At 68.1% G+C, this 109,148-nt stretch carries 118 protein-coding genes, 2 tRNA genes, 2 pseudogenes and 1 riboswitch (2 of these 123 only partly in view); of the genes and pseudogenes, 69 read left to right on the top strand and 53 right to left on the bottom strand.

Annotation, left to right across the window (positions count from 1 at the left end; all coding sequences use genetic code 11):
- From rplC to rpmD, 20 genes are all read left to right on the top strand, one after another.
- Window positions 1-728, top strand: the 3' portion of a protein-coding gene (rplC, locus tag Q1B08_RS06175; RefSeq protein WP_299816198.1) for a 50S ribosomal protein L3. The gene continues 145 nt to the left of window position 1, outside the view; 728 of the gene's 873 nt are visible here — the last part of the coding sequence; its start codon lies beyond the left edge, outside the window; the stop codon is at window positions 726-728.
- Window positions 725-1,342 carry a 50S ribosomal protein L4 gene (rplD, locus tag Q1B08_RS06170; protein WP_299816196.1) on the top strand — a complete coding sequence of 206 codons (618 nt, stop codon included), beginning with the start codon at window positions 725-727 and terminating at the stop codon, window positions 1,340-1,342. Before rplC ends, rplD begins: the two co-directional genes overlap by 4 nt.
- Window positions 1,339-1,623 carry a 50S ribosomal protein L23 gene (locus tag Q1B08_RS06165; protein ID WP_299816194.1) on the top strand — a complete coding sequence of 95 codons (285 nt, stop codon included), beginning with the start codon at window positions 1,339-1,341 and terminating at the stop codon, window positions 1,621-1,623. The genes rplD and Q1B08_RS06165 overlap by 4 nt, the downstream gene beginning before the upstream one ends.
- Before the next feature lie 110 nt (window positions 1,624-1,733).
- On the top strand, window positions 1,734-2,576 hold the full coding sequence (gene rplB / locus Q1B08_RS06160) for a 50S ribosomal protein L2 (RefSeq protein WP_299816192.1): 843 nt from the start codon (window positions 1,734-1,736) through the stop codon (window positions 2,574-2,576).
- Between the two features lies 1 nt (window position 2,577).
- Window positions 2,578-2,856 carry a 30S ribosomal protein S19 gene (gene rpsS, locus Q1B08_RS06155; protein WP_246947882.1) on the top strand — a complete coding sequence of 93 codons (279 nt, stop codon included), beginning with the start codon at window positions 2,578-2,580 and terminating at the stop codon, window positions 2,854-2,856.
- Between the two features lie 3 nt (window positions 2,857-2,859).
- Window positions 2,860-3,240: a 50S ribosomal protein L22 gene (rplV, locus tag Q1B08_RS06150; RefSeq protein WP_299649534.1), complete on the top strand. Its 381-nt coding sequence runs from the start codon at window positions 2,860-2,862 to the stop codon at window positions 3,238-3,240.
- Window positions 3,240-3,974: a 30S ribosomal protein S3 gene (gene rpsC, locus Q1B08_RS06145; RefSeq protein WP_299816189.1), complete on the top strand. Its 735-nt coding sequence runs from the start codon at window positions 3,240-3,242 to the stop codon at window positions 3,972-3,974. The genes rplV and rpsC overlap by 1 nt, the downstream gene beginning before the upstream one ends.
- A 12-nt stretch (window positions 3,975-3,986) precedes the next feature.
- Window positions 3,987-4,400, top strand: coding sequence for a 50S ribosomal protein L16 (gene rplP / locus Q1B08_RS06140; RefSeq protein ID WP_299816187.1), 414 nt, complete (start codon window positions 3,987-3,989; stop codon window positions 4,398-4,400).
- A 110-nt stretch (window positions 4,401-4,510) separates the two neighbouring features.
- On the top strand, window positions 4,511-5,131 hold the full coding sequence (locus Q1B08_RS06135; RefSeq protein WP_299816185.1) for a TIGR02466 family protein: 621 nt from the start codon (window positions 4,511-4,513) through the stop codon (window positions 5,129-5,131).
- A 163-nt stretch (window positions 5,132-5,294) separates the two neighbouring features.
- The gene (rpmC, locus tag Q1B08_RS06130; RefSeq protein WP_299816183.1) at window positions 5,295-5,504 is read left to right on the top strand and encodes a 50S ribosomal protein L29; all 210 of its coding nucleotides are present in this window, start codon (window positions 5,295-5,297) and stop codon (window positions 5,502-5,504) included.
- 4 nt (window positions 5,505-5,508) lie between these two features.
- Entirely contained in the window at window positions 5,509-5,739 is a 231-nt protein-coding gene (gene rpsQ / locus Q1B08_RS06125; RefSeq protein WP_299649519.1) for a 30S ribosomal protein S17, read from the top strand.
- 73 nt (window positions 5,740-5,812) lie between these two features.
- On the top strand, window positions 5,813-6,181 hold the full coding sequence (gene rplN, locus Q1B08_RS06120) for a 50S ribosomal protein L14 (protein ID WP_007118848.1): 369 nt from the start codon (window positions 5,813-5,815) through the stop codon (window positions 6,179-6,181).
- Complete coding sequence (gene rplX / locus Q1B08_RS06115; RefSeq protein ID WP_299816181.1) at window positions 6,181-6,486, top strand: 50S ribosomal protein L24; 306 nt, start codon at window positions 6,181-6,183, stop codon at window positions 6,484-6,486. Before rplN ends, rplX begins: the two co-directional genes overlap by 1 nt.
- Complete coding sequence (rplE, locus tag Q1B08_RS06110) at window positions 6,486-7,049, top strand: 50S ribosomal protein L5 (RefSeq protein ID WP_299816179.1); 564 nt, start codon at window positions 6,486-6,488, stop codon at window positions 7,047-7,049. Before rplX ends, rplE begins: the two co-directional genes overlap by 1 nt.
- Before the next feature lie 10 nt (window positions 7,050-7,059).
- A complete protein-coding gene (rpsN, locus tag Q1B08_RS06105; protein ID WP_299649509.1) occupies window positions 7,060-7,365 on the top strand; it encodes a 30S ribosomal protein S14 in 306 nt (101 codons plus the stop codon).
- Window positions 7,366-7,379: 14 nt separating this feature from the next.
- Complete coding sequence (rpsH, locus tag Q1B08_RS06100) at window positions 7,380-7,772, top strand: 30S ribosomal protein S8 (protein WP_299816177.1); 393 nt, start codon at window positions 7,380-7,382, stop codon at window positions 7,770-7,772.
- Window positions 7,773-7,783: 11 nt separating this feature from the next.
- Window positions 7,784-8,317, top strand: coding sequence for a 50S ribosomal protein L6 (rplF, locus tag Q1B08_RS06095; protein WP_299816175.1), 534 nt, complete (start codon window positions 7,784-7,786; stop codon window positions 8,315-8,317).
- Between the two features lie 11 nt (window positions 8,318-8,328).
- Window positions 8,329-8,688, top strand: a complete 360-nt coding sequence (gene rplR / locus Q1B08_RS06090; protein ID WP_299816173.1) for a 50S ribosomal protein L18 — start codon at window positions 8,329-8,331, stop codon at window positions 8,686-8,688.
- A 100-nt stretch (window positions 8,689-8,788) separates the two neighbouring features.
- Window positions 8,789-9,373: a 30S ribosomal protein S5 gene (gene rpsE, locus Q1B08_RS06085; RefSeq protein WP_299816171.1), complete on the top strand. Its 585-nt coding sequence runs from the start codon at window positions 8,789-8,791 to the stop codon at window positions 9,371-9,373.
- A 3-nt stretch (window positions 9,374-9,376) separates the two neighbouring features.
- Window positions 9,377-9,565 (top strand): 50S ribosomal protein L30, encoded by a 189-nt coding sequence (gene rpmD, locus Q1B08_RS06080; protein ID WP_299816169.1) that lies wholly within the window; start codon window positions 9,377-9,379, stop codon window positions 9,563-9,565.
- Window positions 9,566-9,786: 221 nt separating this feature from the next.
- Here the strand turns inward: rpmD and Q1B08_RS06075 are convergent, their stop codons facing one another.
- Entirely contained in the window at window positions 9,787-10,137 is a 351-nt protein-coding gene (locus Q1B08_RS06075) for a hypothetical protein (RefSeq protein WP_299816168.1), read from the bottom strand.
- Window positions 10,138-10,756: 619 nt separating this feature from the next.
- Between Q1B08_RS06075 and Q1B08_RS06070 the strand changes: the two genes are divergently transcribed.
- The 21 genes from Q1B08_RS06070 to Q1B08_RS05970 all read left to right on the top strand — a co-directional run bounded on the left by Q1B08_RS06070 (window position 10,757) and on the right by Q1B08_RS05970 (window position 29,590).
- Window positions 10,757-11,542, top strand: a complete 786-nt coding sequence (locus Q1B08_RS06070; RefSeq protein ID WP_299816167.1) for an MBL fold metallo-hydrolase — start codon at window positions 10,757-10,759, stop codon at window positions 11,540-11,542.
- A 189-nt stretch (window positions 11,543-11,731) separates the two neighbouring features.
- A complete protein-coding gene (rplO, locus tag Q1B08_RS06065) occupies window positions 11,732-12,199 on the top strand; it encodes a 50S ribosomal protein L15 (RefSeq protein ID WP_299816165.1) in 468 nt (155 codons plus the stop codon).
- Window positions 12,200-12,304: 105 nt separating this feature from the next.
- The gene (gene secY / locus Q1B08_RS06060; RefSeq protein ID WP_299816163.1) at window positions 12,305-13,663 is read left to right on the top strand and encodes a preprotein translocase subunit SecY; all 1,359 of its coding nucleotides are present in this window, start codon (window positions 12,305-12,307) and stop codon (window positions 13,661-13,663) included.
- The gene (locus Q1B08_RS06055) at window positions 13,660-14,310 is read left to right on the top strand and encodes an adenylate kinase (protein WP_299816161.1); all 651 of its coding nucleotides are present in this window, start codon (window positions 13,660-13,662) and stop codon (window positions 14,308-14,310) included. The genes secY and Q1B08_RS06055 overlap by 4 nt, the downstream gene beginning before the upstream one ends.
- Window positions 14,311-14,476: 166 nt before the next feature.
- Window positions 14,477-14,845, top strand: a complete 369-nt coding sequence (gene rpsM / locus Q1B08_RS06050; RefSeq protein ID WP_299816159.1) for a 30S ribosomal protein S13 — start codon at window positions 14,477-14,479, stop codon at window positions 14,843-14,845.
- A gap of 15 nt (window positions 14,846-14,860) precedes the next feature.
- A complete protein-coding gene (gene rpsK / locus Q1B08_RS06045) occupies window positions 14,861-15,253 on the top strand; it encodes a 30S ribosomal protein S11 (protein WP_299816157.1) in 393 nt (130 codons plus the stop codon).
- Window positions 15,254-15,366: 113 nt separating this feature from the next.
- Window positions 15,367-16,383: a DNA-directed RNA polymerase subunit alpha gene (locus tag Q1B08_RS06040; protein ID WP_299816155.1), complete on the top strand. Its 1,017-nt coding sequence runs from the start codon at window positions 15,367-15,369 to the stop codon at window positions 16,381-16,383.
- Window positions 16,384-16,493: 110 nt separating this feature from the next.
- Window positions 16,494-16,913 carry a 50S ribosomal protein L17 gene (gene rplQ / locus Q1B08_RS06035; RefSeq protein WP_299816153.1) on the top strand — a complete coding sequence of 140 codons (420 nt, stop codon included), beginning with the start codon at window positions 16,494-16,496 and terminating at the stop codon, window positions 16,911-16,913.
- 207 nt (window positions 16,914-17,120) lie between these two features.
- Window positions 17,121-17,741, top strand: a complete 621-nt coding sequence (locus Q1B08_RS06030) for an autoinducer binding domain-containing protein (RefSeq protein ID WP_299816151.1) — start codon at window positions 17,121-17,123, stop codon at window positions 17,739-17,741.
- Window positions 17,742-17,824: 83 nt separating this feature from the next.
- Window positions 17,825-18,412, top strand: coding sequence for an acyl-homoserine-lactone synthase (locus Q1B08_RS06025; protein WP_299816149.1), 588 nt, complete (start codon window positions 17,825-17,827; stop codon window positions 18,410-18,412).
- 54 nt (window positions 18,413-18,466) lie between these two features.
- Window positions 18,467-19,792, top strand: coding sequence for a replication-associated recombination protein A (locus Q1B08_RS06020; RefSeq protein ID WP_299816147.1), 1,326 nt, complete (start codon window positions 18,467-18,469; stop codon window positions 19,790-19,792).
- Between the two features lie 31 nt (window positions 19,793-19,823).
- The gene (gene crcB / locus Q1B08_RS06015) at window positions 19,824-20,189 is read left to right on the top strand and encodes a fluoride efflux transporter CrcB (protein ID WP_299816145.1); all 366 of its coding nucleotides are present in this window, start codon (window positions 19,824-19,826) and stop codon (window positions 20,187-20,189) included.
- Window positions 20,186-21,229, top strand: coding sequence for an RluA family pseudouridine synthase (locus tag Q1B08_RS06010; protein ID WP_299816143.1), 1,044 nt, complete (start codon window positions 20,186-20,188; stop codon window positions 21,227-21,229). The genes crcB and Q1B08_RS06010 overlap by 4 nt, the downstream gene beginning before the upstream one ends.
- Window positions 21,222-21,884 carry an HAD-IA family hydrolase gene (locus Q1B08_RS06005; protein ID WP_299816141.1) on the top strand — a complete coding sequence of 221 codons (663 nt, stop codon included), beginning with the start codon at window positions 21,222-21,224 and terminating at the stop codon, window positions 21,882-21,884. The genes Q1B08_RS06010 and Q1B08_RS06005 overlap by 8 nt, the downstream gene beginning before the upstream one ends.
- Window positions 21,881-22,591, top strand: coding sequence for an ATP12 family protein (locus Q1B08_RS06000; RefSeq protein ID WP_299816139.1), 711 nt, complete (start codon window positions 21,881-21,883; stop codon window positions 22,589-22,591). The genes Q1B08_RS06005 and Q1B08_RS06000 overlap by 4 nt, the downstream gene beginning before the upstream one ends.
- Before the next feature lie 217 nt (window positions 22,592-22,808).
- Window positions 22,809-23,828 carry an amino acid ABC transporter substrate-binding protein gene (locus Q1B08_RS05995; RefSeq protein ID WP_299816137.1) on the top strand — a complete coding sequence of 340 codons (1,020 nt, stop codon included), beginning with the start codon at window positions 22,809-22,811 and terminating at the stop codon, window positions 23,826-23,828.
- 144 nt (window positions 23,829-23,972) lie between these two features.
- Window positions 23,973-25,259, top strand: a complete 1,287-nt coding sequence (locus Q1B08_RS05990; protein ID WP_299816135.1) for an ABC transporter permease subunit — start codon at window positions 23,973-23,975, stop codon at window positions 25,257-25,259.
- A 1-nt stretch (window position 25,260) separates the two neighbouring features.
- Window positions 25,261-26,559 (top strand): amino acid ABC transporter permease, encoded by a 1,299-nt coding sequence (locus Q1B08_RS05985; RefSeq protein WP_299816133.1) that lies wholly within the window; start codon window positions 25,261-25,263, stop codon window positions 26,557-26,559.
- A 10-nt stretch (window positions 26,560-26,569) separates the two neighbouring features.
- Window positions 26,570-27,355, top strand: a complete 786-nt coding sequence (locus Q1B08_RS05980) for an amino acid ABC transporter ATP-binding protein (RefSeq protein ID WP_299816131.1) — start codon at window positions 26,570-26,572, stop codon at window positions 27,353-27,355.
- A 226-nt stretch (window positions 27,356-27,581) separates the two neighbouring features.
- Entirely contained in the window at window positions 27,582-28,019 is a 438-nt protein-coding gene (locus Q1B08_RS05975) for a universal stress protein (protein WP_299816129.1), read from the top strand.
- Window positions 28,020-28,030: 11 nt separating this feature from the next.
- Window positions 28,031-29,590 (top strand): alanine/glycine:cation symporter family protein, encoded by a 1,560-nt coding sequence (locus Q1B08_RS05970; RefSeq protein ID WP_299816127.1) that lies wholly within the window; start codon window positions 28,031-28,033, stop codon window positions 29,588-29,590.
- A gap of 54 nt (window positions 29,591-29,644) precedes the next feature.
- Here Q1B08_RS05970 and Q1B08_RS05965 read toward each other — a convergent pair whose 3' ends face one another.
- Entirely contained in the window at window positions 29,645-30,217 is a 573-nt protein-coding gene (locus Q1B08_RS05965; RefSeq protein WP_299816125.1) for a DUF6151 family protein, read from the bottom strand.
- A complete protein-coding gene (gene phaZ / locus Q1B08_RS05960) occupies window positions 30,217-31,536 on the bottom strand; it encodes a polyhydroxyalkanoate depolymerase (RefSeq protein WP_299816123.1) in 1,320 nt (439 codons plus the stop codon). The genes Q1B08_RS05965 and phaZ overlap by 1 nt, the downstream gene beginning before the upstream one ends.
- 152 nt (window positions 31,537-31,688) lie before the next feature.
- Between phaZ and phaC the strand changes: the two genes are divergently transcribed.
- The 3 genes from phaC (at window position 31,689) to phaR (ending at window position 34,831) form a co-directional block, all read left to right on the top strand.
- Window positions 31,689-33,491 (top strand): class I poly(R)-hydroxyalkanoic acid synthase, encoded by a 1,803-nt coding sequence (gene phaC / locus Q1B08_RS05955; protein WP_299816121.1) that lies wholly within the window; start codon window positions 31,689-31,691, stop codon window positions 33,489-33,491.
- Window positions 33,492-33,697: 206 nt separating this feature from the next.
- Window positions 33,698-34,147 (top strand): Phasin, encoded by a 450-nt coding sequence (locus Q1B08_RS05950; RefSeq protein WP_299816367.1) that lies wholly within the window; start codon window positions 33,698-33,700, stop codon window positions 34,145-34,147.
- Between the two features lie 117 nt (window positions 34,148-34,264).
- Window positions 34,265-34,831, top strand: coding sequence for a polyhydroxyalkanoate synthesis repressor PhaR (phaR, locus tag Q1B08_RS05945; RefSeq protein ID WP_299816119.1), 567 nt, complete (start codon window positions 34,265-34,267; stop codon window positions 34,829-34,831).
- 9 nt (window positions 34,832-34,840) lie between these two features.
- Here the strand turns inward: phaR and Q1B08_RS05940 are convergent, their stop codons facing one another.
- The 10 genes from Q1B08_RS05940 to Q1B08_RS05895 all read right to left on the bottom strand — a co-directional run bounded on the left by Q1B08_RS05940 (window position 34,841) and on the right by Q1B08_RS05895 (window position 44,524).
- A complete protein-coding gene (locus Q1B08_RS05940) occupies window positions 34,841-36,211 on the bottom strand; it encodes an aminotransferase (protein ID WP_299816117.1) in 1,371 nt (456 codons plus the stop codon).
- Window positions 36,212-36,264: 53 nt separating this feature from the next.
- Window positions 36,265-36,702, bottom strand: coding sequence for a D-aminoacyl-tRNA deacylase (gene dtd / locus Q1B08_RS05935; RefSeq protein ID WP_299816115.1), 438 nt, complete (start codon window positions 36,700-36,702; stop codon window positions 36,265-36,267).
- On the bottom strand, window positions 36,699-37,586 hold the full coding sequence (locus Q1B08_RS05930) for a carbohydrate kinase (protein WP_299816113.1): 888 nt from the start codon (window positions 37,584-37,586) through the stop codon (window positions 36,699-36,701). Before Q1B08_RS05930 ends, dtd begins: the two co-directional genes overlap by 4 nt.
- 13 nt (window positions 37,587-37,599) lie before the next feature.
- Window positions 37,600-38,682, bottom strand: a complete 1,083-nt coding sequence (locus Q1B08_RS05925; protein ID WP_299816365.1) for a TFIIB-type zinc finger domain-containing protein — start codon at window positions 38,680-38,682, stop codon at window positions 37,600-37,602.
- A gap of 149 nt (window positions 38,683-38,831) precedes the next feature.
- Entirely contained in the window at window positions 38,832-39,455 is a 624-nt protein-coding gene (locus tag Q1B08_RS05920; RefSeq protein ID WP_299816111.1) for a cytochrome B, read from the bottom strand.
- A gap of 46 nt (window positions 39,456-39,501) precedes the next feature.
- A complete protein-coding gene (locus Q1B08_RS05915; RefSeq protein WP_299816109.1) occupies window positions 39,502-40,620 on the bottom strand; it encodes an SPFH domain-containing protein in 1,119 nt (372 codons plus the stop codon).
- A 26-nt stretch (window positions 40,621-40,646) separates the two neighbouring features.
- A complete protein-coding gene (locus Q1B08_RS05910; protein WP_299816107.1) occupies window positions 40,647-41,594 on the bottom strand; it encodes a DUF2927 domain-containing protein in 948 nt (315 codons plus the stop codon).
- 4 nt (window positions 41,595-41,598) lie between these two features.
- On the bottom strand, window positions 41,599-42,792 hold the full coding sequence (locus tag Q1B08_RS05905) for a toxic anion resistance protein (protein WP_299816105.1): 1,194 nt from the start codon (window positions 42,790-42,792) through the stop codon (window positions 41,599-41,601).
- Window positions 42,793-42,795: 3 nt separating this feature from the next.
- Window positions 42,796-43,677, bottom strand: coding sequence for a 5-bromo-4-chloroindolyl phosphate hydrolysis family protein (locus Q1B08_RS05900; protein WP_299816103.1), 882 nt, complete (start codon window positions 43,675-43,677; stop codon window positions 42,796-42,798).
- 163 nt (window positions 43,678-43,840) lie between these two features.
- Window positions 43,841-44,524, bottom strand: coding sequence for a glutathione S-transferase N-terminal domain-containing protein (locus Q1B08_RS05895; protein WP_299816101.1), 684 nt, complete (start codon window positions 44,522-44,524; stop codon window positions 43,841-43,843).
- 100 nt (window positions 44,525-44,624) lie between these two features.
- Window positions 44,625-44,701: riboswitch (SAM riboswitch) on the top strand.
- A gap of 50 nt (window positions 44,702-44,751) precedes the next feature.
- On the opposite strand from Q1B08_RS05895, the gene metZ reads away from it, so the two are divergent.
- The 3 genes from metZ (at window position 44,752) to chrA (ending at window position 48,401) form a co-directional block, all read left to right on the top strand.
- The gene (gene metZ / locus Q1B08_RS05890) at window positions 44,752-45,945 is read left to right on the top strand and encodes an O-succinylhomoserine sulfhydrylase (protein ID WP_299816099.1); all 1,194 of its coding nucleotides are present in this window, start codon (window positions 44,752-44,754) and stop codon (window positions 45,943-45,945) included.
- Between the two features lie 187 nt (window positions 45,946-46,132).
- On the top strand, window positions 46,133-47,164 hold the full coding sequence (gene folE2, locus Q1B08_RS05885; protein ID WP_299816097.1) for a GTP cyclohydrolase FolE2: 1,032 nt from the start codon (window positions 46,133-46,135) through the stop codon (window positions 47,162-47,164).
- Window positions 47,165-47,192: 28 nt separating this feature from the next.
- A complete protein-coding gene (gene chrA, locus Q1B08_RS05880) occupies window positions 47,193-48,401 on the top strand; it encodes a chromate efflux transporter (protein ID WP_299816095.1) in 1,209 nt (402 codons plus the stop codon).
- 138 nt (window positions 48,402-48,539) lie between these two features.
- On the opposite strand, the gene glmM is transcribed toward chrA, so the two are convergent.
- The 10 genes from glmM to ilvC all read right to left on the bottom strand — a co-directional run bounded on the left by glmM (window position 48,540) and on the right by ilvC (window position 62,028).
- Window positions 48,540-49,883 (bottom strand): phosphoglucosamine mutase, encoded by a 1,344-nt coding sequence (glmM, locus tag Q1B08_RS05875; protein WP_299816093.1) that lies wholly within the window; start codon window positions 49,881-49,883, stop codon window positions 48,540-48,542.
- Window positions 49,864-50,856, bottom strand: coding sequence for a dihydropteroate synthase (folP, locus tag Q1B08_RS05870; protein ID WP_299816091.1), 993 nt, complete (start codon window positions 50,854-50,856; stop codon window positions 49,864-49,866). Before folP ends, glmM begins: the two co-directional genes overlap by 20 nt.
- Window positions 50,853-51,725, bottom strand: a complete 873-nt coding sequence (locus Q1B08_RS05865) for a dihydroneopterin aldolase (protein WP_299816089.1) — start codon at window positions 51,723-51,725, stop codon at window positions 50,853-50,855. The genes folP and Q1B08_RS05865 overlap by 4 nt, the downstream gene beginning before the upstream one ends.
- 184 nt (window positions 51,726-51,909) lie before the next feature.
- On the bottom strand, window positions 51,910-54,459 hold the full coding sequence (locus Q1B08_RS05860; RefSeq protein WP_299816087.1) for a putative PEP-binding protein: 2,550 nt from the start codon (window positions 54,457-54,459) through the stop codon (window positions 51,910-51,912).
- Between the two features lie 259 nt (window positions 54,460-54,718).
- Entirely contained in the window at window positions 54,719-56,875 is a 2,157-nt protein-coding gene (glyS, locus tag Q1B08_RS05855; protein WP_299816086.1) for a glycine--tRNA ligase subunit beta, read from the bottom strand.
- 3 nt (window positions 56,876-56,878) lie between these two features.
- Window positions 56,879-57,409: a DUF6446 family protein gene (locus Q1B08_RS05850; protein WP_299816084.1), complete on the bottom strand. Its 531-nt coding sequence runs from the start codon at window positions 57,407-57,409 to the stop codon at window positions 56,879-56,881.
- A 72-nt stretch (window positions 57,410-57,481) separates the two neighbouring features.
- The gene (locus Q1B08_RS05845; protein ID WP_299816082.1) at window positions 57,482-58,186 is read right to left on the bottom strand and encodes an FkbM family methyltransferase; all 705 of its coding nucleotides are present in this window, start codon (window positions 58,184-58,186) and stop codon (window positions 57,482-57,484) included.
- A 66-nt stretch (window positions 58,187-58,252) separates the two neighbouring features.
- Window positions 58,253-59,185 (bottom strand): glycine--tRNA ligase subunit alpha, encoded by a 933-nt coding sequence (locus Q1B08_RS05840; protein WP_299816080.1) that lies wholly within the window; start codon window positions 59,183-59,185, stop codon window positions 58,253-58,255.
- 219 nt (window positions 59,186-59,404) lie between these two features.
- A complete protein-coding gene (locus Q1B08_RS05835) occupies window positions 59,405-60,853 on the bottom strand; it encodes a TrkH family potassium uptake protein (protein ID WP_299816363.1) in 1,449 nt (482 codons plus the stop codon).
- Window positions 60,854-61,005: 152 nt separating this feature from the next.
- Window positions 61,006-62,028 (bottom strand): ketol-acid reductoisomerase, encoded by a 1,023-nt coding sequence (ilvC, locus tag Q1B08_RS05830; RefSeq protein WP_299816078.1) that lies wholly within the window; start codon window positions 62,026-62,028, stop codon window positions 61,006-61,008.
- Window positions 62,029-62,160: 132 nt separating this feature from the next.
- Between ilvC and Q1B08_RS05825 the strand changes: the two genes are divergently transcribed.
- The 3 genes from Q1B08_RS05825 (at window position 62,161) to Q1B08_RS05815 (ending at window position 64,276) form a co-directional block, all read left to right on the top strand.
- Window positions 62,161-62,616, top strand: coding sequence for an Lrp/AsnC family transcriptional regulator (locus Q1B08_RS05825; protein ID WP_299816076.1), 456 nt, complete (start codon window positions 62,161-62,163; stop codon window positions 62,614-62,616).
- A complete protein-coding gene (locus Q1B08_RS05820; RefSeq protein WP_299816074.1) occupies window positions 62,613-63,077 on the top strand; it encodes an Lrp/AsnC family transcriptional regulator in 465 nt (154 codons plus the stop codon). The genes Q1B08_RS05825 and Q1B08_RS05820 overlap by 4 nt, the downstream gene beginning before the upstream one ends.
- Before the next feature lie 71 nt (window positions 63,078-63,148).
- Window positions 63,149-64,276 carry an aminotransferase class V-fold PLP-dependent enzyme gene (locus tag Q1B08_RS05815; protein ID WP_299816072.1) on the top strand — a complete coding sequence of 376 codons (1,128 nt, stop codon included), beginning with the start codon at window positions 63,149-63,151 and terminating at the stop codon, window positions 64,274-64,276.
- Window positions 64,277-64,282: 6 nt separating this feature from the next.
- On the opposite strand, the gene Q1B08_RS05810 is transcribed toward Q1B08_RS05815, so the two are convergent.
- Together Q1B08_RS05810 and Q1B08_RS05805 are read right to left on the bottom strand one after the other, a co-directional pair.
- Window positions 64,283-65,467, bottom strand: coding sequence for an FAD-dependent monooxygenase (locus Q1B08_RS05810; RefSeq protein WP_299816070.1), 1,185 nt, complete (start codon window positions 65,465-65,467; stop codon window positions 64,283-64,285).
- Window positions 65,464-66,123, bottom strand: a complete 660-nt coding sequence (locus Q1B08_RS05805) for a pyrimidine 5'-nucleotidase (protein ID WP_299816068.1) — start codon at window positions 66,121-66,123, stop codon at window positions 65,464-65,466. The genes Q1B08_RS05810 and Q1B08_RS05805 overlap by 4 nt, the downstream gene beginning before the upstream one ends.
- 106 nt (window positions 66,124-66,229) lie before the next feature.
- Between Q1B08_RS05805 and Q1B08_RS05800 the strand changes: the two genes are divergently transcribed.
- Complete coding sequence (locus Q1B08_RS05800) at window positions 66,230-66,847, top strand: GntR family transcriptional regulator (RefSeq protein ID WP_299816066.1); 618 nt, start codon at window positions 66,230-66,232, stop codon at window positions 66,845-66,847.
- A gap of 4 nt (window positions 66,848-66,851) precedes the next feature.
- Here Q1B08_RS05800 and Q1B08_RS05795 read toward each other — a convergent pair whose 3' ends face one another.
- Both Q1B08_RS05795 and carA read right to left on the bottom strand, forming a co-directional pair.
- Complete coding sequence (locus Q1B08_RS05795) at window positions 66,852-68,885, bottom strand: glycosyltransferase family 2 protein (protein ID WP_299816064.1); 2,034 nt, start codon at window positions 68,883-68,885, stop codon at window positions 66,852-66,854.
- A gap of 65 nt (window positions 68,886-68,950) precedes the next feature.
- Entirely contained in the window at window positions 68,951-70,102 is a 1,152-nt protein-coding gene (gene carA, locus Q1B08_RS05790; protein ID WP_299816062.1) for a glutamine-hydrolyzing carbamoyl-phosphate synthase small subunit, read from the bottom strand.
- Between the two features lie 177 nt (window positions 70,103-70,279).
- Between carA and Q1B08_RS05785 the strand changes: the two genes are divergently transcribed.
- Window positions 70,280-70,732: a GatB/YqeY domain-containing protein gene (locus tag Q1B08_RS05785; RefSeq protein ID WP_299816060.1), complete on the top strand. Its 453-nt coding sequence runs from the start codon at window positions 70,280-70,282 to the stop codon at window positions 70,730-70,732.
- Between the two features lie 3 nt (window positions 70,733-70,735).
- Here Q1B08_RS05785 and Q1B08_RS05780 read toward each other — a convergent pair whose 3' ends face one another.
- The 5 genes from Q1B08_RS05780 to ccmA are packed head-to-tail and all read right to left on the bottom strand — an operon-like array spanning window position 70,736 to window position 73,434.
- A complete protein-coding gene (locus Q1B08_RS05780) occupies window positions 70,736-71,257 on the bottom strand; it encodes a DsbE family thiol:disulfide interchange protein (RefSeq protein ID WP_299816058.1) in 522 nt (173 codons plus the stop codon).
- Entirely contained in the window at window positions 71,254-71,391 is a 138-nt protein-coding gene (gene ccmD / locus Q1B08_RS05775) for a heme exporter protein CcmD (RefSeq protein ID WP_299816056.1), read from the bottom strand. Before ccmD ends, Q1B08_RS05780 begins: the two co-directional genes overlap by 4 nt.
- Window positions 71,388-72,116: a heme ABC transporter permease CcmC gene (gene ccmC, locus Q1B08_RS05770; RefSeq protein ID WP_299816054.1), complete on the bottom strand. Its 729-nt coding sequence runs from the start codon at window positions 72,114-72,116 to the stop codon at window positions 71,388-71,390. Before ccmC ends, ccmD begins: the two co-directional genes overlap by 4 nt.
- A gap of 41 nt (window positions 72,117-72,157) precedes the next feature.
- Window positions 72,158-72,814: a heme exporter protein CcmB gene (gene ccmB, locus Q1B08_RS05765; RefSeq protein WP_299816053.1), complete on the bottom strand. Its 657-nt coding sequence runs from the start codon at window positions 72,812-72,814 to the stop codon at window positions 72,158-72,160.
- On the bottom strand, window positions 72,811-73,434 hold the full coding sequence (gene ccmA, locus Q1B08_RS05760) for a heme ABC exporter ATP-binding protein CcmA (protein WP_299816051.1): 624 nt from the start codon (window positions 73,432-73,434) through the stop codon (window positions 72,811-72,813). The genes ccmB and ccmA overlap by 4 nt, the downstream gene beginning before the upstream one ends.
- A gap of 135 nt (window positions 73,435-73,569) precedes the next feature.
- Between ccmA and acnA the strand changes: the two genes are divergently transcribed.
- From acnA to Q1B08_RS05735, 5 genes are all read left to right on the top strand, one after another.
- Complete coding sequence (gene acnA, locus Q1B08_RS05755; protein WP_299816049.1) at window positions 73,570-76,344, top strand: aconitate hydratase AcnA; 2,775 nt, start codon at window positions 73,570-73,572, stop codon at window positions 76,342-76,344.
- A 173-nt stretch (window positions 76,345-76,517) separates the two neighbouring features.
- Entirely contained in the window at window positions 76,518-77,198 is a 681-nt protein-coding gene (locus Q1B08_RS05750; protein ID WP_299816047.1) for a DUF1223 domain-containing protein, read from the top strand.
- A gap of 10 nt (window positions 77,199-77,208) precedes the next feature.
- Window positions 77,209-77,916, top strand: a complete 708-nt coding sequence (locus Q1B08_RS05745; RefSeq protein ID WP_299816045.1) for an HAD family hydrolase — start codon at window positions 77,209-77,211, stop codon at window positions 77,914-77,916.
- A 61-nt stretch (window positions 77,917-77,977) separates the two neighbouring features.
- The gene (locus Q1B08_RS05740; RefSeq protein ID WP_299816043.1) at window positions 77,978-78,574 is read left to right on the top strand and encodes a heme NO-binding domain-containing protein; all 597 of its coding nucleotides are present in this window, start codon (window positions 77,978-77,980) and stop codon (window positions 78,572-78,574) included.
- A gap of 43 nt (window positions 78,575-78,617) precedes the next feature.
- Window positions 78,618-79,601, top strand: a complete 984-nt coding sequence (locus tag Q1B08_RS05735) for a GGDEF domain-containing protein (RefSeq protein WP_299816041.1) — start codon at window positions 78,618-78,620, stop codon at window positions 79,599-79,601.
- 113 nt (window positions 79,602-79,714) lie between these two features.
- On the opposite strand, the gene Q1B08_RS05730 is transcribed toward Q1B08_RS05735, so the two are convergent.
- From Q1B08_RS05730 to efp, 6 genes are all read right to left on the bottom strand, one after another.
- Window positions 79,715-79,789: transfer RNA gene (locus Q1B08_RS05730), tRNA-Glu, on the bottom strand.
- A gap of 79 nt (window positions 79,790-79,868) precedes the next feature.
- Window positions 79,869-81,614, bottom strand: coding sequence for a single-stranded-DNA-specific exonuclease RecJ (recJ, locus tag Q1B08_RS05725; protein WP_299816039.1), 1,746 nt, complete (start codon window positions 81,612-81,614; stop codon window positions 79,869-79,871).
- A gap of 1 nt (window position 81,615) precedes the next feature.
- Complete coding sequence (glpX, locus tag Q1B08_RS05720; protein ID WP_299816037.1) at window positions 81,616-82,575, bottom strand: class II fructose-bisphosphatase; 960 nt, start codon at window positions 82,573-82,575, stop codon at window positions 81,616-81,618.
- An 84-nt stretch (window positions 82,576-82,659) separates the two neighbouring features.
- Window positions 82,660-83,946, bottom strand: a complete 1,287-nt coding sequence (locus Q1B08_RS05715) for a homoserine dehydrogenase (protein ID WP_299816035.1) — start codon at window positions 83,944-83,946, stop codon at window positions 82,660-82,662.
- A gap of 70 nt (window positions 83,947-84,016) precedes the next feature.
- The gene (locus Q1B08_RS05710) at window positions 84,017-84,310 is read right to left on the bottom strand and encodes a hypothetical protein (protein WP_299816032.1); all 294 of its coding nucleotides are present in this window, start codon (window positions 84,308-84,310) and stop codon (window positions 84,017-84,019) included.
- A gap of 43 nt (window positions 84,311-84,353) precedes the next feature.
- Window positions 84,354-84,917, bottom strand: a complete 564-nt coding sequence (gene efp / locus Q1B08_RS05705) for an elongation factor P (RefSeq protein WP_299816030.1) — start codon at window positions 84,915-84,917, stop codon at window positions 84,354-84,356.
- A gap of 331 nt (window positions 84,918-85,248) precedes the next feature.
- On the opposite strand from efp, the gene Q1B08_RS05700 reads away from it, so the two are divergent.
- On the top strand, window positions 85,249-85,578 hold the full coding sequence (locus Q1B08_RS05700; RefSeq protein ID WP_299816028.1) for a DUF6280 family protein: 330 nt from the start codon (window positions 85,249-85,251) through the stop codon (window positions 85,576-85,578).
- 55 nt (window positions 85,579-85,633) lie between these two features.
- On the opposite strand, the gene Q1B08_RS05695 is transcribed toward Q1B08_RS05700, so the two are convergent.
- The 3 genes from Q1B08_RS05695 to Q1B08_RS05685 all read right to left on the bottom strand — a co-directional run bounded on the left by Q1B08_RS05695 (window position 85,634) and on the right by Q1B08_RS05685 (window position 88,266).
- On the bottom strand, window positions 85,634-86,023 hold the full coding sequence (locus Q1B08_RS05695; RefSeq protein WP_299816375.1) for a hypothetical protein: 390 nt from the start codon (window positions 86,021-86,023) through the stop codon (window positions 85,634-85,636).
- Window positions 86,024-86,191: 168 nt separating this feature from the next.
- On the bottom strand, window positions 86,192-87,640 hold the full coding sequence (locus Q1B08_RS05690; protein ID WP_299816026.1) for a TolC family outer membrane protein: 1,449 nt from the start codon (window positions 87,638-87,640) through the stop codon (window positions 86,192-86,194).
- Window positions 87,640-88,266, bottom strand: a complete 627-nt coding sequence (locus tag Q1B08_RS05685) for a protein-L-isoaspartate O-methyltransferase (protein WP_299816024.1) — start codon at window positions 88,264-88,266, stop codon at window positions 87,640-87,642. The genes Q1B08_RS05690 and Q1B08_RS05685 overlap by 1 nt, the downstream gene beginning before the upstream one ends.
- Before the next feature lie 167 nt (window positions 88,267-88,433).
- Here Q1B08_RS05685 and Q1B08_RS05680 point away from each other — a divergent pair.
- Window positions 88,434-88,507, top strand: a tRNA-Cys gene (locus tag Q1B08_RS05680).
- 581 nt (window positions 88,508-89,088) lie between these two features.
- Here the strand turns inward: Q1B08_RS05680 and Q1B08_RS05675 are convergent.
- The 8 genes and pseudogenes from Q1B08_RS05675 to Q1B08_RS05640 form a co-directional block, all read right to left on the bottom strand.
- Window positions 89,089-90,084, bottom strand: coding sequence for a Gfo/Idh/MocA family oxidoreductase (locus Q1B08_RS05675; protein ID WP_299816020.1), 996 nt, complete (start codon window positions 90,082-90,084; stop codon window positions 89,089-89,091).
- The gene (locus Q1B08_RS05670; protein ID WP_299816018.1) at window positions 90,077-91,081 is read right to left on the bottom strand and encodes a Gfo/Idh/MocA family oxidoreductase; all 1,005 of its coding nucleotides are present in this window, start codon (window positions 91,079-91,081) and stop codon (window positions 90,077-90,079) included. Before Q1B08_RS05670 ends, Q1B08_RS05675 begins: the two co-directional genes overlap by 8 nt.
- Before the next feature lies 1 nt (window position 91,082).
- Window positions 91,083-91,982, bottom strand: a complete 900-nt coding sequence (locus tag Q1B08_RS05665) for a DMT family transporter (protein ID WP_299816016.1) — start codon at window positions 91,980-91,982, stop codon at window positions 91,083-91,085.
- 78 nt (window positions 91,983-92,060) lie between these two features.
- A complete protein-coding gene (locus Q1B08_RS05660) occupies window positions 92,061-93,563 on the bottom strand; it encodes an altronate dehydratase family protein (protein WP_299816014.1) in 1,503 nt (500 codons plus the stop codon).
- A 187-nt stretch (window positions 93,564-93,750) separates the two neighbouring features.
- Window positions 93,751-94,894: pseudogene (locus Q1B08_RS05655) on the bottom strand (TRAP transporter large permease subunit).
- Window positions 94,895-94,932: 38 nt separating this feature from the next.
- Window positions 94,933-95,340 carry a TRAP transporter small permease gene (locus tag Q1B08_RS05650; RefSeq protein ID WP_299816012.1) on the bottom strand — a complete coding sequence of 136 codons (408 nt, stop codon included), beginning with the start codon at window positions 95,338-95,340 and terminating at the stop codon, window positions 94,933-94,935.
- A 15-nt stretch (window positions 95,341-95,355) separates the two neighbouring features.
- A pseudogene (locus tag Q1B08_RS05645) lies at window positions 95,356-96,483 on the bottom strand (TRAP transporter substrate-binding protein).
- 245 nt (window positions 96,484-96,728) lie between these two features.
- Window positions 96,729-97,595, bottom strand: coding sequence for an NAD(P)-dependent oxidoreductase (locus Q1B08_RS05640; protein WP_299816010.1), 867 nt, complete (start codon window positions 97,593-97,595; stop codon window positions 96,729-96,731).
- A gap of 65 nt (window positions 97,596-97,660) precedes the next feature.
- Here Q1B08_RS05640 and Q1B08_RS05635 point away from each other — a divergent pair, with 65 nt between their 5' ends.
- The 4 genes from Q1B08_RS05635 (at window position 97,661) to Q1B08_RS05620 (ending at window position 102,099) form a co-directional block, all read left to right on the top strand.
- The gene (locus Q1B08_RS05635; protein WP_299816008.1) at window positions 97,661-98,401 is read left to right on the top strand and encodes an SDR family oxidoreductase; all 741 of its coding nucleotides are present in this window, start codon (window positions 97,661-97,663) and stop codon (window positions 98,399-98,401) included.
- 60 nt (window positions 98,402-98,461) lie between these two features.
- Entirely contained in the window at window positions 98,462-100,237 is a 1,776-nt protein-coding gene (locus Q1B08_RS05630) for an IlvD/Edd family dehydratase (protein ID WP_299816006.1), read from the top strand.
- A gap of 70 nt (window positions 100,238-100,307) precedes the next feature.
- Window positions 100,308-101,156: a fumarylacetoacetate hydrolase family protein gene (locus tag Q1B08_RS05625; protein WP_299816004.1), complete on the top strand. Its 849-nt coding sequence runs from the start codon at window positions 100,308-100,310 to the stop codon at window positions 101,154-101,156.
- A complete protein-coding gene (locus Q1B08_RS05620) occupies window positions 101,149-102,099 on the top strand; it encodes a 2-hydroxyacid dehydrogenase (RefSeq protein ID WP_299816002.1) in 951 nt (316 codons plus the stop codon). The genes Q1B08_RS05625 and Q1B08_RS05620 overlap by 8 nt, the downstream gene beginning before the upstream one ends.
- 92 nt (window positions 102,100-102,191) lie before the next feature.
- Here Q1B08_RS05620 and Q1B08_RS05615 read toward each other — a convergent pair whose 3' ends face one another.
- On the bottom strand, window positions 102,192-103,322 hold the full coding sequence (locus Q1B08_RS05615) for an acetoin utilization protein AcuC (RefSeq protein WP_299816000.1): 1,131 nt from the start codon (window positions 103,320-103,322) through the stop codon (window positions 102,192-102,194).
- A 132-nt stretch (window positions 103,323-103,454) separates the two neighbouring features.
- On the opposite strand from Q1B08_RS05615, the gene Q1B08_RS05610 reads away from it, so the two are divergent.
- The 5 genes from Q1B08_RS05610 to modC are packed head-to-tail and all read left to right on the top strand — an operon-like array spanning window position 103,455 to window position 106,956.
- Window positions 103,455-103,871, top strand: coding sequence for a DUF1178 family protein (locus tag Q1B08_RS05610; protein ID WP_299815998.1), 417 nt, complete (start codon window positions 103,455-103,457; stop codon window positions 103,869-103,871).
- A complete protein-coding gene (locus Q1B08_RS05605; protein ID WP_299815996.1) occupies window positions 103,871-104,497 on the top strand; it encodes an SDR family NAD(P)-dependent oxidoreductase in 627 nt (208 codons plus the stop codon). Before Q1B08_RS05610 ends, Q1B08_RS05605 begins: the two co-directional genes overlap by 1 nt.
- Window positions 104,475-105,221 (top strand): molybdate ABC transporter substrate-binding protein, encoded by a 747-nt coding sequence (modA, locus tag Q1B08_RS05600; RefSeq protein ID WP_299815994.1) that lies wholly within the window; start codon window positions 104,475-104,477, stop codon window positions 105,219-105,221. Before Q1B08_RS05605 ends, modA begins: the two co-directional genes overlap by 23 nt.
- Window positions 105,218-105,910 (top strand): molybdate ABC transporter permease subunit, encoded by a 693-nt coding sequence (modB, locus tag Q1B08_RS05595; protein ID WP_299815992.1) that lies wholly within the window; start codon window positions 105,218-105,220, stop codon window positions 105,908-105,910. Before modA ends, modB begins: the two co-directional genes overlap by 4 nt.
- Window positions 105,910-106,956, top strand: coding sequence for a molybdenum ABC transporter ATP-binding protein (modC, locus tag Q1B08_RS05590; protein WP_299815990.1), 1,047 nt, complete (start codon window positions 105,910-105,912; stop codon window positions 106,954-106,956). The genes modB and modC overlap by 1 nt, the downstream gene beginning before the upstream one ends.
- Window positions 106,957-107,046: 90 nt before the next feature.
- Here the strand turns inward: modC and Q1B08_RS05585 are convergent, their stop codons facing one another.
- Window positions 107,047-107,508, bottom strand: coding sequence for a DUF3429 domain-containing protein (locus Q1B08_RS05585; protein WP_299815988.1), 462 nt, complete (start codon window positions 107,506-107,508; stop codon window positions 107,047-107,049).
- A 68-nt stretch (window positions 107,509-107,576) separates the two neighbouring features.
- A complete protein-coding gene (locus tag Q1B08_RS05580) occupies window positions 107,577-108,566 on the bottom strand; it encodes an SDR family oxidoreductase (protein ID WP_299815986.1) in 990 nt (329 codons plus the stop codon).
- Between the two features lie 189 nt (window positions 108,567-108,755).
- On the opposite strand from Q1B08_RS05580, the gene Q1B08_RS05575 reads away from it, so the two are divergent.
- Window positions 108,756-108,947 (top strand): hypothetical protein, encoded by a 192-nt coding sequence (locus Q1B08_RS05575; RefSeq protein WP_299815984.1) that lies wholly within the window; start codon window positions 108,756-108,758, stop codon window positions 108,945-108,947.
- Between the two features lie 54 nt (window positions 108,948-109,001).
- On the opposite strand, the gene Q1B08_RS05570 is transcribed toward Q1B08_RS05575, so the two are convergent.
- Window positions 109,002-109,148, bottom strand: partial view of an NAD(+) synthase gene (locus tag Q1B08_RS05570; RefSeq protein ID WP_299815982.1) — the 3' portion only. 1,911 nt of this gene lie beyond the right edge of the window; the window shows 147 of its 2,058 coding nt (coding positions 1,912-2,058); the start codon falls outside the window, past its right edge — the gene reads right to left on this strand; its stop codon occupies window positions 109,002-109,004.

Below are 109,148 nucleotides of genomic sequence, written 5' to 3'. Positions count from 1 at the left end.
CTGTGCAGCTCGGCGCGGGGACCGCAAAGGTCAAGCGGACCAGCCAGGCGATGCGCGGTGTCTACAAGGCCGCGGGCGTCGAACCCAAGCGCAAGATTGTCGAGTTTCGCGTGGATGACGACGCCCTGATCGAGGTCGGCGAGGAGATCATCGCCGATCATTATTTCGAAGGGCAGTTTGTTGATGTGTCTGGCACCTCGATCGGCAAGGGTTTCGCCGGCGCGATGAAGCGGCACAATTTCGGCGGCCTGCGTGCTTCGCACGGTGTGTCGATCAGCCACCGCTCGCACGGCTCGACCGGTCAGTGTCAGGACCCGGGCAAGGTCTTCAAGGGCAAGAAGATGGCCGGTCATATGGGCGCTGCGCGTGTTACCACGCAGAACCTGCAGGTCGTTCGCACCGACACCGACCGTGGCCTGATCATGGTCAAGGGCGCCGTGCCGGGCTCCAAGGGTGGCTGGGTGACGATAAAGGACGCGGTGAAGAAGCCGTTCCCCGACACAGCCGTCGTGCCTGCCGCGCTGATGTCGGCGCGACGCGAAGCCCAGAAGGCCGCCGGGGAAGCCGCTGCCGCCGCGGAAGCGGAAGCGAAGGCCGCGGAGGACGCGCGTCTGGCCGAGGAAGCCGCTGCTCAGGAAGCCGCGCTGCAGGAAGCCCAGGCGGAAATTGCCGAGGACAAGGCCGATACGGATCATTCGGATCCTGAGAAGAAGGAAGGTGACGAATGAAACTCGATGTCATCACCCTCGACGGCGACGCTGCCGGGTCGGTCGAGCTGAGCGACGATCTGTTCGGACTCGAGCCGCGCCGCGACATCCTCTATCGCGTCGTCCGCTGGCAGCGGAACAAGGCGCAGCAAGGCACCCACAAGGTCAAGACGCGCTCCGAGGTCAGCTATTCGACCAAGAAGATTGTTCGTCAGAAGGGCTCCGGTGGCGCACGTCATGGATCCCGCAAGGCACCGATCTTTCGCAAGGGCGGCGTCTACAAGGGGCCGACCCCGCGCAGTCACGCCCACGAGCTGACGAAGAAGGTCCGCAGGATGGGTCTGATGCACGCGCTGTCGTCGAAGGCCCAGTCGGGCAACCTCGTCGTGCTCGACGAGCTTCGTGCGGAGGGCAAGACGGGCGCGCTCGCCAAGCAGCTTGCCAATCTCGGCTGGAAGCGGACGCTCATCATCGACGGGGCGGAGATCGATTCCGGCTTCGCGCAGGCCGCGCGGAACCTCGGTCAGGTCGACGTCCTTCCCTCCGCCGGCGCGAACGTCATGGATATCCTCAAGCGTGACACCCTGGTGATCACGAAGGCGGGTGTCGAGGCTTTGGAGGCTCGCCTGAAATGAACACCTACGACGTGATCCGAAAGCCGATCATCACCGAGAAGGCGACCTTGGCCTCCGAGGCCAACGCCGTCGTATTCGAAGTGGCGATCGATGCGAACAAGCCGCAAATCAAGTCCGCGGTCGAGGAGTTGTTCGGCGTGAAGGTACGCGCGGTCAACACCACGATCACCAAGGGCAAGGCGAAGCGCTTCCGGGGCCAGATGGGCCGCCGGAAAGACGTGAAGAAGGCGTACGTGACGCTTGAAGAGGGCAACACGATCGACGTGACTACGGGGCTTTGAGCCCATTGCCGGTCGGCCCGTGTGGGCCGGCCGTTTCGACGGGGACCTTCGGGGCCCTTTGACCTCGGGCGGGAACATCCCGCCGACACTGCAAACGGAAGACAGGTAACATGGCACTCAAGTCGTACAAGCCGACGACGCCGGGCCAGCGGGGGCTGGTTCTGATCGACCGTTCGGAGCTGTGGAAAGGCCGGCCGGTCAAGTCCCTCGTGGAGGGGCTGACCAAACACGGCGGCCGGAACAACACCGGACGGATCACGATGCGCCGCAAGGGCGGCGGAGCAAAGCGGCTCTATCGGATCGTCGATTTCAAACGTAACAAGCTCGACGTCCAGGCGAACGTGGAACGGATCGAGTACGATCCGAACAGGACCGCGTTCATCGCGCTGATCCGCTACACGGACGGCGAGCAGGCGTATATCCTCGCGCCGCAGCGGCTCGCCGTGGGCGACCGGGTCGTCGCCTCGGCCCGTGCGGACATCAAGCCCGGCAACGCGATGCCGTTTCAGGGAATGCCGATCGGCACGATTGTCCACAACATCGAGTTGAAACCCGGCAAGGGGGGCCAGATCGCGCGTGCGGCTGGAACCTACGCCCAGTTCGTCGGTCGCGACGGCGGTTACGCGCAGATCCGTCTTTCCTCCGGCGAGCTGCGGCTTGTGCGACAGGAATGCATGGCAACGGTCGGCGCGGTCTCGAACCCGGACAACTCGAACCAGAACATCGGCAAGGCCGGCCGCAACCGTCACAAGGGCATTCGCCCGAGCGTGCGTGGCGTCGTCATGAACCCGATCGATCACCCGCATGGTGGCGGCGAAGGTCGCACCTCGGGCGGACGTCATCCGGTCACGCCGTGGGGCAAGCCGACGAAGGGTGCCCGCACCCGCAACACGAACAAGGCGTCCAGCCGGCTGATCGTCCGGTCGCGTCACGCCAAGAAGAAAGGCCGCTGACATGAGCCGTTCCGTCTGGAAAGGGCCCTTTGTGGACGCGTTCGTCCTGAAGAAGGCCGAAGCCGCTCGTGAATCGGGCCGCAACGACGTGATCAAGATTTGGTCACGCCGCTCCACCATCCTGCCGCAATTCGTCGGCCTCACCTTCGGCGTCTACAACGGCCAGAAGCATATTCCGGTCAACGTGTCCGAGGACATGATCGGCCAGAAGTTCGGCGAGTATTCCCCGACGCGCACCTATTACGGGCATGCGGCCGACAAGAAAGCCAAGAGGAAGTAAGTCATGGGCAAGGAAAAGAATCCCCGCCGCGTGGCTGAGAACGAAGCCATGGCGAAGCTGCGGTCGCTGCGCACCAGCCCGCAGAAGCTGAACCTTGTCGCCGCGATGATCCGCGGCAAGAAGGTCGAACGCGCCCTGAGCGACCTGACCTTCTCCAAGAAGCGGATCGCGATCGACGTGCGCAAGTGCTTGCAATCGGCGATCGCGAATGCCGAAAACAACCATAACCTGGACGTCGACGAGCTGGTCGTCGCCGAGGCCTGGGTCGGCAAGAACCTGACCATGAAGCGCGGTCGCCCGCGGGCTCGTGGCCGGTTCGGACGGATCATCAAGCCGTTCTCGGAGATCACGATCAAGGTGCGGCAAGTCGAGGAGCAAGCCTGATGGGCAACAAGGTCAATCCGATCGGCATGCGGCTTCAGGTCAATCGCACCTGGGACAGCCGCTGGTACGCGGACACAAAGGACTACGGAAACCTCCTGCTCGAGGACCTGCGCATGCGGGAGTTCATCGAGAAGGAATGCAAGCAGGCCGGTGTCAGCCGCGTCGTGATCGAGCGTCCGCACAAGAAGTGCCGCGTCACGATCCACACCGCGCGTCCGGGCGTCATCATTGGCAAAAAGGGCGCCGACATCGAGGTTCTTCGCAAGAAGCTCGCCGCGATGACGGACAGTGAGCTGCATCTCAACATTGTCGAGGTTCGCAAGCCGGAACTCGACGCGCAGCTTGTGGGCGAGAGCATCGCCCAGCAGCTGGAGCGTCGGGTCTCGTTCCGCCGTGCAATGAAGCGGTCGGTGCAGAATGCCATGCGCATGGGCGCGCTCGGCATCCGAGTGAATCTGGCCGGCCGTCTCGGCGGTGCGGAAATCGCGCGGACCGAGTGGTACCGCGAGGGGCGGGTGCCGCTGCACACGCTGCGCGCGGATATCGATTACGCGCATTCGGAGGCGACCACGCCGTACGGGATCATCGGGATCAAGGTCTGGATCTTCAAAGGCGAGATCATGGACCACGATCCCTCTGCCCGTGATCGCAAGGCGCAGGAATTGCAGGATGGCCCGTCCCCCCGTGGTGCCGGCGGCGGGCGTCGCGACGACCGCCCGCGCGGTCGCCGGTAAGGAGGAAGCACGATGCTACAGCCGAAACGGACGAAGTTCCGCAAGCAGTTCAAAGGCCGCATTCACGGCGAGGCGAAGGGCGGGTCCGACCTGAACTTCGGCACGTATGGCCTCAAGGCCACGCAGCCCGAGCGCGTTACCGCGCGCCAGATCGAGGCCGCCCGACGAGCGATGACGCGACACATGAAGCGTCAGGGCCGCGTCTGGATCCGGATCTTTCCGGATTTGCCGGTCACCTCCAAGCCGACCGAGGTGCGGATGGGTAAAGGTAAGGGCTCCGTCGATTACTGGGCCTGCAAGGTGAAGCCCGGCCGCATCATGTTCGAAATCGACGGTGTGAGCGAGGATATCGCGCGTGAAGCGCTTCGGCTCGCGGCGATGAAGCTGCCGATCAAGACGCGCACCGTGGTCCGCGAGGATTGGTGACGCAAGCGGCGGCCCAAATCGCCAATTGATCGGCCCCTGCCGGGAACGGCGGGGGCCTTCTCGTGTCCGCCCGAGGCAGGTCCGGCGGACGCAGCAACAGGATCGCTGCCGTGTCTGACATCTCCTCCCTCTTCGCCACGCGCCTTTACCGCGCTCAGCTATCGGATCACGCCCCGACGGTCGATGCAGGAGAGCTCGAGGCGTCCTGCCTCTCGATCGCCGAGGATGACGAGGCGGGGCAGGCGTGGTGCGAGGAAAACGGGTTCCCCGGCTATACGAGCTATGCCTCGTTGACCGACCTCGCATGGCGCTTTCCGATCTTTGCGGATCTGGTAAAATCCCTAGACGCGCACGTCGCCGCCTTTGTCGAGGATCTTGCCTTCGATCTCGGGGAGGGGCGTCTGGTTCTCGAGGACATCTGGGTGAACATTCTGCCGGAGGGTGGAAGCCATTCGGGGCATCTCCATCCGCACTCGGTGATCTCGGGCACAACCTACGTGACGATGCCGGATGGCGCGTCGGCGATCAGGTTCGAGGATCCGCGCTTGGCTTTCATGATGGCCGCGCCGCCGCGCCGGAAGGACGCGCCGTCCGACCTGCGTAGTTTCGCCTATGTCCGGCCGTCGTCCGGCGAGGTTCTTCTGTGGGAGAGCTGGCTGCGCCACGAGGTTCCGCTCAATACCTCCGAGGAGGAGCGGATCAGCGTCAGTTTCAACTACGCTTGGCGCTGAATGCGTCACCACATCGGCGGGTGCGACAGGAAACTCGGCTCGACCTCGATGTATCGGTTGTCATTTCCCGCAGGTCCTCCTATAGGCCCTGAACTCACCCTCCACCGGGAATCAGGTGACCCCATCCGGGGCCTGCCGGTGATGTTGCAGAAAGGAGCCGGCGATGAACGCCAGCGATCTGAGAAACAAGACGCCGGACGAGCTCCGGGACCAGCTGAAGCAGCTCAAGAAAGAGGCGTTCAATCTGCGCTTCCAGGCTGCGACGAGTCAGCTCGAGAACACCGCGCGCATCCGTGCCGTCCGTCGCGACGTCGCCCGCGTGAGCACGATTCTGAACCAGAAGGCGGCCGAAGCCGCGAACACGGAGGCCTGAGCCCATGCCGAAGCGTATCCTGCAGGGCGTCGTCACCTCCGACCAGAACGCCCAGACCGTCACCGTCTCGATCGAGCGCCGCTTCAAGCACCCGCTCCTGCACAAGACGGTCCGGAAGTCGAAGAAGTACCGCGCCCACGACGAGACCAACCAATTCAAGGTCGGCGACGTGGTCCGCATTCAGGAATGTCCGCCGAAGTCCAAGACGAAGCGGTGGGAGGTCATCGCCGAATAAGGCGCTGACCTGACGAAATCGAAACCCTGGGGCGCAAGGCACGCATCGCCTCCCCAAAGGTCGGGAGAAACCAATGATCCAGATGCAAACCAACCTGGATGTTGCTGACAACAGCGGCGCACGCCGTGTTCAGTGCATCAAGGTTCTGGGCGGGTCCAAACGGAAATACGCCTCCGTCGGCGACATCATCGTGGTGTCGGTGAAGGAGGCCATTCCGCGGGGCCGCGTGAAGAAGGGTGACGTCCGCAAGGCCGTTGTCGTGCGCACCGCCAAGGAAGTGCGCCGTGACGACGGCACAGCGATCCGCTTCGACCGGAACGCCGCCGTGATCCTCAACAACAACAACGAGCCGGTGGGCACCCGTATCTTCGGGCCCGTGGTTCGCGAACTGCGTGCAAAGAATTTCATGAAGATCATCTCGCTCGCGCCGGAGGTGCTGTGATGGCTGCCAAACTCCGCAAGGGCGACAAGGTCCGCGTCCTGGCCGGCAAGGATCAGGGCCGCGAGGGCGAGATCGTCAGCGTGGATCCGAAAGCCGGCAAGGCCGTCGTCGAGGGCGTCAATATGGCGATCCGGCATACGCGCCAGAGCCAGACCTCGCAGGGCGGCCGCATTCCGAAGGCGATGCCGATCGACTTGTCGAACCTTGCCGTCATCGACGGCAACGGGAAGGCCACACGCGTCGGTTTCCGTTTCGATGACGGCAAGAAGGTGCGCTTTGCCAAGACTACGGGAGACGTGATCTGATGCTCGACCAGGCAAATTACACGCCGCGTCTGAAATCCGTCTACGCGGACACGATCAAGCCCGCGCTGAAGGAAGAGTTCGGCTACAAGAACGTCATGCAGATCCCGCGTTTGGACAAGATCGTCCTGAACATCGGGGCTGGCGCAGAAGCCGTTCGCGACTCCAAGAAGGCGAAATCGGCGCAGGACGACCTCTCTACCATCGCGGGTCAGCAGGCCGTTATCACCAAGGCGAAAAAGTCCATCGCCGGCTTCCGTGTCCGTGAGGGCATGCCTCTCGGCACGAAGGTGACGCTGCGCGGCGCCCGGATGTACGAGTTCCTCGACCGTCTGATCACGATCGCGCTGCCCCGCGTCCGCGACTTCCGCGGCGTGAACGGCAAAAGCTTCGACGGCCGCGGCAACTACGCTATGGGCCTCAAGGAGCACATCGTGTTCCCCGAGATCAATTTTGACAAGGTCGATGAGGTCTGGGGCATGGATATCATCATCTGCACCACTGCCGAGACGGATGCGGAAGCCAAGGCGCTGTTGAAGCACTTCAACATGCCGTTCAACAGCTGAGGAAATAGACATGGCCAAAGAATCCATGATCGAACGCCAGAAGAAGCGCGAGCGGCTGGTGAAGCAGTATGCCGCCAAGCGCGCGTCTCTGAAGGACATCGCCAATGACGAGTCGAAGCCGGTGGAAGAGCGCTTCAAGGCCCGGCTGAAGCTGGCCGAGTTGCCGCGCAATTCCTCGCCGACCCGTCTCAACAACCGCTGCCAGCTCACCGGACGGCCCCGTGCCTATTATCGGAAGCTCAAGCTCAGCCGCATCATGCTGCGCGATCTTGCCTCGCAGGGGAAGATCCCCGGCATGGTCAAATCGAGCTGGTAAGGGAGGTCAGATAGATGAACGATCCTATCGGTGATATGCTGACGCGCATCCGCAACGCGCAGATGCGTGGCAAGACCACCGTTTCCACCCCCGCATCCAAGCTGCGCGCGCACGTCCTCGACGTGCTGGCAGACGAGGGCTACATTCGCGGCTACGAGTCGTCGAGCGACCACCAAGGTCATCCGACGCTTGAGATCGCGCTGAAGTACTACGAAGGCACGCCGGTCATCCGCGAGGTGAAGCGCGTCTCGAAGCCAGGTCGCCGCGTCTACATGGCCGTCGCCGACCTGCCGTCTGTTCGTCAGGGCCTCGGCGTCTCCATTGTCTCCACGTCGCGTGGCGTCATGTCCGATTCAGCAGCACGCTCCGCCAATGTCGGCGGCGAAGTGCTCTGCACCGTATTCTGAGGAGGGTTGCAATGTCTCGTATCGGCAAACGGCCCGTGCCGCTGCCCTCGGGCGCGGAGGCCTCGATCTCCGGTCAGAAGGTTACGATCAAGGGGCCGAAGGGTACCCGCGACTTCACAGCCACGGACGATGTGACGCTTGCCATCGCGGATAATGCCGTGACGGTCACGCCGCGCGGCAAGTCCAAACGCGCGCGCCAGCAGTGGGGCATGGCACGTACGATGGTCGAGAACCTCGTCACCGGCGTGACCACGGGCTTCAAGAAGGAGCTCGAGATCACCGGCGTCGGCTACCGCGCGCAGATGCAGGGCAACACCCTGAAGCTCGCGTTGGGCTACAGTCACGACGTCAACTTCGAGGTGCCCGAGGGCGTCACGGTGACGGCCCCGAAGCAGACCGACATCGTCGTCGAGGGCATCGATCAGCAGCTCGTCGGTCAGGTCGCGGCCAACATCCGCGAATGGCGGTCGCCGGAGCCCTACAAGGGCAAAGGTATCCGCTACAAAGGCGAGTTCATCTTCCGCAAGGAAGGCAAGAAGAAGTAAGGACCAGACAGATGGCAAACAGCAAACGGGATCTGTTCCTGAAACGCCGACTGCGCGTCCGGAACAAACTTCGCAGGATGGCGGCCGGACGCCCGCGTCTTTCGGTGCATCGCTCCAACAAGAACATCTCGGTTCAGGTGATCGACGACGTGGCGGGCCGTACGCTCGCCTCGGCCTCGACGCTCGAGAAGGATTTGGGGCTTGTCGGCAAGAACAACGTCGAGGCGGCCAGCAAGATCGGCGCCGCGATCGCGGAGCGTGCGAAGAAGGCGGGCGTCGACGACGTGTATTTCGACCGCGGTGGCTTCCTGTTCCACGGCAGGGTCAAGGCGCTGGCCGACGCGGCGCGCGAAGGCGGATTGAAATTCTGAGTGAAGGGGGCGTTCGCGCCCCCTCGATGATCCGGGAGCCTGAGGCTCACCTGGGATCGTATCCATCCGGGCGCGGCCCGGAACCGAAAAGGAGTGCCGCATGGCGGAACGTGACAACAGCAGGGGCCGCGGCCGCGGGCGCGATCGCGACGAAACCCCGGAATTCGCCGATCGCCTTGTGGCGATCAATCGCGTCTCGAAGACGGTAAAGGGCGGCAAGCGCTTCGGCTTTGCGGCGCTCGTCGTCGTGGGCGACCAGAAGGGTCGCGTCGGCTTCGGCAAGGGAAAGGCCAAGGAGGTCCCCGAGGCCATCCGCAAGGCTACCGAGCAGGCGAAGCGTCAGATGATTCGTGTCCCGCTGCGCGACGGTCGTACACTGCACCACGACATGAATGGTCGCCACGGCGCCGGTCGCGTCGTGATGCGCACAGCGCCGGAAGGTACCGGCATCATCGCCGGTGGTCCGATGCGCGCCGTGTTCGAGATGCTTGGCATCAAGGACGTGGTCTCGAAGTCCATCGGGTCGCAGAACCCCTACAACATGATCCGGGCAACGCTCGACGGTTTGACCAAGGAAGCGAGCCCGCGTTCGGTCGCGCAACGTCGCGGCAAGAAGGTCGCCGACATCCTGCCCAAGCGCGACGAGGCGCCGGCCGAGTCGTCGCAAGTAGCCGAGGAGGCCTGATCCATGGCGAAGACAATTGTCGTGAAACAGATCGGGAGCCCGATCCGTCGGCCCGAGAAGCAGCGCGCCACCCTGGTGGGCCTTGGGCTTAACAAGATGCACAAGACGCGGGAGCTCGAGGACACGCCCTCCATTCGCGGAATGATCGCGAAAATCTCGCATCTGGTGGAGATCGTGGAAGAGCGAGGCTGACCGGCTTCTTTATACCGTTACGAAAGGCCGTTCCCCGGGCCGGTGCCTGACGGCAAATGTTGACGACCCGCCGCTGAAACGGCGGGTCTTTCAATGCGTATCCTGACGATGTCGCAACAGATCCCGCTCATGGATCCGCCCGTGAGCCAGCCCGATCCGCATTGCGGGCGTTTCTTTGCCCCGACCCGGCTCCGTCCCGTCGTGGTGGAAGCGGTGGATGTTTACGGGTTTTGCCGGCACGGATGGATCGGAGAGGCGATGCCGCTCCGGGTGCGTCCGTGGGGATCTGCGAGCGCGTAGCAAACCGCCCGTTCGAGCGGAAGCGGCGGACCTAGCTGTCGACGCTGCGCGACGTCGACAGGCGCATCGAACGTGCCTTCGGGCGTGCGCTGACGTTTGGGACTGTCCGTCAGGAGCGGGACGGGCTTATTCGGCCCGCTCTTGGCCGGGAAGGGATACGGGAACCGGGCACCGATCGGCTCGCCGATCGGGCGGCAGGCCACTTCTTTGTCGACGATCTCGACAGGGAACCCGGAAGGCATGCGCTTCAACGCCGTCGAAGTCACCGCCACCGCGGATCACCGACCTTCGTCCGTCCTAAGCTTTGGTAGAGTTCGGGATGGTCGTCGGCGGGGAACTGTTCGCTCGCAGACCCCGCGATCCGGCAGGCGGGTCTGGCCGAGTCGGTCTGGCGCAGGCGGCGAATCCGCTCACGCTCCTCCACGACCGCACGGTTGTTCTTCGCCCGGGAGGCCGTTCCACACGCGGGACACTGGCAATGTTCTTCGCGCGCCTTGCCGACGACCACGCCCCGGAGCACGCCTGAAGCCGGTGGTGGCATGCCTTCGGGTCGCCTGAGCGGATCGGGCAGAACGCCGCAGGTCGCGCATAACGGGTCGCGGCAGAAGTTCAGGGCGATATCCGCGACCGGCAGGGGAAGCCTTCGGACCCGTGGCTTCGCCAAAGTCCCCGAAGATGTTTTCGGGACGCTCGACACCTTTTTTGTCCCTTCGGACACCGGCCACGCGTTGTGTGAAAGGAAAGCTGGTCGAAATTCGGCCGATCGAAGCGATCTTTCAGCATTTCGTGTCAGGGGCTCGTCCGGTGGGCACCCCTTTTCCGCTGACGATCATAGTACGTGGTCAGGTGTAGAGGAGAGGCTAGATCCTGTGTTTCGCAGGAGGAACTAACATGACCCAGACAAGACGTACCTTTCTCGCAACGGTTGCCGCGACCGGCACAATAACTGTTCTGCCATTTTCCGCCCGGGCGGAGGCGCATGACGCCGACGTGTTTCGAACCGGTGCCGGACCGATCACGGTCCATCCGGTAAGCCACGCCTCTTTCGTGATGGAAACGCCGGCAGGCGTGATCTATGCCGATCCGGTGGGCGGCGCCGCGCAATATGAGGATCTGCCGCCGCCCGACCTCATCCTGATCACGCACGAACACGGCGATCATTACGATGAGGAGACCCTTTCGGACCTCATCGGAGACGACACGCGCATCATCGCGAACCCTGCAGTCTATGGGATGCTTTCCGAAAATCTACGTGCCAGGGCCGAGGAGATGGCGAACGGTGACGAGACGAGCTTTAGCGACGTCGGAATTCAGGCCATTCCGGCTTACAACACCACCGAGGCGCGCCTTGAGTTCCATCCGGAGGGCCGTGACAACGGCTATGTCCTCGCTTTCGAGGATTTTCGTATCTACATTTCGGGGGACACCGAAGACACTCCGGAGATGCGGGCGCTTGAGAATATCGACTTGGCATTTCTTTGCATGAACCTTCCTTTCACAATGGACGCCGAACAGGCTGCGTCTGCCGTGCAGGAATTCACGCCGACCTACGTCTATCCCTACCATTACCACGGCCGCGACGGCGGCACGCAGGATCCGGCTGAGTTCGCGCAGCTCGCCGGCGATGCGACGGAAGTGAGGACCGACGATTGGTACAAGCCTGACGAGCTCGGCTGATCGTCAGACATGCGCGGCCCGGGCGGCGTAGCCTGCCGGCCCGGGCGGTAGGAGCGTCGAGCCTTTCGATTCACTTGCATTCGTCGTACGGCCTCGCTATGCGCGCCGGGTCCTCGATGGACGTGAATATAGCGCCGTGTCCCTCCCGCATCGCTTCGGGGAGGTTGTCCGGCAAGAGGAGAAGCGATCATGAAACTGCACGAACTGCGCGACAACGACGGTGCGGCGCGGAAGCGCAAGCGCGTCGGCCGCGGCCCGGGCTCCGGCATCGGCAAGACCGGCGGCCGTGGCATCAAGGGCCAGAAGTCCCGCTCCGGCGTGGCCATTAATGGCTACGAGGGCGGCCAGATGCCGCTTTACCAACGTCTGCCGAAGCGCGGCTTCAACAAGCCGAACCGGAAGGCCTTCGCCGTCGTCAATCTGTCGAAAATCCAGGAGTTTATCGACAACGGTCGCCTCGACGCGAACGACATCACCGAGGACAGCCTCGTCTCTGCCGGCGTCGTGCGTCGCAAGCTTGACGGCGTCCGTCTGCTTGGCAAGGGCGAGTTGACCGCGAAGGCCGCGATCACCGTCACCGGCGCGTCCCGAGGTGCGGTCGAGGCGGTGGAAAAGGCAGGCGGATCGGTCACGCTTCCGGCGGTCGCCGACGCCTGATCGGTTGCAGGCGGTCACGGCGCCGCCTACATCGGTTCCACGTTTTCCGAACGCCGTCTGCGGGGAAATCCGTCGGGCGGCGTTCCCGTTTCAAGAGAGGCTCGCATGGCGTCTGCTGCGGAGCAAATGGCCGCGAACATGAGCTGGGGCGCGTTCGGCAAGGCGAAGGAGCTGCGCCAACGCATCCTGTTCACGATCGGCCTTCTGATCATCTACCGGGTCGGCACCTATATCCCCGTGCCCGGCATCGACGCGGAGCAGCTTCGCCGCTTCGTCGAGGATGCGAGCGCGGGCCTTGGTGGCGTGCTCAACATGTTCACCGGCGGTGCGATCGGGCGGATGGGCGTCTTCGCCCTCGGAATCATGCCCTACATCTCGGCCTCGATCATCATCCAGCTGATGACGGCGATGGTGCCGCAGCTCGAATCCCTCAAGAAGGAGGGCGAGGCCGGTCGAAAGAAGATCAACCAGTACACGCGCTATGGCACGGTCGCGCTGGCGACGTTGCAGGGTTACGGCCTGGCGGTGTCGCTACAATCCGGCGACCTCGTGCATACGCCCGGATGGTTCTTCATCGCCTCATGTGTGATCACGCTTGTGGGCGGCACGATGTTCCTGATGTGGCTGGGTGAGCAGATCACCGCCCGCGGGATCGGCAACGGCATCTCGCTCATCATCTTCGTCGGCATCGTGGCCGAGCTTCCGTCGGCCTTCGCGCAGTTCTTCGTCCAGGGGCGGACCGGGGCGATCTCCACGGCCGTAATCCTCGGCGTGCTCGCGATGCTGCTCGGAACGCTTCTGTTTGTGGTTTTCATGGAGCGGAGCCTGCGGAAGGTCCACATCCAGTACCCGCGCCGCCAAGTCGGCATGAAGGTCTATGACGGCGGATCGAGCCATCTGCCGATCAAGGTGAACCCCGCCGGAGTCATTCCTGCGATCTTCGCGTCGTCGCTGCTGCTCCTGCCGACGACGATCAGCACCTTCTCCGGCGCCAATTCGGGGCCGATCATGTCGACGATCCTCGCCTATTTCGGGCCGGGGCAGCCGCTCTACCTGCTGTTCTTCGCGGCCATGATCGTGTTCTTCGCGTATTTCTATACGCATAACGTCGCCTTCAAGACAGACGACGTCGCCGACAACCTGAAGAACCAGAACGGCTTCATTCCCGGAATCCGGCCCGGGCGACGGACCGCGGAATACCTCGAATACGTCGTCAATCGCGTCTTGGTGCTCGGCGCCGGCTATCTGGCGCTCGTCTGCCTGATTCCCGAGATCGTGCGGCAGGAGCTTGCGATCACCGCCTATTTCGGCGGCACGTCGATCCTGATCATTGTGTCTGTGGGCATGGATACGATCCAGCAGGTCCAATCGCACCTTCTGGCACACCAGTACGAAGGTCTGATCGAGAAATCGCAGCTGCGTGGAAAGCGGCGCGGACGGAACAAGGGAACGGCACGCCGATGAACATCATCCTTCTGGGACCGCCCGGAGCGGGCAAGGGAACGCAGGCACGAAGGCTCGTCGACGAACGCGGCATGGTCCAACTCTCGACGGGTGACATGCTCCGTGAGGCGCGGAGTTCCGGAACGGAAATCGGCAACCGCGTGGCCGGGATCATGGACCGGGGCGAGCTCGTGACCGACGAGATCGTCATCGGTTTGATCGAGGAGAAGCTCGAGGGTAACACCGGCGGCGGCCTGATCTTCGATGGCTTTCCCCGGACGCTTGCGCAGGCTGACGCACTCGAAGCGCTGCTTCACCGGAAAGGGAACACCCTCGACGCCGTGATCGAGATGCGGGTGGACGACGAAACGCTCGTGGCTCGAATCATAGCGCGATCGACTTGCGCGGCTTGTGGCGAGGTCTACAACGATCTCACGCGTCCCGTGCCTGACGACGGGCAGTGCGTGAAGTGCGGCAGCGCAAAGTTCACCCGGCGGGCCGACGACAACGAGGAAAGCCTCAAGACCCGTCTTCTCGCCTACTACAAGCAGACGTCCCCGCTGATCGGGTATTATCATTGCAAGGGTGCGTTACGGGTCGTAGATGGCCTCGGCGAGATCCAAGATGTCGGGGCGAGCATTGCGGAGGCGGTGTCAAAAACATCTTGACAGTCCGCCGCGCAGTGCTTGACGCGCCTGTCAATAGCCCTTAGGTCGCGATCTCCGCCGGGAATCTCGAGATTTCCGGCATCTGTTTTTGTCCGATCGTAGACGGTCTGGGCGTTGTGAAAAAAGGTTCTGGGGCTACGGAACCGCAACAAAGAAGGAAGCTCTCTTGGCTCGAATCGCTGGTGTCAACATTCCGACCGGGAAACGTGTTCCCGTCGCCCTGACCTATATTACGGGAATCGGCCCATCGAAGGCCCGCGAAATCGTTGAGGCAACGGGGATCGACGGATCCCGCCGCATCAACGAGTTGTCGGACGCCGAGGTCCTGTCGATCCGCGAGTTCATCGATGCGAACGTTACGGTTGAGGGCGACCTGCGCCGCGAGACGCAGATGAACGTGAAGCGCCTGATGGATCTCGGTTGCTACCGCGGCTTACGCCATCGCCGCAACCTGCCGGTGCGGGGTCAACGGACCCACACCAACGCGCGGACCCGCAAAGGGCCGGCCAAAGCCATCGCCGGCAAGAAGAAATAAGGGGAGCGCACAGACATGGCACGAGATACCCGCCGCGCTCCGAAGCGCAAGGAACGCAAGAATATCGCCGCCGGTGTGGCGCATGTGAATTCTTCGTTCAACAACACCAAGATACTGATCTCCGACGTGCAGGGCAACGCCATCAGTTGGTCGTCGGCCGGTACGATGGGCTTCAAGGGTTCGCGGAAGTCGACCCCCTACGCCGCGCAGATGGCCGCTGAAGATGCGGCTCGCAAGGCGCAGGAACACGGCATGAAGACACTTGATGTCGAGGTCCAGGGCCCGGGCGGCGGACGCGAATCCGCGCTGCGTGCGCTGGCTGCCGCCGGCCTGCAGATCACCGCGATCCGCGACGTGACGCCCATCGCACATAACGGTGTACGTCCGCCGAAGCGCCGCCGGGTCTGATCCGCCTATCGATCCGACGGGGGCCGCTCGACGGCCCCCGTTCCGCCGTTTGACACACCTCGGGAGTCCCGCGCCATCCGCCCCGGCGCCGGACAGGAATGGAGGGACAGGGCATGATCCACAAGAATTGGCAGGAACTCATCAAGCCGCAACAGCTTGATGTTCGTCCGGGCAACAATCCGGCCCGTCAGGCTACCGTCGTAGCCGAACCGCTCGAGCGTGGCTTCGGCCTGACGCTCGGCAATGCGCTGCGCCGCGTTCTCATGTCGTCGCTCCAGGGCGCCGCCATAACCAGCGTCCAGATTGACAACGTGCTCCATGAGTTCTCGAGCGTTTCGGGCGTTCGCGAGGATGTGACCGACATCATCCTGAACCTTAAGGGCGTCAGTCTCAAGATGGAGGTCGAAGGGCCGAAGCGTGTCTCGATCTCTGCCAAAGGTCCGATGGTCGTCACCGCGGGCGACATCACGGAGTCGAACGGGATCGAGGTTCTGAATCGCGACCACGTTATCTGCCATCTCGATGACGGTGCCGACCTTTACATGGAACTTACCGTGGATGTCGGGAAGGGCTACGTCTCCGCCGACAAGAATAAGCCCGAGGATGCTCCGATCGGCCTCATTCCGATTGATGCGATCTATTCGCCGGTCAAGAAGGTCTCCTATGAGGTGCAGCCGACCCGCGAGGGGCAGGTGCTCGACTACGACAAGCTGACGCTGAAGCTTGAGACCGACGGTTCGCTCGCGCCCGACGACGCGGTTGCGTACGCCGCCCGCATTCTGCAGGACCAGTTGCAGGTCTTCGTCAACTTCGACGAGCCAGAGGCCGCGCGCGGTGCCGAGGCCGCCGACGATCTTGAGTTCAACCCGCTCCTGCTGAAAAAGGTGGACGAACTGGAGCTTTCGGTCCGCTCGGCCAATTGCCTGAAGAACGACAACATCGTTTATATCGGGGACCTGATCCAGAAGACCGAGGCGGAGATGCTGCGCACCCCCAATTTCGGCCGGAAGTCACTGAACGAGATCAAGGAAGTGCTCTCGGGGATGGGTCTGCACCTCGGCATGGAGATCGTGGATTGGCCGCCGGAAAACATCGAGGATCTCGCCAAGAAGTTCGAGAACGAGTTCTGATCGCGCGGGACGCCTGCGGGCGTCCCGCGACCTGGGCATTCCGCCCCAATAGGTGAGGTCGCGACACGCATCGTGGCCCGGACAAAGTATAATGAAACTGGAGTGAAATCATGCGTCACGCCCGCGGATACCGCCGCCTTAACCGGACCCACGAGCATCGCAGCGCGATGTTCGCCAACATGGCCGGCTCGCTGATCGAGCACGAGCAGATCAAGACAACCCTTCCGAAGGCGAAGGAGCTTCGCCGCATCGTCGAGAAGATGGTTACGCTCGCCGGCCGCGGCGACCTCCATTCCCGCCGCCTGCTGCGCTCGCGGCTCAAGGAAGACCGGCATCTCGCCAAGCTGATGGACGTGCTTGGACCGCGCTACAAGGAGCGTCCGGGCGGCTATGTCCGCGTGCTGAAGGCCGGGTTCCGCTACGGGGACATGGCACCGATGGCGATCATCGAGTTTGTCGACCGGGATGTCGATGCGAAGGGCGCTGCGGATCGTGCGCGCCTCGAGGCCGAGGACGCCGAACTCGGCTGAATCAAGTCGCACCGCAACTGCAACGGGGCCCGGCCATCACGGTCGGGCCCTTTTCTATTCGGACCCGGCGACGATAGGACGATCTCGTTAACAGGGAACTAAAGGAAGAAATCGAAATACCTTTTTGCCAGGATTAGCGATTCATTAACCCTTCCAGCCTCAACAATCGGGCCGTAATGTTGATGTAACTCCGTCAACGGTTGGAAGATGGTCATGTCCGATAAACGACATCAAATATCGAAGGCCATGGAAAGGCTGACGGAGATCGCTCCGGCGGGGTGGCAGACGGGTATCCATATCCGTTTCGCGCAGCCCCTCTATCTTCGCAGCACCTATCCGCAGGCATGGCAGGACTTCTACGCCACCAATGCCTATTCGCTCCGCGATCCCCTAGTGTTCTGGGGTATCAGCAAGACGGGCACGGTCCGCTGGAGCGAGATCGCGCTGCCTGATCCGTTCGGCGTGATGAACAAGGCTCATGAGTTCGGGCTACGTTTTGGCGCAGTCATTTCCTGCGGCAAGATCACCTCGCGAACGATCGTGGGCATCGCGCATGGCGAACGGGAATTCACCGACGAGGAAATCGCGGAGACGGCCGCCATAACGGACAAGTTGCATCAGGCCGCCGACTTTCCGCAGAAGCTGACCCCCGTCGCCGTCGAGGCGCTCGTTCTTTCCGCCGAAGGACTGACCTCCGAGGACGCGGCGATGCGGCTCGGGATCAGCGAGGACGTCTTCGATGCCAGGCTCGCTAGCGCGTGCGGCATGCTGGGCGTCCGCACCACGGCGGAGGCCTTGAGGATCGCTAGAGAGCTTAGGCTGATCTGAGCGGGTCTGGCCCACCCGACGACCGCACATCACGAGAACCCTGAACCGGTGCAACCGCCTCACCGGCAACGAAAGCTATTGTCATGCAAGTCACAACGCTGTCCTTCGACAACCTTCATGCCCACGGTCCGCTTTTTGCCGACCTGTTGCGCGCGCGGCACCGGACCTTCATCGAGCAGGCGAAGTGGGATCTTCCCGCCGCCGACGGCATGGAGTTCGATCAATACGACACTCCGGCCAGCCGCTGGGTGGCCGTACACGATAACGGCCGCATCCTCGCCGGCGTCCGGCTGACACCCACGACGCATCGCTGCGGCATCTACACCTATATGATCCGGGACGCGCAGCTGGGCTTGCTGGAAACCATTCCACCCAACCTGCTCTTCGACGACGCACCCGTGAACCCGGAAATTTGGGAATCGAGCCGTGTCTTCGTGGCGAACGAGGTTCCCTCAAACAAACGACTTCGCGTGCAGATGCAGCTCATCTCCGAGATGGTTCAGGCTGGGCGCACGCTCGGCGCGACGTCGGTGCTGGGACTGATCCCCGCGAATTCGCCGCGCCTGGCGCGGCGGGTCGGGCTCGACTGCGTACCCGCAGGGCCGGTGCTCGACATCGGCGGTTCCATGAGTGTGGCTGTCAACATCTCGATGGCGACCAAGGTCCACTGATCCGGTCCGGCCGGTGGCTTCCCGTGCGGCCCTCCAAGGGCTACATGAAGGGGCATGACAGACCTCTTCGACACCGCGCCACAGCCCGCATCCGATGTTCCGAACGCGCCGGTCCCGCTAGCGGACCGGCTTCGCCCGGCAGCCCTCGACACGGTGATCGGGCAGGGGCACCTGCTCGGCGACGACGGTGCTCTGACGACGATGCTGGAGGGGACGCTGCCGAGCCTCGTTCTCTGGGGTCCGCCCGGCGTCGGCAAGACGACCATCGCGCGCCTCCTCGCCGACCGGACGGGCCGGCATTTCGTCCAGATCAGCGCCATCTTCACCGGCGTTGCCGACCTGCGGAAAGTGTTCGAGACGGCACGGAACAGGCGCGCGAACGGCAAGGGCACGCTCCTCTTCGTCGACGAGATCCACCGCTTCAACAAGGCGCAGCAGGACAGCTTCCTGCCGCACATGGAGGACGGGACGATCACGCTCGTGGGCGCGACCACGGAGAACCCCTCCTTCGAGCTCAACGCCGCGCTGATGTCGCGGGCGCAGGTTCTCGTGCTCGAACGCCTTACGCTACGCGACATGGAACTCCTGACGCAGCGCGCGGAAAAGGAGCTCGGCGCCAAGCTGCCCCTCGATGGCGAGGCACGCGAGGCGATGCAGGAGATGGCGGACGGCGACGGTCGCGCTCTGCTGAACCTCATCGAGCAGATCGCCGCATGGGGCGCCAAGGGTCCGGTCGACCGCGACACGCTGTCCCGCCGCCTGCAGCGCCGTGCGGCGCAATACGACAAATCCGGTGACGCGCATTACAATCTGATCTCCGCACTCCACAAATCGGTGCGCGGCAGCGACCCGGACGCCGCGGTCTACTGGCTCGCGCGGATGCTCGCGGGGGGCGAGGACCCACGCTATCTTGCCCGCAGGGTCACGCGGATGGCGGTGGAGGATATCGGCCTTGCCGATCCGCAGGCGCAGGGAATCTGCCTTCAAGCCTGGGAGACCTACGAGCGACTGGGCTCCCCGGAGGGCGAACTCGCGATCGCCAACGCGGTCATATACCTCGCGCTCGCGCCGAAATCGAACGCCGCCTACGCCGCGTACAAGGCCGCCGTCGCCGGCGCGGCCAGGACCGGATCGGAGCCGCCGCCCAAGCACATTCGCAATGCGCCGACGAAGCTCATGAAGGAGCAGGGCTACGGCGCGGGCTACGCCTACGACCACGACGAGGTCGACGCATTCTCCGGACAGAACTACTTCCCCGACGACATGAAGCGGCCGGTCTACTACGTCCCCGTTGACCGCGGCTTCGAGCGGGAGCTGGGCCGCCGGCTCGACTGGTTCGTGGAGCAGCGCGAGAAGCGTCGCGTCCGGGGCGACGGTTGACACCGGGCCGCGCAGGATCGACAGGGCGCCCATGACCTTTCCCCTGATCTCCGTCGCGCTCGGCGGCGCGCTCGGCGCGTCGCTGCGCTACCTCGTCGGCACAGCGCTCCTGCGCGACGGCTTTCCCGTCGCGGTCCTGACGATCAACGTCACCGGCAGCTTTGCCATGGGGCTGGGCGCAGTCCTGCTCGGACGGGCGGGCCTGCCGGACTTGCAGCCTTTCATTCTGACCGGCGTGCTCGGCGGTTTCACGACCTTTTCGGCCTTCTCCCTGGAAACGCTGACCCTGATCGAGCGCGGCCAGAGCGGCGCGGCGCTGGTTTACGTCGTCCTGTCGGTGGGTCTCAGTCTGCTCGCGCTTGCCGTCGCGCTCGCCATTGCCCGGGCGGTTCCGTGAGCGGGGTGCAGACGATAACCGTCGAGACGGGCGAGGGGGCTCAGCGTCTCGACCGCTGGCTCCGCCGGCGCTTCCCGAACGTGACGCAGGGGCAGGTCGAGAAGATGTGCCGCAAGGGTGATCTTCGTGTCGACGGCAGCCGGGTGAAGGCGAATACCCGTGTGGCCGAAGGGCAGGCGGTCCGCGTGCCGCCCTTGCCGGAGGACCGCGCCCCCGCCGCGCCGCGCCGCGAAAAGGTGGCGCAGGCCGACGCGGAGATGATCCGCGCCTGTGTCCTCTACCGCGACGACCATTTGATTGCGCTGAATAAGCCGCCGGGCCTCGCCTCGCAGGGCGGGTCCGGACAGACGCGGCATGTGGACGGGCTGGGCGACGCGTTGCGCTTCGACGCGGATGAGCAGCCGCGCCTCGTGCACCGTCTCGACAAGGACACGTCGGGCATCATGCTCATGGCGCGCAATCGCCTGACTGCCGCGCAGCTGTCCGAGGCGTTCCGTGACCGTGAGACCCGCAAGATCTACTGGGCTGCCGTGGCCGGCGTGCCCCAGCCGCGGATGGGCACGATCCGCTACGGGCTCGTCAAGGCCGGCGGCGGCGGAGAGGGGGGCGAGAAGATGCGGGCCGTCCATCCCGAAGAGGTGGACGATATTCCCGGCGCGAAACGCGCGGTCAGCGACTATGCCGTGCTCGAGAACCTCGGCTCCCGCGGCGCATGGGTCGCGCTCGTCCCCGTCACGGGGCGTACGCACCAGTTGCGCGTGCACATGGCCGAGATGGGGCATCCGATCGCCGGCGACGGAAAGTACGGCGGCTCCGGGCAGGAAAACATGGGCGACGGCTGGGGCGCGTCCTTCGGCGGCGAGATCAGCCGCAAGCTGCACCTCCATGCGCGCTCCCTGACGTTGACCCACCCGATGACCGGCGCGCGCCTGCACCTGACCGCACCGCTGCCCGAGCACATGCAGCGGACCTGGGACATGCTGGGCTGGTCGGCGGCGGACGTGCCCGTCGATCCCTTCGCGGAGGACGACCTTGCCTGAGGGGCTCGTCATCTTCGACGTCGACGGCACGCTGGTCGACAGCCAGGCGGTGATCGTCACGACGATGGAGCGGGCCTTCGCGACAGTCGACCGTCCCGCCCCCGGCCGCCGCGACATCCTGGGGGGCGTGGGCTTGTCCCTGCCGATCCTCGTGGCGCGGCTGACCCCCGAGCTCGACGAGGCGACGCGCGCGGAGATCGTCGCGGGCTACCGTACGGCCTACGCACCCACGGCGGAGGAATACGGCGAGACGGTGCTTTATCCCGGCGTTGTCGAAGGTCTGGAACGGCTCCGCGGCCTCGGCCTGACGCTCGGCATTGCCACGGGCAAGTCGCGGCGCGGACTCGACCGGCTGATCGCGGCGAAGGGCTGGGGCGATCTGTTCGCGACGCTGCAATGCGCCGACGACCACCCGTCGAAGCCGCATCCCGCGATGATCGAGCAGGCCCTGATGGAGACGGCAACCGCGCCCGACCGCGCGCTGATGATCGGCGACACGACGTTCGACGCCGCGATGGCAGGCGCCGCGGGTGTGCGGATGATCGGCGTGGCCTGGGGCTACCACGACGCCGACGCCCTCGGAGCGGCAGGCGCGGACCCGGTCGCCGGCGACTTCGCGACGCTGACGGCGGCGATCGAGGCGCGTCTGGCATGAGCGAATGGTCCCCCAAACGGTTCTGGACGGACGCGACGGTGGAAGCGGTCCCGCGGGGCCACGCCGTGCGCCTCGATGGCCGGTCCGTCCGCACACCGTTGAAGACCGAACTCGTCGTCCCCTCCGCAGCGCTCGCCGAGGGAATCGCGAGCGAATGGCGCGCACAGAAGGAGCGGATCGACCCGCTGTCCATGCCGCTGACCCGCGCGGCCAACGCCACGCTCGACAAGGTCGTCCCGCAGCGGGCCGAGGTCGTCACCGGACTGTCGGAGTATGGCGGCTCGGATCTTCTTTGCTACCGTGCGCCCGGCCCCGGCAGCCTGACCGCCCGCCAAGCGGCGGCATGGGACCCGCTCCTCGCCTGGGCCGCCACTGAATTCGGAGCCCGCCTCGTCCTGACCGAAGGCGTCGTCCCCGTGTCACAGCCGGACGCCACGCTCGACGCGCTGCGGCGGCGGGTCGCGGCGCTCTCGGACTGGGAGCTCACGGCGTTGTCGGAATTCGTGTCCCTGTCCGGCAGTCTCGTGATCGGTCTGGCGGCGATGGACAGGCAGGACGTCGAAGGGCTCTGGGCGGCGTCGCGGATCGACGAGGATTGGCAGGCGGAACAATGGGGCCTCGACGCCGAAGAGGCCGAACGCATTGCCGCCCGGCGGGCCGCGTTTCTGCAGGCGGCGGTCTATCTCGGACTCCTGAACGACGTCTGACGCGACGCGCGCGTCGTAACAGCGCGAAAATAGACAGTTCCGCAGCGTCCGGCGATATGGCCCTGTGTATCTCCCTTGACCTTCCGGGTCCCATCTGGCCTTTTTCCCGTTAGTGAGGGGATCAAGCATCCTCACGTGAAAACGGGCCGACCCGAATATCACCAAGGGTGCGGCCCCGTCCGCGAGCGCGGACGGTTGAACAGGAAGAGGTACATTCATGAAGAAATCCGTCCTACTCGGCACCGTGGCCGCCGCCGGCTTCGCCGCCGCCGGGGCGTCCGCCGCGACGCTCGACGACGTACAGGACCGCGGGTCGTTGAACTGTGGCGTCAATACCGGCGTTCCGGGCTTCGCCGCACCGGACGCGAACGGCGAATGGCAGGGCTTCGACGTCGCGATCTGCCGGGCCGTCGCCGCCGCCGTGCTGGGCGATCCGAACGCGGTCAATTTCATTTCCACGACCGGCAAGACCCGCTTCACCGCGCTCGCCTCGGGCGAGGTGGACCTGCTGGCCCGGAACACGACTTGGACCTTTTCGCGCGACACCGACCTGAAGTTCGATTTCGTCGCCATCAACTACTACGACGGCCAGGGCTTCATCGTGCCGACGGCGCTCGGCGTGTCCTCGGCCGAGGAACTCGACGGCGCCACGATCTGCATCCAGACCGGCACCACGACCGAGTTGAACCTCGCGGACTACTTCCGCGTCAACAACATGTCCTATGAGCCGGTCCCGATCGAGAACGAGGCGGAAGCGCGGACCCAGTTCCTCGCCGGTGCTTGCGACGTCTACACGACCGACCGCTCGGCGCTGGCCTCCGTGCGCGTGACCTATCCGTCGCCTGACGATTACAAGCTCCTGCCCGAAGTGATCTCGAAGGAGCCGCTCGGACCGCTTGTGCGCCACGGCGACAGCGAGTGGGGCGACATCGTCCGGTGGACCTACTTCGCGCTCGTCGCGGCCGAGCAATACGGCGTCACCCAGGACAACGTGGCAGAGATGGCGACCGAGGCCGGCGACAATCCCGAGGTGAACCGGCTACTCGGCACCGAGGGCGAGCTCGGTGCGATGATCGGGCTCGAGAGCAGCTGGGCCGAAAACGCGATCGCGGCGGTCGGCAACTACGGCGAGATCTTTTCGCGCAATATCGGCGAGGAGAGCGCTGTCGGTCTGGAGCGGGGTCTGAACGCGCTCTACACCGAGGGCGGACTGCAATACGCGCCGCCGTTCCGGTAAGACAAGACGGGAGGGGGCGCGGATGGCCGTGCCCCCTTTGCCAGAACAATCTGCCACTGGCATGATCGGGTCCATCGCGGCCCGACGGACGAGAAGGCCGAAATGCGCCCCGTCCGATAAGCCGGCGGAACACGGGGAACGAACATGACGACACTGAGTGATCCGCCGCATGCGGACGGATTCAGGCTGAGCCTTCTCGTTCGCGACAAGCGCTACAGGTCCTATACGTTCCAGGCCATCGCGCTGATCGCCCTGTTCGTGTTTTTCGGCTGGCTTGCGAGCAACGCAATCCGCAACCCGGTGCTGCAACAGGCGGGCATCGATTTCGGCTTCCTCGCCGATCCGGCCGGCTACGACATCAATCAGCAACCGATTCCCTATACCAGCCAGTCGTCGCATCTGCGCGCCAGCTTCATCGGCGCCATCAACACGTTGATCGTGGCGTTTCTTGCCTGTGTAACCGCTACCGTCTTCGGCGTCTTCGCCGGCGTGCTGCGCCTGTCGAACAACTGGATCGTCGGGAAGCTGATGGCGCTCTACGTAGAGATGTTCCGCAACATCCCCGTCCTGATCTGGATCCTGATCATCTTCACGATCTCGGCGAACGTGCTTCCCCAACCGAGCGCCTTTCGCGGGGACGATCCGGAGGCGTCGCCGATCCTCGGGGTAGCGGCGCTGACGAACCGCGGCTTCTACCTGCCGCGTCCCTACTTTACGAACGGCATCGGCGCGGTGCCCGACGATGTTCCGGCCGATGGCGGCGCCCCGGTCGCCCAGGAGGTGGCCAGCATTGCGAACTGGCTGATCGTTCTGGCCGTCTTCGCCGCTTCGTTCCTTGCGGTACGGGGCGTGAATGCCTGGGCGACGAAACGGCAGAACGCGACCGGACGGCGGCCCTCGACGTTCTGGACCAACCTCGGGCTCTGGTTCGTGCCCATCATCCTCACGCTGCTGATCCTCGGTCTCAGGTGGGAGGTGCCCGAGTTGCGGGGGTTCAACTTCCAGGGCGGCATCTTGGCCCGGAACTCGCTCATCGCCCTCTGGTTCGCCCTATCGATCTATACCGGCGCTTTCATCGCCGAGAACGTTCGCGCGGGCATTCTCGCCATCAGCCGCGGGCAGACGGAGGCGGCCGCCGCCCTCGGCCTCAGGCCCGGCCGCGTCATGTCCCTCGTCGTCCTGCCGCAGGCGCTCCGGATCATCATCCCGCCTCTGATCTCGCAATACCTGAACATCACCAAGAACACGTCGCTGGCGATCGCTGTCGGCTACATGGACCTGACCGGCACGCTGGGCGGCATCACGCTGAACCAGACCGGCCGGGCGCTGGAATGCGTCCTGCTGCTGATGGCCTTCTACCTTGTCTTCAGCCTCGTCATCTCCGCCGTCATGAACGCATACAACGCGTCCGTCGCCCTGAAGGAGCGCTGAGATGAGCGACACCCACGCCGAGTCCGTCGCCTTTGTCCGTGAAAGCGTCATTCCGCCCGCGCCCCCGCCGGCCAAGGAGGCCGGTGCGATCCGGTGGATGCGGGAAAACCTGTTCGCGACCTGGTTCAATGCGATTCTGACGCTCGTCGCCCTTTACCTGATCTGGGTTCTGCTTTCGGGTGTCGTTCCCTGGATCGTCAACGGGACGTGGCAGGGCAGTTCCCTCGCGGAATGTCGCGAGATCCTGCAAGGCAACGGCGGCGGCTGTTTTGCCGTGCTCCGCGAACGGTGGCCGCAGCTCCTGTTCGGGTTCCAGTATCCGGACTACCTGCGCTGGCGTCCCGTTCTCGCGTTCTTCCTGCTTTTCGTGGCCGTGCCACCCGCGCTCTTCGTCATGTTCCTGCCACGCTGGACATTGATTGTGACCGCAATCTATCCGTTTCTCGCCTATTGGCTCATCTGGGGCGGCACGATCCTCACGCCGCTCTTCGCCGCTCTCGGCGTCGTCGCGGGCTACCTCGCCTTTTCGTTCACCGAACGACGCGGCTTCGTCCTCGGGCTTGCCGCCGGGGTCGTCACCGCGCTCGCGGTCTGGTGGATCGGGGGACTGCTCGCGGGCGAGTTCTCCCGCTTCCTCCGGCTCGAAGCGGTGGTGAGCCGTGCGATGGGGGGCTTCATGCTGAACCTCGTGCTCGGCATCGTCTGCGTCTCGCTATCGTTGCCCATCGGGATCCTGCTCGCGCTCGGGCGGCAGTCGAGCCTGCCGGTCGTGAAGGGCTTCTGCGTCGTTTTCATCGAGTTCGTCCGGGGCGTGCCGCTGATCACGCTGTTGTTCGTGGCGAACGTGGTTCTGGCCTTCTTCCTTCCGCCGGACGCCAACTTCGACCTCATCCTCCGCGTCATCATCATGATCACGCTCTTCGCCTCCGCCTATATCGCCGAGGTGATCCGGGGCGGGCTCGCCGCGCTGCCGAAAGGGCAATACGAGGCCGCCGACAGTCTGGGCCTCGACTACGCGCAGGCCATGCGTCTCATCATTCTGCCACAGGCGCTCAAAATCTCGATCCCCGGCATCGTCAACGTGGCGGTCGGGCTGTTCAAGGACACGACGCTCGTCTCGGTGATCTCGATGTTCGACCTCGTCGGCATGATCCGTGGCCCGATCCTCGCCTCGACCGCGTGGGCCGGCATCTACTGGGAGCTTTGGGCCGCGGCCTGCCTCATGTTCTTCGTCGTCTGCTACGGCATCTCGCAATATTCGCAGTGGCTCGAGCGCCAGCTGCAAACCGATCATCGCTAGGGAGGGTCATATGGCCATGACCGATACGGACACGGCAACGCCGCAGATGGAGATCTCCGACGAGGTCGCCATCGAGATCCGCAACATGAACAAGTGGTACGGCACGTTCCATGTCCTGCGCGATATCGACCTGACCGTTCACCGGGGGGAGCGGATCGTGATCTGCGGCCCGTCCGGTTCCGGCAAGTCGACGCTGATCCGCTGCATCAACGCCTTGGAGGAGCATCAGCGGGGCTCGATCGTCGTGGACGGCACGCCACTCTCGTCGGACCTCAAGAACATCGACAAGATCCGGTCCGAGGTCGGAATGTGCTTCCAGCACTTCAACCTCTTCCCGCACCTGACCATCCTCGAGAACTGCACGCTCGCGCCGATCTGGGTCCGCAAGATCCCGAAGCGCGAGGCCGAGAAGACGGCGATGTATTTCCTCGAGAAAGTGAAGATCCCGGACCAGGCGAACAAGTATCCCGGTCAGCTCTCCGGCGGGCAGCAGCAGCGGGTGGCCATCGCCCGCAGTCTCTGCATGCGGCCGCGCATCATGCTCTTCGACGAGCCGACCTCCGCGCTCGATCCCGAGATGATCAAGGAGGTGCTGGACACCATGATCCAGCTTGCCGAGGAGGGGATGACGATGCTCTGCGTCACGCATGAGATGGGCTTCGCACGGCAGGTGGCGAACCGCGTGATCTTCATGGATGACGGGCAGATCGTGGAGCAAAACGAGCCGGAGGCATTCTTCAAATCCCCCCGGAACGAGCGGACCAGGCTGTTCCTGAGCCAGATCCTCGGCCATTGAGCCGGCGCCGACCGGTATGACGGACATGCGCGAAAGGGAGGCACATTGCGCACCCGGTGGGCAAATATGCCGCGCGTTGCGTCGGAATGCAGTGTGAACCATCCATGACAGGCGCTTTTCGTTAACGTTTCTCCTACGCTCCCGCGGGGGCAGCGCCAACGACTGACCCGATGAGCCGGCCCCGTGGCGACGACCGCGCATCCGGCCGCAGCCGAGGAGACGGAGAATGACTGTCAAACTTGTCGTGGGCCTCGATGGCCAAGCGTCGGGCGAGAGGGCGCTGGCGCATGCCCAGCATCTCGCCGGCCTGATCGGCGATTGCGAGCTGTTCGTGATCTACGTGATCGAATGGTCGCCCTATTCCTTCCAGACCGCGGAGGAGAACGCGCAGCGCCATCGCCGGCGCGAGGAGGAGATCGCGACCGCGACCGAGCGGCTCGTCGATCCAGCCGTCGCAAAGCTGCGGACTTCGGGTCTGAAGGCGCGCGGGATCGTCCGCCACGGCGACGTGGCCGACACGCTCAACCGGATCGCCCGGGAGGAGGGCGCGGAGCAGATCATCGTTGCGCGCATGTCCGAGGGCGGTTTCGTGAGGCGCGTCTTCGGCTCCTCGACCTCCAACCTCGTCATGGGCGCCGTGGTGCCCGTGACCGTCGTCGCGTGAAGGGGATCGGAATGAAACATTCGCAGACATTTCTCGCAACCGGTGCCGCGACACTGCTCGCCGGCGCTGCGCGCGCGCAGGAAGAGGCGCTGAGCCTCGACGATCGCGTGAACGCGGTCTTCGCCGACGTGACCGGCCCATACGTCAGCTTCATCTTCATGCCGTTCCCGGGGACGGATTTTCCCTGGATCGTCATGTGGCTCGTCGTGGCGGCGACGATCTTCACCCTCTATTTCGGCTTCGTGCAGTTCCGCTTCTTCGGCCATGCCATCGCGCTGGTGAAGGGCGACTATTCGGATCCGAACGACGCGGGCGAGGTCAGCCACTTCCAGGCCCTTGCCACGGCGCTCTCGGGCACGGTGGGTTTGGGGAACATTGCGGGGGTCGCGGTCGCGGTCGGCATCGGCGGACCCGGCGCGACGTTCTGGATGATCGTCGCGGGCCTTCTCGGGATGGCCTCGAAATTCACTGAATGCACGCTCGGCGTGAAGTACCGTAACGAATACCCCGACGGCACCGTTTCCGGCGGTCCGATGTACTACATGCAGAAGGGCTTCGAAGAGCTCGGCCTGCCGGGTGGGCGCATCCTCGCGGTCCTTTTCGCGGTGTTCTGCATCTTCGGGGCGCTCGGCGGCGGCAACATGTTCCAGGCCAACCAGGCGCATGCGCAGATCGCGGGCATCGTCGGCGATTATCCCGGGATCATCACGGGGCTCGTCTTCGCGGCGGTGGTCTTCGCGGTCATCGTCGGTGGCATCAAGTCCATCGCCCACGTGACCGAGAAGATCGTGCCGTTCATGGGCCTTCTCTATGTCGGCGCCGCCGTGATCGTGCTGATCGCGAACTACGACATGATCGGGACGGCCTTCGGACAGATCTTCGCGGGGGCCTTCACCGGGCTCGGGGTCGCAGGCGGGCTCGTCGGCGCGCTGATCCAGGGGTTTCGGCGCGCGGCCTTCTCGAACGAGGCGGGCGTGGGCTCGGCGGCGATCGCGCACAGCGCGGTACGCACGAACGAGCCCATCACCGAAGGCTTCGTCTCCCTGCTCGAGCCGCTGATCGACACGGTCGTGATCTGCACGATGACAGCGCTCGTCATCACGATTTCCGGTCAGCTCATTACCGATCCGGAGACCGGGCGCTTCGTGCTCGACGAGGCGGGCACCGCGATCCGGACCGTGGGCGACACGTCGGGCGTGGCCTTGACCTCCGCGGCCTTCGGAACGGCGATCTGGTGGTTTCCCTACGTCCTCGCAGTCGCGGTCGTGCTTTTCGCCTTCTCCACGATGATCTCGTGGTCCTATTACGGGTTGAAAGCCTGGACCTACCTCTTTGGGGAAGGCCGGAAAACGGAGCTGACCTTCAAGGTGATCTTCTGCGTCTTCACGGTGATCGGCGCGGCGGCGAGCCTCGGGCCGGTGATCGACTTCTCGGACGCGATGATCTTCTCGATGGCGGTGGTGAATATCTTCGCGCTCTACTTCCTGATGAAGCTCGTGAAGCGAGAGCTCGAATCCTATTCGAGCCGGCTTCGCAGCGGCAAGATCCAGCGCTTCAAGGCAAAAGCCTGATACCCGGCGAGGCGAGGGTACGGAAAGGGCGCCCTCGCGGCGCCCTTTCCACGTTCAGCCGCGTAGCGCGGCGAGCGCGTCGGCCCGCTCTCGCCGGCTCAGCACTTCGGGTTCGCGGATCGGATTTCCGGCCGCATCGAAGAACGGCGTGTCCGTCCAGTCGCCCGAAAGGTTGCGCCCGATCACGCGCGCTCCGAGGCGGGTCGCGATGTGGAGGATGCCCTTGTGCCGGACCTTGCCGCCGCGCGTGCGGATGAACCCCTCGGCGCGGACCGGACCGATCGCCGCCGGGTCGTCCAGCCGGTCGGCGTTCATCCCGACATGGACGAGCCGCGGCCGCAGCGGCGTCACGAAAAGCGGTACGCTGCAGCAGGTCGCGTACCAACGCAGGGCGCCGCGCGGCGTGTGTCGAAATGCGCGTAGCCGATCCTGGCCCTCGGTGAGGCGGATGCAGTCCTGCGCCGTCTGCAATATGTCGACCACACCGGGATCGTCGTGCCCGAGCCATGTATAGGCCGACCGGCAATCGAGACAGTGACACAGGACGTGGCTGTACCCGGCGGACGTCGCGTCCGCGACTGTGCCGCGAAGCGTTCCGCAAGCGCAGCCGTAACCCAGTTCTGGCATCAGACCGCGATGCGCTCGCCATCCCCTTCGGGCGCCTGCGTCTCGACGCAGCGGAGGGCGGAGTTCCCCTTTCTCACCGGCGTCGGCCCCTCGGCGTTCGCGTCGATGAAGTCGAGCACGAGCGGGCGGATGTTCCGGCGCCAGGAGCCGCCCGCGAAGATGCCGTAATGGCCCGCATCCGGCTCCAGATGGCTGGCCTTCTTTTCGTCCGGCAGACCCGTGAGCAGGTCGAGGGCGGCGACGCACTGGCCGGGGGCGGAGATGTCGTCCTTGCCGCCTTCCACCGTTTTCACGGCGACGTCGGTGATCTTGCCGATATCGACGCGGTGTCCGTCCACGACGAAGCGGTTCTGCGCGATCTCAAGCCCCTTGAAGATACGCTCCACGGTCGAGAGGTAGAACTCCGCCGTCATATCCATCACCGCGAGGTATTCGTCGTAGAACCGGTTGTGCCGGTCGTGGTCGGAGGCCGTTCCGTTGGCGACCGCGATGATCTGGTCGCGCATGGCGCGGGCATGCGTCTCGAGATTCATCGAGATGAAGGAGCTGAGCTGCAGCAGCCCCGGATAAACCTTCCGCCCCACGCCTGCATGCTGGAAGCCGACCTGCTGGATCATGGAATGTTCCAGCTGCCCCATCGTGACGCGGCGGCCGAAATCGGTGACGTCGGTATCGGCCGCGTCGGGGTCGATCGGCCCGCCGATGAGGGTGAGCGTGCGCGGCTGCGCCTCCGGCTCCTGCTCGGCCAGAAGCGCCGTCGCGGCCAGCGTGAGCGGCGCGGGTTGACAGACGGCAATCACGTTCAGATCGGCGCCGAGATGTTTCATGAAGTCGACGAGGTAGAGGGTGTAATCCTCGATGTCGAACTTGCCGGCGGAGACAGGAATGTCGCGCGCGTTGTGCCAGTCCGTCACCCAGACATCCGCATCGGGCAGGAGCGAGACGACGGTGGAGCGCAGGAGCGTTGCGTAATGCCCCGACATCGGCGCGACGAGCAGGATGCGCCGGGCCATCTTCGGACGCCCGGACACCGAGAAGCGCAGCAGGTCCCCGAACGGCCGGCTCACCTCCACCTTCGGCTCGACGATCATGTCTTGCCCCTCGGCCGAGGAAAGGTGCGGGATATTCCAGTCCGGCTTGGCGATCATGCGGGCAAAGCTGCGCTCCGTCACCTGGCCCCAAGCGGCCAGAAGCTGGAAGGCCGGGTTCGGGACAAGGGCCGTTGCCGGAAAGCTGCCCATCGTGCGCGCCGTCGCGCCGAGCCACGCATTCGCGTTGCGGGCGGCTTCCATCATGTCATAGGCGGCCATGAACTGCATGAGGCAACTCCTCGTTGGTTTGGGAACGGGGCGCAGCAGGCCCTGTCTTATCCGGCCGCATAGGCTATGCTTGCGTCCGGGGAGATACTAGCAGTTGCAGCATGATGGGGGGAAAGCAAGTGACGAGCGGATCGGGCGATGGAAACGAAACGTTGCGTAATGGCGACCATCCGGGCGGGGAGGGCGCCGTCGCGCTGGAACGGCTGAACAAGAACCTTTTGCGGATCGACGGGCTGACGAAGCGTCTGGTGACCGCGCTCGCGTCGCGGCGGCGATCCGATCCGGGTCTCACGGGACCGGGGACGGAGCTCTACGCGAAGGCGATGGCGGCCTACTGGACGGAGATGGCGAACAATCCCGGCAAGCTGATCGAGCGGCAGGTCGGCTATTGGGGTCAGGCGCTGCGGCACGCGATCGAGGCGCAGACCGCGCTGACGAGCGGCAAACCCGTCCCCGCGTCCGACGACCAGCCGACGGACCGGCGCTTCGCCAATCCGCTGTGGCAGGAGCACCCCTATTACAACTTCCTCAAGCAGCAGTACCAGATCAGCGCGTCCGCCATCCGCGATACGGTGCGGGAGCTGGGCGGACTGGACGCGGCCGACAAGAAACGGGTCGAGTTCTTCAGCCAGCAGATCGTCGACCTGTTCGCGCCGACGAACTTCCTTGCCACCAACCCGGAGGCGATGCAGCGCGCGGTCGAGACCGAGGGCGAGAGCCTTGTGAAAGGGCTCGAGAACCTCGTGCGCGACATCGAGGCCAACCGGGGCGACTGGCTGGTCACGCTGTCGGATCCCGACGCCTTCAAGGTCGGCGGCAACATCGCGACGACGGAAGGCAGCGTCGTCTACCGCGACCGGCTCTTCGAGCTGATCCAGTACGCGCCCACGACGGAAAAGGTGCGCGCCACGCCGATCGTCCTGTTCCCGCCCTGGATCAACAAGTTCTACATCCTCGACCTCAAACCGCAGAACTCCCTCATCAAGTGGATCGTCGATCAGGGCTACACGCTCTTCGTCGTGAGCTGGGTCAATCCCGAGCACGAGCATGCCGACGTGACGCTGTCCGACTATGTCGAGGGCGGATTCCTCGAGGCGATGGAGACCGTCAAGACCATCACCGGAGAGTCGCAGGTCAACGCGGTCGGTTACTGCATCGCGGGCACGACGTTGTCGGCCACGCTTGCCCTTCTGGCCCGGCGGGGGGACCGGTCGGTCAAGTCCGCTACCTTTTTCACGACGCTGGCCGATTTCGAGGATCCGGGAGAGATGGGGGTGTTTCTCGACGAGGACTTCGTTTCCGGCATCGAACGGGAAAGCGCGGCGAAGGGCTATCTCGACAAGTTCTTCATGGGACGGACATTCAGCTACCTGCGCTCCAACGATCTGGTCTACGGCCCGGCAATCAAGTCCTACATGCTGGGCGAGGCGCCGCCGGCCTTCGACCTGCTGCATTGGAACGGCGACGGCACGAACCTGCCCGGCCCGATGGTGACCGAGTACCTGCGCCGTCTCTGTATCCGCAACGAACTCGCGACGACCGGCTTCGACCTTCTGGAGCAGAAGGGGCTGACGCTGGACGACATCGACGTTCCGCTCTGCGCCATCGCAGCCGAGACCGACCACATCGCGCATTGGCCCGGCGCGTGGCGCTCGCTTCAGAAGATGGGCTCGGAGAACAAGACCTTCATCCTGTCGCAATCCGGGCATATCGCCGGCATCGTGAACCCGCCCTCCAAGAAGAAGTACGGGCATTACGTGAACGGATCCGATGCGGAAAGCCCGGAGGACTGGCTTGCGGCGGCCGCGTTCAACGAAGGGTCGTGGTGGCCGCGATGGGAAACGTGGCTGCGCCCGCGATCCGGCGAAGAGGTGGCGGCGCGGGCGCCGGGCGGCAACGGCTACGACCCGATCGAGCCCGCGCCCGGCAGCTACGTGTTGCCGAGGGCGAGCTAGGGCGGGTGCTTCGCCGCGACGCCGGTTCTTTCAATCCTGTAAGGCCGTTCCCGCGTCCCGTCGGGCTATCCGATATGCTGCAACGCAGAATAATGGTTGAATTGCCGCGCTGCAGCATGTATGTCTTCCTCAGCCGCCGAGGAACCGGCCCGATGGTCGGGTCTGCCCGGCCCGGCCCCGACATACGAGACGGAGAGACCGACATGATGACCAAGAGCCAAGACTTCACGAAGTACATGACCGACATGATGGGCCAGTTCCCCGTCGATACCTCGGCCATGACCGAAGCCTTCAAGACGCAGGCCGCCTTTGGCGAGCGGATGTCGAAGATCGTGCTTGGTGCCGCCGAGCAATCGGCCGAGATCGGCCATAAGTGGACCCGTGAGACGCTTTCGAAGATGGGTCCGATGGCCGAGCTGAAGGAAGACCCTTCGGATTACGCCAAGGCGATGACCGACTTCGCCTCCGCTTCCGCCGAAGTTGCCGCTGAGAACATGGCCGCCTACGCCGAGGTCGCCAAAAAGGTTCAGATGGACACGGTCGAGCTGATGATGGCCGCCGGCAAGGAGGCGCAGGAAGACGCCACCGCCGCTGTCAAGAAGGCCACCTCCGAGGCGGCCACGGCCACCAAGAAGGCCCCGGCGCCCGCCAAGTAAGGCCAGCTTCGTCTTTCGATCGGGGGCGGAACACCGGACGGGTGTTCCGCCCTTTTCGTTTGCGCTTTCCCGTATGCCCGTTACGGTTTGATCCGTTGCAACCGATGGGGGCCGGACATGTTGGACGAAACCAAGCCGCTCTTGATCAAGCGCTATGCGAGCCGTCGGCTCTACAACACCGAGACCAGCGACTACGTCACCCTGGAAGATATCGCCGGGTTCATCCGCGCGGGACGGGAGGTCAAGATCGTCGACCTGAAGTCCGGCGACGACCTCACGCGATCCTATCTGCTGCAGATCATCGCCGAACACGAATCCCGGGGCGAGAGCGTCCTGCCGCTGAACGTGCTGACCGATCTCGTGCGCTCCTACACGGGCACAACGCAATCCGTCGTGCCGGACTTTCTCGCCATGAGTTTCGAGATGTTGCGCTCGGGCCAGTCCAAGATGGTCGAGAACATGGGCGTGATGAATCCGATGGGGCAGATGCCCGGCTTCAAGGCCATGCGCGATCAGCAGGCCGCGTTCTTCAAGGCGATGGCCGGCGGCTGGACCGCGCCGCCCGACAGCTCGACCGAGGCGTCCGAACCCGGACCGGCCGAGCCGCAACCGCGCGAGGAGCTCGACGCGATCCGCGCGCAGCTTGCGGAGATGCAGGAGATGCTCTCCAAGCTCAACAAGTAGCGCCCCAGATCAGGCGACCTCGGCGAAGACTGCGTCGAGCGAGGTGGAGAGCTTGTCGAACATCTCGTCCATCTGCGCGTCGGTCATCACGAAGGGCGGGCAGAGCACGACGGACTGACCGAGCGGACGACAGATCAGGCCGTGATCGGTGCAGGTGTTCGCGATCTGCTCGGACACGGACAGCTCACTCCCGAAGGGCTCCTTCGTCGCCTTGTCGCGCACCGCCTCGAGCGCGCCCATGAGGCCCCGACCGCGCCACTCGCCGATATGTTCATGCGCCGCGAGCTTCGCAAGGCCGGCCTCGAAGCGGGGGATCAGGCGCCGCACGTTGTCGAGCAGTCCGCCGTTCAGCACGAGGTCGATCGCCGCCAGCGCCACGGCGCAGCCGACCGGATGGCCCGAGGCGGTGAAGCCGTGCGGGAACTCCTCGATGACGCGCACCGCCCGGTCGAGCCGGTCCGACAGTTCCGGACCGAGGATCACGGCACCCATCGGGAAGTAGCCCGCGGTCAGCGCCTTCGATGAGATGATCGCGTCCGGCACGAAGCCGTAGCTCTCGCACCCCCAGACCTCGCCCGTGCGGCCGAAGCCGGTAATCACCTCGTCCGCGATCACCGGAATGCCGTGGCGGCGCAGCACCGGGAGCATCGCGTCGAAATAGCCCTCGACCGGCGGGATCACTCCGCCTGCGCCCTGCACCGGTTCCGCGAAGAAGCCGGCGATGGTCTCCGCCCCTTCGCGCGCGATCGTCTCCTCGAGCTCGGCGACGAGTCGGGCGAGGAAGTCGGCCTCGCTCTCCTCCGGCCGCCCCTCGCGCCAGTGATGCGGGCAGGTCAGGTGGATGAAGCCGGGCAGGGGCAGGCCGAAGACCGCGTTGTAGGGCTTTCCCGTCATGGAGGCAGAGACGACCGTGACCCCGTGATAGGCATTGCCGCGCGTCAGGATCTTGCGTGCTTGCGGCCGCCCCTCGGCGGCATGGAGGAACCACAGCATCTTGACCATCGTGTCGTTCGCCTCGGACCCGGAATTGGTGTAGAACACCTTTCCAGTCTCGAAGGGGGAAACCTCGACCAGCCGCTCCGACAGCATCACCGCCTGGTCCGACATCCGCCCGAAGAAGGCGTGGTAGCCGGGGAAACGCGCATACTGCTCCTGCGCCGCGCGGGTCAGTTCCGGGTGGTCGAAACCCGCGACCATGTTCCAGAGTCCGGAATTGGCGTCGAGGTAGCGCCGCCCCTCGGTATCGACGACGTAGGGCCCCTCGCCGTGGGTCAGCACGACCGTGCCGCGCGCTTCGATCGAGGGGAGGTCGGTGAAACCGAAGAAGCTGGACGCCTTGGCGCGGGCATCCCAGGAATCGGGCAGGGCGGTATCGGGCATGACGGACCTCGTATGGACGCCGTCTTGCTACGCCGGCAGGCGCGGCGCGTCCATCAGCGTTCCAACGGGATCGTCACCGGCCCGTCATTGATCAGATGCACCGCCATATCCGCGCCGAAGCGGCCGGTCTCGGCGGGCACGCCCCCCGCCCGGAGCGCGGCGACGAAGTGTTCGTAAAGCCGTTCGCCCGTCTCCGGCGGCGCTGCGGCAGCGAAACCCGGACGATTGCCGCGCGACGTGTCGGCGGCCAGCGTGAACTGGCTGACGACGAGCGCCGCGCCTTGCGTGTCCAGGATGGAGCGGTTCATTCGCCCGCTGTCGTCGCGGAACACGCGCAGCTTCGCGATCCGCGCCGCAAGCGCCTCCGCGTTCGCCTCCGTGTCGCCTCCCATCGCGCAGACGAGGATCATGAGCCCCCGGCCACAGCGGCCGACGACCTCGCCGTCGATCTCGACCCGGGCCTCCGCGACGCGCTGGACGACGGCCTTCATGCCCCGAGCTCGTCCCGCCGCGGCGGGTTGGCGCCGGCACGACTCACGGTGACGGTCGCCGCGGCGACGCCGAGCTCCAGCGCGGCGCGCAGCGCGGCCTCGGGCGGCGTGCCGGTGACGAGCGCGCCGGCGTCGTGCAGCCCGGCCATGAACCCCGCGTTGAACGTGTCGCCCGCGCCCACCGTATCCACCACCTCGACCCGGCGGGCCGGCACCGCGATCTCCCCCTCCGTCGTGATCGCGCGCACGCCGCGTTCGCCCTCGGTCAGGCAGAGCACCTTTGGCCCCCGCGCAAGCACCTCCGTCGCATCCATGCCGAGCCAGCGCATGTCCTCGTCCGAGAGCTTCACGATGTCGGCCACGGCGAGGAGCTGGTCGAGCCGGGCGCGGAACGCCGCCTCGTCGCGGGCGAAGCCCGGACGGATGTTCGGGTCGATCATGATCGGCAGTTCCCGGTGCGCGAGCGCCAGCGCCTCGTAGGCTTTCGCGCAAGGCTCCACGGCCAGCGAGATGCCCCCGAGGAACAGCGCCTCGACCCCGTTCATGTCGGGCGCGTCGGCGGGGGCCAGCATCCGCCCCGCCGTGCCCTCGTCGTAGAAGGCGTATTCGGCATGCCCGTCGGTCAGCGTCACGAAGGCGAGCGTGGTCGGACGGTCCGAGATCGCCGCGCGATTCTCCACCCCCGAAGCCGCGAGGGCGTCGGCGAGGCGGGCTCCGAACAGGTCCGAGGACAGCCCGCAATGGAACGCCACCGGCGCGCCGAGCCGGCCGAGCGCGATCGCCGTGTTGAACACCGCGCCGCCGGTGGCCGGATAGAAGCCCGGCCCGTCGGCCGTCTCGCGCGGCAGCATGTCGATCAGGGCTTCGCCCGCGCACAGGATCATCGCGCATCTCCGGTCATTGCGTCTGGCTGACGATGAAGCCCGCGATGGCGGCGAGGATCAAGCCGAGGATCACCGCGATCGCGATCTTGATCGCCGAATAGGGCCGTTCGCCCTGCACGCGGCCGGTCTGGCCGTTGACGACGAAGCGGAAGGTCTCGCCGCGATACTTGTAAGCCGCGATCCAGACCGGCAGCAGGACATGCTTGAAGGTCACGTCGGAGATGGCCGTGTCAAGCGAGGTAATGCGTTGCTGGTCGCCGCCGATATCCATCCGCACGTCGCGGGCGATCACCGCGTCCATCCGCACCCGTGCCTCGCGGAACCCCTTCTCGAGCTCCACCTGATAGGCCTCGGCCCGGAAGCCCGCGAGAAATTGCGGCGCATAGGGGGAAAGCCCCGACAGGTCCCACGGTTCGAGCGCGTCGGTATGGCTTTTCGGCAGGGATTTCGACGCCAGCACCACCACGTCGTCGAAGAACCGCCGGACCCGGCCCCGGCGCGGCGTCCAGCGGATCTTGGGCACCTGCACCACGACGGGCTTGCCGTCGCGCATCACGGTGCGGCGGACGAAGTAGGTGTCGCCGCGCTGGCCGGAATAGGCCGTCTCGGTCTGCGCGTCGAAGGTCCAGAAGGGCACATAGATGCCGGACATCTTCCGGCCCTTGCGGGCGTAGCGCCGCAGCCCGTTCGGCGCGAACCAGAGCGAGCCGAGCCATCGGTTCATCGCCTCGTGCGCCTGCGGCTCCTCCAGCGCGAAGGGCAGGACGGCGCCGGGTTTGATATGCCGGTTCACGCCCGTCCCGGTCACGACCGGCGTGGCGCAGAACGGGCATTCGGCGGCGTGGAAGTCCGGGTCGAACTCGACCTGCGCGCCGCAATTCGGGCAATCGAGGACGCGCGTCTCCTCCTGCTCGGCGCCGCCGGCGTCGTCCCGCAGCCCTTCGCGGATGTCGATCTCCCGGATCGGGGCGCGGGCGGGCGCGACGTCGACGCTGTTGCCGCAATGGTCGCAGACCATGCGCCCGGCGGCCGGCTCGAAGCGCATGTCGCCGCCGCAATTCTCGCAGGGAAAGCGGTGATCCTCGGTCTTCGGGATCTCGCGCGGTCGCTCCGGATCGCGGCGGGGGACGACGGGAACCTTCACGGCGCCGGTCGGCCGGAAACGCGCATCGTCGCGCAAGTCGGTGTCTCGGGCAGGGCCATCGGCCTCTCTCTGCCGCTCCGGGGCGGCCTTGGCAAGCGAGCTCAAAGAAAGCGATGAAGCACTTTCGGAGCCATGATGCGCAGCGCGTTGTCCCGCAGGCGGACATGCCGCCACACGTGGAACGCGGCGTGGAGGACGACGAGCGCACCGAGCGCGTAGAATTCGACCCGATGCAGGAGGCCCATCACGTCGTTCGCCCGCGCGAGCCCGAGCGGCGGCGCGATGGGCAGCCAGCCGCCGGCCAGCAGCAGGCGCTCCGAGGTCAGGCCAAGAAGGAACCCGCCCACCGGGACGAGGAACAGGAGCCAAACAAGCGTCTTGTGCAGGCGGCGGTGGAACGTCCGGAGGTGCGACGGAAGCTTCGGCCCGGGCCGTCCCGCGAGGCCGCGCGCGAAATAGTCTCCCGACCACAGAAGTGCCAGCGCCACGAAGACGAGCGCGATGTCGGAATTTATCGCTGCGCCCTTCGGCCCGAACAGGCCCCGCACGAAATCTGGCGTGGCGATCATGAACCAGCCGGTCAGCGGGATCATCGCCCCGTGCAGCGCCTTCAGATACGTGCGCCGGGCAGGCAGCAACCGGCGAACCGCGTCCACGCGTGGCCGGGGGATCGCCGGCCGGCGCGGCGCGGGGCGGAGGGCAGGGAGGCCGGACGTGTCGCTCATGGTCCCAGACACGGCGACGGGTGCCACGAAGTTTCGCGGCTTGCCGTCACGAGCCCGGCGGCGGTGGCGGGGGCATCACGGTGAAGAGCTGCGCTAGCTCCGCCACGTCCTCCGCCTTCTGCCAGCCGTCCTGCCCCTGCGTCCAGACATAGGTCTCGCGCGCGACCTCGCCCTCCGCGACCATGCGGCCCAGACGCGCCTTGGAGAACGGCCCGCTCGTCGCGCCGCCCTTCGCGACGTGCCAGACATGCTCGACCGGGGGCGGAGGGGGCGGCGCGGCCTGCGACGCTTGCGCCCCGGCGGGACGCGGACCCCAGGGGCCGGGCGCCATCATGCTGCCCATCGCCATGCCCATGCCTGCGCCGAGCCCCATTCCCATGCCGGAGCCGGGCGTTGTGGCCGCGTTCTGCATCGCCTCGGAGGCGGCGAAATGGCGGTACTTCTCCAGATCACCCAGCACGCCCATCGACGTGCGCTTGTCGAGCGCGGCTTCCACGGCGGGCGGCAGCGAGATGTTCTCGACATAGAGCTCGGGCACCGTGATCCCGTATTCGGCCGTCGTGGCCGAGATCTGCTCAGCCACGATCCGGCCCAGCTCGTCGGTGTTGGCCGCCATGTCGAGGACCGGGATCCGGCTCGATGCCAGCGCGCGCGAGGCGGCCTGCACGATCATGTTGCGGATCTGGAACTGGATCTCGTCGCGGGTGAACTCGCCGTCGGTTCCCACGATCTCCGTGAGGAACCGCCCCGGATCGCTGACCTTGATCGCGTAGCTGCCGAAGGCGCGCAGGCGGACCGGCCCGAACTCGGGGTCGCGCAGCGTGACCGGGTTCTTGGTGCCCCATTTCAGGTCCGTCATCCGCGTGGTCGAGACGAAGTAGATCTCCGACTTGAAGGGCGAGCGGAAGCCGTGATCCCAATGCTGTAGCGTGGTCATCACCGGCATGTTGTTCGTTTCGAGCATGTAGAGCCCGGGCATGAACACGTCGGCGAGCTGCCCTTCGTGCACGAAGACCGCCGCCTGGCCCTCGCGCACCGTGAGCTTGGCGCCGTACTTGATCTCGTGGCCGTAGCGCTCGAACCGGTGGACCAGTGTGTCGCGCGTGCCGTCCGTCCATTCGATGACGTCGACGAACTGGCCGGAAAGGAAGTCGAAGATGGGCATGGGCGTCTCCTGATCGGGGGGCGGCGTCAGACCGGGGCGTCCTCGGGGCGCAGTTCGGCGGCGATGCGGCGGATAAGGGGGCGGGCCTCCTCCGCGGCCATTCCGACCTCGAGGCGGGGATCGTAGAGCATCCGCAGCAGGAGCTCGTCCTGCCGGGTGAGCAGGGCGTATTCCTCGTCGTCGTTGAAGATCGACGGATTGACGTCGAAGCTGTCGTTGGCGAGGCCCAGCCCCTGCGCGATTTCCTCGTGGTAGCAGGACTGGCGGAACAGGTCGGGATGTTCCGACCGCACGAAGGCGATGGCCGAGACGTAGGCGTTCGGCCGCTCCGACGCGGAGGAGGCGTAGACGGCGCAATAGGTCGTCCAGTCGAGCCGCGCGATTTCCCGGATCGTGGTCCGCGCGAGGCCCGGCTCCGCGGCCGCGATGGCGGGGCCGAGCGCGCGCTGCTCGTCCACGGAGGCCACGAAGACGTGGAAGTTCCCGCCCGTCTCCACAAGATCGATCGGGTGATCCGTCAGGCGGGCCAGGCGCTCCAGATAGCTTTGCACCCGGACGCGATCCGTCCGGCGCGTGGCCTCGGGAACGGACGGGCCGAAATGCAGCTCCACCCGCACCGGCCCTTCCCAGCGGCGAAGCTGCGCCCGGCTTTGTCGCGGCACGAACCCGGTTTCCGTCTCCGCGTATTCGGAGAACAGCGCGATGCGCTCGAAGTTGCGCGCGAGCTGCGCGGCATCGAAGGTCTCGGCATCCGGTCCGCCGTCGCGCTTGAGCAGACCCTGCGAAAGCAGACGTCCCTGAAGGTTGGCATAGAATGCCCGCGCGTCCCGGCTTTCCGCGGAGACGGCCCCCGACGGCGCCGGCGGCCGGGCGGGGCGCGTCTTCGGGATCGGCGACGGCTCGACCGGCTCCGGCGACATCGGCTGGCAGGCGGCGAGCGTCAGGGCGACGGGAAGGAGAAAGGCGGCGCGCATCCGCTCAGCCGTTCGGAACCGAGTTGCCGGCATTGGTGCCGACCCCGTCGCGGCGGGCGCTGGCGGAGGCGAGCGTCTCGCGCAGCTCCGCCTCCATCCGCTGCATCTCCCGTTCGGCCTCGGCCCGCTTGGCCTTGCCCTCGTCGGCGATCTGCAGGCTTTCGTTGATGGTCGCCACGAGGTCGTCGTTCGCCCGCCGCACGGCCTCGATGTCGAAGACGCCGCGCTCCGTCTCGGTGCGGACGATCTTGTTGGCATCGCGCAGGTTCTTCGCGTTCGCCGTCAGCAACTCGTTCGTCAGGTCGTTCGCATCGCGCACCGCCTCCGCGGCCTCGCGCGAGCGCTGGATCGTGACCGCCTGCGCCAGCTGCGTCTCCCAGAGCGGGACGGTGTTGACGAGGGTAGAGTTGATTTTCGTCACCAGCGACTTGTCGTTCTCCTGCACCAGCCGGATCGAGGGCAGGGACTGCATCGTGACCTGCCGGGTGAGCTTCAGGTCATGGACCCGCCGCTCCAGGTCGTCCCGCGCCGACCGCAGGTCGCGCAACGCCTGCGTGGCGATCATCCGGTCGCCCTCGGGCAGGGTCTCGACGGTTCGCTCCTGCGCGGGAATGGTCTCGGCGTCGAGTTCCGCGAGCTTCGCCTCGCCCGCGGCGATGTAGAGGCCGAGCTCGCGGTAGAAATCGAGCGTCTTCTCGTAGAGCTTGTCGAGCGACTTGATGTCCTTCAGGAGCACGTGTTCGTGGCGCAGCAGATCCCCCGTCACCTTGTCGATCTGCGCCTGCACGTCCTCGAAACGCGCGACGAACTTGGAGAACGGCGCCGCCCGGCCGACGAGCTTCTCCCACCAGGACCGTTTGCGGCGCACGTCGAGCTCGCTCACCGAGAAGCCGCGGATGGTGGAGACCATGGCGCGCAGGCTGTCGCCGGCCGGGCCCACATCCTTGTTCTTGACGTCCTGCAGCATCGACTGGCTGATCTGCTGCAACTCGGCCTGCGCCCCGGCGCCGAACTCGATGATCGACTGCGTGTTCGTCATGTCGAGCCGGTCCATCCGCGCGCGGATCTCGGCGGCGACGGGTTCGGGGGCGGTGGCGAGCGACGTGACCTCGCCCGCAGGTTCGGGCAGGCTCAGCGTGGAGACCTCGTCGATCTCGGTCGCCGTCTCCGCGGCCTTCTGCCTCGTGGCGGTGTCCATGGCTCACTCTCCTGTTGGCAGGCCGTCGGCCTTCAATCGATCCCGAAGCACCTCGATCTCGACATCGAGATCGGTCCGGTCGGAAATCAACAACGTTTCGCGACGTGCATCCATCGCACGTTCCAGATCGTCGAGAAGGCTGAAATAGTCCACCTTCGCCTGCCGGTCGCGCGTTGCGGCGTAGAGATCGGCGAACTTCGCCGTCGCGTCGCGCGCACCCATCAGATAGACCGACAGGAACTTTCGCGCGGCGTTCAGGTCGCGCGGATCGTCCTCCACCACGCGGAACATCTCCCGCGCGGTGGCCGACACGCGGGCCACGCGGGCTTCCGCATCACGGTCCTTCGCGCGCAGCACGGCGTCCTGCATGGCGGTCAAGTAGACCTCCGCCTCCTCGATCGTGCGGGCGACGCGCTCGGTCTGGAACGTGTCGACGCCCTCCATCCCCTTGTCGCGCATCGGGTCGGGACCGAAGGCCACGACGTGCAGTCCCCCCGCGATCAGCCCGTAGAGCAATCCCGGAAGCAGCCCGTCCAGCCCCGTCATCGCGCCCAGCATGACGCCTGCGCCGACGGCCACCCCGCCGAAGGCCTTGCGCGGGATCGCGGGCCGGCGTGCGATGCGGCGCTCGCTCCAGCGGGCCTCCGCCAGCAGGCCTTCGCGCGTGAGGTAGGCGCCGCCGGAGATTGCCGCCCCGGCGAGCAGGCAGCCCGCCATCGCGACCGGCCCGTCCTGTCCGAAGGCGGCCAGCACCGGGATCGCGCCGAGCAGCATCAGGAACGTCGTCCGTGCCCGGCCGCGCAGGGGCGGCCGCATCGCGGCGGGCACACGCGACCCGGCCTGTCCGCCGCCCGGGGAATAGCGTCCGCCGAACCGTCGCGCCATCAGAGGCCACCGCCGTCGAGCACGCCCGCGCCGGCCAGCACCACCAGCACCGCGAGCGCCGCGAAGGCGATCTTCCGCACGCCGTCGGACCCCATGAAACTTCTCCTCGATCCTGTCGCGCCATCCTATGGCAGACGCCGCGCGGGAAACCAGTGCCGGACCCTCAGCCGGTCGTGAGTGTTGCCCGCCAATCGGTCGCGGCCGTCGGATCGCGCCGCAGATCCGCCCGAAGCGCGCGGCCGGCCCGTACGCCCGGCCGGTCGGCGACCTCCTCCAGCCAGCGCGCCATCCCCGGCTTGTCGTCGAGCGTCTGCGCCTGACCCTTCCAGAGCGAGGCCCAGGGCCAGATCGCCATGTCGGCGATGGTGAACCCGTCGCCCGCCACGAACCGCCTCGCCCTGAGCTTTTGGTCGAGCAGGCCGTAAAGGCGCGCGACCTCGGCGCGGTAACGCGCCTTCGCATAAGGAACGTCCTCGCGCGCGAATTTCAAGAAATGGTGCGTCTGTCCGGCCATCGGCCCGAGCCCGCCCATCTGCCACATCAGCCATTCGTCGACCGCGATCCGCTCACGTTCCGTCTCGCCACAGAAGCGCCCGGTCTTGCGCGCCAAGTATTGCAGGATCGCGCCGCTCTCGAAGATCGGGATCGGCGCGCCGTCCGGCCCGTCCGGATCGACGATGGCGGGGATCTTGTTGTTGGGGCTGATCTTCAGAAAGGCCGGGTCGAACTGCGCGTCCGCACCGATATCCACGAGCCGCAGATCGTAGGGCAAATCGAACTCATGGAGCGCGATGGAGATCTTCCAGCCGTTCGGCGTCGGCCAGTAATAAAATTCGATCGGGGCCATGGCGTTCCTCCGTCTGCTCGCCCCGGATCTTTCGACGCGCGGGCCGTCGGATGCAACCCGTCGCGACCCCCGCCTTGACCGACCCGCGGCCCCGGAGTAACGCCGCGGGCGAGGGGATTTGAACCAGCTTGCGGCCCTCGCGAAACAATCCGCTAAAGAGATCCGGGACGTCCGCGTCCGCATCCTCCGAGACTCTGGTGCCCCGCGACCCGAAGGAGGTCTTCGAGATGAAAGACAATTCGTCCCGCCCGCGCAATCCGCGCACGCTCGCCGTCCATGCCGGCACCCGCCGCTCGCAATACGGCGAGGTGTCGGAGGCGATGTTCCTGACGCAGGGCTTCGTCTACGAGAGCGCCGAGGCCGCCGAGGCGCGGTTCCTCGACGCCACGCGGGAGGAATTCATCTATGCCCGCTACGGCAACCCGACCGTCGCCATGTTCGAGGACCGGATCGCCGCGATCGAGGGGACGGAGGATGCCTTCGCCACCGCGTCCGGCATGGCCGCGGTCAATGGTGCGCTGGTTTCGATGCTTCGTGCCGGCGACCACGTCGTCGCGGCCCGGGCGCTGTTCGGCTCCTGCCTCTACATTCTGGAGGAGATCCTGCCGCGCTACGGGGTGGAGGTCACGCTGGTCGACGGCACCGATCTCGATGCCTGGCGCGGGGCAATCCGCGAGGGCACCAGGGCCGTCTTCTTCGAAAGCGTCTCCAACCCCGCGCTGGAGGTGGTCGACATCCGCGCCGTCGCCGACCTCGCGCATGCGGCAGGCGCCACGGTCGTCGTCGACAACGTCTTCGCCACGCCCACCTTCTCCCGCGCGCTGGAGCTCGGGGCCGACGTCGTCGTTTATTCCACCACCAAGCATATCGACGGGCAGGGACGCTGCCTCGGCGGGGTGATCTGCGGGACGCGGGACTACGTTCGCAAGATCGCCGAACCCTATCTCAAGCATACCGGCGGGTCGATGTCGCCGTTCAACGCCTGGGTCATGCTGAAGGGGCTCGAAACGCTCGACCTCCGCGTGCGCGCGCAGGCGGAAGCGGCGGAGCGTCTGGCCCGCGCGGTCGAGGGGCATCCCAAGCTCGCCCGCGTCATCCACCCTCATCTCGCGAGCCATCCCCAGCAGGCGCTCGCCCGCGCGCAGATGGAGCGGGGCGGAACCGTGCTCGCGCTCGACCTCGCCGGCGGCAAGGAGGCTGCGTTCCGCTTCCTGAACGCCCTCGAGATCGTGCTGATCTCCAACAATCTGGGCGACGCCAAATCGATCGCGACCCATCCCGCGACCACGACGCACCAACGCCTGCCCGACGAGCAGAAGGCCGCGCTCGGCATCACGCCGGGCCTCGTCCGCCTGTCCGTCGGACTGGAGGACGCGGACGATCTTCTGGCCGACATCGAGGCCGCGCTCGACGCCGCCTGACGGACCGGCATCGTCCGCGTCTTCCTGATCCGGAAACTCATGGCGTCCGCATGCCGCCGGGCGCGGCGCCTTCGGCGGGGCTGCCCGGGCTGTGTTCCGGGCGCCGTTCGCGGGCGTCGGGGCTGGACATGGACGACGGAAATGGCCACCTGTGGCCACGCAAGCGCGAACCGAAGGGAGGGGCGACATGAACGTCCTGCATCCGGACATTGACCGCGAGCCGACCGAGGCGGAGGCGCGGGGCGCGCTCGACCTTCTGGAACGCTACGCCCTGAGCGGGCAACCCGCCATCGGCGGCTATTACCCGGCACTTGCCGCGTCCTATCCCGACCATTCCGTGGACGAGGCCTACCGCGCCACGCTTCCCGACATGCAGAACGGCCCCGCGAGCACGATCCGCGGCGCCGACCGGATGATCCAGCATGTCGGCGTCGCGGGGTTCCGCCTACCCATGCAGATCGCGACGCGGGCCGGTCCGCGCGAGGTGGACGTCGCCGTGACCGGCACGGTCAGCCTCGACGCCGGCGCCAAGGGCATCAACATGAGCCGCATCCTACGGTCCTTCTACGACCATGCCGAAGCCCTCGACTTCGCGAGCGTCGAGGCCGCGCTGGAGGCCTGCCGGCGCGAGATCGACGCCGTCGATGCCCGCCTTCTGCTGCGCTTCGCACTGCCGCTCCGGGTGGACAGCCTGCGCTCCGGTTTGACGGGCTGGCAATATTACGATGTCGCGATGGAAGTCTTGCATGGCGGTGACGGGCCGCGTCGCATCCTGCATCTGGACTACGTCTATTCCTCCACCTGCCCCTGCTCGCTCGAGCTTTCGGAGCATGCCCGCCGCACACGGGGGCAACTCGCCACGCCGCATTCGCAGCGATCGCTCGCCCGCATCTCCGTCGAGGTGACGGAGGACGTGACGCTGGAAGACCTGATCGACATGGCCCGCGCCAAGATCCCGACCGAGACGCAGGTCATGGTCAAGCGCGAGGACGAGCAGGCCTTCGCGGAGCTCAATGCCGCGAACCCGATCTTCGTGGAGGACGCGGTGCGCCTTCTCGCGGAGGGGCTGGCGGAACTGCCGGGCACGGCCGATTTCCGCGTCGCGGCAAGCCATCAGGAAAGTCTTCACAACCACGACGCTGTCTCCGTCCTCACCCACGGCACGCTTTTCGCCGGGGCGACACCGGACGCGCACCTTTTCCCCTCGCTGTCCGCCTGAGGTGACGCACCCGCCCGCCTGGGGGGAGATGGCGCGCGTGTTCGGGCGGATCGGTTTGCTGTCCTTTGGCGGGCCGGCGGCGCAGATCGCGCTCATGCATCGCGAATTGGTGGAGCGGCGGGATTGGCTCGAGGAGGAGACGTTCCTGCGGGGCCTCGGGTTCTGCACGCTCCTGCCGGGGCCGGAGGCGATGCAGCTCGCCACCTTCGCCGGCTGGCGGTTGCGGGGGACGGGCGGGGGACTTCTGGCGGGGCTTCTCTTCTTCGGGCCGGGCGCGGTCGTGATGATGGCGCTGGCGGCGCTCTACCTCGCCTACGGACGCCTGCCCCCGGTGGAGGCCGCGTTCCTCGGCATCAAAGCGGCGGCGCTGGCGATCGTGGCGGGCGCGCTCTGGAAGCTTCGGGCCAAGGCGCTCCGTGGGCGTGTCGCGCCCGTTCTCGCGGTGCTGGCCTTTCTGGCTCTCTTCATCTTCGGCGCGCCGTTCTGGGCCGTGCTTGGTACCGCGCTCCTCGTCGGCGCCCTGCGCGGCGGGACCGGGGAGGGGGGCGCGCCCGGCGGTCCGGCCCCTCGCACCGTGCGAACGATCGCGATCTGGCTCGCGATCTGGTGGACGCCGCTTCTCGCGCTCGTGGCGGTCGCGCCCGGTTCGACGCCGGCGGAGGCGGGGCTGTTCTTCAGCTGGCTCGCCACGATCAGTTTCGGCGGCGCCTATGCGGTGTTGGCCGCGCTGGCGCAGGTCGCGGTGGAGACGCAGGGCTGGCTCACGCCGGAGCAGATGGTCGACGGGCTCGGTCTCGCGGAGACGACGCCAGGCCCGCTCATCCTCGTTACCGTGTTCACCGGCTGGCTCGCCGGCGCGCCGGGCGGAACGGGCCTCGCGCTTCTTTCCGCGGGGGTCACGCTTTGGGCGACATTCGTGCCGTGCTTTCTGTGGATCTTCGCAGGCGCGCCGCATCTCGAACGGCTTGCCGCCAATCCGCGTCTCAGAGGCGCGCTGGACATGGTATCGGCGGCGGTGGCCGGGGTGATCGCCAACCTGTCGGTCTGGTTCGGCATCCATGTCCTGTTCCGCCGGGTCGCGGACACCACGCCCCCGATGCCGCTGCCGGCCTCGCTCGATCCCGCCGCGCTTGCGCTCGCCGTGTTCGCGTTCGGATGGCTGCTGGTCCTGAAGCGTCCGTTTCTGGAAACCCTCGCGCTCGCGGCGCTGGCCGGGCTCGGACTGCATTTCGTTTGAGCCGCGAACGCGTCGTCTTGCGGGTTTTGCCTGACCTGCAGGCCGGACGGCCCGCGTCCGCTCCTCATAGCGGGAGCTTCTCCTCCGAGCGCATCCGAGTGCTCCTCCTGCGCTCGACCAGACTGCCAGATCGCAGGATCAGACCGCGGCGCGCACCGCGTCGGCGACACGCTCCACCACGTCGTTCAGAAGCGCCGGATCCTCGCTTTCCGCCATGACGCGGATCAGCGGCTCCGTTCCCGAAGCGCGGATCAGGAGGCGTCCGTTGCCGTCGAGCCGTCCCTCCGCCTCGGTGATGGCCGATTGCACCTCGGTCCGGTCGAGCGGCGCCGCGCCACGTTCGTGGCGGACGTTTTCGAGCCTTTGCGGCACGCGCGCGAAGCTGTGCATCAGGTCGGCGGCGGGCTTCTCCGTCCGCACCATCTCCGCCAGGAATTGCAGCCCCGCGATCAGCCCGTCGCCGGTCGTCGCGTAATCGGTCATCACGATGTGACCCGACTGCTCGCCGCCGAGGTTGAACCCGTGGGCCCGCATCGCCTCGACCACGTAGCGGTCGCCGACCCGCGTGCGGTGCAGGTTCAGGCCGCGCGCGGCGAGAAAGCGCTCGAGCCCCAGATTGGACATCACCGTCGCGACGAGCGTGTCGCCCTTGAGCCGCCCCTCCGACGCCCAACGCGCCGCGAAAAGCGCCATCAACTGATCGCCGTCCGCGACGTTGCCATCGGCGTCGAGGATCATCACCCGGTCGGCGTCGCCGTCGAGCGAGATGCCCAGATCCGCCCCGTGGCTCACCACGGCTTCGGCGCAGGTGCCGGTCGCGGTTGAGCCGCAATCGAGATTGATGTTGCGGCCGTTGGGCGCGACCCCGACGGTGACGACCTCCGCCCCGAGCTCGGACAGCACGTCGGGCGCGGCGCGGTAGGCGGCGCCGTTCGCGCAGTCGATCACGATCTTGAGCCCTTCGAGCGTCATGCCCGGCGGGATCGTCGTCTTGGCGTATTCGATGTAGCGGCCGAGTCCGTCGTCGATGCGCTTGGCGCGGCCGATATTCGGCGCGTCGGCCGGGGCGACGCCGGCCCGCACCATCCGCTCGATCTCGGCCTCCGCCTCGTCGGACAGCTTGTAGCCGTCGGGGCCGAAGAACTTGATGCCATTGTCGTCCGCCGGGTTGTGGCTGGCGGAGATCATCACGCCCAGATCGGCGCGCATCGACCGCGCCAGAAGCCCCACGGCCGGCGTCGGCACGGGACCGAGGAGGAGGACGTTCATGCCGGTGGAGGTCAGCCCCGCCGTCAGCGCGTTCTCCAGCATGTAGCCCGATTGCCGGGTGTCCTTGCCGATCACCACCCGGTGCGCGGCCAGCCCGGTGCCCTCGCGCCGGAAATAAAGCCCCGCTGCCGCGCCGAGACGCAACGCCATCTCGGCCGTCATGTCGCCGTCGTTCGCCCGCCCCCGGACGCCGTCAGTGCCAAAGAGGCCCATCGATCCCTCCTGTCTCGCGCCAGAGTGCCAGACCCTGCGCCATCTCGGCCACGTCGTGGACGCGGTGCATCTGCACCCCTTGTGCCACGGCCGCGAGGGTGACTGCCAGCGTTCCGGGCATCCGCGTCGCCGCCTCCGGCGCCCCGCCGATCGTGCCCACGAAGCGCTTTCGGGAGGCGCCGAGCAGGATCGGCAGACCAAGCCCGTGAAAGACGGCGATCCGGCGCAGGAGCGCGAGGTTGTGCTCGGCCGTCTTGGCGAAGCCGATGCCCGGGTCGATCATGATCCGGTCGCGGGGAATACCGGCGGCCACGGCCGCGTCCACCCGTTCGGCCAGCGCGTCGTAGACGTCGAGCACCACATCGGCGTAGCGCGGGTCGTCCTGCATCGTCTCCGGCGTGCCGATGCTGTGCATGAGGCAGACCGGCGCGTTCGCGGCCGCGACCGTCTCCGCCATGTCCGGGTCGAAGGCCAGCGCCGAGACGTCGTTGACGAGACCCGCCCCCGCCTCGAGCGCCGCACGCGCCACCGCGGCCTTGCGCGTGTCGACGGAGATCGTCCGGCCCCGCAAGGCCTCGATCACCGGCAGGATGCGCGCGGCCTCCTCCTCGGTCGGCACCGCGCCCGCGCCGGGCCGCGTGCTCTCGCCCCCGATGTCGAGGATGTCGGCCGCGGCCATCGCTTCCGCCCGGGCGAGCGCGTCGGCGGGCGCGAGGAAACGGCCCCCGTCGGAGAAGCTGTCTGGCGTGACGTTGAGGATGCCCATGATCGAGGGCCGTTGGAACGTCACCCCGGCGATGGCGGGGCGCGGCGCGACGAGGGAAGCGAGCGTCGCGTCGGGGATCTCCGCCACCGGGACGACCTCCGGCGCATGGCCGCGTTCGAGGATCGCGGCCTGGTCGAACCGGCACCACCCGCCGGCGAGGCGCGGGCCGGTCGCGGCCCTCGCGGGAAGCGGAAGGACGTAGCTCATTCCCGCAGCGCCCGGGCGACCGCCTCGGCCGGAATCACATCGCGCGCGTCGAGCCGCTCGCCGATCCAGGCAGCCAGCGTGTCCGCCCGAAGGTCGGACGGCGGATCGGTCGCGTCGCCGACGGCTCGCGCGGGCGCCCAAAGGGCGACCCGGCGCTGCCGGAGCGACCAGTCCAGCTCCGTGCGCGTGGCGACCACGCTCAAACGGTCGTCGCGCGCCGCGACCTGCCAGGCCGCCTGCTCAACAGCGAGACAGTCGATCCGGCGCTGCGCCGTCGCCCCCGCGGCCTCCGGCGCGGGTCCATCGGGCGTGGCGACGAGAAGGACGGGTGCCTCGGCGATCAGCCGGTCCAGCAGACGCGGCAACCCGCGCGCGGAATGGGCACCGGACGGCAGGCACAGGATCCGTGGACGCGGGACCTCGGAGGCCGACGCGGCCTGACCCGGATGCGCGCGCGTCCGAACGATCTCGACGCCGAGCACGTAGGGCCCGCGGTCGAGCTTGCCGAGCCGGACACGGACGCGGGCGGCGCGGGCATGCGCCAGGATCTGCGCCGCGATGCGCTCCGCAAGCGTTTCGAGCAGGTTCAACCGCTCCGTCGCCAGCGCCGCGTCGATCGCGTCCGAAAGCGTGTCGTAACTCAGGATCCCGTCGACATCGTCGCCGGCCACCGCCTCGGGCGCCGGCGTCACTTCGGCTACGATGTCGAAACGGACGCGCTGCGTCTTGCCGCGCTCGCCCTGGAACGCGCCGATCTCGACCTCGCGGACATGTTCGGTCAACGAGATGCGGTCGCGCGGATCGCGGGTGACTTGCGTGCGCGGCGTTGCGAAGGCGGGGAAGGAATCGTCGGGGTCGGTCGGGATCATCGGGGCCATCCTTGGCGCAATGCTTTCCCAGACCACGTCGCCCGCCGGAGTGGAACCCTCCGCCGCGGCGCGGAACGCCGGAACCTTCCGGTTCCGCGTCCTTCCGCCGGAACGACGGATCCGCGGCCGGGTTCGGAATGACCTTGCCGAGCGCGACCCGTCATCGGGCGTTCGGGGTTTCGGATCAGCCCTCGGGCCGGCGCGCCTGGTCGTGCTTCGACGCCATCAGTGTCGCCTGCGCCGCCGCGAGCTTGGCGACCGGCACGCGGAATGGCGAGCAGCTGACGTAGTCGAACCCGGCCAGGCGGCAGAAGGCGATCGAGTCGGGATGCCCGCCATGCTCGCCGCAAAGGCCCAGCACGACGTCGGGCCGCGCCTTGCGCCCGCGGGACGCGCCGAGCAGCAGAAGCTCGCCAACCCCGTCGACGTCGAGCGTTCCGAACGGATCCTCCGGATAAACGCCCTCGTTGACATAGGCCGACATGAACCGGCCCGCATCGTCGCGCGACAGCCCGTAGGTCATCTGCGTGAGGTCGTTGGTCCCGAAGCTCAGGAACGAGGCGGTCTCGGCGATCTCGCCGGCGCGGAGCGCGGCACGGGGCGTCTCGACCATCACGCCGACGCGGTAGTCGAAGCCGGTCCCGCTCTCGTCGCGCACGGCGCCCGCGATGCCGTCGATCCGGCGCTTCACCAGCTCCACCTCGCGATGGGCGGTGACGAGGGGAATCATGATCTCCGGGTGGACGTCGTGCCCCGCCTCCTGCGCGGCCACGGTCGCCTCGAAGATGGCGCGGGCCTGCATTTCGTAGATTTCCGGAAGCACGATCCCGACGCGGACGCCGCGCATGCCCAGCATGGGGTTGTATTCCTGCATCGCCTCGATCCGGGTGCGCACCTCCGAAAGCGGCCGGTCGAGCGCCTCGGCCAGCGCCTGGATGCCGTCGGGGCCGGAGGGAAGGAATTCGTGGAGCGGCGGATCGAGAAGCCGGATGCAGACGGGCAGTCCCGACATCAGGCGGAACAGCTCGGTGAAGTCCTCCCGCTGCATCGGCAGGAGGCGTTCCAGCGCGGCGGCCCGGTCCGGTCCCGTCTCCGCGAAGATCATCTCCCGCATCACGGTGAGCCGTCCCTCCTCGAAGAACATGTGCTCCGTCCGGCACAGGCCGATCCCGTCGACCCCGAAGGTCCGCGACAGGGTGGCATCGGCGACCGTATCGGCATTGGCGCGCACGCCGATGTCGCGTACCGCGTCCGACCAAGACATGAGATCGCCGAACGCGCCGTCGAGCGCGGGCTCGTTGGTCGCGATCTTGCCCGACAGGACCTGGCCCGAAGAGCCGTCGACGGTGATCACGTCGCCCTCGGTCAGGGTCGACCCGTCGGGCAGGCGCACCTGCCTGTCGCGATAGCTTATCGTCAGACCCGTCGCGCCGGTGACGCAGGGCAGGCCGAGCCCGCGCGCGATCACGGCGGCATGACTGGTCGAGCCGCCGCGCTCGGTCAGGATGGCGTCGGCCGCATGCATGCCCCGAACGTCGTCGGGGGTCGTCTCCCGGCGCACCAGAATGCAGGGTTCGTCGCGCGCCAGCGCCGCCTGCGCGGCCGCGGCGTCGAAGACGATCCGGCCGGCCGCGGCGCCGGGAGAGGCGGCCACGCCGCGAGCGATCACCCGGCGTTCGGCGGAGGGGTCGATCTGCCGGTGGAGCAGGTGCGAGAGCGTCCCGGGCGCCACCCGCAGGAGCGCTTCGGAGCGCCGGATGATTCCGTCGCGGGCGAGCGCGGTGGCGATGGCGACCGAGGCGCGGGCCTCGCGCGGGCAGCGCACCGCGTCGAGCACGGCGAGCCGGCCCTGATCGATGGTGAACTCGACCTGCATCTCCTCGCGCAACCGCTCGCGGCAACGCGCGCCGATCGCGAGCAGCTCGGCATAGACCTCGGGCAGCGTGTCCTGCAGCGAGGGTCCGCGCGGGTCGCGGGTCAGGTAGAGCGCCTTCTCCCGGTGGCGCAGCGCCTCGCGCCCCATCGACTGGCCCATGTAGCGGCCCGTCACTTGCGGCTCGCCGGTGCCGGGGTCGACGAACTGCACCACGCCCGCGCCGGACTGGCCGGGGCCCATTCCCTGCGCCATGCGCTGCACGACCAATCCGAGACCGGCATCGGCGGGCGCGCCCTGCGCCTGCCGCAGAAGGCGCGCGGACGTTCCCTCCCAGGCCCGCGCCATGGAGCGCAGGACGGCGGCGAGCTGGTCGGCGGTGTTTTGCGGGAAAGGCGCGTCGATCTCGGCCTCGTAGACGTCGCGGGCGGCGGCGGGGGACTCGGCCTCCGCGAAGGCCTCCTCGTCGAGGCGCATCACCTCGATGGCGAAGGAGCGGATGAAGCGGAGGTAGAGACGGTCGGCGGTTTCGTCGCCTAAGGTCTTGGAAAGCCAGCTGTGGGACTGGTCGTTCATGCCGATGTTGAGGACGGCGTTGGGTCCGCCCCAATCGGCGGCCTCCGAGGAGGAGCGGACGGAAAGGAGCTTCGGCTGTCCGTCGAAGAGCGCGATCAGGGTGGTAAGGTCCGGCAGCCTGCCCTCGGCGATGCCGCGCACCGTGTCGAAGGAGAGCGCCACCGTCTGCGGGACCGGCAGGTCCATGCGGATAAGTCGTTGAAGACACTTGGCGCGATTGCCGTGACGGTCGACGTGAATGTCGGCCGTAGGGGTGATCTCGACGAATCCGGGCGTGTCCAGCATGTTCCTATCCTCGCAGATGCAGAATAGGTCGATGCCGCGGTGCGGCAAGCGTCATCGTGCAACGTGACGCAATGTCGTCCGCCGTTCGCTCCACCCTGTCCGCCTCCCGAAAACACGACCGATTACTTGTGTTACGGCTGTGTTATGCCTGTGTTACGGCTGTGTCACGACCGTGGGTCACGCAGGGTCGAACGGACAGGCGAGCGTTGCCGGGAGGACCCGGCGCCGGCGGGCCCGATGGCCCGCGATACGGGAGGGCTCAGGCGGCGATCCGGGTCAGGTCGGCGATGCGGGTGCCGGCGCGGACGATCTCGGAGATCAGGTTGAGCCGGTTGCGCCGCAGGATCGCGTTCTCGGCGTTGACCTGCACCGCCTCGAAGAAGGCGTCGACGGGGCCGCGCAGCGCGGCGAGCGCGGTCATGGCCGCCGGGTAGTCCTCGGCCTCCATCGCCGCGTCGATGCGGGGGCGGGCCTCCGCGATGGCATCGAAGAGGGCACGCTCCGCGTCGGTCCCGGCAAGCTTGCGGTCGGCGCCGAAGCTGTATTCCACGCCGTCGGCCGCCTCGGCCTGCGCGAGGATGTTGGCGGCCCGGCGGTAGAGCTGGATCAGGTCGGCCCCGTCCTCGCTCGCGAACATCGCGTTCAGCGCACGGGCGCGGGCGACGAGATCGGCGAGGTCGTCGGTGCGGTCCCCGGTCAGGCAGGCGTCGATCACGTCGTGTCGGACGCCCTCGTCGCGGAGATGGACCTTGAGGCGGTCGTGGAGGAAGGCAAGGAGGCTTGTTTTGTCAGGGTCAATCCAAACTTTGTCAGCATCTGCAGTCGCAAGATCCGTCCATAGCGGCTCACACTCGAACCAACGGCCAAATCCTGCATTCGCCAAATTCCAGAATGCGCCGTCGACCGGCCCTTCTTCTTCAGCATTCAAACGTAGCTGAATGCTGTTGCTGACAATTAGCTGAATGACCCCAAGCGCCGCCCGCCGCAGCGCGTAGGGGTCCTTCGATCCGGTCGGTTTCTCGTCGATCGCCCAGAAGCCCGCCAGCGTGTCGAGTTTGTCCGCCAGCGCCACCGCCACGCTAACCGGGGCGGTCGGCACGTCGTCGGAGGGTCCGAGCGGCGAATAATGCTCCTGCGCCGCCGCCGCGACCTCGGCGGGTTCGCCGGCGGCCTCGGCGTAATACCGCCCCATAAGCCCCTGCAATTCCGGGAACTCGTAGACCATTTCGGAGGACAGGTCGGCCTTCGCTAGACGCGCCGCGCGTTCGGCCAAGTCGGGATCGGCGCCGACCGAGGGCGCGATCTCGCGGGCGAGCGCGGCGATGCGGTCGATGCGGTCGCGCTGGGAGCCGAGCTTGGCGTGGAACGTCACGTTTCCAAGGGCTTCGAGCCACTCCTTCATCCCCGCGCGGGCCACGCGGAGGTCGTTCTCCCAGAAGAACTTGGCGTCGGCCAGCCGGGCCGAGAGGACGCGGGTGTTGCCGTCGAGGATGGTCGCGCCGTCATCCGCCGTCTCGCGGTTGGCGACGGTGACGAAGCGGGTGATGCGGCCGTCGCGGTCGCGGACCGAGAAGAACTTCTGGTGCTCCTTCATCGAGGTTTGCAGCACCTCGGGCGGCAGGTCGAGATAGTCCTCGGCGATCTGTCCCATCAGGACGACCGGCCATTCCACGAGGCCCGCGACCTCGGCCAGAAGCGCGCGGTCCTCCACGACCTCCAGTCCGGCGGCGAAGGCGCGGTTGGTGGCGTCGTGCCAGATCGCCTCGGCCCGCTCCCCGGCATCGAGGATCACGTGGGCGCGCTTCAACTTCGCCGCGTAATCCTCGAAGGACGTTACCCTGATCTCGCCGGGCGACATGAAGCGGTGGCCTTCGGTCACGTTCCCGGCGACGAGGCCGTCGATCTCCAGCGGGACCACCTCGGCCCCGTCCTCGCGCGTCATCACGCAGAGGATGCGGCGCAGCGGGCGGACCCAGCGCAGGCTGCCCGTGCCCCAGCGCATGGATTTGGGCCAGGGGAAGGTGCGGACCGTCGTCTCCAGCACCTCGGCCACGATCTCCGCGGCGGGGCGGCCGGGGCGGGTGATCCTCGCGACGTAGACCCGGCCCTTCTTGTCGTCCTTCACGGCGAGGTCGTCGCGGGCGAGGCCGGTGGAGCGCAGGAAGCCCTCGACGGCCTTCTCCGGCGCGTCTGTGCGGGGGCCGCGACGCTCCTCCGTGGTGGTCGGGCTCGCCTCCGTCAGCCCTTCCAGCGCGAGGGCGAGGCGGCGCGGCGTGGCATGGGCGACGGCGCCGGCATAGGTCAGCCCGGCCTCCACCAGCCCGTTCGTGACCAGCCGCTTCAGGTCGTCGGCGGCGCGGGCCTGCATGCGGGCGGGGATTTCCTCGGAGAGGAGTTCGATCAGGAGGTCGGGCATGGTCTAGAGGCTCCCCTCGACGAGCGGTTGGAACGTGTCGCGGTCCGGGCAGGACGGGCCGGTGGGCGTGCCGTCATAGGCCCGGTCGCCGCAATCGTTGAGCTGATGCCAGGCCCAGCCGCGCCCGTCGGCGGCGAGCGCCACGATGCGGTCCACGCCGTATTGTGCGTTCGGGTAGCCGGTATAGGCGGTCGCGGTGCCGTCGGTCAGCAGGGCGTCGATCTCGCCCGCGTCGAAGCAGTCGAACCAGCCCGGCGCGATGGTCGGCGCGGCGTCGGTGCGGGGTTCAGGCCGGAGGTCGGCCAACGCGCCCGGTTCGTGGGTGAAGCAGGCGCGGAAGCCGAGCGGCGAGGCGGGCGAGGCGATGGCGCGGATGTCCCCGGCGAGAAGGGGCGCGACGCCCCCCGCCCCGGCGAGGGTGAGCGTCACCGGCCCCTCGACCGGCGCGTAATAGGCCCGCGTCTGGGCGTACCAGATGCCGGCGCCCACGAGGAACGTGGCGCCGAGGATGAGGATGACGGTGATCTTGCCCAAGCCCTGCGGCCCCCTGTGTGACGGGGGCGGGCTACACCGCGCCCCGCCGGGGGGCAAGCGATGGGCGGGGCCTCAGATCCAGTCGAGATTGACCTTGCGGGCGGGGTAGGCCGCGGCGATCTCGCGGCGCATGGCGAGAACGTCGCGCCGCCGGTCGGGGAACTTGCGCTGATGCGTCTCGACCAGGGTGCAGGCGATCTTGTTCAGAAGGCCCGCCGCGTGGAGCGTCGGCAGGAGGTCGAGCTCGCTGCCCTCCACGTCGAGCTTCAGGAGTGCGAGGCGGCCGGGGGCGCCCTTGAGCGGCGGGGGAACGGAGCCGGCGGCGAGCGCGGCGATGAGTTCGGGCAGGGACAGGACGTCCACCTCCACGTCGTGCGCCCCCTCCGTGTCGGCGTCGCGCTTGCCGGGCAGGAGCGTCGAGGAGGTGGTGGCGGCCAGCGCGTCGCCCGCGAACCGGCTCGACCGGCGCAGGGTGGCCCGCGCGCGGGTCACGCCGACGGCGGCATGGACGGCGTGGGCGGCCGGATACGGGGCCAGGCGGCGGGCGAGCGTGTCGAACGCCAGAGGGTCCGGCTCGAAGGCGAAGACCGTCGCGCCGGTTTCGGCCAGCGGCTCGGCGACGTCGCCCACGTTGGCACCGCAATCGAGGGCCACGTCGCCGGGGCGGAGCTGCGACAGGATGCCGTCGAGGAGACCGCGCGCGGTGGCGCGGCGCAGGCGCTGCCCGAGGCGCCGGGCCTGCCGCTTCGCGCGGATGTCGTCCGTGATCGTGCTCATCCGCGCGCTCCCCCCTGTGCGTGGGCGCGTTTTAGCGCGACGGGGCGAGGAATGGGTTAACGGCGCTCAGGCGGCGTGGTCGTGGCCGCCGGCGCGGGTCAGGAGGAAGGCGTCGGCGCAGGCCCTGGCGAGTGTGCGGACCCGGCCGATATAGCTCTGCCGCTCCGTCACGGAGATCACGCCGCGCGCGTCGAGCAGGTTGAACAGGTGGGAGGCCTTGATGCACTGGTCGTAGGCGGGCTGCGCCATGACGATGTGGCGGCCGGTCTTGGGGTCGGTGGCGGGCTGGTCGAGGATACGGCGGCACTCGGCCTCGGCGTCGCGGAAATGCTGCTCCAGCATCGCGGTGTCGGCCACGTCGAAGTTCCAGCGCGCGTATTGCGCCTCCGCCTCGCGGAACACGTCGCCGTAGGTGAGCGGGATCGGCGCGTCGGGGGCATTGAAGGGCATGGCGTTGCCGTCGTCGGCGCCCAGCACGTACATCGCGAGGCGTTCGAGCCCGTAGGTCAGCTCCCCCGAGACGGGGTGGCAATCGTGGCCGCCGACCTGCTGGAAGTAGGTGAACTGCGACACCTCCATGCCGTCGCACCACACCTCCCAGCCGAGGCCCCAGGCGCCGAGCGTCGGGCTTTCCCAGTCGTCCTCCACGAAGCGGATGTCGTGGAGCGCCATGTCGATGCCGATGGCCGCGAGCGAGCCGAGATAAAGCTCCTGCAGGTCGGGCGGGCTGGGTTTGATGATGACCTGATACTGGTAGTAGTGCTGCCAGCGGTTCGGGCTGTCGCCGTAGCGGCCGTCGGTGGGACGGCGCGAGGGCTGCACATAGGCCGCGGTCCAGGGCGTGGGGCCGAGCGCGCGCAGCGTGGTGGCCGGGTGGAACGTGCCGGCGCCCACCTCCATGTCGTAGGGCTGCAGCACCGCGCAGCCCTGCGCGGCCCAGTAGGATTGCAGCCGCAGGATGATCTCCTGAAACGATCCGGGCGTGTCGGGACGGGTCATCGGAGGGCCTTTCGAACGATCGCGACGCGTCTATGCGGCCACGGTTTCGGCGTCAACGCGGGCCGCCCCGCGCTCCAAGGGTGGCACGACGGGCGGCACGACGCGACGGTCGCGCGGGCAGGGGACGGGGCGGCGCTCCCGCGCCCGTCGCTCCGGGCGCGCGACGGCGATGTCGGTGGCCCGGCGGCGCGGCCGAGTATGCCCTCGTCGGGTCGCCGCTCAGGTTCGCCAGAAGCCCGGCGTGAAGAGCACGTAGACCACCACCAGCTCCAGCCGCCCGATCAGCATCGCGGCCGACAGGAGCCATTTCGCCGTGTCCCCGAGGGAGGCGAAGTTGCCCGCCGGCCCGATGACCGGCCCGAGGCCCGGCCCGATATTGGCCACCGCCGTCGCCGCGCCGGAGATCGAGGTGACGAGATCCAGCCCGGTCATGGCGAGCAGCACGGAGAACACGCCCAACGTCACGACGAAGAGGACGAAGAACGCCATCACGGAGGACAGCACGTCCTCGCTCACCGTGCGGCCGTCGTAGCGCGCGCGGAAGATGCCGTGGGGGGAGTGGACGCGGCGGATCTGCGCTTTCGCGGCGGCGAAGAGGATCTGGTAGCGGAAGATCTTGACCGAGCAGGAGGTCGAGCCGGCGCAGCCCCCGATCAGGCCGCAGAAGAAGAAGAGCGCGATGATGAACCCGCCCCATTGCATGTAGTCCACGGAGGCGTAGCCCGTTCCCGTCAGGATGGAGGCGATGTTGAACATGGCCTCCCGGATCGCGCGCTCGAACCCGTAGCCGTCCACGATCATCAACGCCGCCGCCACCGTGAGTATCAGCACGCCCGCGGTCGCGAAGAAGGCCCGCACCTGGCTGTTGGTCAGGAGGGGCCCGGCATGGCCGCGCACGAGCTGGATGTAGAGCACGAAGGGCAGCGCGGCGGCGAGCATGAAGAACGTGGCGAGGTATTCGTGCAGGCCCTGGAACGCCGCGAAGCTCGCGTCGTAGTTCGCGAACCCGCCGGTCGAGAGCGTGGTCATCGCGTGGACGATGGCGTCGAACCCGTTCATCCCGGCGGCCGCGTAGCTGAGCGCGCAGAGAATCGTCGCGCCGATGTAGATGGTCGAGATCAGGCCGCTGATCTGCGCGGCGCGCGGCAACACCTTGCCCAGCGTGTCGAAGGCCTCGGAGCGGAACATCTGCATGCCGCCGACACGGAGTTCCGGCAGGAACACCATCGCCATGACGATGACCCCGATCCCGCCGAACCATTGCAGGAGCCCTCGCCAGAGCAGGATGCCCGCCGGCAGGTCGTCGAGCCCGACGATCACCGTGGAGCCGGTCGTCGTGAACCCCGACATCGCCTCGAAGAAGGCGTCGGTGTAGCTCAGGTCCGGCGCGCCGATCATCAGCGGCAGGGCGGCGAATATCGGCAGCATGAGCCAGACGCCGGTGGTGAGCATGAAGGTCTGTTGCAGGCTCAGCCGGTCGCGCACCCCGTTGGAGCACGAGAGCGCCAGCGACATGCCGAACACGAGGGTGATCAGCCCGGCCTCGGCGAAGACGGGCCAATGGCCGTTCCCTTCGATCAGGTCGGCGCCGAGCGGCAGGATCATCGCCCCGCCGAGCATCACGAGCAGAAGACCGATCACGTATCCGACGGGGCGCACGTCCAGCATCGCGACGGTGTCGGGCGGGGTCGCGGCGCTGTCAAGCGTAGCGACGGACCCGCCGCGATCGCCGTCGCGGCGGGCCCGTGTCGTGTTCGGTGTCGTGTTCCGTGCCCGGGCAGCCGCGTCGACGCAGCCGCCCGGTGTCATGGGCGGAGCCGTCAGTTCCGCGTCTTGTCGACCATCTTGCCCGAGGAGATCCACGGCATCATCTCGCGGAGCTTGGCGCCGACCTCCTCGATCTGATGCTCGTCGTGGAGGCGGCGGGTGGCCTTGAACGAGGGCTGGCCCACGGCGTTCTCGGTCATGAAGTCGCGCACGAAGCGGCCGGACTGGATGTCGGTCAGAACCTCCTTCATCCGCTTCTTCGTCTCATCGTAGGGCAGGATGCGGGGCCCGGAGACGTATTCGCCGTACTCGGCCGTGTTCGAGATCGAGTAGTTCATGTTGGCGATGCCGCCCTCGTAGATCAGGTCCACGATCAGCTTCACCTCGTGGAGGCACTCGAAATAGGCCATCTCGGGGGCGTAGCCGGCCTCGACCAGCGTCTCGAAGCCCATGCGGATGAGCTCCACCATGCCGCCGCAGAGCACGGCCTGCTCGCCGAAGAGGTCGGTCTCGCATTCCTCGCGGAAGTTCGTCTCGATGATGCCCGAGCGGCCGCCGCCGATGGCCGAGCAGTAGGACAGCCCGATCTCGAGCGCGCGGCCCGACGCGTCGTTGTGCACGGCGACGAGGCAGGGGACGCCGCCGCCCTTCGTGTACTCGCCGCGGACGGTGTGGCCGGGACCCTTGGGCGCCATCATGATGACATCGACGCCGGGCCTGGGCTCGATCAGGCCGAAATGGACGTTGAGGCCGTGGGCGAAAGCGATGGCCGCGCCGTCGCGCAGGTTGTCGTGGACGTGATCGCGGTAGGTCTTGGCCTGCAATTCGTCGGGCATGGTGAACATGATCAGGTCGCACCAGGCCGCGGCCTCCTCGATGCCCATGACCTGCAGGCCCTCGCCCTCGGCCTTGGCGCGGGACGGGGAGCCCTCGCGCAGCGCCACGGCGACGTTCTTCGCGCCCGAATCGCGCAGGTTCAGCGCATGGGCGTGGCCCTGGCTGCCGTAGCCGAGGATGGCGACCTTCATGTCCTTGATGAGGTTCACGTCGCAGTCGCGGTCGTAGTAAACGCGCATGGGTCTCTCCCGTTGGTTCGTTTCGCCGCGAGTGGTAGACCGCCGTTTTCGCGGATGCGAGAAGCGAAGCGGCTGGATCGGGTCGCGGATCGACGGTATCCATTCGCCCGAACGCGGTATTCGGTGATATTCATGCTCGACGATCTGGACCGGCGGCTGCTGCGGCACTGGCAGGCGGCGCCGGAAATGGCGGCGGCGGAACTCGGCGCGCTGCTCGAACTTCCGGCGGCGCGGGTCGCGCGGCGCATCGAGAAGCTTCGCGAGGCGGGGATCGTGCGCGGCGTGCGGGGCGTGATCGACTGGGTCGCGCTCGGCTATTCGGTGGAGGTCTCGCTGCGCTTCCAGCTGGAGAAGTCGGTGCCGGGCGCGTTCGATGCCTTTCTCGCCGCCGCCCGCGACGTGCCCGAGGTGACGCAGATCCAGACCTTTCTGGGCCGCGTCGATGTGCGCCTCGTCGCCATCGCGCGGGATCTCGCGCATTGGCAGACGCTCTATCGCGATCGCATCCTCGCCCTGCCGCATATCTCCGAGATCGAGGCGCTGATGCATGTCGCCACGGTCAAGACCGACCAGAACCTGCCGATATGAACGGGGGGACGGAGATCGACGCGACCGACCGCGCCATCCTGCGCGTGGTGCAGGCCAACGCGGCGCTTTCCGCCGGCGCCGTCGGCCGGGCGGTCGGGCTGTCGCAGCCGGCGGCGTGGCGTCGGATGCGGCGGCTGCGCGATGCGGGGATCCTTCGCGGCCGGGAACTCTCGCTCGATCTGGACAAGCTCGGCTTCGGCGTGACCGTCTTTCTCGGCATCAAGCTCGCCGCGAAGGGTCGCGTCGGCCTCGACGATTTCGAGCGCGCCGTGTCCGCCATCCCCGAGGTGCGGCAGGTGGAGCATGTGCTCGGCCGCTACGATTACCGCCTGCGCGTGACGGCGCGGGATCTGGCCGATTTCGAGCGCGTGCTCCGCCGGCGGATCATGGCCTTGCCCGGGATGGGCGAGATCGAGTCGAACGTGATGCTGAGCGAGGAGCGCCTTCCCGGCCCGCTCTGAGACCGTCGGACCCCTTTGCGCCCCGGCGGTTGCCGTGGAACAAGGCGGGCGACAGCGACAGGAGCATCCCGATGGCACTTCTCGACGACGTGGACCCGCAGGGTCTCGACGAGTTCTCCGTGGTCTTCACCGACCGGTCCCTCAACCACATGTCGGCCGCCTTCCAGGGGGTGATGCGCGACCTCCATGCCGGATTGTGCGAGGTCTACGGCGCGGCGCATGTCGCCATCGTGCCGGGCGGCGGCACCTACGGGATGGAGGCGGTCGCGCGACAGCTCGGGCAGGGGGCGCGGGCGCTGATCGTGCGCAACGGCTGGTTCTCCTACCGCTGGTCGCAGATCATGGAAGCGGGGGCCTTTTCCGGCGGCACCGAGGTGATGAAGGCCCGCCAGACCGGCAACGACCCCCATTCGCCCTTCGCGCCGCCGCCCGTCGCGGAGGTCGTCGCGCGCATCCGGGAGACGAGGCCCGACGTGGTGTTCGCGCCGCATGTGGAGACCTCCGCGGGCGTGATCCTGCCCGACGACTACATCGCCGCGATGGCCGGGGCCGCCCACGAGGTCGGCGCGCTGATGGTGCTGGACTGCATCGCGTCGGGCTGCATCTGGGTCGACATGGAGGCGACCGGCGTCGATGTCCTGCTGTCCGCGCCGCAGAAGGGGTGGAGCGCCTCGCCCTGCGCCGGGCTGGTGATGCTGTCCGAGCGGGCGGTGGAGCGGGTGCGGGCCACGACCTCGGACAGCTTCGCCATGGACCTGAAGAAATGGCTGTCCATCATGGACGCCTATCTGGGCGGCGGGCACGCCTATCACGCGACCATGCCCACCGACGCGCTGCGCGACTTCCGCGACACGCTCGCGGAGACGCGGGACGTGGGATTCGCGGCGCTGAAGGCCGCGCAACGGGAGCTCGGGGACAAGGTCCGCGCGATGCTGACGACGCACGGCATCCGGTCGGTCGCAGCCGAAGGCTACGGCGCGCCGGGCGTCGTGGTCAGCTACGCTCCCTCCGCCGAGGTGCAGTCGGGAAAGGCGTTCGCGGCGCACGGCATGCAGATCGCCGCGGGCGTGCCGTTGCAGGTGGGCGAGCCCGAGGGCTTCGCGACCTTCCGCATCGGGCTCTTCGGTCTCGACAAGCTGCGCGACGTGGACGGGACGGTGGCGCGGCTCCGGGGCGTGGTGGACAAGGTCTTCGCCTGAACCCCGTCAGGCGCCGAGGCCCAGCCGCATGATCGCGCGGCGCAGCGGGGGCAGGTCGTGGAGCGCGACGATCCCCGCGCGGCGCAGCGCCTGCACCGGGGCGAGGCCCGCGAGCGAGGTCCGGTTCAGCAGGTCGATCCCGGCCATCCGCAGGGCGACGTCGGCGCGCCGGTCGCGCTCGTAGCGGGCGAGCATGTCGGGCGCACCCGGCTCGCCCGTCGCGGCGAGATCGCGAATCGCGGCGACGTCCTTGAGCGAGGTGTTCAGGCCCTGCGCCCCGATCGGCGGCATGGCATGCGCGGCCTCCGCCGCGAGCGCGAGCCGCCGCGCCGTCCAGCGCTCCGCCAGCACGGAGACGATGGGCCAGGCGGCGCGGGGCGAGGCGAGGGCGAGGGCGCCCATCGCATCCGCCGACCGGGCCTGCGCTTCGGCGAGGAACGCGGCGTCGGAGAGCGTCATGCGCCGGGTCTGCGCGCGGGCATCGTCCATCCACACGATCGCGGAGCGATGGCCGTCATCGCCGGATGCGAGCGGCACCAGCGTGAACGGCCCGCCGGAGGCATGGACCTCCGTGGACACATCGCGGTGCGGCGCCTCGTGGGTCACGGCGAAGGTGATCGCCGTCTGGCCGTAATCCGCGCGCCGCGTTCTGATCCCCGCCATCTCCCGCAGGGGCGATTCGCGTCCGTCGCAGGCGAGGACCAGCCGGGCGGTCACCCGCATGCCGTCCGCGAGCGTCACCCGCGCGGCGGCGTCGCGGACGAAGAGCGCGGTCGCCGAGGTGCCGAAGCGCGTTTGCACGTTGGGCAGCGCCCCGATCCGGTCGAGGAGCGCGCGTCGCAGCACGGCGTTCCGGACGTTCCAGCCGAACGGCGCATCCGAGATGTCCCGCGCCTCGAAGTCGCGCGCGACGGGCGGCGCGGCGGCGGCATCGACGATGCGCATGGTCCAGAGCGCGGTCGCCCCGGGGGCGAGCCCGTCCCAGACCCCGGCACGGTCCAGAAGGTCGCGCGCGGGCTGCAGGAGCGCGGTGGTGCGGAGGTCGGCGCCGGGCGCGTTCGCGTCGACCACCGGGGCGGCCGGATCGACGAGGAGGACGCGATGTCCCTCGGTGCCGAGCGCGGCGGCCGCGGCGAGTCCCGCCGGGCCCGCCCCCGCGATCAGGATATCCGTCTCCGTGTCCGCCTTCATGCGGCGGATATAGCCTGCCCGGCGGCGATGTCCCGAAGGAACGCGGCGAGGTCGTCGGTGTGGTGCCGCACATGGGGCGCGGGGTCGCGGACGGGGGCGACATGCACGGTGACGACGCCGAGCTCGTGCGGCACGGCGAGGTTGCGGACGCTGTCCTCGAACATCGCGGCGGCCATCGGGTCCAGCCCGTCGAGCGCGAAGACGCGGTCGAACGCCGCCCGGTCGGGCTTGGGGACGTGGTCCGCATGTTCCACGCCGTAGACCGCGTCCCAGAGCCCGCCGAGGCCGCGCGCCGCCAGCACCCGTTCGGCATAGGGCGCGGTGCCGTTGGTATAGATGATCCTGCGCCCGGGCAGCGCGGCGAGCGCGGCGCGCAGGCGCGCGTCGGGAACCAGCACCGAGAAGTCGATGTCGTGCACGTCGGCGAGGAACGGGGCCGGATCCTCCCCGTGCTCCCGCATGAGACCGGCGAGCGTGGTGCCGTGGTCGTGCCACCACCGGGCGCGGAGCGCGTCGGCCTCGGCGGGCGTCACGCCGAGCCTGGCGCGGATCCACGCGCCCATCCGCGCCTCGATCTGCGGAAACAGGGGCGTGGTCGGCGGATACAGCGTTTCGTCGAGATCGAAGATCCAGGTTCTGACGTGGTCGAAGGTCATGGCCCGTCTGGTGGCCGCCGGCGCCGGTCCAGTCAAGCGCGGCGGTTGCGCGCACCCGATCCCCCCGCTAGCGTCCGGCGCGCGGCAGGGCACCGGGGAGGGGTGAATGGACGCGCATGCCCTGATCCTCGACGCGATCGACAGCGGCACGTACCGGCCCGGCGACCGTCTGGTGGAGATCGAACTCGCCGAGCGGTTCGGCATGTCCCGCACGCCGGTCCGCGAGGCGCTGCAACGGCTGGAAACGCAGGGCGTGCTGCGCCGCGACGGGCGGTCGCTCATCGTCGCGACGCTGAGCCACGACCAGATGGCCGAGCTCTACGCCGTGCGCACCGAGCTCGAGGCGTTGGCCGCGCGGCTCGCCGCCAAGCACGCCGCGGCGGAGGAGGGGCGGGTGCTGGCGCGGATGGTGGACGAGGACGCGGCCTTTCTCGGCGACGCGCGCGCGCTCGCCCGGGCGAACCGGCGCTTCCACCGCCAGATCCACCTCGCCTCGCACAACCGCTACCTGATCCAGCAGCTCGACATGGTGCACCGCTCCATGGCGCTGATGGCCACGACATCGCTCGCCGCACCGGGGCGCGGCGAGGTGGCGCTGGCGGAGCATCGCGACATCGTCGAGGCCATCGCGGCGGGGGACGGGGACCGGGCGGCGGACGCGCTCCGGAGCCACCTCAGCTCGGCCTTCGAAACGCGGCTTCGGGAGGAGGCGCGGGCGTTCTGACCCCTCAGCCGCCGTGGCCCGCCCGCGGCACCGCCGCGATCGACCCCTTCGCGACCGTCCGTTCGAGCGCGTAGATCTCCGCCGCGGCGGCCCCGCCGAAGGCGCCGTGCTCGGTCTTGTCCCAATGGAAGGGCCGGAGCGCGATCTCGATCAGCGCGCGGATGACGGCCAGCGTGGCGAGCGGGAAATACGCCTCCATCGTCGGAATCCACCAGCGCAGGTGGCGGTGGTGCGGCGCCGCGCAGCCGATCGAGGTGACGGTGATCGACAGGAGCGTGGCCGAGATCATCAGGATCGCCATCGCCACGATCCCGTCGCCGGGCAGCCAGTCGAGGATCGGGTGTCGCCAGCCGAACATGATGGCGAGCGTGGACCAGAGCGTCGGCATCAGGAGCGCGTTCAGGATCGAGCCGAGGAACAGCAACTGCAACCCGAAGAAGCGCTTCGGGCCCAGATCGGCGATCAGCGCGGCGGGGTTCCGCGTGTGGACGGCCCAGGTGAGGATGTAGCCCTTCATCCAGCGGGACCGTTGCTTGACCCATTTGAAGGGCGCGGCGTTGGCTTCCTCCAGCGTGGTGGTCCCCACGAGCTCCGTGCGGTAGCCGCGCCGCGCCAGCCGCACGCCCAGATCGGCGTCCTCGGTGACGTTGTGCGCGTCCCAGCCGCCGACATCCTCCAGCGCCTCGCGCCGGAAAAAGAGCGTGGTGCCCCCGAGCGGCACGACGAGCCCCATCCGCGCGATCCCCGGCAGGACCAGCCGGAACCAGTTCGCGTATTCGATGGTGAAGCAGCGCGACATCCAGTTCCGGTTCGGATTGTAGTAGTCGAGCATCCCCTGCAGACAGGCCACGTCCGGCGGCGCGGTCTGGAACCGGCCCGCCACGATCATCAACTGGTCCGGCGCCGGCGCGTCCTCGGCGTCGTAGATGCCCACGATGGATCCGCGGGCGAAGTTCAACGCGTAGTTCATCGCGCGGGGCTTGGTCTGCGGATAGCCGGGCGGCACCGCGATCACGCGCATCCAGATCGGCAGGTCGGCGCGGGCGAGAGCCGTCATGGTCTCGGTATCGGCTTCCTCCACGACGAGGCAGATGTCGAGAAGCTCCCGCGGGTAGTCGATGCGGGAGAGCCGCGCGGTCAGCTCGGCGGCGATGCCCGGCTCGCGGTTGAGCGGCACCAGGATCGAGATGCAGGGCAGCTTGCGGGCCGCCGCCTCCACCGGACGGACGGAGACGAAGGGGGCGGTGGCGCGGTGCATCGTGACGGCCGCCGCGACCCGGAGCGCGAGGTTGCCCAGCATCACGGCAAGGCCGAGCGCGGTGGCCAGGCGCAGCGCTTCGAGCGGCCACCGGATCGTGGCGTAGAGGATCGCGACGAGCATCAGCGCGAGGACCGCCGCGCCGGGCCGCGCCCGCCACAGGCGGCAGCTCATCCCCCGCGGCACCCGGCATTCCGCGGCGCGAGCTAGGGCGGGCCCGTGAACCTGCTGCATGCGGGCGTCGAGAACGGTGTCGGTGACCACGGCGAAAAGGCAGGGACCGATCTCCGGCGGGATCGCGGCGCGCAACTCGTCCGCGTTCTCGGGGCAGGACGTCGCGATCACGGTCCGTCCGCCGACCCGGCCCCAGGGCAGGGCCCGGAATTCCAGCGCCACAGACAGCGGCAGCTTGCGCGCGAGCCGGTCGGACGAGACCGAGCTTCGGGGCGCAGGGCCGGCCCGGCCCATCGCGCGCTGCTCGCCGAGGGCGTCGGCCAGAACGTCTTCCGAGACGAGCCCGCGGCGGAGCAGCACGTCGCCCATCCGGGCCGAAAGGCGACGCTGCAGGATCAGGGCGCGGGCGAGGTCGGACGGGGAGATCGCCCCCATCTCCATCAGGATCTCGCCCAGCTTGCGGCGCCGCGCGCCGGTCGGACGAGCATCGGCAGCGGTCGCGCGGCGCGGGATCGGAGGAGGCGCTCCGGTCGGTGCGTCGACGAATCCGCCGACATCCCCGTCGGGGGGCGCGAAGACCGGGTTGTTCGCGGGGCGGGCGGGCATGGCGGGCCTTGCGCAAGGACGCACGGTGCCTATGCCGATAGGGTTAACGAAGCTTTAAGCGCGTCTCAGCGTGTGCGGGCATGCGCGTCCATCGCCGCCGCGAAATCATCGAAGAGATAGGTGCTGTCCTGCGGTCCGGGGCTCGCCTCCGGGTGGTACTGCACGGAGAAGACCGGGCGACCGGACAGGCGGATGCCGCAGTTCGAGCCGTCGAAGAGCGAGACATGCGTCTCCTCCACGTCCGAAGGCAGCGATTGCGCGTCGACGGTGAAGCCGTGGTTCATCGAGGTGATCTCGACCTTGCCGTCGGCGCGGCGTTGCACGGGGTGATTGGCGCCGTGATGGCCGTGGTTCATCTTGATCGTCTTCGCGCCGAGCGCCATGGCCAGCATCTGATGGCCGAGGCAGATGCCGAAGACGGGCAGGCCCGTTTCCACCATTTCGCGGATCACCGGCACCGCGTACTCGCCGGTGGCCGCGGGATCGCCCGGCCCGTTCGTCAGGAACAGTCCGTCGGGCGCGAGCGCGCGTACCTCCTCCGCCGTGGCCGTCGCGGGCAGCACGGTGACCTCGCTTCCGGTATGGGCGAGGGAGCGCAGGATGTTGCGCTTGGCCCCGTAATCGATCGCGACGACGCGATGGCGCGGCGTCCCCAACCGGCCGAAGCCCGCGGGCCAGGCCCAGCGGGTCTGGTCCCAGCGATAGGATTGCCGGCAGCTGACCTCGCGGGCGAGATCCATGCCGACAAGGCCGCGGAACGCGCGGGCCCGGGCGACCAGCTCCTCAATATCGAAGCGGCCCTCCGGATCGTGGGCCAGCGCGACATGCGGCGCGCCCTGCCGGCGGATCGCGCGGGTCAGGCGCCGGGTGTCCACGCCACCCATGCCGATCCGCCCGCCGCCGGCGAGCCAGTCCTCGAGCCTGCGCGTCGTGCGCCAATTCGAAGGCTCGGTCGGATCCCATTTCAGGATCATTCCGGCGGCCACCGGCTCCGCTGCCTCGTCGTCCTCGGGATTGGTGCCGGTGTTGCCGATATGGGGAAAGGTGAAGGTGACGACCTGCCCGGCATAGCTCGGGTCGGTCATGATCTCCTGATAGCCGGTCATCGCGGTGTTGAAGCACAGCTCCGCCACCGCGACGCCCGTCGCCCCGAAACCGCGGCCCTTGAAGATCGTCCCGTCGGCGAGGGCGAGGCAGGCGGTGGGGGTGAGGGACATCGGAACTCTCCGGGGCTTCGGCGAACGCGCGCGCAAACTCGCGGGCTTCTAGATAAGGGCTGCGGATGCGTCAACACGCCGTGAGCCCGGCGGGCGCGCCTTTGCGGGAAAGATTGCCGCTGCCGGCGCGCTGCGTTAAGGGTCCCGGCCTGACCGATGCGATGCGAGGCACATGCGATGGACATGCGGGAGCGGCTCAACAGGCGGCTGAAGGAAGCGATGCGCGACAGGGACCAGCGTCAGGTGGGCACCCTCCGGCTCATCAACGCGGCGCTGAAGGATCAGGACATCGCGCTCCGCGGCGAAGGCCGGACCGTCGGCGATGCCGAGGCGCTCGCGATCCTCGCCAAGATGGTCAAGCAGCGGCAGGAAAGCGCGCGCGCCTACGAGGAGGCCGGCCGGCTCGAGCTTGCCGAGCAGGAGCGCGCGGAGATCGGCATCATCGAGGGGTTCCTCCCGCGCAAATTGTCCGAAGCGGAGGTCGAGGCCGCGGTGGATCAAGCCATCGCCGAGTCCGGTGCGACTTCGGTGCGCGACATGGGCAAGGTGATGGGGGCGCTGAAGGCTCGTCATGCCGGGCAGATCGACTTCGGCGCGGTCGGGCCGATGGCGAAGGCGCGTCTGAGCTGAGACTCAGCGCGCGCGCTCGATCTCGGGCAGGATCGTGTCCTCGATCACCGAGGCGGTGATCGGGCCGACGAAGCGGTAGGTCACGATCCCGTCGCCATCGACCACGAACGTCTCGGGCAGGCCGTAAACGCCCCAATCCAGTCCCGTCCGGGCCGCGTCGTCGGCCCCGATCGCGGCGTAGGGGTCGCCCAGCTCCTCCAGGAAACGGTTCGCCTTTTGCGGGTCGTCCTTGTAGTTGATGCCATAGACCGGGACGACCTCCGCCAGCTCTTCGAGCTGCGGGTGCTCGACCCGGCAGGGCACGCACCAGCTCGCCCAGAAATTGACGAGCTTGACCTCTCCGTCCGCCATCACCGACGCGTCGAGCGGCGTCCGGCCGGGCAGTTCGGTGACGCTCAGCGCCGGGGCGGGCTCGCCCACGCGGGTGGAGGGCAGAATGTCCGGATCCTCGCGGTAGAGGCCCGACAGGAAGAACCCCCCGAGCGCCGCGAAGACCGCGATGGGGACGAGCGCGAGCCACCTCATTCCCCCATCTCCCGCAGGCGCCTGCGCGCGGCGCGCGCGGCGGCGACGGATTGCGCGACGAGGCCGCCGATCAGGAGCGCGGTGAGGCCGTAGGCCAGCCAGATGTCGGCGGCATAGGGGCCGAAGTCGATCATGCGAGACGTGCCTTCAGGGACAGGCTGTGCAGGCGGCGGCGACGGATCTCCGTCCGCGTGCGCAGGAGGACGAGCGCGAGGAACAGCAGCGTGAACCCGGCGATGGACAGGACGAGCGGCTGCCAGAACACGTCGGAGATGTTCTCCTCCGCGTCGAGCGAGAGCGACGCGCCCTGGTGCAGGCCCTGGTTCCAGAACTGCGCCGCGTAGCGCGACAGGACGGCGAAGACCGTGCCCACGAGGCAAAGGATCGAGGTAAGGTCGGCGGCGGCGTCCTGCGCCTCGATCGCCGACCAGAGCGCGATGTAGCCGAGGTAGAAAAGCCCGAGGATCAGGAACGCGGTCAGCCGAGGGTCCCACGCCCAGTAGGTGCCCCACATCGGCTTGCCCCAGATCGCCCCGGTGAGCAGCGCGACCAGCGTCATCACGAGGCCGATCGGGGCCGCGGCGCGTGCGGCCAGCGCGGAGACATGGTGACGCCGGACGAGCCAGATCAGCGAGGCGACCAGCATCATGAACCACGCATTGATCGCCACGAAGGCGGAGGGGACGTGGATGTAGATGATCTTGACCGAATGGCCCATCCGGAAGTCCTCCGGCGTGAAGAACAGCCCCCAGGTCAGGCCCGCCGCGCAGAGCAACGCCGCGGCGCCCGCGACCCAGGGCAGGAGCCGGGCGGAGACGGCCATGAAGCGGCGCGGATTGGCGTATTCCCAGACGGACATTGCGGTGTCCTATTCAGCGGCGGGCCCGGCGGCAAGCCGGCTCACCGAAGGTTGACGCGCAGCGCCGCGGCCGTCGCGAAGGGCAGGAGCGCCACGCAGCCCAGCGTGATCGCGGCAAGAAGGGCGAGCGGCGTGGCGACGGGCAGGCCCGCGGCCCCGCGCCGCACCACCTCCGCCCCGAAGACGAGGGTCGGGATGTAAAGAGGCAGCACGAGGAGCGACAGCAGCAGCGAGCCACGCCGGAGCCCGACCGTGAGCGCGGCGCCGAACGTGCCGAGCCAGGACAGCGCCGGCGTGCCGAGCAGAAGCGCGAGGAGGAGCCAGGGCAAGGCGCCGGGAGGCAGAAACAGCAGCAACGACAGCGGCCCCGCGGCGAGCGCGAGCGGCAGGCCGGTCGTGACCCAGTGCGCGAGCGCCTTGGTCGTGGCCACGCCCGCGAGCGGCAGCGGCGCGGTGGCGAGGAGGTCGAGCGAGCCGTCCTCGGCGTCGAGGGCGAAGATCCGGTCGAGCGAAAGCAGGCAGGCGAGAAGCGCGCCGAGCCACAGGATGCCGGGCGCCACCGGGGCGAGAAGGTCGGGCCGGGGGCCGACGGCGAGGGGCACGAGCGTTGCGAGGATGAGGAAGAAAACAAGGCCCAGCCCGAACCCGCCGCCGGCGCGGACCGCAAGGCGGAGGTCGCGCAGCAGAAGCGCGCTCACTCGACGGCCTCGGCGAAGGGGTCGCGGAGCGTCGCCTCCCGCTTCGCGGCAAAGGCCGCGACGTCGAGCTCATCGGCCTCGATGCCGAGGTCGATATGGGTCGCCAGAATCGCGGCGCCGCCTGCATCGAGATGCCCGCGCATGACGCAGGCGAACCGGTTCACGGCCGTCCGGTCGAGCGACACGGTCGGTTCGTCGAGGAGCCAGAGGTCGCGTCCGGTGACGAGGAGGCGCGCCAGCCCCGCGCGGCGCTTCTGCCCGGCCGAGAGCTCCGCCGCGCGCCGCTCGCGAAGGGGGGCGAGGTCGAAGCCGCGAATGGCCCCTTCGACCTCGGCCGGACCGGTGCCGAAGATCGCGGCCCAGAAGGCGAGGTTCTCGGCCACGGTAAGCTGCGCCTTCAGGCCGTCCGCGTGCCCGGCATAGGCCGCGCCCTCCGGGTCCGGCATCGCGCCGGAGACGGGCGGCGTCAGCCCGGCGAGGGTGCGCAGAAGCGTCGTCTTGCCCGCCCCGTTCGGGCCGCGCAGCACCAGCGCGCGACCGCCGCGAAGCGCGAAGGACACGCCCTCAAGCACGATCGCCTCGCCCCGGCAGCAGGTCAGTTCGGAGACGACGCGGTCCATGCCGTCCTTTATCCGCAACGCGTCCGGATGCGGAAGGGGGTCGTCTGCATACCACGGTATACCCTTGAATCCGTCCGGCCTTTCGGGCATTGGTCAGCCAAATCCCCATCGTGCCAGCCCAGCCGGAGCAAGCCCATGACCGTCCAAGTCGGAACCGATACCGCCAAGACCCGCCGCACGCTCGACGTGGGTGGCCAGACGGTCGAGTACTACTCCATCGACGCCGCGACGGAGGCCGGGCTGGGCGATTTCAGCAGGCTGCCCGCCGCGCTCAAGGTCGTGCTCGAGAACATGCTGCGCTTCGAGGATGGCGGGCGCACGGTCTCCACCGACGACGTGAAGGCCTTCGCGGAATGGGCCGAGAAGGGCGGGCGCAACCCGCGCGAGATCGCGTACCGGCCCGCGCGCGTCCTGATGCAGGACTTCACCGGCGTGCCGGCGGTCGTCGACCTCGCGGCGATGCGCGACGGGATCAAGGCGCTCGGCGGCGATGCGCAGAAGATCAACCCGCTCAACCCTGTCGATCTCGTGATCGACCATTCGGTGATGATCGACGAGTTCGGCAATCCGCGTGCCTTCCAGGCGAATGTGGAGCGCGAATACGAGCGCAACATCGAGCGCTACCAGTTCCTGAAATGGGGTCAGACCGCGTTCGACAATTTCCGCGTCGTGCCGCCGGGGACCGGCATCTGCCACCAGGTGAACCTCGAATATCTCGCCCAGACGGTCTGGACCGACGCGGACCAGACCGGCGCGACGATCGCCTATCCGGACACGCTCGTGGGCACCGACAGCCATACCACGATGGTCAACGGCGCGGCGGTGCTCGGCTGGGGCGTGGGCGGCATCGAGGCGGAGGCGGCGATGCTGGGCCAGCCGATCTCCATGCTGATCCCCGAGGTCGTGGGCTTCGAGCTAACCGGGGCGATGGTGGAGGGCACGACGGGCACCGACCTCGTCCTCAAGGTCGTCGAGATGCTGCGCAAGAAGGGCGTCGTGGGCAAGTTCGTCGAGTTCTACGGCAGCGGGCTCGACAACCTGCCGCTCGCCGACCGCGCGACGATCGCCAACATGGCGCCCGAATACGGCGCCACCTGCGGCTTCTTCCCGATCGACGGTGAGACGCTGCGCTATCTGGAGAATACCGGCCGCGACAAGGCGCGCATCGCGCTCGTGGAAGCCTATGCCAAAACCAACGGCTTCTGGCGCGGCGACGATTACGCGCCGGTCTACACCGACACGCTGCATCTCGACATGGGCACGATCGTGCCCGCCATCTCCGGTCCGAAGCGGCCGCAGGACTTCATCGCGCTGACCGAGGCATCGAAGGCGTTCGGCCAGTACGTGAAGGGGATCCGTGCGGGCAAGGACGTGAGCCCGCGCGCCGAGGTCCGTTGGGAAGGCGAGGGCGGCGCGCCCGAGCCGGTCGAGATCCCCGGCGACGAGGGGCACCACATGCGCGGCTACGTCGATGCCGAGGGCGGCGCCTACCAGATGCATGACGGCTCCATCGTCATCGCGTCCATCACGTCCTGCACCAACACGTCGAACCCCTACGTGATGATCGGCGCGGGCCTCGTGGCGCGAAAGGCGCGCGAGCTCGGGCTCGACCGGAAGCCTTGGGTCAAGACCTCGCTCGCCCCCGGCTCCCAGGTCGTGTCGGCCTATCTCGAGGCGGCGGAGCTGCAGGAGGATCTCGACGCGATCGGCTTCAACCTCGTCGGCTACGGCTGCACGACCTGCATCGGCAATTCCGGCCCGCTGGCGCCCGAGATCTCCAGGACGATCAACGACAGCGACCTGATCGCCACGGCCGTGCTGTCGGGCAACCGCAACTTCGAGGGCCGGATTTCGCCCGACGTGCGCGCGAATTACCTCGCCTCGCCGCCGCTGGTCGTGGCCTACGCGCTGGTCGGCGACATGAACGTGGACATCACGACGGCGCCGCTGGGCAAGGGCCGCGACGGGCAGGACGTCTACCTCAAGGACATCTGGCCCTCCGCGAAGGAGATCGCCGACCTCGTCGAGCGGACGGTGACCCGCGAGTCGTTCCAGGAGAAATACGCCGACGTCTTCAAGGGCGACGAGAGGTGGCAGTCGGTCGAGGTGCCGAAGCAGGAGACCTACGACTGGCCGGCGAGCTCGACCTACGTGCAGAACCCCCCGTATTTCCAGGACATGGACCCCAATCCCGGCGCCATCGAGGACATCGAGGGCGCGCGCGTGCTGGCCGTGCTTGGCGACATGATCACCACCGACCATATCTCGCCCGCCGGATCGTTCAAGGAGAGCTCGCCCGCCGGCAAGTACCTGACCGAGCGGCAGGTGGCGCCGAGGGAGTTCAACTCCTACGGGTCGCGGCGTGGCAACCACGAGGTGATGATGCGCGGCACCTTCGCCAACATCCGTATCAAGAACGAGATGCTGGACAATGTCGAAGGCGGCTACACGCTCGGGCCGGACGGCGAGCAGGCCTCGATCTACGACGCGGCCATGGCCTGGCAGGAGCGGGGCGTGCCGCTCGTCGTGTTCGGCGGCGAGCAATACGGCGCCGGCTCCTCCCGCGACTGGGCGGCAAAGGGCACCGCGCTTCTCGGGGTCAAGGCCGTGATCGCCGAGAGCTTCGAGCGCATCCACCGCTCCAACCTCGTCGGCATGGGCGTCATTCCGTTCGAGTTCACTGGTGGCGAAACGCGCAAGACACTGGGTCTGACCGGGCAGGAGGAGGTCACGATCACCGGTCTCGCGAACGTGAAGCCGCTGCAGGAGGTCGAGGCCAAGGTGAAGATGGCCGACGGGACGGAAAAGACGATCACGCTTCGCTGCCGGATCGATACCGAGGTCGAGATCGACTACATCAAGAACGGCGGCGTGCTGCACTACGTGCTGCGCAGCCTCGTCGCCGCCTGATCCGGCCGAATCCGACGACGCGAACGGCCCTGTGGCGGGGCCGTTTCCTCGCCGCCCGGGTCCGGGCGGCCGTGTGGCCGGGTCGCACCTTCGCGATCTTGTGACGGGTCCGTGCATGGCCGCTGCGGCGCGACCCCGCTAGACCGGACGGATCATTCGACCGGAGCCTGCCGATGCGCGCCGCCCTTTCCGCCGCCCTGTTCGCCTGCATGTTACAGCCTGCGGCCGCCGATCCGGTCGTCGTCGAACTTTTTACCTCGCAGGGATGCTCGGCCTGTCCGCCGGCCGACGAGATGCTGGGCGAGCTTGCGGGTCGCGACGACGTCATCGCGCTCTCGCTGCATGTCGATTACTGGGACTGGATCGGCTGGGCCGACACCTTCGCGAAGCCGGCTTATGTGGACCGCCAGCGCGCCTATGCGGCGGCGGCCGGATCGAGCGTCGTCTATACGCCCCACTTCGTCGTGGGCGGCATGGATCAGGTCGCCGGTCCCTCGGGCATGACGCTGGCGGAACTGGTGATGAAGCATGCGGGGCGGACCCATGACGTGCTGCGGCCCGCGCCCGGGGAGGGCCGCGAGGTGACCGCGGGGCCGAGCGACAAGGATGGCGTCCTTATCCTCGTGACCTATCGGCCCACCTCGTCGGTCCACATCCTGCAGGGCGAGAATGCGGGCCACGACATGACTTACCACAACATCGTCGAATCCTGGACGATCCTTCAGGACTGGGACGGGTCGGAGACGACCGTGGCAGTACCCGAGCCCGAGGACGGGCTGGTGCAGGCCGTCCTCGCGCAGGAAGTCGTGGACGGAAAGCCCGGGCCGATCGTCGGCGCGATACGTCTGGATTGAGACCGAAGCCATGATCCGCGCGATCCTGTTCGACAAGGACGGCACGCTGACCGATTTCCGCGCCACCTGGGAGGCGTGGATGCCGGAGACGATCTACGCGCTGGCCCGCGCTTCGGGCGCCGATCCCGCGGCGATCGCGGAGGCTTACGGCTACGACCTGCAGGGCGGACGGATCGCCGCGGACGGCCTGTTCGTCACGGCGACGGGAGACCGCGTGGCCGAGACGGTGGGCAAGCGTATCGGTTGGCCGGCCGACCGGCTCGCCGACTGGCTCGCGCCGCGTCAGGCGGCAACCGAGCAGGTCGCGATCCCGGGTTTGCCCGGAATTCTGGCCCGCCTTCGGGAATCGGGCCTTGCGCTTGGTGTTCTGACCAACGCGGTCGCCGAGGAGGCCGAAGTGCAGCTCGACCGGCTGGGGCTTGCGCCGTATCTTTGCCGTGTGATCGGCTGTGACAGCGGCTATGGCGCCAAACCGGATCCCCGGGGCGCCGCGGCCTTCGCCGATGATCTGGGCGTGCCGCGGCAGGAGGTCGTTCTGGTCGGCGACGGTCTTACCGACATGGAGGCGGCGCGTGGGGCGGGGCTGCGCGCGGTCGCCGTGCTGACCGGGACGCTCGGCTGCGACCGCCTTGCGGAGCATGCGGAGATCGTGCTGCCGGATGCGACCCATCTGCCGCGATGGCTCGAAGCGCAGGGCCTGACGATACCCCGGATTTAACCCGATCTTCAGGAATGATTGCTTGAAACCGCTAGGCGCTGAATCCGGATCGGAGGGCGGGGTGCACGGTTTGATCTGCAAGACACTCGAGGAATTCGTGATCGCCCAACACGGATCCCGGGTCTGGGCGGGCATTCGCCGCAACGCCGACGCCCCCCACGGGCGGTTCGAGGCGTTGCGGACCTACGATGCGGACCTGATGATCCGCCTCATCGACGCCACGGGCGCGCGCCTGAACCGGCCCGTCACCGCGATCCTCGAGGATATCGGCCACTGGATCTGCACGCATCCGCCGCTTGAGCACGTGCGGCGCCTGATCCGTTTTTCGGGGCGGACTTTCGTTGATTTGCTGTATTCCCTGGACGAGCTTCACGACCGCGGCCGCATGGCGCTTCCGGGGATGGACCTGCCGCATTTCGAGATCGCCGAGCCGAAGGCGAACGCCTTCCATGTGACCTCGCGATGGTCGTTTCCCGGCGCCGGCGCCGTTCTGGCGGGCAGTCTGCGGGCGATGGCCGACGATTACGGCACGCTCGCGCTGATTGATACCGGCCGGGCCAGACGCATCGGCGATGTGTGGATCGACGAGGTGACCGTGCAGGTTATCGAACAGGCCTACCAAGCGCCGCGCGAGTTCACCCTGGGCGGGGTGACCTGAGGTGATCACCGTCGATCCCTGCGTTATTGCCCGGACGTTGCCGATGATGCTCCTGCTCGAGCCGGACGGAAGGGTGAGCCATTCGGGTGCGACGCTCGCGCGGATCGCGCCCTTGCGGCAGAAGGACCGGATCGCCGACGTGCTGCGATTCGTCTCGCCGGCCTTTTCGGCGGATATGGATGCGCTTCGCGCCCGGGCCGGCGGGCGCCTCAAGGTCGAACTCCTGCGCGAAACGCAGGTGGGCCCCGGCGAGCGGCCGACCCGGCTGCGTTGCATGGCGATCCCGCTCGTGAACGGGGGCGTCCTGCTGATCCTGTCGTTCAGCGCCGAGCCGGGCGAGGCCCTGCGGCGGCATCGGCTGACCGCACAGGACTTCTCCGAAACCGACCCGACGGTCGATCTGCTTTTCCTGAAGGAGGCGCACAATGTCGTCCTGACGGAGTTCCAGCGTCTGAGCGACCGGCTGGAGACCGCGCGGCAGGCTGCCGAGGAAGAGGCCGTGACCGACAAGCTCACAGGTCTGAGCAATCGCCGGGCGATGGACATACATCTGGCCCGCCTCGCCGAGCGGCAGGAGCAGTCGTTCGGGCTCATGCATCTCGATCTCGATTTCTTCAAGTCAATCAACGACACGATGGGACATGCCGCCGGGGATCACGTGCTCCAACACGTGGCCCGCATCCTTCGGGCCCAGGTGCGCCGTGACGACATGGTCGCGCGGACGGGCGGCGACGAATTCATGCTGGTCTTCGCCGATTGCGAAGAGGTCGAGATCATGCGCCGGATCGCGACCCGCATAATCGGGCGACTGGAGACGCCGATCGACTGGCAGGGCCATACGTGCCGCATTTCGGGCAGCATCGGCATCACGATGTCGAACTTCTACGACGAGATCGAAACCACACGTCTGGTTTCCGATGCCGACAGGGCGCTCTACGAGTCGAAGCGATCCGGTCGTTCCCGCCTGTCGATCGCCGACCCCGACTTTGCCGGACGCCGGGCGAGCGACGTACCGCCGCCCGCCTGAGCCCCGACGAACCCGGCAACGTTCGGCCCGAACCCGACGGTTACGCCCCAAGGCTGAGCCACGCCGTGAAGACGCCAATATTCCCCGGTTCTCTCGAAAGAATGTAGGGAAAATGGCAGCCCGTAGGGGAATCGAACCCCTCTTTCCAGGTTGAAAACCTGGCGTCCTAACCGATAGACGAACGGGCCGTGTGCCGGCGTGAGGGGTGTTTAGGCGAGGGGTTCTGCGGTCGCAAGCGGATTTTCGAGGAAATTCTCGTCTCTCTTGTCACTCCGTCGGATGCGCGACGTCCTCGAGTTTCAGCTGGACGCTTTCACGGCCCTGCCAGCGGTTGAGCTCGAGCCGTCCCGCCACGTGGAGCGGCGCACCGGCAGCGCGTTCGATGGCCTGGGTCAGGCCGCTGGCCCCGGCACGGAATGCGATGGCGTCGAGTCGGAGGGGCCCGCCATCGGTGAAGGTGACCTTGAGATGTCCGTCCCCCACGGGGCGCGCATGCGACGCCCGCAGGGACGGAAAGGCGAAGCGCGGCGCGGGGGCGCCTTGTCCGAAAGGGCCGGCCCCCTCGAGCTGGTCCACGAGCTCGCGCGTGGCCGCGCCCGGCATCAACGTGCCGTCCAGCCGAAGATCGCGCGGCCCGCCCGCGCCCGCGCCCTGTTGCGCGAGCAACTCGCCCAGCCGGGCCATCGCGCCCTCGATCTTGCCCGCCTCGACCGTGAGCCCCGCGGCCATCCGGTGGCCACCGCCCTTCAGGAGCCAGCCCTCGGCCGCCAGCCGCTGCACCGAAACGCCGAGGTCGATGCCCGAAACGGAGCGCGCCGAACCCTGTCCGATGCCGTCCTCGCGCAGACCGATCACCACCGCCGGACGGTTCAGCGCCTCCTTCAGACGGGAGGCGACGATGCCGACCACGCCGGGATGCCAGCCTTCGCCCGCCGCCCAGACGAGCAGGCCGTCGGCGATCGCTTCGGCCTGGGCCATCGCGGCCTGCGTCACCTGCGCCTCGATCGCGCGGCGCTCGGCGTTGAGCGTGTCGAGCCGCTCGGCCAGTGCGCCCGCCTCGGCGTCGGAGGTGGTGGAAAGGAGCCGCGCGCCGAGATCAGCGGCGCCGATGCGCCCGCCCGCGTTGATCCGGGGCCCGAGCAGGTAGCCCAGATGGTAGGCGGTCGGCGGACCGTCCATCCGCGCCGCATCCGCCAGCGCACGCAGCCCCGGACGCGAGCGATTGCGCAGGACGAGCAGGCCCTGCCGGACGAGCGCGCGATTGACCCCAAGAAGCGGTGCGACATCGGCGACGGTGGCGAGCGCCACGAGGTCGAGCATCGCCATCAGGTCCGGCGTGGCCTCGTTTCTTGCGCGCCGTTGCCGGTTGGCCTCGACGAGGCAAAGGAACACCACCGTCGCGGCGCAGAGATGCGCGAGCTCTCCGGTCTCGTCCATCCGGTTCGGATTCACCACGGCGAGGGCCGGGGGCAACGTCTCGCCGCCGAGATGGTGGTCGAGCACGACCACATCGGCCCGCCCCTCGGCCGCGGCGAGCGCGTCGTGACTGAGCGTGCCGCAATCGACACAGACGATCAGGTCGTGATCCCCGGCGAGCCGGGCGATGGCGGGAGCGTTCGGGCCGTAGCCCTCCTCGATCCGGTCGGGCACATAAAGCGTCGCCTCGCGATCGAGGGCGCGCAGCCACCAGACCAGCAGCGCCGCCGAGGCCGCGCCGTCCACGTCGTAATCGGCGAAGATGGCGATCCGTTCCCCCCGTGCGGCCGCCGCCGACAGGCGAGCGGCGGCGACACCCATGTCGCGCAGCGTCAGCGGATCGGGCAGGAGGTCGCGCAGCTTCGGGTCGAGGAAGGCCGCCGCAGTGCCGGTCCCGACGCCCCGCCGCGCGAGGTGCCGCGCCACGGCAAGCGGCAGGCCCGCCTGCGCGATCGCCTCCGCCGCACGGTCCTCGGCCGCGTCGGGCCCGACCCAGCGCCGCCCCGTGGCCGAGGCGGTGACGCCGAGCCAGCCCATCTCAGGTCGGGTTGCGATAGACCATGCGGCGAACGGAGCCGGTCTTGGAGCGCATCAGGATGGTCTCGGCGGTCAGGTAGCCGACCTCGCGCTTGATGCCCGCCAGAATCGAGCCGTCCGTCACACCGGTCGCGGCGAAAATCACGTCATCGGTGACGAGGTCGTCGCGGGTATAGACGCGATCGAGATTGGTGATGCCGGCCTTCGTCGCGCGCTCCCGCTCATCGTCGTTGCGGAAGGTCAGGCGTCCGTACATCTGCCCGCCCATGCATTTGAGCGCCGCGGCGGCTAGCACGCCCTCCGGCGCGCCGCCCGAGCCCATGTACATGTCGATGCCGGTCGTCGCGGCCTCCGCGCAATGGATGATGCCCGCGACGTCACCGTCGGTGATGAGACGCACGGCGGCGCCGGTGCCGCGGATCTCGGCCAGCATCTCCTCGTGGCGCGGACGCTCGAGCACGCAGACGGTGATGTCCTGCGTGGAGCAGCCCTTGGCGGCGGCGAGGGCGTTCACCCGCTCCGCCGGCGACATGTCCATCGTGACGACGCCGTTGCGGTAGCCGGGGCCGATGGCGAGCTTGTCCATGTAGACGTCCGGCGCATGCAGCATCGAGCCGCGCGGTCCCATCGCGATCACCGTGAGAGCGTTCGGCATGTCCTTCGCCGTCAGCGTCGTCCCCTCCAGCGGATCGAGCGCGATGTCGACCTCGGGGCCGTTCCCGGTGCCGACCTCCTCGCCGATATAGAGCATGGGCGCTTCGTCGCGCTCGCCCTCGCCGATGACGACCGTGCCGGCGATGTCGAGGAGGTTCAGCTGATCCCGCATCGCGTTGACCGCCGCCTGATCCGCGGCCTTCTCGTCGCCCCGGCCGATCAGCCGGGCGGAGGCGAGGGCCGCGGCCTCGGACACGCGCGCGAGCCCGAGGGACAGCATTCGGTCGTTGAAATCGATCTTGGGCATCGGGGATCCTCGAAGGTGGGTTGTGCCGCCGGCTTAGGGGGCGGGGCCGCGCATATCAAGCACGACGCGGACGACGGTCCGGCATCAGGGCGCCTGAATTTGCAGCGCCACCGGCTCCCCCCGGACGACGCCCGTTTCCTGCACCTCCCCGAGCGCCGCGGCGAGTACAGCGGGGGGGCAGGGATGGGTGACGATCAGCACCGGCGCATCGTCGCCCACGTGATTGTATTGCCGCATCCGGTCGATGGAAACGCCGGCGCGTCCCAGCACCGTGGCCACGCGGGCGAGCGCGCCGGGCTCGTCGCGCAGCACCATCCGCAGATAATGCGCGGCGCACGCCGCCGTCGTGGCGCGGGCGGCCACGGTCAGCGTCGTGGCCGGCTGACCGAAGGACGGAATATCGAGGCCGCGCGCCACGTCGCAGATGTCGCCCAGTACGGCCGAGGCAGTCGGACCCTCGCCGGCGCCGGCGCCGCGCAGCACGATCCGGCCCACGGCGTCGCCCTCGATCACCACCATGTTCGTGCCGCCCTCAAGCTGGCCCAGCGGGCTGTCGACGGGTACGAGCGTCGGGCGCATCGACTGTTCGATCCCCTCCGGCGTCGCGCGCGCCTCGCCCAGGAGCTTGATGCGGTAGCCCATGTCGCGGGCGCGGTGGATGTCGTCGATCGAGATGCGCTCGATCCCCTGCAGCTGGACACCCGCGAAATCGACCTGCGTGCCGAAGGCGATGGCGGCGAGGATCGCGAGCTTGTGGGCGGCGTCGATCCCGCCCACGTCGAGCGTCGGATCGGCCTCCAGATAGCCGAGCGCACGCGCCTCCTCGAACACCTCGTCGTAGGGCAGGCCCGCGTCCTCCATCCGTGTCAGGATGTAGTTGCAAGTCCCGTTCATGACCCCGGATACACGGGTGATCCGGTTACCGGCGAGGCTCTCGGTCAGCGTCTTGATGCAGGGGATGCCGCCGGCGACCGCCGCCTCGAACCGCAGCGCCGCACCGTTCGCCTCCGCGAGTTCGGCCAGCGCCTGGCCGTGAATCGCGAGCATCGCCTTGTTGGCGGTCACGACGGGCTTGCCGGCGGCAAGCGCGGCCTCGGTCGCGGCCTTCGCGGGACCATCCGCACCACCCATCAGCTCCACGAGCAAATCCACGTCGTCGCGCCGGGCGAGGGCAACGGGATCGTCCTCCCAAGCGTAGCCCGACAGGTCGACGCCGCGGTCCCGGTCGCGCGTCCGGGCCGAGACGGCGGCGATCCGGATCTCCCGCCCGGTCCGCGCGACAAGAAGGTCGGCATTGCTCGCGAGCATTCGCGCCACGCCCACGCCCACGGTGCCGAGCCCTGCGATGCCGAGACGGAGAGGTGAGGTCATGTGCAATGTCTCCGGGCTGCTTGTCTGGTCTGCACCCGGTTAGTCGGTGACGGTCAACGGCGCAACGTCGTCAGAGCTCCGCTGCCCGGAGCGCATCGGCGCGGTCTTGCAGGCGGCGGGCGCGGGCGTCGAGATCGTCGGTGCGAGGGGCGGGAATCGAGGTTTCCCCAAGCGCCGTGCCCCGGGCCGTCAGGACCGTCCGCTCGGCGTCCGCGCGTCCCGGCCGCGATCCCTCCGCGAGAAGCGGATCGAGCGGCACGAGGATCGGGGCCGCGCGTTGCCGCGCGTCGGACGAAACCGTGCCCTCGACCGGCGGCAGTTCGGCGCAGGCCGCCAGCAGGGCGAGGGGGGCGAGGCGCCACATCGCGCGAAGCCTAGGTGGCGTCACGGGGCCAGGCAAGCGCCGGTCAGGCGCGCTCGGAATATTCCATCGTCTCGGTGTTGACCACGATGTCCTCGTCCTGGCCGACGAAGGGCGGAACCATCACCCGGACGCCGTTGTCGAGCAGCGCGGGCTTGAAGCTGTTGGCGGCGGTCTGACCCTTCACCACCGGCTCCGTTTCGACGATCTTGCAGATCACCTTTTGCGGCAGGGTCGCGTTCAGCGCCTCGTCGTCGTAGTACTCGACCTGCACCATCATCCCGTCCTGCAGAAACGGGCGCCGCTCCCCCAGGATCTCCGCGTCGAGCTCGACCTGATCGTAGGTCGCGGTGTCCATGAACACGAGCCGTCCATCGGTCTCGTAGAGGAATTGCTGGTCCTTCTGCTCGAGCCGGACGCGCTCGACCTTGTCGGCCGACCGGAACCGCTCGTTGAGCTTGGAGCCGTTGCGGAGGTTGCGCATTTCCACCTGCGCGAAGGCACCGCCCTTGCCGGGTTTCACGTGATCGACCTTGACCGCCGACCAGAGATGGCCGTCATGCTCGAGCACGTTGCCGGGGCGGATTTCGTTGCCGTTGATCTTGGGCATCGCAGGAAGTCTCCGAACGGGTGTCGGCCGCGCTTTACCGAGTGCGGGGGGCGCAAGCAAGCGCGAGCGCCGCCCGGCGCAGCGGGCAAAAAACCGCGCGGGCCGGGGAACCGGGATTGTATCAAGAAGTTGACGCAAGGTTGAAACAATCCAGGCGAAGACCAGATATCGTCGTGGCATGGCTTGCCCAGCTACCGGATCTGGTATCCTCCGCTTTCTCGCGATGCATCCTGAGCATATGGGGTATTCCGAGATCGCATAGCACGGATGCAGGGCGGTCGTGTTAGGTCGACTGGTCTGAGAAGAAGCAAGAACATAAGGAGAGAGCGGTATGACGGACTTCGTCGACGCAACTGCGTTCAATTTCGAACAGGGGCAGCGTGCGCGCAAGCTGTTCGCCGCTGTTGTTCTGGCCGCGTTGGACGACGCCATCTCCGACGACAAGAAATTCGGCAACGGACCCGATCAGATCGCCCGCTGGGCCCGGTCCCGCGACGGGCGCGAGGTACTGTCCTGTGCCGGAATCGATCCGAACGAGCGCGTCGTCGCCGGCCTCATGGAATTCGTCAGCCGCGGGGTCCGCACCTCGGTCGCGCTGTCGCGTGAGGAAAGCGAGCGTCGGCACGCGGCCGAAATGGCGGAGGCTGCCGAAGCCGCCTGATCGCCGAACCACGGCACAACGCCGCGTCGGATTGTGGTCCGGCGCGGCTTTCGTTTCAGGGCCGGCGCTTGCCGGGCTCCATTTCGCTCATGGCGCGGGCAATCTCCTGCCGCACGAGCTTGCGGACGTTGCGCGTGATCCGCGCACCGAGTTCGCCGGCCAGTTCTTCGCGCACGATCTCGGTGACGAGTTCGCGGAGATCCCCGTTGGCGGCCGGCTCATCCGACAGGTCGGCGAATTTTGAGAGTCCCCGCGTACGCAGCGCGCGAGGGCCGTCGTGCTCGAAATCGGAATCCTCCGTGTATTCCTCGGGCGGTTCCGCGCGACTCCGGCCAGCGACCCCCCCTGCATCGTCTTCCTGCCGCACGCGTTGCTCCGCCGCGAGAAGGAGCGTCGGTTCGTTCGACGCCTGTTCCGCCGGTCGCCCGGAGCCGGTGGCCGTCATGTGAGCGGTCTCTTGCGCGATCAGGCTTCGCACCGATTCGACCGGATCTTCGCCTCTTTCATGCGCTGCCATCGTGCTCTCCCGATCGGTCCGCGCGGCGACAGGGGCCGCTATCCGCATCGTCATGTCCATTCGGCGTCCGTCGCGACGAACGCCACCGCGCACGGATCAATTACGGTTGAACCGCCGCAGCACGCTGTCGAGGCGCCCGCCGCGTGCGGAGGGTTGGAGCGGCGACGTGTCCTGCGGGGCGTTCGCGACGGCGCTGTAATAGATCGACGGGTCGTAGCGCTCCACCGACAGGCCCAGATGCTCGGTCGTCAGCAGGCCGATCGACGCGAGCACCTGATAGACCGCGAGCTGCGCGTCGGACTGAGCCGTCAGCAGGTCGGTGCGCGCCACGAGAAGGTCGTTCTCCGCGTCGAGCACGTCGAGCGTGGTGCGCACGCCGAGCGTCGCCTCCTCGCGCAGGCCTTCGAAGGCCAGCTCCGAGGCGCGCACGCCCTCCTGCGTCGCGGTGATCTGCGCGCGGGCCACCTCGAGCCCGGCATAGGCCCGTCCGACACCCTCGACGATCTGACGGCTCGTGTTGCCGAGATCGCCGCGCGCCGCCTGCGCCTGCGCGATCGCCTGACGTTGCAGAGCAGGCAACTGACCACCGGTATAGACCGGCACGTTCCCGAGCAGGCTGAGGTTCAGCGTATCCGTATCCGGCGTCTGGCGCCCGGCATTGGCCTGCAGCGACACCGAAGGCAGCCGATCGGCCGCGCGCGCTTCGGCGAGAAGCGTCAGCGCGGTGATGTCGTGCTGCGCGGACGCGACCAGCGGATGAATTTGCAAGGCAAGCTGCTGGGCGCGGTCGACGGTCGGCGGCAGGGCGGGCGCCGGGGGCGGATCGGCCAGCGTGCTGCCTGGCAGGACGCCGGTGGCCAAGCGATAGGTCTCGCGCGCGATGTCCACCTGCCCCCGTGCCGCGGCCAGCGCCGAGCGCGCGGCGGCCAGCCGCGACTGTGCGATCGCGACATCCGTCCGCGTCACCTCGCCGACCTCGAACCGGTCCTGCGTCGCGCTGAGCTGCTGATCGATCAGGCGAACGTTCGTCTGCCGCACGTCGACGAGGCGCACCGCCAGACGCAGGTTCAGATAGGCCGTGACCGCGTCGAGCATGACCTGCTGCTCGATCTGCGTCAGGTTGAACCGCGCGCCGATGACCGCTTCCTTCGCGGCGCCGATACGCAGGTCGCGCTGGCCGCCATCGGCCAGAACGTAGTCGAGCACGAGCGACAGCGCACCGACGGTCGTCGTCTCCCGCCCGCCGACATTGACCGAGGTCTGCACGCCGTCGAGCGGATTGGTCCGCCGCACCCGCTCGCTGTCGGTGAAGGTCACGGTCTTGCCGTAGCTCGATTGGAAGCTCACCGTCGGGCGGAGCGCGGCCACGGCCACGGCCACGTCCTCGTCCGTCGCACGGAGCAGATAGCGCTGCTGCTCCAGCAGCGGCGAACTGCGATAGGCCTGGATCAGCGCATCGCTGAGCGTATCGGCGGTCAGCGATCCCGCCGTGGCGAGGACGAGCCCGGTGCCGAGGGCCAGGCGACGGAACAGACGGCCCGCCATCAGAACGCGAACCCGCGTTCGGCGGCGAAGCCCGGCAGGACCGGTGCGCCGGCATTGAAGGCGAAGCGCCATCCGATATGTCCGTCTGTCATGCGTCCGACCCTTACTTCGCCCAACGTTCCGCTCTGGAAAGCCGCCGCGATGCGTCCGCCTTCCCGCAATTGTTCCGTGATCGCGTCCGGTATCCGCTCGACCCCGCCCTCGATCAGGATCACGTCGAACGGCCCGGCCTTGGCCGCACCCTTCGTCGGCTCGTCCTGCAGCACGACGGCGTTGTGCGCCTCGATCGAAGCCAGTGCCGTTTCAGCCTCCGCGACCATCGCCGCGTCCGGCTCGATCATCACGACCGAATCCGCCATGCGCGACAGGATCGCGGTCGAATAGCCGTAATTGCCGCCGAGGATCAGCACGTTGTCCTCGATCCGGACGTCGAGCGCGTCGAGCATCTTGGCCAGCACCCGCGCATCCGGCATCTCGCGTCCGTCGCCCAGCGGGATCGGCGCGTCCATATAGGCGACCTCCCGCGCGCCGCTGGGCACGAAGGCCTCCCGCGGGACATCGAGCATCGCCGATATGATTGGAAACTTCGTGACATCCGAGGGCCGGACCTGGGTGTCGACCATCATCGTCCGGAGAGCCTTTGACGCCGCCATCGTTGCCTGCACCCGTCGTCCTGTTCTGCTTGGGGGTCAGAAAGCATGTCCGCTCCCTTGCCGCAACGCGAAACCCGACGCGTCGCCCGGGACCGCTTGCGAGTGTTGCGCGCAGACGCTAGAGCGTTCGCATCCCCGGCGGCGAGTTGGCGGAGTGGTTACGCAGCGGATTGCAAATCCGTGCACACCGGTTCGATTCCGGTACTCGCCTCCATAAAGCCGATGGTCACGGACCCGTCCTTCGCGCATGTCGGAAAGATGGGCCGACACGGTGTGCCGGGTCCGCTTGGCGCGGGGCTTCGTCAGTGTGGCCAGCGCCACGACAGCCCGCATCGACACGTTCATCTTTCGCCGCATCCTTTGCGTGAGGTCGAGACGGCGCGGGAGACAGCGGCATCCGGATCGCGCACACGATCGCGGGCTTGACGAGCGCACCGGCGTCGCCGCGGGAAAGACCCGAACGCCGGAGAACAGGGCGGTGCCCCCGGCATAAGCCTCGGGATCGATCGCTTGCGGCGCCAAGCCATCAACGAAGCCGGGCGCTCGCCGTGGCGAGCCGGAAGGCGGGATAGAGAAGGCCGCCCTCGGAGGACGGGAGCGGGATAATGTGCGGTCGCGTATCCACGCGTATCGGCACGGTCAGCTCCGATATGTCGGCCACTGTCACGAGGTTCGACCCGAAACAAAGCCCGACGGGGCAGCGCAGCCCCGGCCGCGCACCCGAGGCGCCCCCGACGGTCGACAGGACGCCGGAGCCGAACGTGGCGGTCAGGAAAACGACCGCCGCCGAAAAGGTCAGCCCCCGCGCTTCGCGTCCGCCATCCTTTGCGCCTCGATGGCGAGCGCCATGACGCGGAACGGGTGATCCGGGTCCGGGGCCCGACCCGCCCGGACGCCCGCGAGAAAGTCCGCGAAGAAGGGCAGGCGTTCGTCCGATGCCTGCCACCGCTCGGAGCGGTCGTTGTTGACGAGGATGACGTGATCGCCCCCCTCCGCCCCCTCGGGATCGACATACTTGCGGATTTCGACAAAGCCCTCCGTCCCGGTCACGAAGAGCCGTCCGTCCCCCCAGCTCGGCAGCGCGTCGGGCGTGTACCAGTGCAGAAGGATCGTCCCCGTGGCCCGGCCCGCGCGCATCGCGATCCGGCCCCGGTCCTGGAACGGCGCCTCGCGCAGGCAGGAGGCTTCCGCGAACAGGATCTCGCCCTCGCTCGCGCCGGACAGGTGCAGCACCTGCTCGATCTGGTGGGAGCCGATATCCGCGAGGATGCCGCCGCCCTTCGCGTGGTCCCAGAACCAGTCCGGGCGCGTCGGCGCGTTCAGCCGGTGTGGCGCCAGCAGCGTCACGTCGATCACCTCGCCGATGACGCCCTCGGCCACGAGGCGGGAGACGCGGGTCATGCCCGGCACCTCGAAGCGTTCGCTGAAGTCGACGGCCCATATGCGCCCGGTCTCCGCGGCGGTCCGGCGGATCGCTTCGAGGTCGTCCTCGGTCAGCGCGCCCGGTTTATCGCTCAGGACATGCTTGCCGGCCCGCATCGCGCGGCAGGAAATGCCCGGCCGTTCGAACGGCACCCCCGCGGTGACGACGATGGAAACCTCCGGATCGGCCAGAAGCTCCGCCTCCGTGCGCCGCGGCGCGTCGGGGTAGCGCTCGACCCAGCCGTCGAGCGTGCCCGGCTCCCCCTCGGTGGCCCAGCCGACCAGATGCCCGCCGGCCTCGATCAGGTTCGCGACCATCGTGTAGCAGTGCCGGTGGTCGATGCCGATGACGGCGATTCCCTCAGACATCCTCGATCTCCTCCCTGTGTCCCGACCGGGCCGAGGCCTGGATCGCGTCGATGAGCGCGATGGCCGGCAGCGTGTCGCGCGCCGGGATCGCCGGCGCGCGACCCTCCCGCAGGGCGGAGGCGAAGTCCTCGATCACCGCCTGGTGCCAGTCGTGCTGGAACGCCATCGGGTCGGCCCCGCCGCCCGTGCCCGCCGCCGGCTCGCCGAAGCTGCGGCTTTCGCCGTCCGCCCCGGTCACCGTGAGCTCCCCGCCCGCAAGCACGGCCGATCCTCCCGTCCCGTTGATCGTCAACGCCTCCGTCCCGCCGGGGCGGTGCGTGACCGACGCCATCAACGCGCCCGTGGCGCCGCTCTCGAACCGCAGCGCGGCGGCCGCGAAATCCTCCGCCTCGAGATCGTGGAGCGGCGTCGACGCAACCATCGCCTGCACCGCGCCGACGGGGCCGCAAAGATGCAGCATCAGGTCGATGGCGTGGATCGCCTGCGTCAGCAGCACGCCGCCGCCGTCGCGCTCATAGGTGCCACGCCCCGGTTCGTCGTAATAGGACGGGTCGCGCCACCACGGCACGCGCAGGTCGACCGAGGCGATCGTCCCCAGCCCCGCCATCTGCCGCGCGAGCATCTGCGCGGCGGGGCGCATCCGGTGCTGGAGCGTCACGCCGAAGGGCACGTTCGCCGCCTCGCAGGCCTCCACCAGCGCCGTGGCCCGCGCCAGATCCCGCTCGATCGGCTTTTCGGCGAGGATCGGCACGCCCGCGCGCGCAAGCGCCGCGACATGGTCCTGTCGTGCATTCGGCGGGGTCAGGAGGATGACGAAATCGACACCCGAGGCAAGCGCCTCGACGCTTTCGACCGCCCGCGCGCCGTGCCGCTGCGCGAAGGCCCGTGTCTTCGCCGGATCGCGCGCCATCACCGTAGCGAGTTCGAGCCCCGCATCGCGGATCGCCGCCACATGCGTCGCCGCGACCATTCCCGTTCCGATCAGTCCGACCTTCATGTCACCTCCGTTCGCGCCACCAGATGAACAATCCCGCCGCCGCGATCACCATCGCGCCCACGATCGTCGTCGCGTCCGGCACCGTGCCGAACACGACGAAGCCCGTCACGGTCATGTAGACGAGAAAGGCGTAGCTGAACGGCATCAGCACGCTGGCCGGTGCGAAGCCATGCGCGTGGGAGAAGAAGTGGTGCCCGGTCCAGGCAAGGCCGCCGAAGCCGAGCATGAGCGCCCATTCGAATGCCGTGGCCGGCATCTCCCAGATCCAGAACATGAACGGCGCCAGCACCGACGTGCCGACGAGCCCGGCATAGAGCTGCATCGTCCGCGGGGCCGCGATCCCCGCGAGGCGGCGCGTCAGGATCGAGAAGAGCGACAGGGCCAGCGCGCTCGTCACCGACAGGAGCATTGCCGGGTGGAACGACGCATCCCACGGGCGCACGACCACGAGAACGCCCAGGAAGCCCACGGCAATCGCCGCCCAGCGGAGCCGCCCGACACGCTCGCCCAGAAGCGGCACCGAAAGGGCGGAGACGAGGATCGGCGAGGAGAACGTGATCGCCGCGATGGTCGTCAGGTCGAGATAGCGCAGCGCGAAAAAGTTGGTGATCGTCGAGACGAGGAGCAGCCCCCCGCGCAGCAGCATCAGCCCCGACACCGGCCAGGGCGCGGTCCAGCCGGAACGGTCGCGCCCGAGCATCGGCCCGGTGGAAAGCACCAGATGCGTGGCGTAGCGCATGAAGGCGAGCTGCAACGCGGGCAGCCCCGCGAGCGACAGCCACTTCACCGACGTGTCGTTCATCGCGAAGAAGGCGTTGGCCACCAGCATCAGGAGGATGCCGCGACCCGCATCGTCGACGCGCGGCCGCGCGAGCCGGGAGACCGGAACCGGCGGCGGCATCAGCGGTGCGCCCGCCGCCATGCGACGGCGCGAAATACGGGCGCTCCCGACCGTGCCGTCAACGTCACGGGGCCGGCGTCACATCACCGCCCCGATCTGCCACGGCACGAATTCATGGTCGCCCAGCCCCTGCGCCTCGGACTTGGTCGTCTCGCCGGAGGCCACGCGCAGGAACGTCTCGTAGATCTCGCGCCCCTTCGCCTCCACGGTGGAACGGCCGTCGAGGATGTCGCCGGCGTTGATGTCCATGTCCTCGGGCATCCGGTCGAAGAGCGTCTGGTTCGTCGCCACCTTGATCGTCGGGGCGGGCTTCGAGCCGAAGGCGGACCCGCGCCCCGTGGTGAAGCAGACGAGGTTGCAGCCCCCCGCGATCTGCCCCGTCACCGAGGCCGGGTCGTAGCCGGGACTGTCCATGAAGGTGAAGCCGCGGGCGCGGACCTGCTCGGCGTACTTGTAGACGCCGGTAAGCGGCGTCGTGCCGCCCTTCGCCGCCGCGCCGAGCGACTTCTCGAGGATGGTGGTGAGTCCGCCCTTCTTGTTGCCGGGAGACGGGTTGTTGTCCATCGAGCCGCGGTTGCGCTCGGTATAGTCCTTCCACCATTCGATCAGGCCGACGAGCCGCTCGCCCGTCGCGTTGTCCACCGCACGCCGGGTCAGCAGATGCTCGGCGCCGTAGATCTCCGGCGTCTCGGCCAGGACGCCGGTCCCGCCCTGCGCCGCGAGGAGGTCGCAGGCATGGCCCAGCGCCGGGTTCGCGGTGATCCCCGACCAGGCGTCGGAGCCGCCGCATTGCAGCGCGACCGTCAGTTCGGAGACGGGGCAGGGCTCGCGCACCGCCTCGTTGGCGATGGGCAGCATCGCGCGGACCGTCTCGATCCCCGCCTCGACCGTGCGGCGCAGGCCTGCGACGTTCTGGATGTTCATCGTCTGGAAGGTCGGCGAATGCTCGAGGCCCCAGGCATCGAGCAGCCAGTCGATCTGGTTCATCTCGCAGCCGAGGCCAACCATCAGGACGGCGGCGTGGTTCGGATGGCGGGCATAGCCCCACATCACCCGCTGGAGCGCCTCGAACCCGTCGCCGTCGCCCGCCATGCCGCAGCCGGTGCCGTGGGTGAAGGCGCAGACCCCGTCCACGTTCGGATAGCGCGCCATCTCTTCCGGGCCGAAGGCGTCGGCGATCATGTGGGCGGCGGTGGCGGAGCAGTTCACGGAGGTCAGCACCGCGACGTAGTTCCGCGTGCCGACCGCGCCGTTCCTGCGGCGGTAGCCCATGAAGGTGTCGCCGGTCGCCGGCGCGACCGGACGGAGGTCGGTGCCGAATTCGTAGGCATGGTCGGTGGCCCGGAACGCGCAGTTCTGCACATGGACATGGTCGCCCGGCGCGATGTCAACGGAGGCGTAGCCGATAATCTGCCCGTATTTCACGATCGCCTCGCCCGTGGCGATGGGACGGGTGGCGATCTTGTGTCCGGTCGGGATCAGCGCGCTGGTGACCACCCCCTCGACCGCCGCCCCGGCCCCCATCGGGCCGGTCGCGGTGACGACGTTGTCGGAGGCGTGCAGGCGAATGGTGCGGGTCATCGGAGGCTCGATCGGCTTGGGATGTCTCCGTCATAGACCCCGGCCGGGGAAGTTAGAAGTCCCCGCTTGTGCTTGTATCTGCGGCCGAACCGGGGCCAGCCCGTCGCCGATGGCCCTCGGATCGGCGACCCGCCATCGGCCATCCCGGGATGTTTCGGAAGCAGGAACGGAGGCGCGGGCGTCAGGGTCAGTCGAGGAGGATCTCGACGATCGGGGGATAGAGCAGCAGGATCGACAGCGCGAGGATCTGGATGCCGATGAAGGGCAGGAAGCCGCGGAAGATGTCGGTCAACGAAATCCCGGGCGGCGCGACGGATTTCAGGTAAAAGGCGGCCGGGCCGAAAGGCGGCGACAGGAGGCTCACCTGCATGTTTATGCAGAAGAGAACGCCGAACCAGATCGAGAGGTTCGCGGGCTCCAACGTGCCGAGGATCCCGATCTCCTCGATGGGCAGGCGCTGCACGATCGGCAGGAAGACGGGGATGATCAGAAGCACGATCCCCACCCAGTCCATGAACATCACGATGGGCGCGACGAGCCCCTTGCCCATCCGCCAGTCCCGATTGGCCCGGTGCGGCTTGAACGCGAAGAAGAGGAGCGCGAGCGCCGCCCTTCTCGCCCGGCGCCGGGTCGTCGGCGGATGCCTCGGGCAGGGGGGCCAGCGCCGGGTTCGCCTGCGTGCGCACGACGATGTAGACGATGATGAAGGAGGCGAGCATGAAGCCCAACAGGAAGGCCGCGGTGAAGAGCGCCTTGATCGAGGTCTCGGTGATGAGCCCGTAGATGATCAGCACGATCGAGGGCGGGATCATCGTGCCGAGCGATCCGGACGTGCAGATCGTGCCGATGGCGAGGTTGCGGTCGTAGCCCAGCCGGAGCATCTGCGGCAACGCGATCAGGCCCAGAAGCACGACTTCGCCGCCGATGATCCCTGTTATCGCCGCCATGATGACCGCCATGATGGAGGTGACGATGGCGATGCCGCCCCGCGTGCGGTTCATCCACACGTTGAGGGAGGAATACATGTCCTTGGCGATCCCCGACCGCTCCAGAAGCGCCGCCATGAAGATGAAGAGCGGGATCGAGATCAGGACGTAGTCGGTCAGCAGCCCGTAGATCTTCTGCGCCAGGATGTTGAGCGGCCCCGACCCGAAGCGCCCCGTCAGCATCCCCTCGCCGAAGGTCCAGGGCGCGGAAAGGAGCGCGGGCTCGAACTTCATCACCAACACCGCGACCGCGAGGATCGCGGAGGCGAAGCCCAGCGGCATGCCGATCGCGAGCAGCAGCATGAGCGCGATCAGCAGGATCAGAGATATCGTTCCGACGTCCATCGTTCGCTCTCCTCAGCCGTCCCGTCCGACGGATCGGATCATTCCGCACCGACCTGCCGGCGCAGCCGCTCGACCTCGTCCGGGTCGATGTCGTCGGCGGCGCTGTGCTGGACCGGCGCGGCGTCCCAGTCGCGGATCAGGTTCGCGAGCGCCTGGATGGCGACCAGCGTGACGACGATCAGGATCATCGGCTTGAGCGTCGTCGGGATCGGTGGGTCGAAGGCGGTGTCGAACGTCTCCCACCGGAGGTATTTCTGGCTGGCCTCGCCCCACCCGCCCCAGAACAGGAAGAAGGCGATGGCGAGGATCAATGCCACCGAGATCACGTCGCAGACCTTTTGCAGCGGCCGCGGCAGGATGTCGTAGAGCAGGTAGATACGGATGTGGCTGCGCTGCTGCATCGCGTAGAGGCCCGACAGGATGAAGATGAACCCGGCCATCCACAATGACAGCTCGCTGGCTCAAAGCGTCGGTCGCTCGACCACGTAGCGCATGAAGACCTCATAGATCATGACGCAGACGAGCACCCCGATGAGGAGCATCGTGACACGGCCGACGAAGACCGAGACCCGGTCGAACCAGCCCCAATCCTTGTATTCCATGGGCGCGCGGCGCACCGTCGCCACGCCGAGCCCGAAGAACACGAAGACGCCCGCGAGCGCGAGCCAGGCGACGGGGTCGGCCCCGTCGTCGGACACGAGCCCGAGATCGGACAGGTCGCTCATATGCGACTCGACCAGCGCTTCCGCCTCCGGGGTAGTGGCGAATTCGGGCCAACTCGCCTGCGCCGCGTCGCGGAACTCCTGCCGGTCCTCGTCCGACCAGCTGGCCAGCGTCACGCCGGCCTCGCGCAGCCGCGCCGCGGCTTCCGCGTTCAGCTTCTCGAAGGAGAGCGCCGTGCGCAGCGCCAGCGATTCCATCGCGGTGGAGATGATCGCGCGATGATGCTCGGGCATCGAATCCCATACGTTCTTGTTGCAGGCAAGGTGGTCCGACGGCATCGAATGGAAGCCCGGATAGGTTGCGTAGCTCACGAGGTCGAAGAGGCCGATGCTCTCGTTGTTGGCGAGGCCGGAATAGTCGGCCGCGTCGATGATGCCGGTCTCGAGCGCGGTGAAGACCTCGGTGAAGTCCATCACGACCGGAACCGCGCCCAGCTTTTCGAAGATCTTCGTCTCCATGCCCGGCGGCGAGCGGAACTTCCAGTTCTGAAGGTCGGCCACGCCGTTCACCGGCGTCTTCGAGGCCAGGCTCTCCTGTCCGTAGACCCACCAGCCGACGAGCTGCATGTCGTACTGGTTTTAGAGCTCCTGCGCGGCTTCGAGCCCGCCGCCGTAATAGAGCCACGACAGCTGCTGGTAGGGCGTGTCGTAGCCGCCCATGATGTCGCCCACGAACTGGAAGGCCGGGTTCTTGCCGGTCTGGTAGGCGCCGCCCGTCATGTCGCAATCGAGGATGCCGGTGGCGGCCGCGTCGAACGTCTCGACCGACTTGACCACGGAAAAGGAAAAGAACGGCTCGATCGTGATCTCGCCGTTCGACATCGTCTCGATCCTGTCGAAGAATTCCTGCGCGAGCTGACCGCTCATCTGGTCGAGGTTGTAGTGGGTCTGGATGCGCAGGGTCGTCTGCTGCGCGGTCGCGGCACCGGCGAGCGCTGTGGTCACGACGGAACTCCCGAAGGCCGGGCCCTCCGATTTCGCGATGCTGCGGGGCGTCCGGGCCAGTCGCGGCATGGCCCGCCAGCGGAACACCGATCCCACGTACCGGCATGCAAAGATGCATTTCCGCGCGGCGACGATGGTACTACTTGTGAGGTAAACCTCTTAGCCTATTAATTTATCGAACCTAAGCCGTTCCGCCGGCGCAGTTCGAGATACAGCGCGGAATGATCCAGCGCACCGCCGTCCATGGTGTCGCGCAGCGTCCTGAACCGCTCGGTCACCGCACGCACGGCCGGCAGGTCGAGCGCGCCCGCCGCATCGAGGACGTTGTCCAGATCCTTGATCTGATGCGTGATCGGCCCCCCGGGGCGGAAATCGCGTTCCGTCATCCGGGCGCCGTGCTGCTGCAGGATCGTGCTGTCCGCGAAGCCGCCCTTCAGGGCGTCGCGCACCGCAGCCGGATCGGCGCCGCCTTCCTCGAGCAGCAGCATCGCCTCGGCCACGGCGCCGATCGTGCAGGCGACGATCGCCTGGTTGGCGAGTTTCGCGAGCTGTCCCGTGCCCGCGGGGCCCACATGGACCGGCCGGCCCATGGCCTCCAGCACCGGGACGACACGGGCAACGACGTCCGCGTCTCCGCCCGCCATGATCGCCAGTGTTCCGTCCTCCGCGCCGCGGGTGCCGCCCGAAACGGGCGCGTCCACGTAGCCCATGCCCCGCCCGGCGAAGCGGTCGCCCGCCGCGCGGGCCTCGGCCGGTCGGATGGAGGCCATCTCGACCCAGATCGCCCCGTCCGCGAACCCCGCCATCGCCGCGTCCTCGATCTCCGCGGAAGCCGGACCGTCCGCGAGCATGGAGATCACGACGGCGGATCCGGTGACCGCTTCCGCCGGGTCATCGAAGGCCCGCGCCCCCTCGATCGCGCGGGCCTTGTCGGGCGTGCGGTTCCAGACCCGCAGGTCGTGACCCGCGCGGACGAGGTTGCGGGCCATCGGCGCCCCCATCAATCCGGTTCCGAGCAGGGTAAGCTGGGTCATGCGCGTCTCCTCCGTTGCACGCCACCCTGAAACCCCGTAGCCGGAAGCACAACGGGGAGGATGACATGACCGATCGTCTCAAGGGCAAGCGGGCCCTGATCACCGCCGCGGGTCAGGGCATCGGCCGGGCCACGGCCGAAATGTTCATCGCCGAAGGAGCGGAGGTCTTCGCGACCGATCTCGACGCGGGCCTGCTCGACGGGCTCGACTGCGAGACATACGCGCTCGACGCGCGCGACGACGCCTCCGTCCGCGATGGGGTCGGGCGCGCGCGGCCGGACGTGCTCTTCAACTGCGCGGGCTTCGTCCATCACGGCACGCTCATGGACGCGAGCGACGCGGACTGGGACTTCGGCTTCGATCTCAACGTGAAGTCGATGTTCCGCACCATCCGGGCGGCGCTGCCGGTCATGCTGGAGGCGGGCGGTGGGTCCATCGTCAACATGTCGTCGGCCTGCTCCTCGGTGATCGGCGCGCCGAACCGCTTCGTCTACGGCGCGACCAAGGCGGCGGTGATCGGCCTCACCAAATCGGTCGCGGTCGATTACGTGAAGCAGGGCATCCGTTGCAACGCGATCTGCCCCGGCACCGTCGAATCCCCGTCCTGGCACGAGCGGGTCGAGGCCCTTGGCCAGCAGCTCGGCTCCAAAGAGGAGGCGATGGCGCAGTTCGTCGCCCGGCAGCCGATGGGACGCGTCGCCACCGCCCGCGAGATCGCCGCGCTCGTCACCTATCTCGCCTCCGACGAGAGCGCCTTCACCACCGGCCATCCGCACATCATCGACGGCGGCTGGTCCGGGCAGTGAAGTGTGCGGCGACCCGAGGGTGACTCCTTACGAAACATTGACAAAACAGAGCACCGTACGATGACAAAGCTGCGCTCCCGCCTGTGGTTCGACAATCCCGACAACCGGGAGATGACGGCGCTCTACCTTGAGCGATACCTCAATTACGGCCTCACGCGGGAGGAGCTGCAGGGCAACAAGCCGATCATCGCGATCGCGCAGACCGGCAGCGACCTCAGCCCCTGCAACCGCCACCACCTCGAACTGGCCAAGCGGGTCCGCGACGGGATCATCGCGGCGGGCGGCGTCCCGCTCGAGGTGCCGGTCCATCCGATTCAGGAGACGGGCAAGCGGCCCACGGCGTCGCTTGACCGCAACCTCGCCTATCTGTCGCTCGTGGAGACGCTGAACGGCTACCCGCTCGACGGGGTGGTGCTGATGATCGGCTGCGACAAGACCACACCCGCGCTTCTGATGGCGGCGGCGACCGTCAACATTCCGGCCATCGCGCTGTCGGTCGGGCCGATGCTGAACGGCTGGTTCCGCGGCGCGCGGACCGGCTCCGGCACGATCGTCTGGAAGGCGCGCGAGCTCCATGCCGCGGGCGAGATCGACGATGCGGGCTTCATGGAGATCGTCGCCTCCTCCACGCCCTCGGTCGGGTATTGCAACACGATGGGGACGGCGACGACGATGAACTCGCTGGCCGAGGCGCTCGGAATGCAGCTGCCTGGCGCGGCGGCCATTCCTGCGCCCTACCGTCAGCGCGGCCAGATCAGTTATCAGACGGGCCAGCGGATCGTGGAGATGGTCCACGAGGATCTGAAGCCGTCGGACATCATGACCCGCGCGGCCTTCGAGAACGCCGTGGTCGTGAACTCCGCCATCGGCGGCTCCACCAACGCGCCGATCCACCTGAACGCCGTGGCCCGGCATCTGGGCGTCCCGCTCGACAACGACGACTGGCAGGCGCTCGGCCACCGGGTGCCGCTGCTCGTGAACCTTCAGCCCGCGGGCGAGTATCTGGGCGAGGATTACTACCATGCGGGCGGGGTGCCCGCCGTGGTGGGCGAGCTCATGCGCGCGGGGCTCATGCCGCATCCCGACGCGCCCACGGTGAACGGGCGGACGATGGGCGCGAATTGCGAAGGCCATGCCTCCGAGCTGCCCGAGGTTATCAAGTCGGTCGATGGGCCGATGATGGCCGATGCGGGCTTCGTGAACCTCAAGGGCAACCTCTTCGACTCGGCGATCATGAAGACCTCCGTGATCTCGCCGGAGTTCCGGGAACGCTACCTGTCGAACCCCGACGACCCCGAAGCCTTCGAGGGCCGCGCGATCGTCTTCGACGGGCCGGAGGATTACCACGCGAAGATCGACGACGAAGCTCTCGGGATCGATGAGAATTGCATCCTCGTAATGCGCGGCGTCGGGCCGATCGGCTATCCCGGCGCGGCCGAGGTCGTGAACATGCGCCCGCCCTCCTACCTCCTGAAGCGGGGCATCCACGCGCTGCCCTGCATCGGCGACGGGCGGCAATCGGGCACGTCCGGCTCTCCTTCCATCCTGAACGCCTCGCCAGAGGCCGCCGCGGGCGGCGGGTTGGCGCTGGTGGCCACGGGGGACCGGCTGCGCATCGACCTCGGGCGAGCGACCGCCAACATGCTGGTCGACGACGAGGAGCTGGCGCGTCGGCGCCGGGACTTGCCGGCGCGGCCCTTCACGCCCGACAGCCAGACGCCCTGGCAGGAGATCTTCCGCGAGCGCGTCGGCTCCCTCGCGGAGGGCATGACGTTGCGCGGCGCGGACAGCTATCGCGGCACGGCGCAGAAGGGCGTCGCCCGCGACAACCACTAGGACACGGGCGGGCGGCCGGTGTGCAGCCCGTCAGCGAACTTCGACACGCAAGACACGGGGAAGACACGACATGAAGCTCTGCCGCTACGGCGAACCGGGGGCCGAGAAGCCCGGCCTGATCGACCACAACGGCGACCTGCGCGACCTGAGTGCCGAGATTTCCGATATTGGCCACGAGGTCCTGTCCGACAAGTCGCTCGAGATCCTCTCCAAGCTCGACGTGATGACGCTGCCGAAGGTCGAGCATCCGGTCCGGTTCGGCCCCTGCGTCGCGGGGATCGGCAAGTTCATGTGCATCGGGCTGAACTATTCCGACCACGCCGCGGAGACCGGGGCGGAGATCCCCGAGCATCCGATCCTGTTCATGAAGGCCAATTCCGCGATCGTGGGGCCGGACGACGACGTGGTCCTGCCGCGCGGCTCCACCCGGTCGGACTGGGAGGTCGAGCTCGGTGTGGTGATCGGCACGGCCTGCAAGTACGTCTCCCCCGAAGAGGCGCTGGATTACGTCGCCGGCTACTGCGTCATCAACGACGTGTCGGAGCGGCATTTCCAGACGAAGCTCACCGGGCAGTGGACCAAGGGCAAGTCCTGCGACACGTTCGGGCCGATCGGACCGTGGCTCGTCACCCGCGACGAGGTGGGCGACCCGCAGAGCCTCGCCATGCATCTCGACGTGAACGGACAGCGGATGCAGACCGGCAACACCAGCACGATGATCTTCACGGTGGCCGAGTGCATCAGCCATCTGAGCCAGATGTTCACCCTGCATCCCGGCGACGTCATCTCCACCGGCACGCCGCCGGGCGTCGGCATGGGCATGAAGCCGGAGGCGGTCTACCTGAAGGCGGGCGACGTCATGGAGCTTTCCATCGACAAGCTCGGCCGCCAGCGTCAGGAGGTCCGCGTCGATGAGTAGAACGAAGCTCCTCCAGATCGGATCGATGTCCGACCGGATGCGCGATGCCCTGGCCGAGGCGTTCGAGATCGACGTCCTGTCCGAGCAGTCGGACCGCGCGTCCTTTCTGGCCGAGCGTGGCGGCGACTATCCCGCGATCGTCACGACGGCGGGCCTGCCCGGCGACGTGCTCGACGCGGCGGCGAAGCTGCGCGTCGTCTCGAGCTTCGGCGTCGGCTACGATTCGATCGACGCGTCGGCCTGCGCGGCGCGCGGGATCAAGGTCTCGCACACGCCCGACGTGCTGAACGACGAAGTGGCCAACACCTTCGTCATGCTTTGGCTGGCGGTGTCGCGGGACCTTCTCGGGTCGGAGCGGCACGCGAGGTCCGGTGCCTGGGCGAGCGAGGGCAGCTACCCGCTGACGCGTTCGATCCAGGGGCGCCGCGTGGGCATTCTGGGTCTGGGCCGGATCGGGCAGGCCATCGCGGAGCGTTGCAAGGTCTTCGACGCGGAAATCCACTACCATTCGCGCAGCCGCAAGGACGTGCCCTACACCTACCACGACACGCCGGCCGCGCTGGCGGAGGCGGTGGAGGTTCTGGTCGCGATCACGCCGGGCGGCGCCGAAACGGAGCATCTGGTCGACGCCGAGGTCTTGACCGCGCTTGGGCCGGACGGGCTGTTCTTCAACCTCGCGCGTGGCTCGGTCGCCGATGAGGCGGCGCTGATCGAGGCGCTGCTGAACGGCCGGATCGCGGGGGCAGGGCTCGATGTGTTCGAGGCCGAGCCGAAGATCCCCGACGCGCTCAAGGAGATGGAGAACGTGGTCCTCCTGCCGCATGTCGGCTCGGCGACGCACGAGACACGCGCGGCGATGGGCGACCTTGTGGTGCGGAACTTGCTGCAATGGCAGGAGGACGGGACGGTCGTGACGCCGGTTCCGGAATGCCGCGACCTTTGAGTCGCCAAGGCCGGACGCGACGCCCGCGTTCGGCCGCATCTTCTTCGCTTCGCAAATATCCCGGGGTCCGGGGCCGGCCCCGGTCCGACGGGTCAGACCGGACGCCCCGGCATCCGTCCGATCCGCGCGGCCAGATGCGCCACCCGGTCCACGACCTCCGCGCGGACCGGCCCGCCGCGCCACGGGTCGCGTAGCGTGGTGAACCAATGCTCCGGCGGATTGCGGCCGCGGGAATTGCCGTCGAACCGCAACCCGCGCAGCACCGCCTCCGCTTCGGGGGGCAGGCGTTCGGGGATGTCTTGGCCCGACAGCACGGCCCAGTTGCCCGACCAGAGACGGCCGACCGACCACGGGTTATAGCCACCCCCGCCCAGCAGCAGGAATCGCGGCGCGAGCGGCATCAACGCGGCCAGGCAGGCCCAGTGCGCGTTGTTCGACAGCGCCAGCCGCGACAGTGGGTCGTCCTCCACCGCATCCGCTCCGCATTGCAGCACGATCGCGTCCGGCGCGAAGCGCTCCACCGCGGGCAGAATCACCCGATCGCGTGCAAGGGCGAACTCGTCGTCGTTGGCCGCGCGCGGCAGCGGCAGATTGAAGACCTGGCCGACGCCCGCATCCCCGAGCGCGCCGGTGAACGGCCAGCGGCGCTCCTCGTGGGTGGAGACGAGGAGCATGTCGGGATCGTCCGCGAAGGCATGCTCCACCCCGTCCATGTGATGCGCGTCGATGTCGACATAGGCGATCCGCCGGACGCCGCTCCGCCGAAGCGACAAGATGCCCAGCACGGCGTCGTTGAGGTAGCAGAACCCGCTCGCCCGATCCGGCATCCCGTGATGCGTGCCGCCGCCGGGATTGTGGATGCGCCCGCCGTCGCGCAGGAGCTCGCCCGCGAGGAGAGAGGCGCCGGCCCCTGTGGCGGGGCGGCGGAACATCTCGGGGAAGACCGGATTGGAGATCGTGCCGAGCCCGTGACGCGCCTTGTCCGTCTCGCACGCCGCCTGCGTGGCCTCGACGCGTGCCAGCGCCGTCACGTAGGCCGGCGTATGCCAGAGCGTCAGCGCCGCCGCCTTGGCGCGCGGCGACGCACGGAAGCGGTCGGGCGGGAGCCAGCCCATCGCGCGGGTCAGGTCGAGAACCGTGCTCACGCGCGGCACGCGCAAGGGATGCCACGGCCCGTAACTCGAGCCGCGATAGATCTCCGAGCCGAGGAGGAGCGGCGTCACGCCCTGACAGCGATCGAAATGAAACGACGGATCCGCATGTGGCGGAGCTAAGACGGGGCTCGGTCGCTTCAACCGCGGCTTGCAGGTTCGGCCGGAGGCCCTATCTTGCGAGTCTCGCTGAAGGGGTTTGCGATGATCCGTTACGCACTTCGCTGCGCCGAGGGGCATGTCTTCGAAAGCTGGTTCCAGTCGGCCGAGGCGTTCGACGGGCTGGCGCGGCGGAAGATGCTGACCTGCACGGCGTGCGGATCGGTGGATGTCTCGAAATCGCTGATGGCGCCCAAGGTCGGGACGCGGGCGAGCGAGCCGCAATCGCCGCTGGAGGCGAGGATCGCCGCGTTCCGCCGCAAGGTCGAGACCGAGGCGACCTATGTCGGCGGCCGCTTCGCCGAGGAGGCGCGCGCGCTGCACGAGGCCGCGCAGAACGAGGCGAAACGGCCCGACAAGGCGATCTACGGAGAGGCGAACGCGCGCGAGGTGCGCAGCCTGCTGGAAGACGGGGTGCCGATCGCGCCGTTGCCGTTCATGCCGAAGGCAAAGACCAACTGATGCGGGCGCTGATCACCGGCGCGTCCCGCGGGGTCGGCGCGGCCCTCCTCGTCGAGGGCACGGCACGCGGGCACGAAGTGCAGGGTACGACGCGCTCGGGCGCGGGCATCCCATTGGAGGTGACCGACGGCGCCTCACGGGCGGAGGCGGCGCAGGCGGCTGGGGCGCTCGACCTCCTCGTCTGCAACGCGGGCGTTTATCTCGACCGCTCCGCCGGGATCGAGGACGTGACGGCCGAGCAGCTGCGCGCGACCTTCGACACCAACGTGACCGGCGTGATTCTGACGGTGCAGGCCCAGCTCGCCAATCTGTCCGAGGGCGGGCGGATCGCCCTCATCTCCTCGCAGATGGGCTCTTCCGAGCAGACCGGGTCGCGCGGCTTCGCCTATCGTGCGTCCAAGGCCGCCATCTCCAATTTCGGCGCCAACCTCGCGGTGGCGCTGAAGGACCGGGGCATCGCGGTCGGCATCTACCATCCCGGTTGGGTGCAGACGGATATGGGCGGCCGGGCGGCGAGCGTGACGGCCGAGCAATCGGCGCGCGGCCTTTGGGACCGGTTCGAGGCGCTCGACATGGGAACCACGGGCCAGTTCGAGACCTTCGATGGCCATCCGCATCCGTTCTAGGCTTTCCCGCCGCACGATCCTCGCCGCGATGCTCGTCGCCGTGGCGCCCCCGGCCCGGGCGCAGGCGCCGCTGACCGTCTTCGCCGCCGCGTCCCTGAAGCCCCCGCTGGACGAGATCGCGGCCGGTTGGGACGGGGCGGTGGCCCTGTCCTACGGAGGCAGCGGCACGCTTGCACGTCAGGTCGCGGCGGGGGCGCCCGCAGACGTCGTGCTACTCGCGGCGACCGACTGGATGGACTGGCTGGGGGCGCAGGGCGTGCTTGACGGCGATCCCGTGGCGATCGCCAGCAACCGGCTCGTTTTGGCCGGTCCGCCGGACGGCGCGGCCCTGCCGCTCGAGACGGGGGCCATCCTCGCGCGGCTCGGCGCCGCGGGGCGGATCGCGATGGGTGAGCCGATGTCGGTGCCCGCCGGGCGCTATGCACAGGAGGCGCTGACGACGCTGGGGCTTTGGGACGTTCTCGCGCCGCGCATGCTCTATGCCGAGGATGTGCGCGCGGCCTTGGCCTATGTCGCGCGCGGCGACGTGCCGCTCGGCATCGTCTACGGATCCGACCTTGCGGGGAGCGGAGTGGGGATCGCGGCCGAGTTCCCGGCGGACGCGCACGATCCGATCCGCTATCCCGGCGCGACCGTCGCGGGCGGGGCCGAGGGCGCGCGGGCGTTCCTCGACCGCGTGGGGGCGTCTCGCGAGGTCTTCGCGCGCCATGGCTTCGCCCCTTGATCGACCTGCCGCCGGAGGCCCTGTCGGCGCTCGCGCTGTCGCTCAAGGTTTCGCTCACGGCCACGCTCGTGTCGCTGCCGCTGGCGATCTGGGTGGCGCATGTGCTGGCGCGCGGATCGTTCCGAGGCAAGGGGTTCCTGGACGCGGCGGTGCATCTGCCGCTCGTGCTGCCTCCGGTGGTGACGGGTTACGCGCTTCTGCTGCTCTTCTCCCGGTCCGGCCCGCTCGGGGCGGTGCTGGAACCACTGAGCCTCGGGCTCGCCTTCCGCTGGACGGGGGCGGCGCTGGCGGCGGGGATCATGGGCTTTCCGCTGATCGTGCGCGCGATCCGGCTGGCCATCGAATCGGTAGACCCGAAGCTCGAGGAGGCGGCGGCGACACTCGGCGCCTCGCCGTTGCGGGTCTGGCTCACCGTGACGCTGCCGCTCGCGGCGCCGGGTCTCCTTGCGGGCGCGACGCTGGGCTTCGCCAAGGCGTTCGGGGAATTCGGCGCCACGATCACCTTCGTCGCCTCGATCCCCGGCGAGACGCGCACACTGCCGGCGGCGATCTACGCGTTCCTCCAGGTGCCGGGCGGCGTGCCGGGGCTGCGCGGGATGGTGGGCGTGGCGGTGCTGGTGGCGGTGGGCGCGGTGCTGGCCTCGAACTGGCTCGCCCCCCGGCTCGCCGCGCGCGTGGCGGGGCGCTGATGCTGGAGGTCGCGTTCAAACGGAGCGTCGGGGCCTTCACGCTCGACGTGGCTCTGGAGGTCGGGGCGGGGACCACGGCGATCTTTGGGCCGTCGGGCGCGGGCAAGACGACCCTCGCGCGCTGCGTCGCGGGGCTGGCACGGCCCGATCACGGGCGGATCGCGCTCGACGGGCGGGTGTTGTTCGGAGGCGGCACGGCGGTGCCGCCGCACCGGCGCGACATCGGCTACGTGTTTCAGGAGGCGCGGCTCTTTCCGCACATGAACGTGCGGCGGAACCTCCTCTACGGTGCGCCGCGCGGAACCGATCCCGGTCCCGTCTGCGAGATGCTGGGGATCGGTGGCCTGCTCGCGCGGCGGACGGCTGGGCTTTCGGGCGGGGAGGCGGCACGGGTGGCGATTGGGCGGGCGCTGCTCCGTCGGCCGCGGCTCCTGATCCTCGACGAGCCGCTGGCCGCGCTCGACGGGCCGCGCCGCGACCGGGTGCTGCCCTGGCTCGAACGGGTGCGGGACGCGGGCGTGCCGATCCTCTACATCAGCCACGCGGTGGAGGAGGTCGCCCGGCTGGCCGACACGCTGGTCCTGTTGCGCGACGGCCGGGTGGCCCGTGCGGGACCGGTGGGCGACATGCTTTCGGATCCGTCCGTCGCCGCGTTGATGGGGTCCATGCAGGCGGGCGCCGTCCTGTCCGGGCGGATGGTCGCGGAGAGGGACGGGATCGCGGCGGTGGAGACGCCGGTCGGGACGTTGCAGGTCGTGGGCGCGGGCGAGATCGGCGCCCGGATCCGCATCCGCATCCGGGCGGAGGACGTGATCGTCGCGACCGAGCCTCCGCGGGAGGTGTCGGCGCTCAACGTGCTGGCGGGCACGGTGGCCTCCATTCAGCCGGGGCACGGTCCGGGCGTCATGCTGCGTCTGGCGATCGGAGAGGGACACCTCCTGGCGCGCGTGACGCGCCGCTCCGCGACGGCGCTCGATCTCGTCGAAGGCCGGGCGATCTGGGCGCTGGTGAAGGCGACGGGTGTCGCGCGGGCGGATATCGGGTAGCGCGGTGGAAGGCGCTTCAACGCCGCCGGCAAGCCCGAATTCCTCCACCGTTTCGGCGCGTCGCGCATGGTCGAACCGGGGAACGGGTCGTCACGAAAGCCACCAGAGGCCGATCAACCCGAGGGCCGCGACGCTCATCTGCGCGGGACGCAGCCGGCGGAACCACAAAGGCGCCTCCGCGCGGTCGGCGGCGACGGGGTCGAGCACCGCGAGGCTGGCGTAGACCGCGCTCAGCAGCGCGAAGGCCGGGCCGGGTGGCAGGATCAGGGCGGCGAAGCCCGCCCAGAACAGCCACGCGAACACGGCCAGCTGAGTCCACGTCCATCCGCCCGGCATGCGGAACGACAGCCCCCGCCGGACGCCGGACAGGAACAGCGCGATGGCCGCGCCCCAGAGATGCATCGCCGGTCGCACCACCTCGGGGCCGTCCAGATAGAGCCAGATCGCCGCGAGCGGAAAGGGCAGGACCGGACCCCAACCGAGAACGATCGCGTCCCAGGGAACCCGGGCCGGCTCCTCGATGCGCAGTATCCTCCTGTCCTGTCCGCTCATGCGGGTTTCCTCGTCGCGTCGGATCCGTCCGGCTGCTGCTTGGCATCTGCCGGACGACGGGATGCGGTCTAACGCCGTCGGTGCGACGCCGCCCAGGCGAGCGCGCCGACGCCGAGGACCGCGCCGGCCGCGCCGAGGGCCATCATGTTGAGGCGATGAGCATCCGGCACGCCTTTCCGATGCCTGACACCGCCGCTCGTCCGCTTGCCGTCGAGGATGGTCCGCAGCACCGCGCCGTCGGAGATCGCCCCGGCCCGGGCCCGCCCGAGGGCGCCCCTGACAATGCCGCCGACGACGTTCTCGGTCGCCCAGGGAGCAAGCCCGTAGGCCCGCTGCGCGGCGAGGGACGGCCAGCCGACGGGCACCTCGTCGCGCGGCCGGCGCGCCACGCTCACGATCGCCTCCGCGACGGTTTCGGGCGCATAAAGGTACGGCCCCGGGTCGACGCTCCGCCCGGAATAGTTCGCACCGTGGACGATGCCCGGCGTGTCGACCACGGCGGGAAAGACCCCGCAGACATGGATGTGCCGATGGGGCTTGAGCTCCTGCCGCAGGCTCGCCGAGAAGCCGCGCAGCGCGAACTTGCTCGCGGTATAGGCGGCGGCGAACGGCGTCGGCGCCCAGGCGGCAAGGGAGATCGTGTTGATGATCGTCCCACGACCTTGCCGCAGGAAAAGCGGCAGCACCGAATAAGCGCCGTACATCGCGCCCATGAGGTTCACGTCGATGGTCCGCCGGTGCATCTCCAGCGGGACGTCCTGCCAGGCGCCGATCGCGCCGAGCCCGGCATTGTTGACCCAGATGTCGATCCCGCCGAACGCATCCATCGCCGCGTCGCGCAGGGCATCGACGGCCGCCGGATCCGACACGTCGGTCCGCACGGGCAGGGCCCGGCCGCCGAGCTGCTCGCATTCGCGCGCCGCGTCCTGCAGCATCTCAAGACGGCGGGCTGCCAGGGTGACCCGCGCGCCCCGGGCGGCGAAGGCGCGCGCGGCGGCGCGGCCGATACCGCTCGACGCGCCGGTGATCACGACGGAGGCTCCGGAAAGATCGTGCATGGGACGTCCTCTGCTGGCGATGTCTCGCTATCCGGGAGAACCTGCGCCGCCGGCGTTTGGTTGCACGCGGTTCGCATCGGGCCGCTCGCGGCCGGACGGGGGGCGCACATTCTGTCCGGCCGCCGGGGCCGGGATGCAACCCGATCGGGCCTTTTGCGTTGGCGCTCGGAAACGGAAGAGGACGGATCCATGAGCGACGACAGGAAAACGGACGAAGCGGTCGCGATCGCCGGCAAGGAGAAACCCGGTCCGAAGGAATCTCCGGTCCAGGTTCGGCGGTCCGGCAAGGAGGCCATGGCCGACAAGCCGAAAACGTGGGACGAACAGGACGAGGCCCTGGACGAGACGTTCCCGGCGAGCGACCCGCCGACGACCTACTAGGCCCCCGGCATCGGGTCCATCGCGGCCGGCTCGCTGACGGCGGCCGCGCCGGAGTCAGTCTTCGGGCAGGCTCCGGCGCAACTCCTCCAGCCAGGGCGCGGCGGTCGCATCCGAGGGTGCGCGCCAGTCGCCACGGGGCGAAAGCGACCCACCGGGCGAGACCTTGGGCCCGTTGGGCAGAGCGGAGCGTTTGAACTGGCT

Source organism: uncultured Jannaschia sp. (genome assembly GCF_947494025.1).
GTDB lineage: Bacteria > Pseudomonadota > Alphaproteobacteria > Rhodobacterales > Rhodobacteraceae > Jannaschia.
Note: the sequence above shows the minus strand (reverse complement) of the source record. Positions and strands in the feature narration are given on the sequence as shown.

Excerpts from the sequence above, each read along its gene's own strand:
- rplD (WP_299816196.1), top strand. The coding sequence starts at position 725 with ATGAAACTCGATGTCATCACCCTCGACGGCGACGCTGCCGGGTCGGTC.
- Q1B08_RS06165 (WP_299816194.1), top strand. The coding sequence starts at position 1,339 with ATGAACACCTACGACGTGATCCGAAAGCCGATCATCACCGAGAAGGCG.
- rplB (WP_299816192.1), top strand. The coding sequence starts at position 1,734 with ATGGCACTCAAGTCGTACAAGCCGACGACGCCGGGCCAGCGGGGGCTG.
- rpsS (WP_246947882.1), top strand. The coding sequence starts at position 2,578 with ATGAGCCGTTCCGTCTGGAAAGGGCCCTTTGTGGACGCGTTCGTCCTG.
- rplV (WP_299649534.1), top strand. The coding sequence starts at position 2,860 with ATGGGCAAGGAAAAGAATCCCCGCCGCGTGGCTGAGAACGAAGCCATG.
- rpsC (WP_299816189.1), top strand. The coding sequence starts at position 3,240 with ATGGGCAACAAGGTCAATCCGATCGGCATGCGGCTTCAGGTCAATCGC.
- rplP (WP_299816187.1), top strand. The coding sequence starts at position 3,987 with ATGCTACAGCCGAAACGGACGAAGTTCCGCAAGCAGTTCAAAGGCCGC.
- rpmC (WP_299816183.1), top strand. The coding sequence starts at position 5,295 with ATGAACGCCAGCGATCTGAGAAACAAGACGCCGGACGAGCTCCGGGAC.
- rpsQ (WP_299649519.1), top strand. The coding sequence starts at position 5,509 with ATGCCGAAGCGTATCCTGCAGGGCGTCGTCACCTCCGACCAGAACGCC.
- rplN (WP_007118848.1), top strand. The coding sequence starts at position 5,813 with ATGATCCAGATGCAAACCAACCTGGATGTTGCTGACAACAGCGGCGCA.
- rplX (WP_299816181.1), top strand. The coding sequence starts at position 6,181 with ATGGCTGCCAAACTCCGCAAGGGCGACAAGGTCCGCGTCCTGGCCGGC.
- rplE (WP_299816179.1), top strand. The coding sequence starts at position 6,486 with ATGCTCGACCAGGCAAATTACACGCCGCGTCTGAAATCCGTCTACGCG.
- rpsN (WP_299649509.1), top strand. The coding sequence starts at position 7,060 with ATGGCCAAAGAATCCATGATCGAACGCCAGAAGAAGCGCGAGCGGCTG.
- rpsH (WP_299816177.1), top strand. The coding sequence starts at position 7,380 with ATGAACGATCCTATCGGTGATATGCTGACGCGCATCCGCAACGCGCAG.
- rplF (WP_299816175.1), top strand. The coding sequence starts at position 7,784 with ATGTCTCGTATCGGCAAACGGCCCGTGCCGCTGCCCTCGGGCGCGGAG.
- rplR (WP_299816173.1), top strand. The coding sequence starts at position 8,329 with ATGGCAAACAGCAAACGGGATCTGTTCCTGAAACGCCGACTGCGCGTC.
- rpsE (WP_299816171.1), top strand. The coding sequence starts at position 8,789 with ATGGCGGAACGTGACAACAGCAGGGGCCGCGGCCGCGGGCGCGATCGC.
- rpmD (WP_299816169.1), top strand. The coding sequence starts at position 9,377 with ATGGCGAAGACAATTGTCGTGAAACAGATCGGGAGCCCGATCCGTCGG.
- Q1B08_RS06070 (WP_299816167.1), top strand. The coding sequence starts at position 10,757 with ATGACCCAGACAAGACGTACCTTTCTCGCAACGGTTGCCGCGACCGGC.
- rplO (WP_299816165.1), top strand. The coding sequence starts at position 11,732 with ATGAAACTGCACGAACTGCGCGACAACGACGGTGCGGCGCGGAAGCGC.
- secY (WP_299816163.1), top strand. The coding sequence starts at position 12,305 with ATGGCGTCTGCTGCGGAGCAAATGGCCGCGAACATGAGCTGGGGCGCG.
- Q1B08_RS06055 (WP_299816161.1), top strand. The coding sequence starts at position 13,660 with ATGAACATCATCCTTCTGGGACCGCCCGGAGCGGGCAAGGGAACGCAG.
- rpsK (WP_299816157.1), top strand. The coding sequence starts at position 14,861 with ATGGCACGAGATACCCGCCGCGCTCCGAAGCGCAAGGAACGCAAGAAT.
- Q1B08_RS06040 (WP_299816155.1), top strand. The coding sequence starts at position 15,367 with ATGATCCACAAGAATTGGCAGGAACTCATCAAGCCGCAACAGCTTGAT.
- rplQ (WP_299816153.1), top strand. The coding sequence starts at position 16,494 with ATGCGTCACGCCCGCGGATACCGCCGCCTTAACCGGACCCACGAGCAT.
- Q1B08_RS06030 (WP_299816151.1), top strand. The coding sequence starts at position 17,121 with ATGGTCATGTCCGATAAACGACATCAAATATCGAAGGCCATGGAAAGG.
- Q1B08_RS06025 (WP_299816149.1), top strand. The coding sequence starts at position 17,825 with ATGCAAGTCACAACGCTGTCCTTCGACAACCTTCATGCCCACGGTCCG.
- Q1B08_RS06020 (WP_299816147.1), top strand. The coding sequence starts at position 18,467 with ATGACAGACCTCTTCGACACCGCGCCACAGCCCGCATCCGATGTTCCG.
- crcB (WP_299816145.1), top strand. The coding sequence starts at position 19,824 with ATGACCTTTCCCCTGATCTCCGTCGCGCTCGGCGGCGCGCTCGGCGCG.
- Q1B08_RS06000 (WP_299816139.1), top strand. The coding sequence starts at position 21,881 with ATGAGCGAATGGTCCCCCAAACGGTTCTGGACGGACGCGACGGTGGAA.
- Q1B08_RS05995 (WP_299816137.1), top strand. The coding sequence starts at position 22,809 with ATGAAGAAATCCGTCCTACTCGGCACCGTGGCCGCCGCCGGCTTCGCC.
- Q1B08_RS05990 (WP_299816135.1), top strand. The coding sequence starts at position 23,973 with ATGACGACACTGAGTGATCCGCCGCATGCGGACGGATTCAGGCTGAGC.
- Q1B08_RS05985 (WP_299816133.1), top strand. The coding sequence starts at position 25,261 with ATGAGCGACACCCACGCCGAGTCCGTCGCCTTTGTCCGTGAAAGCGTC.
- Q1B08_RS05980 (WP_299816131.1), top strand. The coding sequence starts at position 26,570 with ATGGCCATGACCGATACGGACACGGCAACGCCGCAGATGGAGATCTCC.
- Q1B08_RS05975 (WP_299816129.1), top strand. The coding sequence starts at position 27,582 with ATGACTGTCAAACTTGTCGTGGGCCTCGATGGCCAAGCGTCGGGCGAG.
- Q1B08_RS05970 (WP_299816127.1), top strand. The coding sequence starts at position 28,031 with ATGAAACATTCGCAGACATTTCTCGCAACCGGTGCCGCGACACTGCTC.
- Q1B08_RS05965 (WP_299816125.1), bottom strand. The coding sequence starts at position 30,217 with ATGCCAGAACTGGGTTACGGCTGCGCTTGCGGAACGCTTCGCGGCACA.
- phaZ (WP_299816123.1), bottom strand. The coding sequence starts at position 31,536 with ATGCAGTTCATGGCCGCCTATGACATGATGGAAGCCGCCCGCAACGCG.
- Q1B08_RS05950 (WP_299816367.1), top strand. The coding sequence starts at position 33,698 with ATGACCAAGAGCCAAGACTTCACGAAGTACATGACCGACATGATGGGC.
- phaR (WP_299816119.1), top strand. The coding sequence starts at position 34,265 with ATGTTGGACGAAACCAAGCCGCTCTTGATCAAGCGCTATGCGAGCCGT.
- Q1B08_RS05940 (WP_299816117.1), bottom strand. The coding sequence starts at position 36,211 with ATGCCCGATACCGCCCTGCCCGATTCCTGGGATGCCCGCGCCAAGGCG.
- dtd (WP_299816115.1), bottom strand. The coding sequence starts at position 36,702 with ATGAAGGCCGTCGTCCAGCGCGTCGCGGAGGCCCGGGTCGAGATCGAC.
- Q1B08_RS05930 (WP_299816113.1), bottom strand. The coding sequence starts at position 37,586 with ATGATCCTGTGCGCGGGCGAAGCCCTGATCGACATGCTGCCGCGCGAG.
- Q1B08_RS05920 (WP_299816111.1), bottom strand. The coding sequence starts at position 39,455 with ATGAGCGACACGTCCGGCCTCCCTGCCCTCCGCCCCGCGCCGCGCCGG.
- Q1B08_RS05915 (WP_299816109.1), bottom strand. The coding sequence starts at position 40,620 with ATGCCCATCTTCGACTTCCTTTCCGGCCAGTTCGTCGACGTCATCGAA.
- Q1B08_RS05910 (WP_299816107.1), bottom strand. The coding sequence starts at position 41,594 with ATGCGCGCCGCCTTTCTCCTTCCCGTCGCCCTGACGCTCGCCGCCTGC.
- Q1B08_RS05905 (WP_299816105.1), bottom strand. The coding sequence starts at position 42,792 with ATGGACACCGCCACGAGGCAGAAGGCCGCGGAGACGGCGACCGAGATC.
- Q1B08_RS05900 (WP_299816103.1), bottom strand. The coding sequence starts at position 43,677 with ATGGCGCGACGGTTCGGCGGACGCTATTCCCCGGGCGGCGGACAGGCC.
- Q1B08_RS05895 (WP_299816101.1), bottom strand. The coding sequence starts at position 44,524 with ATGGCCCCGATCGAATTTTATTACTGGCCGACGCCGAACGGCTGGAAG.
- metZ (WP_299816099.1), top strand. The coding sequence starts at position 44,752 with ATGAAAGACAATTCGTCCCGCCCGCGCAATCCGCGCACGCTCGCCGTC.
- folE2 (WP_299816097.1), top strand. The coding sequence starts at position 46,133 with ATGAACGTCCTGCATCCGGACATTGACCGCGAGCCGACCGAGGCGGAG.
- chrA (WP_299816095.1), top strand. The coding sequence starts at position 47,193 with ATGGCGCGCGTGTTCGGGCGGATCGGTTTGCTGTCCTTTGGCGGGCCG.
- glmM (WP_299816093.1), bottom strand. The coding sequence starts at position 49,883 with ATGGGCCTCTTTGGCACTGACGGCGTCCGGGGGCGGGCGAACGACGGC.
- folP (WP_299816091.1), bottom strand. The coding sequence starts at position 50,856 with ATGAGCTACGTCCTTCCGCTTCCCGCGAGGGCCGCGACCGGCCCGCGC.
- Q1B08_RS05865 (WP_299816089.1), bottom strand. The coding sequence starts at position 51,725 with ATGATCCCGACCGACCCCGACGATTCCTTCCCCGCCTTCGCAACGCCG.
- Q1B08_RS05860 (WP_299816087.1), bottom strand. The coding sequence starts at position 54,459 with ATGCTGGACACGCCCGGATTCGTCGAGATCACCCCTACGGCCGACATT.
- glyS (WP_299816086.1), bottom strand. The coding sequence starts at position 56,875 with ATGCCCGACCTCCTGATCGAACTCCTCTCCGAGGAAATCCCCGCCCGC.
- Q1B08_RS05845 (WP_299816082.1), bottom strand. The coding sequence starts at position 58,186 with ATGAGCACGATCACGGACGACATCCGCGCGAAGCGGCAGGCCCGGCGC.
- Q1B08_RS05840 (WP_299816080.1), bottom strand. The coding sequence starts at position 59,185 with ATGACCCGTCCCGACACGCCCGGATCGTTTCAGGAGATCATCCTGCGG.
- Q1B08_RS05835 (WP_299816363.1), bottom strand. The coding sequence starts at position 60,853 with ATGCTGGACGTGCGCCCCGTCGGATACGTGATCGGTCTTCTGCTCGTG.
- ilvC (WP_299816078.1), bottom strand. The coding sequence starts at position 62,028 with ATGCGCGTTTACTACGACCGCGACTGCGACGTGAACCTCATCAAGGAC.
- Q1B08_RS05825 (WP_299816076.1), top strand. The coding sequence starts at position 62,161 with ATGCTCGACGATCTGGACCGGCGGCTGCTGCGGCACTGGCAGGCGGCG.
- Q1B08_RS05820 (WP_299816074.1), top strand. The coding sequence starts at position 62,613 with ATGAACGGGGGGACGGAGATCGACGCGACCGACCGCGCCATCCTGCGC.
- Q1B08_RS05815 (WP_299816072.1), top strand. The coding sequence starts at position 63,149 with ATGGCACTTCTCGACGACGTGGACCCGCAGGGTCTCGACGAGTTCTCC.
- Q1B08_RS05810 (WP_299816070.1), bottom strand. The coding sequence starts at position 65,467 with ATGAAGGCGGACACGGAGACGGATATCCTGATCGCGGGGGCGGGCCCG.
- Q1B08_RS05805 (WP_299816068.1), bottom strand. The coding sequence starts at position 66,123 with ATGACCTTCGACCACGTCAGAACCTGGATCTTCGATCTCGACGAAACG.
- Q1B08_RS05800 (WP_299816066.1), top strand. The coding sequence starts at position 66,230 with ATGGACGCGCATGCCCTGATCCTCGACGCGATCGACAGCGGCACGTAC.
- Q1B08_RS05795 (WP_299816064.1), bottom strand. The coding sequence starts at position 68,885 with ATGCCCGCCCGCCCCGCGAACAACCCGGTCTTCGCGCCCCCCGACGGG.
- carA (WP_299816062.1), bottom strand. The coding sequence starts at position 70,102 with ATGTCCCTCACCCCCACCGCCTGCCTCGCCCTCGCCGACGGGACGATC.
- Q1B08_RS05785 (WP_299816060.1), top strand. The coding sequence starts at position 70,280 with ATGGACATGCGGGAGCGGCTCAACAGGCGGCTGAAGGAAGCGATGCGC.
- Q1B08_RS05780 (WP_299816058.1), bottom strand. The coding sequence starts at position 71,257 with ATGAGGTGGCTCGCGCTCGTCCCCATCGCGGTCTTCGCGGCGCTCGGG.
- ccmD (WP_299816056.1), bottom strand. The coding sequence starts at position 71,391 with ATGATCGACTTCGGCCCCTATGCCGCCGACATCTGGCTGGCCTACGGC.
- ccmC (WP_299816054.1), bottom strand. The coding sequence starts at position 72,116 with ATGTCCGTCTGGGAATACGCCAATCCGCGCCGCTTCATGGCCGTCTCC.
- ccmA (WP_299816051.1), bottom strand. The coding sequence starts at position 73,434 with ATGGACCGCGTCGTCTCCGAACTGACCTGCTGCCGGGGCGAGGCGATC.
- acnA (WP_299816049.1), top strand. The coding sequence starts at position 73,570 with ATGACCGTCCAAGTCGGAACCGATACCGCCAAGACCCGCCGCACGCTC.
- Q1B08_RS05750 (WP_299816047.1), top strand. The coding sequence starts at position 76,518 with ATGCGCGCCGCCCTTTCCGCCGCCCTGTTCGCCTGCATGTTACAGCCT.
- Q1B08_RS05745 (WP_299816045.1), top strand. The coding sequence starts at position 77,209 with ATGATCCGCGCGATCCTGTTCGACAAGGACGGCACGCTGACCGATTTC.
- Q1B08_RS05735 (WP_299816041.1), top strand. The coding sequence starts at position 78,618 with ATGATGCTCCTGCTCGAGCCGGACGGAAGGGTGAGCCATTCGGGTGCG.
- recJ (WP_299816039.1), bottom strand. The coding sequence starts at position 81,614 with ATGGGCTGGCTCGGCGTCACCGCCTCGGCCACGGGGCGGCGCTGGGTC.
- glpX (WP_299816037.1), bottom strand. The coding sequence starts at position 82,575 with ATGCCCAAGATCGATTTCAACGACCGAATGCTGTCCCTCGGGCTCGCG.
- Q1B08_RS05715 (WP_299816035.1), bottom strand. The coding sequence starts at position 83,946 with ATGACCTCACCTCTCCGTCTCGGCATCGCAGGGCTCGGCACCGTGGGC.
- Q1B08_RS05710 (WP_299816032.1), bottom strand. The coding sequence starts at position 84,310 with ATGTGGCGCCTCGCCCCCCTCGCCCTGCTGGCGGCCTGCGCCGAACTG.
- efp (WP_299816030.1), bottom strand. The coding sequence starts at position 84,917 with ATGCCCAAGATCAACGGCAACGAAATCCGCCCCGGCAACGTGCTCGAG.
- Q1B08_RS05700 (WP_299816028.1), top strand. The coding sequence starts at position 85,249 with ATGACGGACTTCGTCGACGCAACTGCGTTCAATTTCGAACAGGGGCAG.
- Q1B08_RS05695 (WP_299816375.1), bottom strand. The coding sequence starts at position 86,023 with ATGACGGCCACCGGCTCCGGGCGACCGGCGGAACAGGCGTCGAACGAA.
- Q1B08_RS05690 (WP_299816026.1), bottom strand. The coding sequence starts at position 87,640 with ATGGCGGGCCGTCTGTTCCGTCGCCTGGCCCTCGGCACCGGGCTCGTC.
- Q1B08_RS05685 (WP_299816024.1), bottom strand. The coding sequence starts at position 88,266 with ATGATGGTCGACACCCAGGTCCGGCCCTCGGATGTCACGAAGTTTCCA.
- Q1B08_RS05675 (WP_299816020.1), bottom strand. The coding sequence starts at position 90,084 with ATGTCTGAGGGAATCGCCGTCATCGGCATCGACCACCGGCACTGCTAC.
- Q1B08_RS05670 (WP_299816018.1), bottom strand. The coding sequence starts at position 91,081 with ATGAAGGTCGGACTGATCGGAACGGGAATGGTCGCGGCGACGCATGTG.
- Q1B08_RS05665 (WP_299816016.1), bottom strand. The coding sequence starts at position 91,982 with ATGCCGCCGCCGGTTCCGGTCTCCCGGCTCGCGCGGCCGCGCGTCGAC.
- Q1B08_RS05660 (WP_299816014.1), bottom strand. The coding sequence starts at position 93,563 with ATGACCCGCACCATTCGCCTGCACGCCTCCGACAACGTCGTCACCGCG.
- Q1B08_RS05640 (WP_299816010.1), bottom strand. The coding sequence starts at position 97,595 with ATGACCCAGCTTACCCTGCTCGGAACCGGATTGATGGGGGCGCCGATG.
- Q1B08_RS05635 (WP_299816008.1), top strand. The coding sequence starts at position 97,661 with ATGACCGATCGTCTCAAGGGCAAGCGGGCCCTGATCACCGCCGCGGGT.
- Q1B08_RS05630 (WP_299816006.1), top strand. The coding sequence starts at position 98,462 with ATGACAAAGCTGCGCTCCCGCCTGTGGTTCGACAATCCCGACAACCGG.
- Q1B08_RS05625 (WP_299816004.1), top strand. The coding sequence starts at position 100,308 with ATGAAGCTCTGCCGCTACGGCGAACCGGGGGCCGAGAAGCCCGGCCTG.
- Q1B08_RS05620 (WP_299816002.1), top strand. The coding sequence starts at position 101,149 with ATGAGTAGAACGAAGCTCCTCCAGATCGGATCGATGTCCGACCGGATG.
- Q1B08_RS05610 (WP_299815998.1), top strand. The coding sequence starts at position 103,455 with ATGATCCGTTACGCACTTCGCTGCGCCGAGGGGCATGTCTTCGAAAGC.
- Q1B08_RS05605 (WP_299815996.1), top strand. The coding sequence starts at position 103,871 with ATGCGGGCGCTGATCACCGGCGCGTCCCGCGGGGTCGGCGCGGCCCTC.
- modA (WP_299815994.1), top strand. The coding sequence starts at position 104,475 with ATGGCCATCCGCATCCGTTCTAGGCTTTCCCGCCGCACGATCCTCGCC.
- modC (WP_299815990.1), top strand. The coding sequence starts at position 105,910 with ATGCTGGAGGTCGCGTTCAAACGGAGCGTCGGGGCCTTCACGCTCGAC.
- Q1B08_RS05585 (WP_299815988.1), bottom strand. The coding sequence starts at position 107,508 with ATGAGCGGACAGGACAGGAGGATACTGCGCATCGAGGAGCCGGCCCGG.
- Q1B08_RS05580 (WP_299815986.1), bottom strand. The coding sequence starts at position 108,566 with ATGCACGATCTTTCCGGAGCCTCCGTCGTGATCACCGGCGCGTCGAGC.
- Q1B08_RS05575 (WP_299815984.1), top strand. The coding sequence starts at position 108,756 with ATGAGCGACGACAGGAAAACGGACGAAGCGGTCGCGATCGCCGGCAAG.